This is a genomic window from Amycolatopsis xylanica (assembly GCF_900107045.1).
Lineage (GTDB): Bacteria > Actinomycetota > Actinomycetes > Mycobacteriales > Pseudonocardiaceae > Amycolatopsis > Amycolatopsis xylanica.
In genome coordinates, this window is sequence record NZ_FNON01000002.1 from 1014632 (window position 1) to 1129158 (window position 114527).

The 114527-nt window shown below is 68.1% G+C and carries 106 protein-coding genes and 3 tRNA genes (3 of these 109 only partly in view); 63 read left to right on the forward strand and 46 right to left on the reverse strand.

Annotated features, from left to right (window positions below):
- The 3 genes in view from BLV57_RS12640 to BLV57_RS12650 are tightly spaced (at most 20 nt apart) and all read right to left on the reverse strand, a layout consistent with a single transcriptional unit that may run on beyond the window.
- On the reverse strand, positions 1-104 hold the start of the coding sequence (locus BLV57_RS12640) for a WXG100 family type VII secretion target (protein WP_091288818.1). It extends 883 nt beyond the left edge of the window; 104 of the gene's 987 nt are visible here — the first part of the coding sequence; the start codon lies at positions 102-104; its stop codon lies beyond the left edge, outside the window.
- Positions 97-420: a hypothetical protein gene (locus BLV57_RS12645; RefSeq protein WP_091288819.1), complete on the reverse strand. Its 324-nt coding sequence runs from the start codon at positions 418-420 to the stop codon at positions 97-99. Before BLV57_RS12645 ends, BLV57_RS12640 begins: the two co-directional genes overlap by 8 nt.
- A 20-nt stretch (positions 421-440) precedes the next feature.
- Complete coding sequence (locus BLV57_RS12650) at positions 441-941, reverse strand: YbaB/EbfC family nucleoid-associated protein (protein ID WP_091288820.1); 501 nt, start codon at positions 939-941, stop codon at positions 441-443.
- A gap of 143 nt (positions 942-1084) precedes the next feature.
- Between BLV57_RS12650 and BLV57_RS12655 the strand changes: the two genes are divergently transcribed.
- Positions 1085-1504: a hypothetical protein gene (locus BLV57_RS12655; RefSeq protein ID WP_091288821.1), complete on the forward strand. Its 420-nt coding sequence runs from the start codon at positions 1085-1087 to the stop codon at positions 1502-1504.
- A gap of 9 nt (positions 1505-1513) precedes the next feature.
- Positions 1514-2251, forward strand: coding sequence for a TetR/AcrR family transcriptional regulator (locus BLV57_RS12660; protein WP_091288822.1), 738 nt, complete (start codon positions 1514-1516; stop codon positions 2249-2251).
- A 99-nt stretch (positions 2252-2350) separates the two neighbouring features.
- Here BLV57_RS12660 and BLV57_RS12665 read toward each other — a convergent pair whose 3' ends face one another.
- The 3 genes from BLV57_RS12665 to BLV57_RS12675 all read right to left on the reverse strand — a co-directional run bounded on the left by BLV57_RS12665 (position 2351) and on the right by BLV57_RS12675 (position 7318).
- Positions 2351-3088 (reverse strand): 3-oxoacyl-ACP reductase family protein, encoded by a 738-nt coding sequence (locus tag BLV57_RS12665; RefSeq protein ID WP_091288823.1) that lies wholly within the window; start codon positions 3086-3088, stop codon positions 2351-2353.
- A gap of 84 nt (positions 3089-3172) precedes the next feature.
- Complete coding sequence (gene leuS, locus BLV57_RS12670; protein WP_091288824.1) at positions 3173-6019, reverse strand: leucine--tRNA ligase; 2847 nt, start codon at positions 6017-6019, stop codon at positions 3173-3175.
- Between the two features lie 165 nt (positions 6020-6184).
- Positions 6185-7318, reverse strand: a complete 1134-nt coding sequence (locus tag BLV57_RS12675; RefSeq protein WP_091288825.1) for an esterase-like activity of phytase family protein — start codon at positions 7316-7318, stop codon at positions 6185-6187.
- A gap of 65 nt (positions 7319-7383) precedes the next feature.
- On the opposite strand from BLV57_RS12675, the gene BLV57_RS12680 reads away from it, so the two are divergent.
- Entirely contained in the window at positions 7384-7806 is a 423-nt protein-coding gene (locus tag BLV57_RS12680; RefSeq protein WP_091288826.1) for an SdpI family protein, read from the forward strand.
- On the opposite strand, the gene BLV57_RS12685 is transcribed toward BLV57_RS12680, so the two are convergent.
- Complete coding sequence (locus tag BLV57_RS12685; RefSeq protein WP_176968578.1) at positions 7803-8384, reverse strand: YqgE/AlgH family protein; 582 nt, start codon at positions 8382-8384, stop codon at positions 7803-7805. The two genes, BLV57_RS12680 and BLV57_RS12685, sit on opposite strands and share 4 nt — an antisense overlap.
- 464 nt (positions 8385-8848) lie before the next feature.
- Here BLV57_RS12685 and BLV57_RS12690 point away from each other — a divergent pair, with 464 nt between their 5' ends.
- The 11 genes from BLV57_RS12690 to BLV57_RS12740 all read left to right on the forward strand — a co-directional run bounded on the left by BLV57_RS12690 (position 8849) and on the right by BLV57_RS12740 (position 30437).
- Entirely contained in the window at positions 8849-10111 is a 1263-nt protein-coding gene (locus tag BLV57_RS12690) for an MFS transporter (RefSeq protein WP_091288827.1), read from the forward strand.
- 86 nt (positions 10112-10197) lie between these two features.
- Positions 10198-10842 carry a YbaB/EbfC family nucleoid-associated protein gene (locus BLV57_RS12695; protein ID WP_245757287.1) on the forward strand — a complete coding sequence of 215 codons (645 nt, stop codon included), beginning with the start codon at positions 10198-10200 and terminating at the stop codon, positions 10840-10842.
- Positions 10842-11180 carry a WXG100 family type VII secretion target gene (locus BLV57_RS12700; RefSeq protein WP_091288829.1) on the forward strand — a complete coding sequence of 113 codons (339 nt, stop codon included), beginning with the start codon at positions 10842-10844 and terminating at the stop codon, positions 11178-11180. The genes BLV57_RS12695 and BLV57_RS12700 overlap by 1 nt, the downstream gene beginning before the upstream one ends.
- A gap of 9 nt (positions 11181-11189) precedes the next feature.
- The gene (locus BLV57_RS12705) at positions 11190-19469 is read left to right on the forward strand and encodes a WXG100-like domain-containing protein (RefSeq protein ID WP_091288830.1); all 8280 of its coding nucleotides are present in this window, start codon (positions 11190-11192) and stop codon (positions 19467-19469) included.
- A complete protein-coding gene (locus tag BLV57_RS12710) occupies positions 19456-20721 on the forward strand; it encodes a hypothetical protein (protein WP_091288831.1) in 1266 nt (421 codons plus the stop codon). Before BLV57_RS12705 ends, BLV57_RS12710 begins: the two co-directional genes overlap by 14 nt.
- Complete coding sequence (locus BLV57_RS12715) at positions 20718-22208, forward strand: TNT domain-containing protein (protein ID WP_091288832.1); 1491 nt, start codon at positions 20718-20720, stop codon at positions 22206-22208. Before BLV57_RS12710 ends, BLV57_RS12715 begins: the two co-directional genes overlap by 4 nt.
- Positions 22209-24344, forward strand: a complete 2136-nt coding sequence (locus BLV57_RS12720; RefSeq protein ID WP_091288833.1) for an ADP-ribosylglycohydrolase family protein — start codon at positions 22209-22211, stop codon at positions 24342-24344.
- The gene (locus BLV57_RS12725; protein ID WP_091288834.1) at positions 24337-26088 is read left to right on the forward strand and encodes a hypothetical protein; all 1752 of its coding nucleotides are present in this window, start codon (positions 24337-24339) and stop codon (positions 26086-26088) included. The genes BLV57_RS12720 and BLV57_RS12725 overlap by 8 nt, the downstream gene beginning before the upstream one ends.
- A 3-nt stretch (positions 26089-26091) precedes the next feature.
- The gene (locus BLV57_RS12730; protein WP_091288835.1) at positions 26092-27444 is read left to right on the forward strand and encodes an ADP-ribosylglycohydrolase family protein; all 1353 of its coding nucleotides are present in this window, start codon (positions 26092-26094) and stop codon (positions 27442-27444) included.
- Positions 27441-28502: an ADP-ribosylglycohydrolase family protein gene (locus BLV57_RS12735; protein ID WP_091288836.1), complete on the forward strand. Its 1062-nt coding sequence runs from the start codon at positions 27441-27443 to the stop codon at positions 28500-28502. The genes BLV57_RS12730 and BLV57_RS12735 overlap by 4 nt, the downstream gene beginning before the upstream one ends.
- A gap of 36 nt (positions 28503-28538) precedes the next feature.
- Positions 28539-30437, forward strand: a complete 1899-nt coding sequence (locus tag BLV57_RS12740) for a TNT domain-containing protein (protein WP_091288837.1) — start codon at positions 28539-28541, stop codon at positions 30435-30437.
- 51 nt (positions 30438-30488) lie between these two features.
- On the opposite strand, the gene BLV57_RS12745 is transcribed toward BLV57_RS12740, so the two are convergent.
- Both BLV57_RS12745 and BLV57_RS12750 read right to left on the reverse strand, forming a co-directional pair.
- Entirely contained in the window at positions 30489-31289 is an 801-nt protein-coding gene (locus BLV57_RS12745; protein ID WP_091288838.1) for a methyltransferase, read from the reverse strand.
- Positions 31290-31439: 150 nt separating this feature from the next.
- Positions 31440-32867 carry a CCA tRNA nucleotidyltransferase gene (locus BLV57_RS12750; RefSeq protein WP_425425988.1) on the reverse strand — a complete coding sequence of 476 codons (1428 nt, stop codon included), beginning with the start codon at positions 32865-32867 and terminating at the stop codon, positions 31440-31442.
- A 119-nt stretch (positions 32868-32986) separates the two neighbouring features.
- Here BLV57_RS12750 and BLV57_RS12755 point away from each other — a divergent pair, with 119 nt between their 5' ends.
- The 9 genes from BLV57_RS12755 (at position 32987) to BLV57_RS12795 (ending at position 43718) form a co-directional block, all read left to right on the forward strand.
- Positions 32987-33511: an NUDIX hydrolase gene (locus BLV57_RS12755; protein ID WP_091288840.1), complete on the forward strand. Its 525-nt coding sequence runs from the start codon at positions 32987-32989 to the stop codon at positions 33509-33511.
- Entirely contained in the window at positions 33508-35652 is a 2145-nt protein-coding gene (locus tag BLV57_RS12760; RefSeq protein ID WP_091288841.1) for a DUF6049 family protein, read from the forward strand. Before BLV57_RS12755 ends, BLV57_RS12760 begins: the two co-directional genes overlap by 4 nt.
- Positions 35653-36100: 448 nt before the next feature.
- Positions 36101-37894 carry a murein biosynthesis integral membrane protein MurJ gene (gene murJ / locus BLV57_RS12765; RefSeq protein ID WP_218134775.1) on the forward strand — a complete coding sequence of 598 codons (1794 nt, stop codon included), beginning with the start codon at positions 36101-36103 and terminating at the stop codon, positions 37892-37894.
- Positions 37895-37969: 75 nt separating this feature from the next.
- On the forward strand, positions 37970-39577 hold the full coding sequence (locus BLV57_RS12770) for a protein kinase family protein (RefSeq protein ID WP_091289119.1): 1608 nt from the start codon (positions 37970-37972) through the stop codon (positions 39575-39577).
- A gap of 29 nt (positions 39578-39606) precedes the next feature.
- The gene (sigM, locus tag BLV57_RS12775; protein WP_091288842.1) at positions 39607-40209 is read left to right on the forward strand and encodes an RNA polymerase sigma factor SigM; all 603 of its coding nucleotides are present in this window, start codon (positions 39607-39609) and stop codon (positions 40207-40209) included.
- A complete protein-coding gene (locus BLV57_RS12780; protein WP_091288843.1) occupies positions 40206-40970 on the forward strand; it encodes an anti-sigma factor in 765 nt (254 codons plus the stop codon). Before sigM ends, BLV57_RS12780 begins: the two co-directional genes overlap by 4 nt.
- Before the next feature lie 78 nt (positions 40971-41048).
- A complete protein-coding gene (gene trxB / locus BLV57_RS12785) occupies positions 41049-42044 on the forward strand; it encodes a thioredoxin-disulfide reductase (RefSeq protein WP_091288844.1) in 996 nt (331 codons plus the stop codon).
- A 24-nt stretch (positions 42045-42068) separates the two neighbouring features.
- On the forward strand, positions 42069-42392 hold the full coding sequence (gene trxA, locus BLV57_RS12790) for a thioredoxin (RefSeq protein WP_091288845.1): 324 nt from the start codon (positions 42069-42071) through the stop codon (positions 42390-42392).
- Between the two features lie 195 nt (positions 42393-42587).
- Positions 42588-43718, forward strand: a complete 1131-nt coding sequence (locus BLV57_RS12795) for an N-acetylmuramoyl-L-alanine amidase (protein WP_091288846.1) — start codon at positions 42588-42590, stop codon at positions 43716-43718.
- Between the two features lie 255 nt (positions 43719-43973).
- Here the strand turns inward: BLV57_RS12795 and BLV57_RS12800 are convergent, their stop codons facing one another.
- Positions 43974-44615, reverse strand: coding sequence for a GNAT family N-acetyltransferase (locus BLV57_RS12800; RefSeq protein ID WP_091288847.1), 642 nt, complete (start codon positions 44613-44615; stop codon positions 43974-43976).
- Between the two features lie 191 nt (positions 44616-44806).
- Here BLV57_RS12800 and BLV57_RS12805 point away from each other — a divergent pair, with 191 nt between their 5' ends.
- Both BLV57_RS12805 and BLV57_RS12810 read left to right on the forward strand, forming a co-directional pair.
- On the forward strand, positions 44807-46126 hold the full coding sequence (locus tag BLV57_RS12805) for an aminotransferase-like domain-containing protein (protein ID WP_091288848.1): 1320 nt from the start codon (positions 44807-44809) through the stop codon (positions 46124-46126).
- 40 nt (positions 46127-46166) lie between these two features.
- Positions 46167-47117 carry a D-alanine--D-alanine ligase family protein gene (locus tag BLV57_RS12810; protein ID WP_091288849.1) on the forward strand — a complete coding sequence of 317 codons (951 nt, stop codon included), beginning with the start codon at positions 46167-46169 and terminating at the stop codon, positions 47115-47117.
- Between the two features lie 206 nt (positions 47118-47323).
- Here the strand turns inward: BLV57_RS12810 and BLV57_RS12815 are convergent, their stop codons facing one another.
- From BLV57_RS12815 to rpmH, 8 genes are all read right to left on the reverse strand, one after another.
- A complete protein-coding gene (locus BLV57_RS12815) occupies positions 47324-48325 on the reverse strand; it encodes a ParB/RepB/Spo0J family partition protein (RefSeq protein ID WP_091288850.1) in 1002 nt (333 codons plus the stop codon).
- Positions 48322-49251, reverse strand: a complete 930-nt coding sequence (locus tag BLV57_RS12820; RefSeq protein ID WP_091288851.1) for a ParA family protein — start codon at positions 49249-49251, stop codon at positions 48322-48324. The genes BLV57_RS12815 and BLV57_RS12820 overlap by 4 nt, the downstream gene beginning before the upstream one ends.
- Positions 49252-49334: 83 nt before the next feature.
- On the reverse strand, positions 49335-49997 hold the full coding sequence (rsmG, locus tag BLV57_RS12825; RefSeq protein WP_091288852.1) for a 16S rRNA (guanine(527)-N(7))-methyltransferase RsmG: 663 nt from the start codon (positions 49995-49997) through the stop codon (positions 49335-49337).
- A gap of 181 nt (positions 49998-50178) precedes the next feature.
- Positions 50179-50745, reverse strand: a complete 567-nt coding sequence (locus BLV57_RS12830) for a Jag family protein (RefSeq protein WP_176968580.1) — start codon at positions 50743-50745, stop codon at positions 50179-50181.
- 30 nt (positions 50746-50775) lie between these two features.
- On the reverse strand, positions 50776-51867 hold the full coding sequence (yidC, locus tag BLV57_RS12835) for a membrane protein insertase YidC (RefSeq protein WP_091288854.1): 1092 nt from the start codon (positions 51865-51867) through the stop codon (positions 50776-50778).
- 4 nt (positions 51868-51871) lie between these two features.
- Positions 51872-52192 (reverse strand): membrane protein insertion efficiency factor YidD, encoded by a 321-nt coding sequence (gene yidD / locus BLV57_RS12840; RefSeq protein ID WP_425425989.1) that lies wholly within the window; start codon positions 52190-52192, stop codon positions 51872-51874.
- Positions 52180-52569, reverse strand: coding sequence for a ribonuclease P protein component (gene rnpA / locus BLV57_RS12845; RefSeq protein WP_091288856.1), 390 nt, complete (start codon positions 52567-52569; stop codon positions 52180-52182). The genes yidD and rnpA overlap by 13 nt, the downstream gene beginning before the upstream one ends.
- 23 nt (positions 52570-52592) lie before the next feature.
- The gene (gene rpmH, locus BLV57_RS12850) at positions 52593-52736 is read right to left on the reverse strand and encodes a 50S ribosomal protein L34 (RefSeq protein ID WP_091288857.1); all 144 of its coding nucleotides are present in this window, start codon (positions 52734-52736) and stop codon (positions 52593-52595) included.
- Between the two features lie 621 nt (positions 52737-53357).
- Here rpmH and dnaA point away from each other — a divergent pair.
- The 13 genes from dnaA (at position 53358) to BLV57_RS12915 (ending at position 67115) form a co-directional block, all read left to right on the forward strand.
- A complete protein-coding gene (dnaA, locus tag BLV57_RS12855) occupies positions 53358-54968 on the forward strand; it encodes a chromosomal replication initiator protein DnaA (RefSeq protein WP_091288858.1) in 1611 nt (536 codons plus the stop codon).
- Between the two features lie 789 nt (positions 54969-55757).
- Entirely contained in the window at positions 55758-56891 is a 1134-nt protein-coding gene (dnaN, locus tag BLV57_RS12860; RefSeq protein ID WP_091288859.1) for a DNA polymerase III subunit beta, read from the forward strand.
- Positions 56892-56925: 34 nt separating this feature from the next.
- A complete protein-coding gene (gnd, locus tag BLV57_RS12865; RefSeq protein ID WP_091288860.1) occupies positions 56926-57816 on the forward strand; it encodes a phosphogluconate dehydrogenase (NAD(+)-dependent, decarboxylating) in 891 nt (296 codons plus the stop codon).
- A gap of 10 nt (positions 57817-57826) precedes the next feature.
- A complete protein-coding gene (recF, locus tag BLV57_RS12870; RefSeq protein WP_091288861.1) occupies positions 57827-58984 on the forward strand; it encodes a DNA replication/repair protein RecF in 1158 nt (385 codons plus the stop codon).
- Between the two features lie 263 nt (positions 58985-59247).
- Positions 59248-59727, forward strand: coding sequence for a DciA family protein (locus BLV57_RS12875; RefSeq protein WP_091288862.1), 480 nt, complete (start codon positions 59248-59250; stop codon positions 59725-59727).
- 181 nt (positions 59728-59908) lie between these two features.
- The gene (gene gyrB, locus BLV57_RS12880; protein ID WP_091288863.1) at positions 59909-61876 is read left to right on the forward strand and encodes a DNA topoisomerase (ATP-hydrolyzing) subunit B; all 1968 of its coding nucleotides are present in this window, start codon (positions 59909-59911) and stop codon (positions 61874-61876) included.
- Between the two features lie 43 nt (positions 61877-61919).
- A complete protein-coding gene (gene gyrA / locus BLV57_RS12885) occupies positions 61920-64442 on the forward strand; it encodes a DNA gyrase subunit A (RefSeq protein ID WP_091288864.1) in 2523 nt (840 codons plus the stop codon).
- A gap of 32 nt (positions 64443-64474) precedes the next feature.
- Positions 64475-65164 (forward strand): DUF3566 domain-containing protein, encoded by a 690-nt coding sequence (locus BLV57_RS12890; RefSeq protein WP_176968581.1) that lies wholly within the window; start codon positions 64475-64477, stop codon positions 65162-65164.
- Between the two features lie 50 nt (positions 65165-65214).
- Positions 65215-65288 (forward strand) — tRNA-Ile (locus BLV57_RS12895).
- A 71-nt stretch (positions 65289-65359) separates the two neighbouring features.
- Positions 65360-65866, forward strand: a complete 507-nt coding sequence (locus tag BLV57_RS12900) for a hypothetical protein (protein ID WP_091288865.1) — start codon at positions 65360-65362, stop codon at positions 65864-65866.
- A gap of 105 nt (positions 65867-65971) precedes the next feature.
- Positions 65972-66163 carry a DLW-39 family protein gene (locus BLV57_RS12905; protein ID WP_091288866.1) on the forward strand — a complete coding sequence of 64 codons (192 nt, stop codon included), beginning with the start codon at positions 65972-65974 and terminating at the stop codon, positions 66161-66163.
- Between the two features lie 35 nt (positions 66164-66198).
- Positions 66199-66271 (forward strand) — tRNA-Ala (locus tag BLV57_RS12910).
- 82 nt (positions 66272-66353) lie between these two features.
- The gene (locus tag BLV57_RS12915) at positions 66354-67115 is read left to right on the forward strand and encodes a glycosyltransferase family 2 protein (protein WP_091288867.1); all 762 of its coding nucleotides are present in this window, start codon (positions 66354-66356) and stop codon (positions 67113-67115) included.
- Here the strand turns inward: BLV57_RS12915 and BLV57_RS12920 are convergent.
- The gene (locus BLV57_RS12920; RefSeq protein ID WP_091288868.1) at positions 67112-67846 is read right to left on the reverse strand and encodes a hypothetical protein; all 735 of its coding nucleotides are present in this window, start codon (positions 67844-67846) and stop codon (positions 67112-67114) included. The genes BLV57_RS12915 and BLV57_RS12920 overlap by 4 nt on opposite strands.
- Before the next feature lie 78 nt (positions 67847-67924).
- Between BLV57_RS12920 and BLV57_RS12925 the strand changes: the two genes are divergently transcribed.
- Positions 67925-68272, forward strand: coding sequence for a VOC family protein (locus BLV57_RS12925; protein WP_245757288.1), 348 nt, complete (start codon positions 67925-67927; stop codon positions 68270-68272).
- A 3-nt stretch (positions 68273-68275) separates the two neighbouring features.
- Here BLV57_RS12925 and BLV57_RS12930 read toward each other — a convergent pair whose 3' ends face one another.
- Together BLV57_RS12930 and BLV57_RS12935 are read right to left on the reverse strand one after the other, a co-directional pair.
- On the reverse strand, positions 68276-68848 hold the full coding sequence (locus BLV57_RS12930) for a dihydrofolate reductase family protein (RefSeq protein WP_091288870.1): 573 nt from the start codon (positions 68846-68848) through the stop codon (positions 68276-68278).
- A gap of 78 nt (positions 68849-68926) precedes the next feature.
- The gene (locus tag BLV57_RS12935; RefSeq protein WP_245757289.1) at positions 68927-69898 is read right to left on the reverse strand and encodes a sigma-70 family RNA polymerase sigma factor; all 972 of its coding nucleotides are present in this window, start codon (positions 69896-69898) and stop codon (positions 68927-68929) included.
- A 145-nt stretch (positions 69899-70043) separates the two neighbouring features.
- Between BLV57_RS12935 and BLV57_RS12940 the strand changes: the two genes are divergently transcribed.
- The 7 genes from BLV57_RS12940 to BLV57_RS12970 all read left to right on the forward strand — a co-directional run bounded on the left by BLV57_RS12940 (position 70044) and on the right by BLV57_RS12970 (position 77535).
- Positions 70044-70634, forward strand: coding sequence for a hypothetical protein (locus BLV57_RS12940; protein WP_143047043.1), 591 nt, complete (start codon positions 70044-70046; stop codon positions 70632-70634).
- A gap of 129 nt (positions 70635-70763) precedes the next feature.
- The gene (epsC, locus tag BLV57_RS12945) at positions 70764-71321 is read left to right on the forward strand and encodes a serine O-acetyltransferase EpsC (protein WP_176968582.1); all 558 of its coding nucleotides are present in this window, start codon (positions 70764-70766) and stop codon (positions 71319-71321) included.
- Positions 71318-72268: a cysteine synthase A gene (gene cysK, locus BLV57_RS12950; protein ID WP_091288872.1), complete on the forward strand. Its 951-nt coding sequence runs from the start codon at positions 71318-71320 to the stop codon at positions 72266-72268. The genes epsC and cysK overlap by 4 nt, the downstream gene beginning before the upstream one ends.
- Complete coding sequence (locus tag BLV57_RS12955; protein WP_091288873.1) at positions 72265-73530, forward strand: ATP-grasp domain-containing protein; 1266 nt, start codon at positions 72265-72267, stop codon at positions 73528-73530. The genes cysK and BLV57_RS12955 overlap by 4 nt, the downstream gene beginning before the upstream one ends.
- Positions 73530-74753: an ATP-binding protein gene (locus BLV57_RS12960; protein WP_091288874.1), complete on the forward strand. Its 1224-nt coding sequence runs from the start codon at positions 73530-73532 to the stop codon at positions 74751-74753. Before BLV57_RS12955 ends, BLV57_RS12960 begins: the two co-directional genes overlap by 1 nt.
- Positions 74750-75967 (forward strand): MFS transporter, encoded by a 1218-nt coding sequence (locus tag BLV57_RS12965; RefSeq protein ID WP_091288875.1) that lies wholly within the window; start codon positions 74750-74752, stop codon positions 75965-75967. The genes BLV57_RS12960 and BLV57_RS12965 overlap by 4 nt, the downstream gene beginning before the upstream one ends.
- Positions 75968-75990: 23 nt before the next feature.
- The gene (locus tag BLV57_RS12970) at positions 75991-77535 is read left to right on the forward strand and encodes a purple acid phosphatase family protein (protein ID WP_091288876.1); all 1545 of its coding nucleotides are present in this window, start codon (positions 75991-75993) and stop codon (positions 77533-77535) included.
- Here BLV57_RS12970 and BLV57_RS12975 read toward each other — a convergent pair.
- From BLV57_RS12975 to BLV57_RS12995, 5 genes are all read right to left on the reverse strand, one after another.
- Complete coding sequence (locus BLV57_RS12975; RefSeq protein ID WP_091288877.1) at positions 77532-78446, reverse strand: SMP-30/gluconolactonase/LRE family protein; 915 nt, start codon at positions 78444-78446, stop codon at positions 77532-77534. The two genes, BLV57_RS12970 and BLV57_RS12975, sit on opposite strands and share 4 nt — an antisense overlap.
- Before the next feature lie 42 nt (positions 78447-78488).
- Positions 78489-79871, reverse strand: a complete 1383-nt coding sequence (locus tag BLV57_RS12980) for an alpha/beta fold hydrolase (protein ID WP_091288878.1) — start codon at positions 79869-79871, stop codon at positions 78489-78491.
- A gap of 64 nt (positions 79872-79935) precedes the next feature.
- Positions 79936-80562, reverse strand: coding sequence for a pyridoxine/pyridoxamine 5'-phosphate oxidase (locus BLV57_RS12985; RefSeq protein ID WP_091288879.1), 627 nt, complete (start codon positions 80560-80562; stop codon positions 79936-79938).
- 1 nt (position 80563) lies between these two features.
- Complete coding sequence (locus BLV57_RS12990) at positions 80564-81130, reverse strand: hypothetical protein (protein WP_091288880.1); 567 nt, start codon at positions 81128-81130, stop codon at positions 80564-80566.
- Positions 81131-81198: 68 nt separating this feature from the next.
- On the reverse strand, positions 81199-81615 hold the full coding sequence (locus BLV57_RS12995) for a DoxX family protein (protein WP_245757290.1): 417 nt from the start codon (positions 81613-81615) through the stop codon (positions 81199-81201).
- Between the two features lie 272 nt (positions 81616-81887).
- Between BLV57_RS12995 and BLV57_RS13000 the strand changes: the two genes are divergently transcribed.
- On the forward strand, positions 81888-82430 hold the full coding sequence (locus tag BLV57_RS13000; RefSeq protein ID WP_091288882.1) for a DUF2020 domain-containing protein: 543 nt from the start codon (positions 81888-81890) through the stop codon (positions 82428-82430).
- Between the two features lie 92 nt (positions 82431-82522).
- The gene (locus BLV57_RS13005; RefSeq protein WP_091288883.1) at positions 82523-82975 is read left to right on the forward strand and encodes a DUF6918 family protein; all 453 of its coding nucleotides are present in this window, start codon (positions 82523-82525) and stop codon (positions 82973-82975) included.
- A gap of 60 nt (positions 82976-83035) precedes the next feature.
- Here BLV57_RS13005 and BLV57_RS13010 read toward each other — a convergent pair whose 3' ends face one another.
- Positions 83036-83665, reverse strand: coding sequence for a hypothetical protein (locus BLV57_RS13010; protein ID WP_091289123.1), 630 nt, complete (start codon positions 83663-83665; stop codon positions 83036-83038).
- A gap of 100 nt (positions 83666-83765) precedes the next feature.
- Here BLV57_RS13010 and BLV57_RS13015 point away from each other — a divergent pair, with 100 nt between their 5' ends.
- Positions 83766-84296, forward strand: a complete 531-nt coding sequence (locus BLV57_RS13015; RefSeq protein ID WP_176968583.1) for a peptidylprolyl isomerase — start codon at positions 83766-83768, stop codon at positions 84294-84296.
- Between the two features lie 52 nt (positions 84297-84348).
- Positions 84349-85308 (forward strand): rhomboid family intramembrane serine protease, encoded by a 960-nt coding sequence (locus BLV57_RS13020; protein WP_091288884.1) that lies wholly within the window; start codon positions 84349-84351, stop codon positions 85306-85308.
- Here the strand turns inward: BLV57_RS13020 and BLV57_RS13025 are convergent.
- Together BLV57_RS13025 and crgA are read right to left on the reverse strand one after the other, a co-directional pair.
- Positions 85294-85662 carry a PH domain-containing protein gene (locus BLV57_RS13025; protein ID WP_091288885.1) on the reverse strand — a complete coding sequence of 123 codons (369 nt, stop codon included), beginning with the start codon at positions 85660-85662 and terminating at the stop codon, positions 85294-85296. The two genes, BLV57_RS13020 and BLV57_RS13025, sit on opposite strands and share 15 nt — an antisense overlap.
- Before the next feature lie 132 nt (positions 85663-85794).
- Complete coding sequence (gene crgA / locus BLV57_RS13030; RefSeq protein WP_091288886.1) at positions 85795-86061, reverse strand: cell division protein CrgA; 267 nt, start codon at positions 86059-86061, stop codon at positions 85795-85797.
- A gap of 190 nt (positions 86062-86251) precedes the next feature.
- Here crgA and BLV57_RS13035 point away from each other — a divergent pair, with 190 nt between their 5' ends.
- Genes BLV57_RS13035 through BLV57_RS13045 form a run of 3 tightly spaced genes read left to right on the forward strand, consistent with a single transcriptional unit; the run spans position 86252 to position 88286 of the window.
- The gene (locus tag BLV57_RS13035) at positions 86252-87145 is read left to right on the forward strand and encodes a class E sortase (RefSeq protein WP_091288887.1); all 894 of its coding nucleotides are present in this window, start codon (positions 86252-86254) and stop codon (positions 87143-87145) included.
- Positions 87145-87300, forward strand: coding sequence for a hypothetical protein (locus BLV57_RS43225; protein WP_091288888.1), 156 nt, complete (start codon positions 87145-87147; stop codon positions 87298-87300). Before BLV57_RS13035 ends, BLV57_RS43225 begins: the two co-directional genes overlap by 1 nt.
- Positions 87297-88286, forward strand: coding sequence for an LLM class flavin-dependent oxidoreductase (locus BLV57_RS13045; protein ID WP_091288889.1), 990 nt, complete (start codon positions 87297-87299; stop codon positions 88284-88286). The genes BLV57_RS43225 and BLV57_RS13045 overlap by 4 nt, the downstream gene beginning before the upstream one ends.
- On the opposite strand, the gene BLV57_RS13050 is transcribed toward BLV57_RS13045, so the two are convergent.
- From BLV57_RS13050 to BLV57_RS43235, 3 genes are all read right to left on the reverse strand, one after another.
- Positions 88255-88647, reverse strand: coding sequence for an SCO5389 family protein (locus BLV57_RS13050; protein ID WP_091288890.1), 393 nt, complete (start codon positions 88645-88647; stop codon positions 88255-88257). The two genes, BLV57_RS13045 and BLV57_RS13050, sit on opposite strands and share 32 nt — an antisense overlap.
- A 92-nt stretch (positions 88648-88739) precedes the next feature.
- Positions 88740-89465 carry an ABC transporter permease gene (locus BLV57_RS43230; protein ID WP_176968584.1) on the reverse strand — a complete coding sequence of 242 codons (726 nt, stop codon included), beginning with the start codon at positions 89463-89465 and terminating at the stop codon, positions 88740-88742.
- Between the two features lie 2 nt (positions 89466-89467).
- Positions 89468-90148: an ABC transporter ATP-binding protein gene (locus tag BLV57_RS43235; protein ID WP_176968585.1), complete on the reverse strand. Its 681-nt coding sequence runs from the start codon at positions 90146-90148 to the stop codon at positions 89468-89470.
- Between the two features lie 132 nt (positions 90149-90280).
- Here BLV57_RS43235 and BLV57_RS13060 point away from each other — a divergent pair, with 132 nt between their 5' ends.
- Both BLV57_RS13060 and BLV57_RS13065 read left to right on the forward strand, forming a co-directional pair.
- The gene (locus BLV57_RS13060; RefSeq protein ID WP_091288891.1) at positions 90281-92035 is read left to right on the forward strand and encodes a sensor histidine kinase; all 1755 of its coding nucleotides are present in this window, start codon (positions 90281-90283) and stop codon (positions 92033-92035) included.
- Complete coding sequence (locus BLV57_RS13065; protein WP_091288892.1) at positions 91981-92628, forward strand: response regulator; 648 nt, start codon at positions 91981-91983, stop codon at positions 92626-92628. Before BLV57_RS13060 ends, BLV57_RS13065 begins: the two co-directional genes overlap by 55 nt.
- On the opposite strand, the gene BLV57_RS13070 is transcribed toward BLV57_RS13065, so the two are convergent.
- On the reverse strand, positions 92617-93936 hold the full coding sequence (locus BLV57_RS13070; protein WP_091288893.1) for an FAD-dependent oxidoreductase: 1320 nt from the start codon (positions 93934-93936) through the stop codon (positions 92617-92619). The genes BLV57_RS13065 and BLV57_RS13070 overlap by 12 nt on opposite strands.
- Before the next feature lie 111 nt (positions 93937-94047).
- On the opposite strand from BLV57_RS13070, the gene BLV57_RS13075 reads away from it, so the two are divergent.
- From BLV57_RS13075 to BLV57_RS13090, 4 genes are read left to right on the forward strand one after another with little or no spacing between them, the layout of a single operon-like run.
- Positions 94048-94689 carry an aminodeoxychorismate/anthranilate synthase component II gene (locus BLV57_RS13075; RefSeq protein WP_091288894.1) on the forward strand — a complete coding sequence of 214 codons (642 nt, stop codon included), beginning with the start codon at positions 94048-94050 and terminating at the stop codon, positions 94687-94689.
- Positions 94686-95429, forward strand: a complete 744-nt coding sequence (locus BLV57_RS13080; protein WP_091288895.1) for an ABC transporter ATP-binding protein — start codon at positions 94686-94688, stop codon at positions 95427-95429. The genes BLV57_RS13075 and BLV57_RS13080 overlap by 4 nt, the downstream gene beginning before the upstream one ends.
- Positions 95423-96073 carry a hypothetical protein gene (locus tag BLV57_RS13085; protein WP_091288896.1) on the forward strand — a complete coding sequence of 217 codons (651 nt, stop codon included), beginning with the start codon at positions 95423-95425 and terminating at the stop codon, positions 96071-96073. The genes BLV57_RS13080 and BLV57_RS13085 overlap by 7 nt, the downstream gene beginning before the upstream one ends.
- Positions 96074-96115: 42 nt before the next feature.
- Positions 96116-96352: an effector-associated constant component EACC1 gene (locus BLV57_RS13090; protein ID WP_143047044.1), complete on the forward strand. Its 237-nt coding sequence runs from the start codon at positions 96116-96118 to the stop codon at positions 96350-96352.
- 53 nt (positions 96353-96405) lie between these two features.
- Here the strand turns inward: BLV57_RS13090 and pknB are convergent, their stop codons facing one another.
- The 7 genes from pknB to BLV57_RS13125 form a co-directional block, all read right to left on the reverse strand.
- Positions 96406-98379 carry a Stk1 family PASTA domain-containing Ser/Thr kinase gene (gene pknB, locus BLV57_RS13095; protein WP_091288898.1) on the reverse strand — a complete coding sequence of 658 codons (1974 nt, stop codon included), beginning with the start codon at positions 98377-98379 and terminating at the stop codon, positions 96406-96408.
- A complete protein-coding gene (locus tag BLV57_RS13100) occupies positions 98376-99569 on the reverse strand; it encodes a serine/threonine-protein kinase (protein WP_091288899.1) in 1194 nt (397 codons plus the stop codon). The genes pknB and BLV57_RS13100 overlap by 4 nt, the downstream gene beginning before the upstream one ends.
- A gap of 3 nt (positions 99570-99572) precedes the next feature.
- Complete coding sequence (locus tag BLV57_RS13105) at positions 99573-101042, reverse strand: peptidoglycan D,D-transpeptidase FtsI family protein (protein ID WP_091288900.1); 1470 nt, start codon at positions 101040-101042, stop codon at positions 99573-99575.
- Complete coding sequence (locus tag BLV57_RS13110; RefSeq protein WP_091288901.1) at positions 101039-102493, reverse strand: FtsW/RodA/SpoVE family cell cycle protein; 1455 nt, start codon at positions 102491-102493, stop codon at positions 101039-101041. Before BLV57_RS13110 ends, BLV57_RS13105 begins: the two co-directional genes overlap by 4 nt.
- Positions 102493-103878 (reverse strand): PP2C family protein-serine/threonine phosphatase, encoded by a 1386-nt coding sequence (locus BLV57_RS13115; RefSeq protein WP_091288902.1) that lies wholly within the window; start codon positions 103876-103878, stop codon positions 102493-102495. Before BLV57_RS13115 ends, BLV57_RS13110 begins: the two co-directional genes overlap by 1 nt.
- Positions 103875-104342 carry an FHA domain-containing protein FhaB/FipA gene (locus BLV57_RS13120; protein ID WP_091288903.1) on the reverse strand — a complete coding sequence of 156 codons (468 nt, stop codon included), beginning with the start codon at positions 104340-104342 and terminating at the stop codon, positions 103875-103877. Before BLV57_RS13120 ends, BLV57_RS13115 begins: the two co-directional genes overlap by 4 nt.
- Before the next feature lie 104 nt (positions 104343-104446).
- Positions 104447-105712 (reverse strand): FHA domain-containing protein, encoded by a 1266-nt coding sequence (locus tag BLV57_RS13125; RefSeq protein WP_091288904.1) that lies wholly within the window; start codon positions 105710-105712, stop codon positions 104447-104449.
- A 129-nt stretch (positions 105713-105841) separates the two neighbouring features.
- Here BLV57_RS13125 and BLV57_RS13130 point away from each other — a divergent pair.
- A tRNA-Leu gene (locus BLV57_RS13130) sits at positions 105842-105927 on the forward strand.
- A 60-nt stretch (positions 105928-105987) separates the two neighbouring features.
- Here the strand turns inward: BLV57_RS13130 and BLV57_RS13135 are convergent.
- The 4 genes from BLV57_RS13135 to BLV57_RS13150 are packed head-to-tail and all read right to left on the reverse strand — an operon-like array spanning position 105988 to position 109919.
- Positions 105988-107184 carry a cytochrome P450 gene (locus BLV57_RS13135; protein WP_091288905.1) on the reverse strand — a complete coding sequence of 399 codons (1197 nt, stop codon included), beginning with the start codon at positions 107182-107184 and terminating at the stop codon, positions 105988-105990.
- Positions 107185-107207: 23 nt separating this feature from the next.
- Positions 107208-107843 (reverse strand): hypothetical protein, encoded by a 636-nt coding sequence (locus BLV57_RS13140; protein ID WP_091288906.1) that lies wholly within the window; start codon positions 107841-107843, stop codon positions 107208-107210.
- Entirely contained in the window at positions 107749-108897 is a 1149-nt protein-coding gene (locus BLV57_RS13145) for a hypothetical protein (protein WP_143047045.1), read from the reverse strand. Before BLV57_RS13145 ends, BLV57_RS13140 begins: the two co-directional genes overlap by 95 nt.
- Before the next feature lie 50 nt (positions 108898-108947).
- Positions 108948-109919: a helix-turn-helix domain-containing protein gene (locus tag BLV57_RS13150; RefSeq protein WP_091288908.1), complete on the reverse strand. Its 972-nt coding sequence runs from the start codon at positions 109917-109919 to the stop codon at positions 108948-108950.
- A gap of 182 nt (positions 109920-110101) precedes the next feature.
- Here BLV57_RS13150 and BLV57_RS13155 point away from each other — a divergent pair, with 182 nt between their 5' ends.
- Complete coding sequence (locus BLV57_RS13155; RefSeq protein WP_143047046.1) at positions 110102-110386, forward strand: hypothetical protein; 285 nt, start codon at positions 110102-110104, stop codon at positions 110384-110386.
- Positions 110387-110432: 46 nt separating this feature from the next.
- On the opposite strand, the gene BLV57_RS13160 is transcribed toward BLV57_RS13155, so the two are convergent.
- Positions 110433-110807: an FKBP-type peptidyl-prolyl cis-trans isomerase gene (locus BLV57_RS13160; RefSeq protein ID WP_091289125.1), complete on the reverse strand. Its 375-nt coding sequence runs from the start codon at positions 110805-110807 to the stop codon at positions 110433-110435.
- A gap of 143 nt (positions 110808-110950) precedes the next feature.
- On the opposite strand from BLV57_RS13160, the gene BLV57_RS13165 reads away from it, so the two are divergent.
- The gene (locus BLV57_RS13165) at positions 110951-114160 is read left to right on the forward strand and encodes a penicillin acylase family protein (RefSeq protein WP_091288910.1); all 3210 of its coding nucleotides are present in this window, start codon (positions 110951-110953) and stop codon (positions 114158-114160) included.
- 19 nt (positions 114161-114179) lie between these two features.
- Positions 114180-114527: the 5' portion of a VOC family protein gene (locus tag BLV57_RS13170; protein ID WP_091288911.1), read on the forward strand. The gene runs 3 nt beyond the window's last position; only the first 348 of its 351 coding nucleotides appear in the window; the start codon lies at positions 114180-114182; its stop codon lies off the right edge, out of view.
- Position 114527: a 1-nt sliver of a dienelactone hydrolase family protein gene (locus BLV57_RS13175; protein ID WP_091288912.1), read on the reverse strand. The gene runs 707 nt beyond the window's last position; only 1 of the gene's 708 nt is visible here; its start codon lies off the right edge, out of view; its stop codon straddles the right edge of the window (only 1 of its three bases is visible, at position 114527). The genes BLV57_RS13170 and BLV57_RS13175 overlap by 4 nt on opposite strands.

The window sequence follows — 114527 nt, forward strand, 5'->3', positions numbered from 1 at the left end:
GCGAAATCCTGCAGGATTCCCGAGCCTTCGAGCGCGTTGCCGATCGGCTTCTTCTCAGCGTCGGTCTCGGCCTTCGCCTTGGTGATGAGGTCGTTCTCAGCCATGGGCCGTCCCTGCCTGCTTCAGCAGTTCGCTCGCGGTCTGTTCGTCCACTCGACGAGCCTTCGCCCAGGTATGTACGGCGTCGACATGGTGTTCGCCGGACTTCACCGCCGTTGCGAGCGTTTCGCGGGTACGGTCCGCGGTGCTGTTGCACCACAGGTAGAGCCCGCACGCCACGCCGACGGCGCCGAACGACATCGCGTCGACGCGGTTGTTGTCCGCATCGACGGCCTCCTTCAGCCGCCCGAGGATGTCTTCTACCTGTTTCGCGTGTGCGTCGATCTCGTCCGGATCGACGTCGAATCCACCGTCTGGCACGTTCTGGTCCCTCCCCGGGGTCAGCGCAGGAAGCCGCCGTCGAAGTAGTCGTCGTCATGGGCCACGGGCGCCGGGCGGGCCGGACGCGGCGGCGGCTTCGGGGTGCTGACCTCGGCTTCGGGGACGAAGCGGGACTCCTCGGCTGCGCGTTCGTCGAAGCCGCCTTCGACATAGCCTTCCTGCGGCGGCTCGGGAAACTCATCATGCAGGTAGGCGACGAGTTCCTGCCGCGTCTCCGGTCCTGCCGACGGGACCCCGGCGCTGACGGCTTCCGCGAGCTTGCTCTGGGCGAGCTGGACCGTGCGCATGATGTCCTGCGCGAGGGTCGGCTTTTCGCGGGCGCTCGTGCTGATTTCGAGGTTCGTCAGATTGCCCGCGTGGTTCACGGTGACCGTGAGGCCGTCCTTGGTGCGCTCGGTGACCGAGACACCGTCCATCTCGGACCGGAGCCGGTCGGCCTTCTCCTGCGCGGCCTTGAGTTTCGCGTCGTAGTCGGTGAAGAGCTGCTCAGGGCTCGCCACACGAACCTCCCCTGTTCGTGGTCAAACGATGACTGAGAGTGTGACAGACCTGTTGATCATTGTCCGGGGATTGGGGTTTTCCCCACCCGCGTTCTGCGGGAAACCGCATTACTTCGCAGGTCAATGGCTTCTAGCGTGGCTTTATGACCACAGCAGACTGGAAGCGGGCCGCCTACGGGCTTCTCGCGCTGCCCGCTTTCCTGGGTGGCGCGCGGGCTCAGCGATGGCTCGCGCGGAAACTGCTCGGCGCCGAGCCGGGCATGGGCAAGCCTCGGTACTTCGCCGCGCTGGTGCCGAGTCTGGTGACTTTCTTCTTGGCGGTGCTGATCTGGTACCTCGTCGGCCGGATCGCCACCTATGGCATCTTTTGGGACCAGTCGACCGGGGACGTCTCGTGGGGTGGGCCGTCGCTGCTCGGGGCCTGGGTGGTGCATTTCTTCGCCGCGCTGGGAATGGCGGTCGTCTGCTCGGCGGTGCTGCGGCCGTTGACCAGGCTGCAAAACCGGCTACTTAGCCCGGTCGTGCCCGGCGCGCCAAGGGAGATCATCATGGCGAACTCCTAGAATGCCCTGATGAGCAACCCGACCCGGCGGGGACGTGTGCGCGCGGCGACCGATCAGGACATTCGGCGTACCGCACGCGCGCTGCTCGTCGAGCACGGACCTGAGGCCGTCACGCTGCGCGCGATCGCCAGGGAGCTGGGGATCACCGCGCCCGCGCTCTACCGGTACTACGGCTCGCGCGACGATCTGGTCGAGCACCTGCGGCTGGACGTGTGCGCGGATCTGGCGACCGAGCTCGCCGAGGACATCTCGGCGGTGCCGGAGGACGGTGCCTCGCAGCTCTTCGCGATCTGCAAGGGATTCCGGCGGTGGGCGCTCACGCACACGAAGGAGTTCACGCTCGTCTTCGCGTCGCCGACCGGGAATGTCGGCTCGGCGCCCGGCAGCGCGCTGAGCCGGGTGGACGAGCCGTTCGGGCGGATCTTCCTGGCGACAGCGGGACGGGTGCTGGCGACGCAGAACCTGGCGACACCACCGAGTGAGGTGGTGCCGCCGGAGATCAGGGACGACCTGGCCGGGTTCCAGGCCGACCTGCTCGCGGTGCTGCGGGACTCCGGCTTGGCGTTCCCCGCCGAGAAGCTGGACCTGGGCACGACGTACCTGATGATCCAGTTCTGGGCGCGCCTCTACGGCCATGTGACGCTGGAGGTGTTCGGGAACTACCCGATCCCGGTCGCCAAGCCGGATGTCCTGTTCGAAGCGATGCTGGCCGATCTCGCCCGAGAGATCGGCCTCCCCATCCCATGAGGGAAGCGGGATAAAGCGGGCTTTATCCCGGACGCTTTTCCCGGGATAAAGCCCGCTTTATCCCGGCCTTGCGTATCGACCCAGGGCTTGCCCCCGGACCTAGGCCGCGTGGCCGCCGTCGACCGAGAGCGTGGCTCCCGTGACGTAGGCGCTTTCCGCGCTCGCCAGGAAGGCCACGGTCGCCGCGACCTCCGCGGGCTCGCCGTAGCGGCCGAGCGCGGTCATGCCGCTCTGGTCGGCGGCGTACGGGCCGTCGGCCGGGTTCATGTCGGTGTCGGTCGGGCCGGGGTGCACCAGGTTGACCGTGATGCGGCGCCCGCCGAGTTCCCTGGCGAGTGCCTTGGTCAGCCCGATCGTCGCGGCCTTGCTCGTCGCGTACAGGGCCATGCCCGGTCCCGGTACGCGATCCGAGACGCAGCTGCCGATCGTGATGACCCGGCCGCCGTCACGCAGCTCCCTGGCAGCCGCCTGGGTCGCCACGAACACGCCACGCACGTTCACGGCCAGCACCCGGTCGACGTCGTCGAGCGGGGTTTCGTCGAAGGCGCCGACGAAACCGACCCCGGCGTTGTTGACGAGGATGTCGAGCCCGCCGAACTCGGCGACGGTCGCGTCCACCGCTGCGGTGACCGCCGCGGAATCGGCGCTGTCGGCCTGGATCGCGAGCGCGCGGCGGCCGAGCTGCTTGACGCGGTCGACGATGCCGGCGGCCAGTTCGGCGTTGTGCTGGTAGGTGAAAGCCACGTCCGCGCCGTCCTCGGCGAGACGTAACGCGACGGCCGCCCCGATGCCGCGGCTGCCGCCGGTCACCAGCGCGACCTTGCCGTCGAGTGCCATGAGTGTTCTCCGTTCGATGAAGCGGTTTTCCTTACCGCTCCATCGAATCGTCCGAAGATCCTCTGCGCTGGCGGCTTTCGGCCGTCACAGCACGATGTTGACCAACCGGCCCGGCACGACGATGACCTTGCGCGGCGCGCCGCCGTTCAGCAGCGCGGCGACCTTCTCCTCGGCCAGCGCGGCCGCTTCGACGGCGTCCTTGCCCGCGTCGGCGGGCACGACGACGCGCGAGCGCACCTTGCCGTTGACCTGGATCGGGTACTCGACCGTGTCTTCGACCAGATACTTCTCGTCCACCACCGGGAACGGGCCCTGCACCAGGGAATCCGCGTGCCCCAGGCGCTGCCACAGCTCTTCGGCGATGTGCGGGGCCAGCGGCGCCAGCATCAGCACCAGCGGCTCCGCCAGTTCACGCGGGACAGCGTCCGCCGAACCGTAGGTCTTGGTCAGGTGGTTGTTCAGCTCGATCAGCTTGGCGCCCGCCGTGTTGAACCGCAGCTCCGCGTAGTCCTCGCGGACACCCGCGATGGTCTTGTGCAGCAGCTTGCGGTCCGCTTCGGACGCGTCCACATTGGACACTCGCAGCTCGCCGGTGTTCTCGTCGACGACCAGTCGCCACAGCCGCTGCAGGAACCGTTGCGAGCCAACAACATCCTTGGTCGCCCACGGCCGCGAGACGTCCAGTGGGCCCATCGACATCTCGTAGAACCGGAAGGTGTCGGCGCCGTACGACTCGCACATCTCGTCGGGGGTGACGACGTTGCGCTCGGTCTTGCCCATCTTCCCGTACTGCTGGAAGACCTCTTGGCCGTCGTAGAAGAACTTCCCGTCCTTCTCGACGACCTCCTCGGCTGGCACGAAAACGTCGCGCGCGTCCTTGTACGCGTAGGCCTGGACGTAGCCCTGGTTGAACAGCCTGCGGTACGGCTCCTTGGCCGACAGGTGCCCCAGGTCGAACAGCACCTTCTGCCAGAAGCGCGAGTACAGCAGGTGCAGCACCGCGTGCTCGACACCGCCGACGTACAGGTCGGTGCCACCGGGGTCGTCGACGCCGTGCTCGGCGGGCCGCGGGCCGGACCAGTACTCCTCGTTCTCCGGCGCCACGAACACCTCGGTGTTCGTCGGGTCGATGTAGCGCAGCTGGTACCAGCACGAACCAGCCCAGTTGGGCATCGTGTTGGTGTCGCGGCGATACGTCTTCAGCCCGTCGCCCAGGTCCAGCTCGACCTCGACCCACTCGGTCGCGCGCGCCAGCGGCGGCGACGGCTCGGAGTCGGCGTTGTCCGGCTCGAAGGTGATCGGCGTGTAGTCGTCGATCTCGGGCAGCACCACCGGCAGCATGCTGTCGGGCAGCGCGTGCACCTGGCCGTCCTCGTCGTAGACCACCGGGAACGGCTCGCCCCAGTAGCGCTGCCGGGAGAACAGCCAGTCACGCAGCTTGTACTGGATGGTGCCGCGGCCGCTGCCGTGCTCCTCCAGCCAGCCGATGATGGTCTTCTTGGCCTCGTCGATGGCCATGCCGTCCAGGAAGCCCGAGTTGATCGCCGGGCCATCGCCGGTGTACGCGTTTCCGTCGAAGTCCTTCGACGGCTGCACCGTGCGGATGATCTCCAGGCCGAACTTCTCGGCGAACTCCCAGTCACGCCCGTCCTGGCCGGGCACGGCCATGATCGCGCCGGTGCCGTAACCCATCAGGACATAGTCGGCGACGAAGACCGGGATCTCCTTGCCGTTGACCGGGTTGACCGCGTACGAGCCGGTGAAGACGCCGGTCTTCTCCTTGCTCTCCTGGCGGTCCAGCTCGGACTTGCGCGCGGCGGCCTTCCGGTACGCGGCGACGGCCTCGGCGGGCGTCGCGGCGTCACCGGTCCACCTCGCGTCGACGCCTTCGGGCCACGTCGCGGCCGTCAGCGTGTCGACCAGCGGGTTCTCCGGGGCCAGCACCACGTAGGTGGCGCCGAACAGCGTGTCGGGCCGGGTCGTGAAGACCTCGATCTCGGACTCGCCCGCCTTGAAGGTCACCCTGGCGCCGTGCGAGCGGCCGATCCAGTTCCGCTGCATGGCCTTGACCTTGTCGGGCCAGTCCAGCAGGTCCAGGTCGTCGACCAGCCGGTCGGCGTACGCGGTGATCCGCATCTTCCACTGGCGCAGGTTGCGCCGGAAGACGGGGAAGTTGCCGCGCTCGCTGCGCCCCTCGGAGGTGACCTCCTCGTTCGACAGCACGGTGCCCAGCCCCGGGCACCAGTTCACCGGCGCCTCGGAGATGTAGACCAGCCGGTGCCCGTCGATGATCTCGCGCTGCTCGGCGCGGGTCAGCTCACACCAGTTGCGGCCGTCCGGGGTACGGCGCTTGTCCTGCGCGTACTCGGTCTCCAGCTCGATGATCGGGCGGGCCTTGCCCAGCTTCTCGTCGTAGTAGGAGTTGAAGATCTGCAGGAAGATCCACTGCGTCCAGCGGTAGTACTCCGGGTCGGAGGTGCGGATGCGGCGGCGGTCGTCGTGGCCGAGGCCCAGCCGGCGCAGCTGGCGCAGGTAGTTCTGGACGTTCTCTTCGGTGGTCTCCGCCGGGTGCCGCCCGGTGCGGATCGCGTACTGCTCGGCGGGCAGGCCGAACGCGTCGAAGCCCATCGTGTGCAGCACGTTGCGCCCGATCATCCGGTGGTACCGGGCGTAGACGTCGGTGCTGATGAAGCCCAGCGGGTGCCCGACGTGCAGGCCCGCGCCGGACGGGTACGGGAACATGTCCTGCACGAACAGCTTGTCCGACGGGACCAGCACGTCCTCTTCGGCGAGCGGCCCGACCGGGTTCGGCGCGTGGTACGTGCCGTGGTCGGCCCAGTAGTCCTGCCAGCGCTGCTCGATGCGCCCCGCCAGCTCCGCGGTATAGCGGTGCTCGGGGGCTGCGCTCGTCTCGCCGGTGGCCTCAGTCATCGCCCTATTCCTCCGTGTCGAACTCCAGAAACAACTCGACCCCTCAGCCCAGAGGGCGTGAGGGGTCGCCGCGCTGATCCGTGTGGCGGACTCAGCGCGGCAGGCTAAGGAGCAGCCGAGCCGTATTCATGGGTTTCATGGTAACTGCCTGGTCCAAGCCCTTGGTCAGCGGAGGGCGAGAGCGAAGATCTGGGTCACCTGGGTCGCGGAGAAATTGTTGTCGCTGACCAGCACGAGGGTTCGCTCACCGGTACGCAGGCGCGGACCCCAGGTGATCCCCTCGACGTTGTCCACAGTAGACAGCCCGACGTCGGCGAGATCGGCGATCAACCGCTTCTTCACGGGTTTCACCGACTTGGCGTCGGCCAGCGAGGCCACGTTCAGCACGTTGGTGGCGCCCTTGGTGTCGAATTCGAAGATCCGGATCTTGTTGCCGACCCCGGTGACGAACGAGCGCTCGAGCGCCAGGAACTTCGTCGGGTCGAGCGGGTCGGCCGCCAGCAGCGACGAGATGCCGGTGGTCGCGAACGCGCCAGCCGGGTTCGGCGAGGCGAAGACCTTCTCCTCGGGGTACGCGTACTGGGCGAGCACCGGCCCGAACCGGCTCTGCACGGTGATGCGGTCGAGCGCGCCGTGCTCGGTGTTCGCGTCGGGACCGTCCTGCAGCAGCGGCCCCTCGTTCGACGAGACCACGAGCGAGCCGCAGGCCGCGAAGGTCAGGCCTTCGAGCACCAGATTCTGCCGGGGACCGGCGGTGGTCGTCATCTTCTCGCTGGGAAGGATCGGCAGGTCACGGACGTATTCGCCGTCGCGGCGCGCCTCGCGGACGGACGGGTCGATCAACGTGGTGGCGTTGCGCTCACCCTCCTGCGACCAGAAGTAATGCCCGGTCCACGGGTCCACCCGCAGCTCCTCCGGGTCGACCGTCTGCTCGTTCTGCGGCAGCTTCGGGTCGTTCTGGGCCAGCGGCGGGTACGTCTTGCCGTCCGGCCGCAGGAACGGGTGGGTGCCGGTGAAGGTGACCGGCGACACACCCTCGGCGCCGACCTGGAACTTCGCCGAGTAGAAGCGCGCCGGGTTGATGGCGGACCGGTCATCGGCGATGAACACGTACTCGCCGGTGCGCGCGTCGAAGTCGATGCTGGAGAGGCCACCCACGGTGGTGCCTTGGAATTGCAGCGCGTTCGGCACGATCTGTTCACCGAGCAGGCGAACCTTGCCGGCGGCTTCGGCGGGAACACTCGAAAGGCTGAGGGCCATTGACCCGATCAGCGCAGCGGTGAGTACACGACGTGACATGGTCTGTAGCACAGTCGGTCAGGGTATCCAGCAGGTTGCCAAGACGTCACGCTTATCCTCGAAGGGTGTTCGCACTCGCGCTGGTCCCGATACTGCTGGGTCTCCTCGTCGCCTGGGGAGGTTTCCTCGGCTGGCGGGAGAAGCTGCCCCGTGACCGCGGCGCCGGGTTGCGCACCGCGGCGACCATGGCGAGCGACGAGGCCTTCCGCCTCGGCAACAAGGTCGCCGGGCTCCCGACACTGGCAGGCGGCCTGGTCGCCGTGCTCGCCGGCATCGGCGGCCTGTTCTCGCCGACCACCGGTGGCACGGTGATCGCGGCGGTCATCGGCCTGCTCGGGCTGGCCGGGCTGGTCATCGGCGGCGCCGCGCTCGGCACCAAGGCCGCGGCGACCGTTCCCGCACCCGAGCCAGCCGCACCGGCGGGCTGCAGCGGCTGCGCCTGCGGCGCGGGCGGCTGCGGCGTGCTCCAGAAGACCGCCGAAGCCTAGTTCCGCTGCAGGTCACCGGGGTGCGTGGCCAACAGCGCTGTCGGGATGCCCTGACGGCGCAGCACCTGTCCCCAGAGATCCTTGTGCGGTGAAGCGAGGACGTCGCTGGGCAGCGCGGGCACGATGACCCAGTCGTCCCGGTCGATCTCGCCAGCGAGCTGACCGGAGTCCCACCCGGCGTACCCGGCGAAAACCCGGACCCCGCGTACCTTGGGCAGCAGTTCCTCGGGATCGGTGTCGAGATCCACCAGCGCGACCGGCCCGCGAACGGCGATCACGCCAGGCACGGTGGCGGCCGTCTCCCCGGTACGCAGCGCGGCCAGGCACAACGCGGTCTTCTTCTCGACCGGCCCGCCAACGAACACCGACTGCGGCTCGGCCACATGACGTCCCCAGTTGGGCAGCACGTCGTCGACCGGCACGTCACTCGGCCGGTTGAGCACCACGCCGAGGGTGCCCTCGTCCCGGTGATCGATGACGAACACGACCGTCCGCTTGAAGTTGGGGTCGAACATCGTGGGGGCGGCGACCAGGAGTGTTCCCGGTTCAACCTCGGCGTCCGCTGGCACGCCGCCCATGATCCCACCGTCTGCAACAGAAAGTCTTCGGCCCAGGGAACAACAGACCCATATGCCTCGTTGGACACAGTGGTCGGTGCACTCCGTGTCCCCCGGGCTCACTGAAGAACCGCCTTTGTGGAATACCAGTCCGGCTGGAGCCACACTGCGCATAGCCGCCGTGAGGCGATACGAGTGCGCCGGCCTCCACCTGTTCGCGGCCCTGCGGGCCGCTCCCAGAGTGGCGCCCTCGAGTGCTGACCCGGGGGGCCGAGCCCCCCGGACCCCCACGGTGCGGCACGTTCCTGACCCAGCGTGGTCACCTCTAAATACGAGTGCGGCACGTTCCTGACCCAGCGTGGTCGCCAGTTGGCGGTGAAGCGCCGTATGTGCTGATCCTCGAGGTGGGTGGGCGGCTTTAGGCTTTGGGCGTGACTACTAGCGCGCGGGCTGCTACTCCGGACCGGATCGGTCCGCGGGCGTTGATGCGCGATCCCGAGTTTCGGCGGTTGCTGTGGACTCGGTTCGCCGTGCAGTGGGCTGTGGGGATGTACCGGGCCGGGTTGGCCGGGGCCGTTCTCTTCAATCCGGAGCGGGAGACCGATCCGCTCGCCATCGCTGGTGGGTTCGCCGCGCTGTTGTTGCCTTATTCGCTGGTGGGGCCGTTCGCCGGGGCGTTGCTCGATCGGTGGGATCGGCGCCGGGTGCTGATGTTCGCGAACCTGCTGCACGCGGTGGCGATCGTGGTGTCGGCCGCTTCGGTGGGCCTGGGTGCCTCGTCGGTGGCTTTGTTCGCCTTGGCGCTCTGCGCCGAGGGGATCTCGCGGTTCATCGGGTCCGGGCTTTCCGCTTCGCTGCCGCACGTGGTGCCTGCCGGGGCGATCGTGAGCGCGAACGCCTTCGCCACCACGCTCGGCTCCGTGGTCGCGGTGCTCGGCGGTGGCTGCGCGATCGGGCTGCGTGCGCTTTTCGGGTCCGATGACGCGGGCTCGGCCAGCACCACGGCGTTCGCGGCGATCGGGGTGGTGCTGGCCGCCGCCATCGCCACGCGGTTCGCGCGCGGGGTGCTCGGGCCGTCCACCGTGGACGAACCGGCCAGCGCCGTGCTGGCGGTGGCCAGGGGACTGGCCGATGGGGCGCGGGCCGCCGTGCGAGCGCCGAGTGTGACCGCCGGGTTCATCGCGTTGTTCGCGCATCGGGCCTCGTTCGGGGCGTCGTTGCTGGTGACCGTGCTGCTCATGCGGAACTCGTTCACCGACCACGGGATCTTCCGCGCCGGGCTGCCCGGGCTCGGGCAGATGGCGGCACTGGCCGGTGCCGGGATCCTGATCGCCGGGCTGCTGACCGCGCGGTTCATCGCGAAGTTCGGCAGGCGCAAGGTCGTGGTCGGCGCGCTGATCCTCGCCGCGCTGGCGCAGGCGGGGCTGGGGTTGCCGATGGAGTTGCCGACCGTGTTGCTCGCTTCGTTCGTGATCACCGGGGCCGGGCAGATGCTGAAGCTGGGTGTCGACTCGTCGATCCAGTCGGATGTCGGCGACGAGTCGCGCGGGCGGGTGTTCGCCTTGTACGACACGCTCTTCAACATCACCCAGGTGGCCGCAGTGACCTTCGCCGCCTTGGTCGTGCCCGCGGATGGGCACTCGGCCGGGCTTTTGCTGGCCGCGACGGCGTTTTACCTGCTCGGAGCCATTGGCTACCTGATCGCCGTGCGACGCACTCCATTCGCAAGTGCAAGCGATCCCGTCTGATCGGCGGAACGGTGAGTGAGGTAATGCTGCTGCCATTAGGGTGAAGCCCACCTCATTCAGCAGAGCGACGACTTCGGGGAGTTCGCGTGACTACGCCTGGCGATGACCGTGCGCGGTTGGAAGCGCGGAACGCCGCCATGAAGGACACGGTCGACTCGCTGCTCGAACAGTTCACCAAGCAGACCGAGCAGCTCCGCGAGGCGCAGACCACCGCGTCGCAGCTGTCGGCGCAGGTGAGCTCGCCCGACGGCCTTGTCAAAGCCACCATCGACTCGAGTGGCTCGCTGGCGCAGCTCAGCTTCGCGCCGCAGACGTTCGAGCGCACCAATCCCGCGCAGCTGGCGAACACCGTGCTCACCCTGGTCCGCCAGGGCAGCCTGCAGGTGAAGCAGCAGGTCGCGGACCTGATGGCGCCGATCACCGGCGATCTGCCCGACCTCGCCGACATGATCGAGGGCGCCCCGTCGCTCGAGGGCCTGCTGCCGCCGATGCCGACGTTCCTCGAGCAGGACGTGCCACCGCCGGCGCCGCCGCGGCCCGAATCGATCGAAGACCCCGACGCCGGTTCGATCCTGCGCGGAGCCTCCGAGACGGCGCCGCCGCCACCTCCCGCACCGCCTCGCCCGGCGCCGATGCCGGCGCCCAAACCGGCTTCGCAGCGACGATCCAGGCCGCAGCCTGCCGAAGAAGACGAAGAGCCGCCATCGAGCTGGCTTCGAGGCGGTAACTGATGCCGAACGGTGGGGGTACCGGCGGCTCAGGGGGATTCACAGCCGAACCGGACGCGGTGATGGTCGCCGCCAAGGGCTTTCTCAACGCCGCCGACCAGCTCGAAGAGGCGACCAAGGCGTTGCAGAGCGCGCTCGCGGCGCAGGGCGAATGCTGGGGAGATGACGACTCCGGCAAGGAGTTCGCCAAGGACTACGTGCCGGGCGCGGAAGGCGGCGTGGAGGGCTTCGGCTCGCTCGTCGAGGGACTGCGCGGCATGCACCAGAACGTCGACACGGCCATGCAGAGCATCACCGGCGCTGAGGACATCGCCCAGACCGCCTTCAAAAAGGGGCGATAGCGCGTGGGTATGGAGATGCCCGACGAGGTCAAGTGGCTGCTGCCGATCGTCGTTGGCGAGAGCTGGCCAGAGGGCGACGAAGACAAGCTGCGTGAACTCGCGAAGGCGTGGCATTCGGCGTCCGAGGCGCTGAGCCCGGTCGCCCAGATGGGCTCGACCGCGGCCAAGGACATCCTCGCCAACTGGACTGGCGACAGCGCGCAGGCGTTCGGCGAGCAGTGGAAGAAGTTCGTCGACGGCGACGAGGCCTACTTCAAGTCGCTGGGCGACGCGGCGAAGGCGCTCGGCGACTCGTGTGACCAGACGGCGCTCGACGTCGAGTACACGAAGTACATGATCATCATTTCGCTGATCATCCTGGCCGCGCAGATCGTCGCCATGATCGCGGCGGCCGCGCCGAGTCTCGGCACCTCGACGGCGGGCATCCCGATCGCCCAGGCCGCCACCCGCGTCACCGTCCAGATGCTGTTCCGCCAGCTCATGGAGAAGGTGGCGCAGCAGGGCTTCAAGATGGTGGCCAAGGAACTGCTGCAGACGTTCCTCAAGCAGGGCCTCAAGAAGATCGCCAAAGAGGTCGCGGTCAACGTCGCCATGAACGTGGGGATGGACGCCGGGATCCAGGGCCTGCAGATGGCCAAGGGCGACCGCAAGGAATGGGACTGGAACAAGACCAAGGACGGCGCCATCAGCGGCGCGGTCGGCGGGGTCATCGGCGCGGGCACCGGCAGTGTCAGCAAGGCGATGCGCGGCGAGGAGGGCTTCGGCGTCGTCGGCCAGGCCGTGAAGGGCGCCGTGGAAGGCGCGGGCGAGACGATCGGCACCGCGGCGGTCACCGGCAAGCTCGGTGAGCTGAAGCTGAGCGACATCGCGATGGGCGCGTCCGGTGGCGCGGTCGGCGGTGGCGTCGACGGTGCGAAGGAACACTTCAAGTCGGTGAACTCGCCCGAGGCGCCGCATGTGAACTCGCCGAATGGGCCGGATTCCTCGCCCGATCCCGCTGGACGGACCTCCAACGGTGACTCGCACGGCGGGGATTCCTCCAGCCGGACCCCGGATTCCAGCAGCTCGTCGAACCGGACGTCGGATTCACGCAGTTCGGATTCGCACAGTTCGGATTCGTCGAGCCGGACCCCGGATTCGACCGGCGATTCGGCCGCCCGGAGTGGTGATTCGGCCAGCCGTGGCTCGGATTCGTCCAGTCACAGCTCGGAACCCGCGCGAGGCGGGGAGGCGCCATCGCAGCGATCGGCGGAACCCGCGCCGCAGCGCAGTGAAACGCCGCAGAGCGAGTCCGCGCCCCAGCACCGAAGTGCCGACCCCGCACCGGAACACCGGCAGGCCGACGCGCCCGACCGCGTGTCGCAGTCGTCGACGCAGGCACCGGAACGTCCGGCCGACGCCCCGGCTCCGGACGCCCAGCGCGCGGCCGCTCCGCCGCCGCAGCAGCACGCCCCGGATGGCGGACAGCAGCAGCCCGCGCCCGCCCAGAACGGCTCGCCAGCCTCGGGTCCCGCGCCCGCGCAAACAGGTGCGCCCGCCGCAGCCGGGCATAGCCCGTCGAGTGGTGGTCCCGCGCCTGTCTCGGGTGGTCCCGCGCCGGTTTCCGGCGGCGGCAGCACTGGCGGGCACAGCCCCGTTTCGAGCGGCGGCCAAGGCCCGGCACCGGTTTCGTCGGGCGGGCACGGCCCGTCGAGCAGCGGACCCGCGCCCGTTTCCCACACCAGCAGCCCCGGCTATGGCGCCGCGCCGCCACACAATCCGTCCAACGGTGGACCCGCACCCACCTCCGGCGGCTACGGCATGGCGCCGCCGCCCGGTGGTTTCGGTCCTGGCGGTGGCGGGAACCGGCAGCAGCACAACGAGTCCGTCCAAGCGGCGGGGCTCAACTCGAACACGCCGCAGCCGCAGCAGCCGAACGCCATCCAGCCGTTCGGTGGTGGCTTCCAGCAGCACCAAGCGCCACCGCCCCCACCGCCGCAGGCACCCGCACCGCCGATGGGCGGGGGCGGCGCGCCGCGTGGCCCGATGCCGCCGCGTCAGCCCGCGCCACCGCCGCCACCCCGGCAGATGCCGCCGCAGGACCCGCGCCGTGGCAACTACGCCCAGCCGGATCCGCGTCAGCAGCGCCCGATGCCACCGCAGCCGCCCCAGCGCGGTCCCGTGCCTCCACCGCCTCCGCAGCGCGGTCCCGTGCCGCCGCCTCCTCCCCGTGGCAACGGTGGCCAGCCGCCGCGCCCGCCGCAGGGTTTCCAGCCACCGCCTCCGCAGCAACCACGCCCGCCGATGCCTCCTGGGCAGGGCCGCGGGCCGATGCCACCGCAGCAGCGTCCCCCGATGCCGCCTCCGGTGTTCGAACGGCCAGGTCAACGGCCTGGTCCGGCGTTCCCGAGTTACCGGGGCGACCTCAACGAGCCGCCCGCACCGACGCGCCACGACGCCCCGCCGCAGCAGCACCAGACTCCGCCGCGTGTGGAAGAGCCCGCGCCGCAGCGTCGGGAAGAAGCCGCCGCTCCTCGTCGCGAGGAACAAGCGGCTCCGCCTCGCGTCGAGGAAAACGTCGCGCGCCACGAAGAACCGGTCGCGAAGCACGACGAGCCCACGCGCCAGGAACCGGAAGCTCGCCGCGAGGAACCGACACGCCAAGAGCCGGAGAATCGGCGCGACGAACCCGCACGCCAGGAACCCGAGGCCGCCCGGCACGAGGAACCCGCGAAGCAAGAGCCCGAAAACGCACGGCACGACGAGCCCGAGGCCGCGCACCACGAAGAACCGACGCAGCACGAACCGGAGACCACCAAGCACGACGAGGCTGAGACCTCACACCACGAGGAGCCAGGGCAGCAGGAACCCGATGGCACCACGCGCGAGGTGATCACGGAGGAGGAGCCCCCGTGGTCCGAGCGGACGCCGGAGGAAGCCGCGCGCCTGGTGGGGGACCGGATCCACCCCGACGAGGCCTACCTCGGCAACGACAAGTTCCACACCCAGAATCCGGACGACATCAAGTCGATCCGCGACACCCACATGGAACAGGACCTGCGCGGCCAGGAACTCCGCCACGAGGAGATCTACCGCCAGGCGATCGCCATCCGCGATCACGTCGAGGCGTTCGGGAGGATGTCCGACGACGGCGCGTACGCGGTACGGACCTACACGCACCACGAGGTCTTCGCGAACCTCAACGCCGCACTGCGCGAAGGCAGGCTGACCCCCGAACTCGTCGCGCAGGCACGCGCGATCATCAGCGGGCTCAACGAGCTGCCGCCGTATGAGGGCGAAACCGTCCGCACGATGAACTTCCACGGTGACAAGGCGGCCGCGAAGCTGGCCTCCGACCACTTCAGGGTGGGTCAGGTCACCGTCGAGCACAGTTTCTCGAGCTCTTCGAAGGTCGACGAGCACCACCAGAACAGCGCGTTCGAAGGTGAAGTCGAGCTGCGGGTGAAGTCGAAGACCGGCCGCGAGATCGACGGGATCGCCGCCAAGGCCAACGAGCGTGAGGTGCTCTACAAGCCGGGCACCCAGCTGCTGGTGACCAAGAAGGAGTTCATCAAGAACGCCGACGGCGAGGTCATCCAGACGATCATCCACGCCGAGGAGATCGGCCCCGATCACCCGAAGTGGGTCGCGCCGGAAGAGGCGCAGCAGCGGATCGCCGAGCGGCGCGAGCAGTCCGCGGCGGCGGAGAGCACGTCCGCTGTCTCGTCGAGGCTGACGACCGTGCGCACGGATGGCCAGGAAGGCGGCCAGTCCAGGAGTCACGAAACCGATCAGGACCGGGAGCGTGCCCGCCAGCAGGAGCTCATCCGGCAGTCGCTGCAGAAGCCGGAAGCAGGCTGGTCCGCGCTCAACGGCCGCTCCGACACGCCGGGCATCCACGCCGAGAGCGCGCAGAGCACGCATCAGCAGGTCCGCTTCCTGCACGAGCGGCTGCCCGAGGTCGAGGGCATCAACCGCAACCACTGGGGCGAAGGCGACGCGGCGAACGGCCGCAAGACCAACGGCGCCGAGTCGGTGCTGGCGCTGGAAAAGCGGCTCAGCGGCGACAACCCGCACGCGGTGGCGGACGCCAACGAGCACCCCGGCGACCCGCGTTGGCAGCGGGACATGGTCCGCGGTCAGCTCGGCGGCGACTGGGCCGCGCACGAGAGTCTCAGCAGCGCGCTCGGTGAGATGGCGGGCAAGCCGATCGACTCGCGCGCGATCATCGCGTTCGAGTCCGGCCAGCCGCCGCAGACGCACATGGTCACGGCGGTCACCACCGAGCACGGCGTCGCGGTCGTCGACCCGATGCGCAACCGGCTCGCCGAGCTGCCAGCCGACGCCTCGAACATCAGCGTGCTGCCGACGCACGACCCCTCGGCGGTCAAGCCGGACACCGCGCCGCGCTCGGCCGACCTCGATGGCTCCAACCGCATCAACGAGCGGCTCGGCACCAACGAGCACCGCTCTTCCGCAACCCCCGAAGTGCCCTCCAACCTGCACGATCGGCTCGGCACCCGTCTCGAATCCGACGCGCCCGCCCCGGCCGAGCAGGCGCACAACGTCAGCGATCGGCTCGACGGCAAAGCCACCGAACACCCCGGCGGCTACGGCGCCGAATCCTCGGCGGACGGGCTCGTCGACGGCGGCGCGACCGGTAACCACGACTGGTCGCCGCTGGCACAGGCGACCAACCCGCCGAGCGAGCCCGCCATCCACGCGGGCACGGCGAACCAGCAGCAGGCGGCGAACTACGTCGCGCAGCGGCACCCCGAACTGCGCGCGGTCAACCCGCATTTCTACGACCCGAACGCGTTCAACGACGGCTACCAGACCAACTGCACCCGCGGCGTGGTCGCCTACGCCAAGCGCCTGCTCGGCCTCGACGTGACCGCCGAGCCGATCCTGCCGCACGAGATGGCCACCAAGGGCACGCTGGAACACGTCCAGCAGCAGCTCGGCGGCGAATGGCAGTCGCACAGCGACTACGACAGCGTCATCCGCACCATGCGCGACGAGCCGATCGGCTCGCACGCGGTGGTCGGCGTGCTCTACCAGACCCCGGACGGCCAGACGTTCGGCCACGTCGCGATGGCGGTGCACACCGAGGAGGGCGTGGCGTTCATCGACCCGCAGTCCGGGACGCTGATGAACCTGCCGCATCCGCCGGTCAAGCTCGACCTGCTGCCGTTCGGTTCGCTGGAGCACTCGGACGGCGCGGCCTCGCCGAGCAAGACGCACGACCAGCCGGTGGCTTCCGCGGACGGCTCGCACGCCGCGGCGAAGGAAGACGCACTGCCGACGCAGGACAAGACCGCCGAGCAGCCGACGGCCGAGCCTGCGAAGGCGCACGAAGACACCGCGACGAAGACGCACGAGGAGGCGGGGCCTGCCGAAACCGCACGCCCGGTGGACCCGCGCGCCGAATTCGCGAAACCGCGCGAGGACACGCCCTCGGTCACTCGCGAAGACGCACGCCCGACCGACCCACACGCGGAAGCCACCAAGCCTCGCGAGGATTCCCCTGCCGTCACCCGCGAAGACGCGCGCCCGACAGACCCCCGCGTCGACTTCGCCAAGCCCCGCGAAGACGCTCCGGCGGTCACCCGTGAAGAAGCTCGGCCCGCCGAGACATCCCGCCCGGCGGATCCGCGCGCGGAGTTCGCTAAGCCGCGAGAGGACGCGCCAGCGGTCACCCGCGAAGACGCACGGCCGACAGACCCGCGCGTCGAATTCGCGAAGCCCCGCGAGGACGCCCCGGCGGTCACCCGCGAGGAGCCACGCCCGGCCGAGCACACGAAGCCGCGCGAAGAAGCACCGGCGGTCACACGGCAAGACCCTCGTGTCGACTTCGCCAAGCCCCGCGACGAGACCACGTCTCAGCACTCGACGCCCGAGCGTCCCGCCGACCCGCGGATCGAGTTCGCCAAGCCGCGCGAGGACGTCCGGCCCGAATCGGCGCCAAGGCACGACGAGGCCTCGCCGCAGCGTCCGGCCGATCCGAGGGTCGAGTTCGCCAAGCCCCGCGAGGAACCGGCCTACGACGTCCGCCCGTCGCGGATCGGTCCTGACGGCAGGCCGGTGCCGACCGTCTCGCACACGCCCGAGTCCCCGTACGGTGCGCACGAGCCCAGCCACCAGCGGGAATGGCCGCACGACCCGGAGTCCGACCGTCCGCTGAACCAGCGCGACATGGACTTCCTCGGCCTGACCGACGAGCAGATCGAGAACTGGCGCAACGGCGAGGCACCGCTCGGCATGACGCCCGAGCAGTTCCGGGACTTCCAGTCGAGCCTGGCCGACGTGCTCGCGCCGTTCGGGATCCGGCCGGAGGACGCGCTCGTCCAGATCGTCGGGTCCGCGGTGCGCGGCTGCTCGGGCTGGACCAAGCGGATGGACAACATCGAGCACACCCCGGAAAGCCGTCAGCGGCTGGCCGAGTGGCTCGGCGACGGCGAAGGCCCGGTGCGCAGGCCGTTCGACGCGATGCACAAGCTCGGCCTCGACAAGCCGAGCGACTACGACGTGTCCTTCCACTCCGACCGCATGGTCGAGATCGCCAGGCAGCACTGGCGGTCCGAGGGCAGCCCTGGCGAGTTCTCGCACAAGCACGGTTTCGTGGACAAGAAGATCTTCCACGACGCGTTCCGCGAGCTCGACGAGTGGACGAAGCACTGGGAAGAGCAGCTCGGCCGCAAGGTTGGCGTCCGCCTGTTCGGGCTCGAAGAAGAGCCGATGCAGCGGCGTTCGCCGAACAGCTCCAGCAACGACGACGCGTGGCGGCTCGACCTGTCGACCGGCGAGCACCACACGCCGCACCAGCCGGATCTGCGTGCCTGGCCGACCGACCCGGTCAGCGGTTACCGGATCCTGCCGCGGGACATGGAGTTCCTCGGGTACACCGAAGAGCAGGTCGAGAACTGGCGTTCCGGCGCGGCGCCGATGGGCATGACGCCGGCGCAGTTCCACGAGTTCAAGGCCAGCCTGCACGAGGCGATGCGCGCGGACGGCATCGCGATCGATGGCTCCGACGTGCGGCTCAAGGGTTCCGGCGTCAACTTCTTCTCCAACAAGCGCAAGGAATTGCCTTCGCTGGAGCAGCTCGACGCCGAGCACCCCGAGGCCGCCGCGCGGATGCGCGAGTGGCTCGGCGAGGACGCGAACCGCCCGCACGCGCGGCCGTTCGACTCGATGCACAAGCTCGGCCTCGATCCCGACCCGAGCGACTTCGACATCCAGATCCGCTCGGACGAGATGTCCCAGCGCGCCCGCGAGCGGTTCGAGACCGACCCGCCAGAAGGCGTCACGTCGCTGACGCACCCGAAGTACCGGTTCATCGACAAGGCGTTGATGAACGAGGTGTTCCCGCACCTGGCCGACTGGGTCGAGCGCTGGGAAGGCGAGCTGGGCCGCGAGGTCGCGCCCGCGTTGTTCGGGCTGGATGGCGAACCGCGTCAGGACAGCTTCGACGATCCCGAGCGTGCCAAGCGTGGCTGGCCGATCGCCGGTCTCGACGCGCCGCCGGAGCACGGCGGCTACGGGATGGCTCACGAGCCGCACGATCTGGCCGAGCACCCGCGGCTCGACCCCGAGTCGCCGGTCGTCACCGAGGCGCCCGAGTCTCCGCCGGTCCCGCCGAAGGAAGAGGTCGCCGACCCGGTCATCGACGACAGCGGCTGGCACTGGAAGGGCCTGACGCTCGACGTCGACACCAACGCGATCGTCGACGGGTTCATCCCGCAGTTCGCCGATGCCGCGCATCGCGAAGACGGGGTGCTCTCGCACATCAAGACCATCGAGGCCGCCATACCCGGCGCTCAGCTCGAAGGCCTGAAGTACGAGCTCAAGGGCGACGACCGCCTCAAGCAGAAGGTCGCGGAAGTGCTGGCACGGAACCCGGATCAGGACCCGGTTTCCGTGCTGCGCACGGTGCCCGACGGCATCCGCTACACCTATTGCTTCGACACCGCGAACTACGCGGCGGGCGCGCAGCAGGCCGACGCCATGCTCCGGGCCGCCGGCTACGAGCCGGTGGAGGTCAAGAACTCCTGGCTGAACCCTGATAAGCCTTATCAGGGCATCAACACCCGCTGGCGTGACCCGGTCTCCGGCCTGCAGTTCGAGGTCCAGTACCACACGCCGGAGAGCTGGTACGTGAAGAGCGAGACACACGACGCGTACGAACACGCCAACAACCAGCTCATCTCGGCGGAGCAGCGGCAGGCGTGGGACGACTTCCAGAAGGAGTGGTTCGACCTGATCGAGGTGCCGGAAGGCGTGGAGGAGATCCCGAATGCCAAGTACTGAGATCTCGTACTACGCACTCGCCGACACCGGCTACGCGCGGGGACCGGCCGGCCTCATCCGGCGCCGTCCCGCCGAGTCCGGTCACGTCGACGAGGTCTTCCACGCGAACGGCACCTGGCACCTGACCGATCTGGTCAGCAAGTACTACCTGACCGACCGCGTCGACGAAGACCTCGTGTTGATCACGCCGGACGAGGCCGACGCGGTGCTGGCCTGGTTCGGCGACCGCTCGGCGACGCCGCCGCTGGTCGGCGGCCGGGCGCTCCAGCGTGCTTGGCACGTCCGGCTCGACGGGGACGCGCCGTTCGAGAGCTTGCGCGAGCGGCTCGGCCTGCTGGCACACGGTTCGATCGAGGACAAGCAAGAGCGCGACCCGGCGCTCAAGGTCCTCCACAACGACTCCACCAGGCGCCTTGCGCTGAACGTCTACACGGGACTGCACGGCGGCTGGACCGTGGCGCTGGAATTCCTCGGCGAGGCACCGTCCACGGACACCGTGGCCGAGGTCAGCGCCGAGGTTCTCGCGGCGGCGGCCGACCTGGGCTTCACCGAGGCCAGTCGTCCGGCGGGCGTCAAACCGGCTCGCAAGCAGCTGTTCCGGTTGACCTTCACCGGCGCGCTCGACCGCGACCGGCTCAAGACGCTGCAGCGCAAGCTCCGCCTGAGCGAAGACGGCGACCTCACCGACGAGGAAGACACCGAGTTCGGCGAGACTTACCTGCCGCACGGCCCGGCCTACCGGCCGCAGCTCTGGCTGAGCCGCGCGGACACCGAGCGCTGGACGTTCGGTGTCTCGAACGAAGGCATCCGTCCGCCCGAGGAACACATCCGGCAGTGGCGTGACCAGGTCATCGCGGCAGCGACCGAAGCGGGCCTGACCTTGGTCGACGAGTGGCTTTCGCCCACTCCGGCGCAGCCGACGCCGTTGCCCCCGCCACCTGTTCGCACCGGCCCGCCCGTCGAGAGCGCCTACTACGCGAGCTTCACCGGCTCACTCACCCAAGAACAGCTCCAAGCCATTCGTGACCGCTTCGGGCTGAGCCGCCGAGGAAAACTCGACGACGACTGGGACCAGGACTTCGGTGTGGCCAAGCTGCAGGACGCGGTGAAGCTGCACCTGTACCGCAAGGAGCCGGACAAGTGGTCCTTCTCCTTGACCTACCAAGGCGAACCGCCGTCGCCTGAACTGCTCGATCAAGTGCGCGCCGAGATTTCGGCCGCGGCGGCGGAAGCTGGACTCAGAGAATCATGACCATCACGAATCAGGCACTTTCCCCGGCCGAGCAGCGAAAACTGCTGGTGCACATCGGAAAGCTCGTCCGCGGCGCCGCGCCCGAAGGCTGGGCGCGCATCGAGATCGGCTTCCGGAACATCAGTGAGCACGCCGAACTGGACGTCCGTGCCGACACCAAGACCTTCGACCTCCCCGAGAACCTCACGGAGCTGCTCGGCACGCTTCGCCGTGGCATGTACGAACCCGGCCGCGGCGCGTGGCTGGAAGCGAGCCTCACGCTGGAGTCGAACGGCACCTTCGCGTTCGACTTCGACCTCGACGACGAGCCTGCTTGGCGCACCCAGCCCGATCCGGGGATGTACACCGAGGAACTCACCACCTGCCCGCGCGAGCCGGAGCACATCCCCGGCTGGTGGCGGCTCAAGGCGCGGCTGCCGCTCGGCATCGTCTTCCGGCACGCGCGGATCGTCGACGCCTACGAAGAAGGCAAGCCACCGGTCGTCGATCGGCCCGCGCTGCCGCCGGAGGAGATCCCGCATCTGCTGGCCTACCTGGAGCGGGAGCCGTCCGTGCTCACCGGCCCGGAGCCGGGCCCGGACATCTTCGCGCCGGACGGCGAGCCCGTCCCGGAGAGCTATCAGACCGACGGCACCTGGATCTGGCACGCGTCCGTGCCGCATTACCTGCGCAAATACGGGACGCCACCCGACCCCGAGCTGGTCGCGCACATCCGCGAGCAGAAGTACCAGCCGCCGTATGTCGAGCAGCTCGTGCGCCGCACCGCCGAGGCCGACCTGCTCGGCAAGCCGCGGCCGAAGCCGAGCCGGGGCGAGCTGGCGAAGACCGACGGCGACGTCGCGAGCGAACTCGAAACCCTGCCCGACCCGCGGCTCGAGGACGAGGAAGTGCTCGCGGTGCTGGTACGCAGGCTCGGCGAGCACGGTGTCTGGCCGGAGGCGTACCGGCTCGGCGCCCGCGCCGACGACACCTGGTGCCTCAACTTCACCCAGCACGGCTGGGAGGTCGCGCGCTACGCGGGCGGCGCGCCCGTCTCACCGAGGTTCTTCGAGGGCGTCGAGGACGCGGCGCAGCACCTGCTCGGCGCGTTGCTGCTGCACCCGGCGCGGATGACGGCCGGGCACGAGACCCCGCTGGAGACCGCGAAGGAGCTCGGCGACTGGCCGGTCCAGGCGGCCGACGGCGAGCCGCCGCTGACGCTGCTGCGCAACAAACGCCTGCTCCAGCTCGTGGCGGGCACCACGGTCGTGCGGTTCGGGGAGGAATCAGGGAACCTGGTGCATCACCCTGGAGTACGGTTCGCGACGACCTCCCTTCCGCTGGAACGGGAGCGTGTGGAGCGCGTCTATCGGCTCCAGCGCCCGCTGTACGTGATCACCGGCATCACCATCCCGTGGGCGAACATGCCCGGTGGGTCGGTGGCCTACGTGCTGCCGAAGACGATCACCGAGCATTTGGCGGACGGCAGCATCGAGGGGACTGAGTAAGTGGAACCGGCTGAGGCGGTCGCGAAGGTCGAGGAATGGCTCACCGCCGTTCACGGCCCTGGCCTGGTCCGCGCCGAGCGCGACAAGGTGATCCGCATCCCCGAGGGCTGGGTGGTGCCGTACAACAACATCGCCTATCTCGATGAGGGTCGCACCGAAAAGCAGATCTTCCCGCCGCCGTCGCTGATCGTCCGCGAGCCGAGCGGTGAGCTGCGGATCTCGCATCCGCACCCCGGTGGGCTCAGCATCCCGGCGACCATTCCGGGGCAGCAGGCGGAACGCGAGCTGGTCGATCCCGAGTACGCCGCGGCGAACCTCGGCAGGCTCGGCGTTTCCGAGTCCGCGATCGCGGGCTGGGAGACCGTCGACGCGACCGGCCAAAAGACTGAGCGCTTCAACGAGAAGTACACCGTCGGCCCGAAGCGGCGCGGTCACCTTCCGGCCGAAAACCAGCTCGAGACACTGCTGCAGTTCCACAACGGCGGCTGGCTCGACCGTGAGCGCTTCCTGATCGGGCTGGTCGAATGCGAGGTCTTCATCGACCTCGACCAGAGCACCGGCAAGATCCCGTCGACCAACTGGAACCCCGAGACCAGCGAGTTCCAGGTCTACACCTCGACGAAACGGCTGCCGTCGAACGCGCACGGCTACTGGCGCATCGACCCGGCGACGCTGGCCGAGGACCCGAACAAGCCCAACCTGGTGATCAACGGCGGGCCTGGTTTCACGGGAAACAAGGTCAGTTTCACCGAGCTCACGGACATCCTCGCCCGCTTCCCTCGGCGCGCCGAGCGGGTCAACGCGACCGGCTACTGCGCGGAAGCCGACCCACTGCTCGCCCAGCTCGCGCAGGAAACCGCGCAGCAGATCGGTTTGCCGTCGCCCGTCGACCTGCCGCTGCGTGAAGCCGAGCAGGCGCGCGCACGCGGTTACGAGCTGACCGTTTCGGAAACGCGCAAGATCGTCGAAGCCGCTTCGTGGGTCAAACGCCTTGAGCAGCCTTACGAAGGCAAGATCGTCAACCTGCTCGCGGCCGGAGTCCGCTTCGACTTCGACGAAGAGGGCAGGGCGGTCCGCCGGGTCGAGAACTTCGGCAAATTCCACCCCGAGGCCGGACTTGGCTTCCGCTACGGCTGGCACCGGATCGTCGGCGCTTACGTCGGTTTCGCGATCGGAGAGTCGCTCGGACTGCAGACGCAGGGCCGGACTCCCGAGGAGATCAAAGAGCCGCTCGCCGCGAAACGGATCGGCCCGCTGACGCAGCAGCTGCTGTTCATGACCGAAGGCGCGATGCGCAGCCCGCATCGCGAGGACCCGAAGCAGCTGACCAAGCTGCCGCGCTCCGTCCGGAACGGGCTGCTGCGCTGGCTGCACACCCAGGGCATTCCGTTCCCCAAGGCCGACGGCTGGCTCGTCAAGATCAGCAGGCTGTTCGATCAGCGCGACCCGGACCCCGCCGAGTTCGCGGCCATCCGCGCGTTCGCGACCGGCACCGCGACGCTGCCGTTGACCGGCGCGGGCGCGCTGCTCGCGGCGTTGCCCGCTGCCTTGACCAGGGGCGACGACCTGACGGGAAACCCACGCAGCGCCGCCAAAGCGATCGCCGGGCTGACCCATCACGAGCAGGCCGATCTCGACGGGGCCGCCTACCTGGCGCATGTGTTCCAGGAAGTGCTGACCAAGGACGCGTTCAGCTTCCCGATCTGGCTCGTCGGCCGTGACGTGCTCGATCCCGCCTGGCACGACCTTCGCGCGATGACCGAGGAAACCCTGCCGCGCTACGGCCGGACCGGGCTTCCCGCGCTGGCGCACCCGAACTCGGTCGGCGACGGCCGGAGCACGGTTTCCGTGCTGGGCCGGACTTTCGCGGCGGTCGCCGGGTTCGAGAACGAGCCCGAGCGCGCGTTCCGCCGCTCGGTCATGCACGACGGCCGGACCGCGCTGACCGGTGCGCTCGCCGGCGCGCTGCTCGGCGCCCGGACGGGCGTGCCCGGCCTGCCACAGCACTGGGTCGAGCAGCTCGAACTGCGTGACGTCATCGAAAACCTCGCGTCGGACGCGTACTTCCACTTCGACCGTGGTTCGTCGCTGTTCCGCAAGCCCGACGAGTGGAAGCGCCGGTACCCCCGTGACTGAGCCGATTTACGACGAATTCCCGGTCGTCGACTCCGAATGGGACGAGGCGACCTTCGGGCCCGCGCCCGTGCGCGCGATCCTGCACTGGGAGCAGATCTCGCTGGACCGGCTGCCGAACGGGCCGCGCCGCGAGAACCCGGAGTACGTGACCGGCCCGATGTGGAAGGGTTTCCCGACCCCGCGCACGGCCGCGGAGCGGCTGCTCGCGTACCGGGCACGAGGCTGGGTCGGCGACGAGCAGTTCGCGCGGCTGCTGCCCGAGGTCGAGGTACTTGTCGTGCCGCAACAGGACGGCGGCGTCTGGCTGTCCAAGGGCGGCCACGTCATGGCGTTCACGTCATGGTCGAAACTGCCAGAGCAGATCACCAGCTGGCGTCGTGTCCAGGTGAAAGCCCTTCGCCGGGAGTTCCCCGAGCGCGGTGTGGTGCTGAACAACGGCAGCCCTTTGCTCAACGCCGTCGTCGAAGCGGCGGAGTTCGGCGAGGTCTCCGGCCCGGAGCGGCCTGCGGTCGACGAGGTCGCGCCGATCGTGGACCCGCGGTTCGTCGAGCACTGCACGAAGCTGCGCGAGGAGTTCGGCACCAATCCGATCGACTACGTCACGAAGCACGCCAAGGAAGCCTTGGCGTATGGCTTCGAGTTCACGCTGACCGAGCTGATGTCCTACGCGCGCGGGTACGCGATCTGCGCTCAGAACTGGGCCAACCGGCGCGAAGGCAAGCCGGTGACCTGGCCGGACGATCTGCGCGCCAACGGCTTGATCGAGCACTACGAAGCCGACGGCAGCATGTTCGCGGAGCCGTGGACGTTCGGCAAATACTGCCGTCACAACAACGGGATGAAATACGGCGTCCGCAGCGACAAGCTGATCGGCGCGTTCGTCGGCTTCGCGCTCGGCGAGGCGCTCGGGCTGGCCGCCGAAGCCGGCCGGTTCCCGGACGACGGCCCACTGCGCTGGGGCGGCCTGACCAGGCAACTCCTCGCGCAGACCGAATCCGTCATGCTCGGCTTCGACGCGAAATACCAGCGCGGCAACCCGGTCCCGGCATCGCTGCCGCCTGCCCGGACGGACAGCTGGCTCGCGATCGCGGCCGGTGAGACCCCGCCGGCGCCGCAGGAGTTCGCCAGCCTGCTGACCACCGCGCTGGCCGCGGCGACCGCGGGCGGCGACCGGACGACGACGAACTTCCCGATCGTGCCGGACGTGGCCCGCGAGCTGATCGGCTCCGCGGCAGGCCCCGATCTCGCCGACAGCGTGCTGCTGCTCGCCGAAATCCTGCACGAGCTGCTGGAGAAGCGGGACTTCTCGTATCCCTTCCACATCAAGCTGGAAGAGATCGCGGAGAAGGGCAACGCGGTCGCCCAGTCCATTGTGGACCTCCGGGCCGATCGCGCCGCCGACGACGAGACCCAGCTCGACGCGCTCGGCGACGGCCGTTCACCCTCGTCCGTGCTCGCCCGCGCGCTGCTCGCGGCCGCGAAACGCGACTACGACTCGCGGACCGCGCTGACGCTCGCGATGACCCAGTCGCCGATCGTCAGCGCGCTGGTCGGCGCTCTGCTCGGCGCGCACCTCGGTGTGCCGGAGCTGCCGTCGGCCTGGGTCGAGTCGCTGGAAGGCCTCGGCCTGGTGCACAACATGGCCGAGGACGCGTACTGGCATTTCGCGCACTGGGGCGCGTTCGGCGACGGCGACACCGAGCGGCAGCGCTGGGAGAAACGCTATCCACCGTTGGGAGAATGACCCGTGGCCGGAGATCACTGGATCAGTGAGAACGACCTGGCCACGCTGACCCGGCTGCTCGAAGGACAGCGTGTGGTCGACGGCAGGGCGGAGCCGCTGAACCCGCCGGTCTCGGTGCACCGGCTCGAGCTGTTCATCGGGATCGACGAGGACGGCAAACGCTTCCTCACCCGCAATCCGGCCAAGCCGGTCGACTCGAAGGTGCTCGCGCCGTCGGTCGGCTCGGCCTCGACGACCGTCCGCGCGCCCGTCGCCGTGACGCCGTCCGCCGAGATCGCCGCCCATCGCCTGCGTGGCAGCCTGCTCGCGGGCGCGGTCGGCGACGCACTGGGCGCACCCATCGAGTCCGACTCGATCGACCGCATCCGCGAGCGGACCGGCCCGCACGGGCTGACCGATTTCATCCGCGCGTACGAGGGCCTCGGCACGATCACTGACGACACTCAGATGACGCTCGCGACCGCCGACGCGATCATCCGCGCGCACGCGGGCTTGCGGCGCGGCGCTCAGGTCGACACGCACTACGAACTCCAGCTGGGCTATCAGCGCTGGCTGCACACCCAAGGCGTGCCTTGGTACCGGGCGCGCGGACCGTACGAACACAGCGAAAGTCCGGACGGCTGGCTGATGACCAATCGCGAGCTGTTCCACCGCCGCGCGCCGGGCTCGACCTGTTTCTTCGCGCTGAAAGGCTTCGCGCAGACCGGCGAAATGGCCACCTTCACACGCACGATCAACAACTCGAAGGGCTGCGGCGGCGTCATGCGTGCCGCGCCGATCGCGCTGTGGTCGGACGATCCGGCCGCCGTGTTCGCGCTCGCGGCGGCGAGCGGCGCGCTGACCCACAGCCACCCGAGCGGCTACCTGTCGGCAGGCGCGTTCGCGGTGATCATCCAGCAGCTGCTGCGCGAGGTGCCGCTGCTCGCCGCCGTCGACGTGGCGAAGGCGCAGCTCGCGACCTGGAACGGACACGAGGAGCAGACCGTGGCGTTGGATCAGGCGATCCGGCTGGCCCAGCAGGGACCGCCGACACCGGAGAAGGTCGCGACACTCGGCGGCGGCAACGTCGGCGAGACCGCGCTGGCCATCGGCGTCTACGCGACACTGGCGACAAGCACGCTGGACGAGGCGCTGCTCGTGGCCGTCAACCACAGCGGCGACAGCGACTCGACCGGGTCGGTGGCGGGCAACCTCGCCGGCGCGATCCACGGCGAGCAGGCGATCCGCGCTTCCTGGCTCGACCGGCTGGAGCTGCGTGACGTCATCGCGCAGGTCGCCGACGACCTGCGCGCGGAGTTCGGCCCGAACCCGCCGGGCGGGGAGTGGTTCCGGCGCTATCCGGCGGCCGCGTCATGAACCTGAGCTCTCGTTTCCGTGGCAGCCTGCTGGCCGGTGCGATCGGTGACGCGCTCGGCGCGGCCACCGAGTTCGACTCGATCGACCGCATCCGCGAAATCGCCGGGCCGGACGGCATCACCGATTTCATCGAGGCGTACGGCGGCATCGGCAAGATCACCGACGACACCCAGATGACCATGTTCACGCTGGAAGCGCTGCTGCGGGCGCGGATCAACGGCGGCGACGTGGTGCACGCGCTGCAAATGGCCTACCAGCGCTGGCTGCATACCCAAGGTGTCCCGTGGACTCGCGCGCGCGGGCCGAAAAACACCAGCGAGGAACCGGACGGCTGGCTGATCACGGTCGCCGAGCTGTTCAGCAGGCGCGCGCCGGGTCTGACCTGTTTCGGCGAGCTGGAGGCTTACGGCCGGACGGGTATCCAGCCGTCCATTGACCGGCCGGTCAACAACTCGAAGGGCTGCGGCGGCGTGATGCGCGCGGCGCCGATCGCGCTGTGGTCCGATGACCCGGCCGAGGTCTTCGAGCTGGGCGCGGACAGCGCGGCGCTCACGCACGGTCACCCCAGCGGGTATCTGTCGTCCGGCGCGTTCGCGGTGATCGTCCAGCAGCTCCTCGCGGGAGTTCCCCTGCGGTACGCGGTCGATGTGTCCATCAAGGAACTCGTGAAGCACCGCATGCACGAAGAGCAGTTGACCGCGCTCGAAGCGGCGTTGAAGCTGGACGGGCCGCCGACGCCCGAACGGGTCGAAAGCCTAGGCCAGGGCAACATTGGCGAGACAGCGTTATCGATGTCGGTGTACGTCGCGCTGAACACCGGCGACCCGAACACGGCACTGCTCGCGGCGGTCAACCACAGCGGTGACAGCGACTCGACCGGCTCGATCTGCGGCAACCTCGTGGGCGCGATGTACGGCGAAGAAGCGTTGCAAAGTAGCTGGCTGAATCGATTAGAGCTGCGAGAAGCCATCGAAAGACTGGCCGATGACGCACTGGCCGAGTTCGGAGTCGGCACGAAAAGTGACGACCGCCGAGTGAGCCGGTACCCGGCCGACTAGATTTGAAGCAGCTTTAGCTGCACTGGAGGGGACAAAGTGCGTTACCTGGTGGAGGCCGCCGAACGCCCGGACGGTTTATACGCGGTATGGGGTGACCGCGTATTCCGGACGCAACGGTCGACCGAGGACGGCACGCTGCTCTTGGTCACCCTGCCGGGTGAAGATGTGCCTGCCGGCTTCGACGTCGATTGGAACGGGACACAGGCCAAGGTCGTGCCGGAGGCCGAGGCCTCAGCGACCTTCAGCCTGCAGACCCACTGCCGCTACGACGACGAGCTTTACCAGGTCGCGCCCCAGGCAGGCGAGCACGAGCTGACACTGCGGTGGACCGGCCACGACGAGACCAGGGCGCACGAACTCGGGCTGACCGACTTCAGCACCACCACCGCGCCGGAGAACCTGACCGCGCTGTGGCAGACGCGCCACGACTTCATCGAGAGCGACGAAGGCCGGCCGAAGCCCGGCGGCGAGGACCAGGGAAGCCTGCTCAAGCAGATCGGGCGCACGCTGGTCCGCGAGCTGCCGACCGGCTGGTTGCGCGTCGCCGCGCAGTTCCGCCAGGTCGGCGACTACGCCGAGCTGGAGATCAGGGCCGTCGCCGAGGACGACGAAGGCCCGATGACCGTCGCCATCGCCGCGCCGCCACAGCTGTCGACGCTGTTCGTGCGGCTACGTGCGGCGATGTACGAGCCCGGCGCGGGCACCTGGTTCCAGGGCACCTTCACGCTCGACTCCCAGTCGCGCTTCGACTTCGACTTCGACCCGGACACCGAGCCGGACTGGCGGCAGCCGCCGAACGAGGGCGGCAGGCCCAACCAGCGCTTCTACGTCGGCGAGCTGGCGAACTTCCCGCGCGAGCGCGTGCCGTCGTGGCTTTCGGTGCACGCGGGCAGGCCGTTGAACGTGACCTTCCGCGTCGCGAAGCCCGTCGACGCGCACAACGAGGGCGAGCGCCCAGTCGTCAACCGCCCTCCGGTGCCACCGGAGGCGGTCCGAGGCGTGCTCGACTACCTGTTCCGCTCGCCGGTGGTAATGAGCAGGCCCGGCCCGCTGCCGGACGTGTTCAGCCCGAACACGCCGCCGGACGTCCCGAACGCCTTCCACACCGACGGCACCTGGATCTGGCCAGCCGCGGTGCCGCACTACCTGCGCAAGGGCGGCATCCCGCCGGAGCCGGAGCTGGTCGACCACATCCGCTCGCAGGGCTTCCGCCCCCCGTACGTCAGCGAGCGTCTGCGCGCGACCGCCGAGGCGCATCTGCTCGGCCAGCCGTACCCGCCGCAGACCCCGGAAGACCTGCCGTCACAGGACAAGCTCGCCCGCGGCGACGAACCGGACCGCGACGCCCGCGCCGCCGACATCCTCGACGCGCTGCACCAGCGCCTCGCCGAGCACGGCGTGTCCGACACGGCGTACCGGATCGGCGAACTGGTCGAGGGCGCCTGGTCGCTGCGCAAGACCGACCTGGGCTGGGAGGTCTCGCGGCCGCCGTCCGACGAGCCGACCTACTTCCCGCGCATCGAGGAAGCGGCCCGCTTCCTGCTGGGCACCCTCCTGCTGTACCCGGTCCGCGCGGTCGCGGGCGCCGAGGAGCACGACAACCCGGCCGACTGGCCGATCCTGCCGCTGCGCGGCGAGCCGCCGTTGAACTTCTTCAGCAACAAGCGGCTCGTGGTGCTGCCCGCGGGCACGACCATCCAGCGCTTCGGCAACGAGGCAGGCAACCTGGTGCACCCGGAGTCGGCCCGGTTCGTCGAGACGTCACTCGCCTACGACCGCGAGCGCGATCACCGCTCCTACCAGGTGCAACGTCCACTGCGCGTGCTCACCGGCATCACCGCGCCGTGGAACGGGATGCCCGGCGGCGCGGTCGCCTACGTCCTGCCGCACCCGGTCGGCCGTCACCTCGAGTCCGGCGCGCTCACGAGGATTTAGCAGGCTTTATCCCGGGCGCTTTTCCCGGGATAAAGCCTGCTAAATCCCGCTCTAAGCAGCTTTGATCAACACCGCAGGCGCCCACCAGTAGTCGGCCAGCGGCTCGATTTCGATGTTTGTGAACCCAGCGGCCTCGAGCTGTTCGACCCACTTCGCGGCGGGCTGCTCCCAGTTGGTCCGCGCGACCGACGGCGTGATCTGCCCGAGCAGCACCGGCAGCAGAAAACCCTGCGCGACCAGCGAGGCGTCGGCCCCGTACTCGGTGATCCCGCGTTCGTAGCGCTTGACCATCGACACCAGATGCTCCGGCGTGCCCTCGACGTACACGGGCACGTCGAACTCGGCGATGGTCAGCCGCGTCGCCCGCTCCCGGAACGCTTTGAGCACGGACGGCCGATCCTCCGGCACGACCGACTGCAACGAGAACGTCGCCTGCGCCGCGTCCCACCGCTGCTCATCGTCGCGCGCGAAGAACTCCTGCGCGGTCATCTGCCAGGCCTGCGCGCCGGGCACACCCTTCTTGGCGTCCTTGAGCAACGCCTCAGACGGCTCGACGAGATCGACCCTGAGCGGCGCGTGCTGCGCCCGGTCCAATGCCGGAACGACCGCGAGCCCGTCACCACAGCCGACATCCAGCAACGCGTCGGGCTTCGTCTCGTCGTACCCGGCGGCGAGCGCGTCGCTCAGCCGCTCGTACAGCTCGACGTTCCCGCCGCCGCGCACGAAAGCGGTGAAGGCGGCCGGCTGGTCGTAGACCTTCCGCTCACCCTCATCCCGCAGGTACTCGGTCAGTTCCTCGCCAAGCCTGAGCCCGGCCGATGCCGCGACGAGCGCGTCCACTTCGTGCCCCATGAGCCCCAACCGTACCCACAACCCCGCCCCCGATGTTCCGGCTCCGCCCACGCCAAACCCCGAAAGTGGCTTTGGTCAGATGTGATAGCCCGAAAGCCACTTTCGTCAGATAAGACCTGACGAAAGCCACTTTCGGGGTTTTACGAGGTCCTAGGCAGGTGGGGTGATGCCGTTGGCGGCGGCCCATTTCAGCAGCTCGGCGACCGCTTCGTCGTGGTCGAGGGGGCCGCGGTCGAGGCGGAGCTCCTTGAGGAACTTCCAGGCCTGGCCGACCTGGGGACCCGGCTGGAGGCCGAGCAGCTCCATGATCGCGTTGCCGTCGAGGTCGGGACGGACGCGAGCGAGGTCTTCTTGCTCGCGCAGGCGGGCGATGCGTTCTTCGAGCTGGTCGTAGGTCGCCTGCAACGCGGCCGCCTTGCGCCGGTTGCGGGTGGTGCAGTCGGCGCGGACGAGCTTGTGGAGGCGGGGGAGGAGGTCACCGGCGTCCGTGACGTAGCGCCGGACGGCCGAGTCGGTCCACTCGCCCTTGCCGTAGCCGTGGAACCGCAGGTGGAGGAAGACCAGCTGCGAGACGGACTCGATGATCTCCTTCGAGTACTTCAGCTCGCGCAAACGTTTGCGGGCCATCTTCGCGCCGACCACCTCGTGGTGGTGGAAGCTCACCCCACCACCCGGCTGAAACTCGCGCGTGCGCGGTTTGCCGACGTCGTGCAGCAGCGCGGCCAGCCGGAGGATCAAATCCGGCTCGGAGGTCGGCTCGTGCGTCTTCTCCAGCTCGATCGCCTGCCGCAGCACGGTCAGCGAGTGCTGGTAGACGTCCTTGTGCTGGTGGTGCTCGTCGATCGCGAGCCGCATGCCGGGCACCTCGGGCAGCACCCGCTCGGCCAGCCCGGTGTCGACCATCAGCTCCAGGCCCGGCCGCGGGTCGTCGGCCAGCAGTAGCTTCGACAGCTCTGCCTGCACACGCTCGGCGGTGATCCGGTCGATCTCGCCCGCCATCTCGGTCATCGCCTTGACCACGCGCGGCGCCGGGGTGAACCCGAGCTGCGCGGCGAACCGGGCCGCGCGCAGCATGCGCAGCGGGTCGTCGGCGAAGGACTCCTGCGGCGTCGCGGGCGTGTCGAGCAGGCGGTCGCGCAACGCGGACATGCCGTCGTAGGGGTCGACAAATTTCTTCGCCGCCAAGTCGATGGCCATCGCGTTGACCGAGAAGTCGCGCCTGAGCAGGTCTTCTTCGATGGTGTCGCCGAAGGTGACCTCGGGATTGCGGGTCACCCGGTCATAACTGTCCGCGCGGAAGGTGGTGATCTCGAGCAGCGAGCCCTGCTTGGTCACCCCGACGGTGCCGAAGGCGATCCCGACTTCCCAGATGTTGTCGGCCCAGCCGCGCACGATGTCGAGCACCTGCTGCGGCCGCGCGTCGGTGGTGAAGTCGAGATCGTGCGAACCACGCCCGAGCATGACGTCGCGGACACTGCCGCCGACCAGATACAGCTTGTGACCGGCCTTGCTGAAAAGGCCAGCCAGTTCATCCGCCAGTGGGGAGATACGCATCAGCTCGGTCACCGCATTCTGCATGGCGACTAGTTCGTTCACTGCAATCCCACCACGAAAGGGGTGCACTTACTACGCGCACCGATCAACACGGACACGGAGAGCCAGGGTAGCGACGCCGCCGTTTGCTCTAGCATCGCAGCATGTCTGGATCGGCCGGTCGCACCGGTGCCTCGAAGCCGGGCCGCCGGCGGAGGCGCCAGCGCGGCAGGAGGCTGACGACGGTCGACGAGACCTCGGCTGGTGGCCTGGTCATGGACGCCGACCGGGAGAACGCGGTGCTGATCGGCAGGCTCGACCGGCACGGCAAACTGCTCTGGTCGCTGCCCAAGGGACATATCGAAGACGGCGAGACGGTCGAGCAGACCGCCATGCGCGAGGTGAAGGAGGAGACCGGCATTTCCGCGCAGGTCATCGAGCCGCTCGGCGCGATCGACTACTGGTTCGTCGCCGACCGCCGCCGGGTGCACAAGACCGTCCACCACTTCCTGCTCGAAGCCGTCGGCGGCGAGCTGTCCGATGAGGACGTCGAAGTCACCGAGGTAGCCTGGTTCCCGGTCACCGACCTGGAGACCAAACTCGCCTACGCCGACGAACGCAAGCTGGTCCGCAAGGCCCGCGAGCTGTTCTCGCACGAATCCCCTGCCGCTGAGGGAGCTAACGAGTGAAGCGGCTCGCCGCCATCTGCTTGACCATTTGCTTCTTGCTCGTCCAAGGACTCTTCGGCGCGCACGCCGCGCAGCCGCAGCCGCGCCAGGAACCGAGCAGGCTCCGTTTCGACGTCGAGCAGATGAACCCCAGGGTGCTCACCTCGAACTCGACCACGCTGAACATCAGCGGCAAGGTCACCAACATCGGGGACCGGAAGCTCTCGAAGCTGCAGGTCCGGCTGCAGTTCGGCGAGCGGATCACCACCGAGCGGCAGTTCACCGAGTCGGTCGAGGGCACCACGCCGACCGACGCGAGTGTCTCGCAGTTCACCGAGGTCACCGACGTGCTCGAGCCTGGCGCGTCCGCCCCGCTGAACATCACGGTGCCGCTGACCACGTTCAAGCCGTCGAAGATCGGCGTGTTCCCGCTGCTGGTCAACATCAACGGGGTGCCGGAGTTCGGCGGCCAGGCCAGGCTCGCCGCGCTCAACATGCTGCTGCCCGTGCTCGGCATCCCCGGCAAGCAGGCGCCGGACAAGCAGGCGAAGGCCGCGCAGCTGTCCATCCTGTGGCCGCTCACCAGCAGCGTCCCGCACGTCGCGACCTGGCCGTTCCACAGCCAGCTCACGCTGGACAACGACCAGCTGGCCGACGACCTCGACCAGGGCGGCAGGCTGAACTCGCTGCTCAAGGCCGCGCAGACGATCCAAGACGACTCGAAGCTGTTCAACTCGCTGTGTTTCGCGGTCGACCCCGACCTCGTCTCGATCATCGACGCGATGTCGCATGGCTACCTGGTGCGCACCGGCGGCAGCCCGATCACCGGACGCGGCGCCGAGCTGGCGAAGCAGTGGCTCGGCACGTTGAAGCAGCTGGTCAACGGCCACTGCATGGTCCCGCTCCCGTTCGCCGACGCCGACCTGTCCGTGCTCTCGGCGGTCAAAAACGGTGAGCAGGCCGACGGCGAGCTCGTGACCAAGGCCGCCAACCAGACCGCGGTGCTGGAAACGATCCTCAACGCGGTACCCGTCGAGAACACCCTCTGGCCGGAAGGCCCGCTCGACTCGGCCACGATCGGCGCGCTGACCTCGGCGGGCATCAAGACGATCATCACCGAGTCCAACCGGGTCCAGTCGACCGAGCAGCTCGACACCCCGGTCACCCTCGCGGGCTCCGATCTGCACGTCCAGCCCGCCGATTCGCTGACCTCCGCCGCGCTGAGCGTCGGCGACAAGCCCAACAACGCGGCGGCCAAGCCCGCGGTCTCCACGCAGAACGGACTCGCCGCGATCGCCTTCCGCGCGGGTCTGGGCCAGGGCCAGACGAATCCCGGCCGACTGGTGGTCGCGCCGCCGCACCGCTGGAGCGCGCCGCTGCCCGAGCTGATCACCATGCTGCGCACGCTCACCGGCTACACCGAGAGCGGCATGATCTCGCCGGTCTCGCTCAAGGACTCGCTCACCTCGAAGCCGTCGGCCACCGCGGAGCCGAACAACACCTCGCAGGACCTGGCGACGGCGCCGTCCGCCGAGTTCACCGGCGCGCTGACCGACATCGACACCTCGATCACCAACTTCACCTCGGCCATGACGGTCGACCCGACCGCGCAGGTCAAGCCTGCCGAGCTGGTCACACCCGTCCGCGACGGCCTGATCCGCGCCACCTCCGGCGCCTGGCGGACCGCGGGCGGCGGGATACCCGCGGCGACCGGCAACGCGCGCGGTGAGCTGGCGAACCTCACCAGCCAGGTCGGTGTGGTCAACCCGACCCAGCGCTTCTCGCTGACCTCGGGCTCGTCGCCGCTGCCGGTGACGCTGTCCAACGACCTGCCGGTCGCGATGACCGTCCAGATCGGCCTCAACAACAGCACCGGCCTGCGCTCGCCCAACGAGATCGCGCCGCGGTCCATCCCGGCCAACGCCAAGCGGCAGCAGCTCGTCCCGATCGAGGCGCTGCGGGCGGGCCGGTTCAGCGTCGACGTCTCGCTGAGCACCCCGGCGGGCACCCGGCTCGGCAGCACGGCGAAATTCGAGCTCAGCTCCAACGAGTACGGCACGCTCACGCTGATCGTCACCATCGTCGCGGGCGCGGCTTTACTCCTGTTGTCTTCGCGTCGCATCTATCGGAGGATCAAAGAGAGCAAGGCCACTAGGGTTTGAGCCTTTTCGGGCCGCGCCGACTACCCTGGGTCGACGACGAAACCGGCTGAGGATTGGGCGCACGTTGAACAGAGGACCGGGTGTGCCACCCGAGCGTGCCGGACGCCCTCCTCGTCCAGGCTCTGACCAGCCAGAACGCCGCCAGCCGCCGCCTGCGCAGCCACCTGCCGGGCCGCCGCCGGACGGCCGCCGCCGTGTCACACCGTCACGAGACGAGGAGACGCGCAGGCTCAAGCCGCTGCCGCAGCCGAGCCGCCCGGCGCAGGGTCAGCCACCGCAGCTGCCGCCGATCCGCTCGGCCAAGCCGGTCCCGACCCGACAGAAACCACCCCAAAATCCGCCGCCGACCCGGCAGCAGGCCGCCGCCCCCCAGGGACCGCCGCCCGCGCCGCGCCGCGGCCAGCAGGCGCCGCGCTCCGGTCCGGTCCGGCCGTGGAACCGTGACAACCTGCCCGCGCCGGTCCCGCCGCCCTCCGCGGGTGGTGAGCCGGACGCGACCCAGTTCATCCCGCGCATCCCCGGCGTCCCGGTCGGCTCGCGCTGGCCCGTCGCCGACCCGGACGTGCTGCGGCCGTACGACGCGCTCGCCACCCAGGTCATGCAGCGGGTCGACCTCCCGCTCGTCCGTCCTGGGGAAAAGGAACCGGACAAGAAGGCGCCGTCGCTGGTCAAGACCAGCGGCAAGATCGCCATCGCGTCGCTGATCAGCCGGATCACCGGCTTCCTCTGGAAGCTGATGCTGGTCGCCGCGATCGGCGCCGGCGTCGCCAACGACTCGTTCAACGTCGCCAACACGATGCCGAACATCGTCTTCGAGCTGCTGATGGGTGGCGTGCTGGCGAGTGTGGTCGTCCCGCTGCTCGTCCGCGCGCAGGACGACGAGGACGGCGGTGAGGCCTATACCCAGCGGCTGATCACGGTCGCCGGTGTCCTGCTGCTGGTCGGCACGGTGATCGCGGTGATCGCCGCGCCAGCCTTCACCGCGCTGTACGTCGACACCTCCGGCAAGGCGAACCCGGCGCTGACCACCGCGTTCGCCTACCTGCTGCTGCCACAGATCTTCTTCTACGGCATGTTCGCGCTGCTCTCGGCCGTGCTGAACTCCAAGAACAACTTCGGGCCGGCCGCCTGGGCGCCGGTGATCAACAACCTGGTGGTCATCTTCACGATCGTCGTGGTGGCGATCCTGCCCGGCGACATCTCGCTGGACCCGGTCTCACTCGGCGACACGAAACTCCTCGTGCTCGGCGTCGGCGTGACCGCGGGCATCGTGGCGCAGGCCGTGATGCTCGTGCCGCCGCTGCTGCGCACCGGTTTCCGGTTCAAGTGGGCCTGGGGCATCGACAAGCAGATGAAGGAGTTCGGCGGGCTCGCGCTCTGGATCCTCGGCTACGTCGCGGTCAGCCAGGTCGGCTACACGATCAACACGCGTGTGCTGACCAGCGGCAGCGAGGGCGGCGTCACCGCGTACAGCAACGCGTGGCTGCTGTTCCAGCTCCCGTACGGCGTCATCGGCGTCTCGCTGCTGACCGCGATCATGCCCAGGCTCAGCCGGGCGGCGGCCGACGGCGACCACAAGAAGCTCGTCGCCGACCTGTCCTATGCCTCGCGGCTGTCGACCGTGATGCTGGTGCCGATCTCGGCGGTGCTGACGATCGTCGGCTCGTCCATCGGTGTCGCGCTGTTCAGCTTCGGCAAGAGCACGCCGGAGGCGGCGTCGCGGCTGGGCTCGGCGCTGGCGATCTGCGCGTTCGCGCTGCTGCCGTACGCGCTGGTCATGCTCCAGCTGCGGGTGTTCTACGCGATGAAGGACGCGCGGACGCCGACGCTGATCATGATCGTGATGACCGTGGTCAAGGTCCCGCTGCTGTACATGTGCCAGGGCCTGCTCGACGGCGACCACATCGTGCTCGGCGCGATGATGGTCAACGGGCTGACCTTCGTGGTCGGCGCGATCCTCGGTCAGGTGTGGCTCTGGGTGACGCTCGGTAACCTCCGGAGCAAGCGGGTACTCGGCGTGATCCTCTTCACCGTCGTCGCGAGCGGGGCGGGCGTCGGCGCCGCGTACGTCGTCGGGCTGCTCGTGCCAGACTCGCTGGGGCCGATTCTGCAGGCCTGGGTAAAGTTGATCTTGCAAGGCATCGTCGGCATCGTGGTGTCGTTCGGTGTGCTGGTCGCGCTCAAGGTCGAGGAACTGGCGCCGGCCACGTCGAGATTCACTCGTCTGATCAAGCGCAAATAACGATTGACGCACAGATAACCCGCGACCACGCGTCGTATTCCCGTACCCTCGGTCAGGGAGATATCGGGAGTGAGCGTGGATACGAGACGGAGCGAGCAGGCGGGCGCGCCCAATCCTGCGGGCGTTCGCGCGCAGGGTGGTTCGCTGGCGCCTGGCCGGGTGGTCGGTGACGGCCGGTACCGGCTGCTCGCGCAGTTCGGCATCGATGAGCGGGCAGGCGCGCACCTGTGGCGTGCCCGCGACGGCCAGCTGCGCCGGGATGTCGCGCTGACCTTGCTGGTGGGTGACCCGGCGGACGCCGAGGCGGCCCGCCTGGCCCGTCGCACCCTCGACCGCGCCGCGCACGGCGCGAAGTTCGGGCATGGCGGCGTCGCCCGCGTGCTCGACGTGCTCAGTCTCGGCAGTGGCATCACTTCCACCGAGGGACTGCTCGGCGTGGTGGTCGCCGAGTGGACCAAGGGCAGCGACCTGGTCGACCTCGTCGCCGAGCGCCCGGTGGCGCCCGCAGCGGCCGCCCGCATGGTCCAGCAGCTCGCCGAAGCGGTCGAGCGCGCGCACCAGAACGGCCTCGTGCTCGGCCTCGATCACCCCCAGCGGCTCCGGCTGACGCCCGACGGCGCGCTGAAGCTCGCCTTCCCAGGACCTTTGCCGGACGCGACGCTGCGTGATGACGTCAAGGCGCTCGGCGCGGTGCTCTACCTGCTGCTGACCGGCCGCTGGGCGCTGCCCGGCGGGCCGGCCGCCATCCCGGCAGCGCCGCAAGGCCCTGGCGGCAGGCTCGTGCCGCCGCGTTCGCTGGTGCCCTCGGTGCCGGTCGAGCTGTCGGCGCTGGCCGTGCGCACCATCGAGGACGGCGGCCACGGCGGCATCCGCACCAGCGCGGCCATCCTCAGCGTGCTCGGCCAGGTCGCCGAGGCCGAGGAACGCACCCAGCTGATGAAGGCGATCGGCGCCACCGAAGAGGGCCAGCCCGAGTCGGACGGCACCATCTGGACCACGAAGAAGCCGGTCAAGGACGCGGCGCGGCGCAAGAAGCTGGCGCTGGGCGTGACCGTGCTGGTCGTCGCCGTGGTCGGCATCCTGGCCTGGCTCGGCATGCTGGCGATCAGCCTGTTCCAGTCCGACCCCGACGCCACCGGTCCCAAGGTCAACGTCGCGGCGCCGTCCGCTTCGTCGACCCCGCCGCCGGACGGCGGGCAGCAGCAGCCCGCGCCTCCGCCCGCGCAGGGTGGCGGTGTCGGGCAGGCCGTGGAACCCGCCGCGGTGAACGTCTACAACCCCGAGGGCGCTGGCGACAACCCGGGCCGCGCCAAGAACGCGGCCGACGGCGACCCCGGCACCTTCTGGCGCACCGAGCAGTACAAGCAGCAGTTCCCGACGGTGAAACCGGGCGTCGGCCTGGTCTTCTCCTTCAAGGATCCGATCAAGCTCGCGCAGGTCAAGATCACTTCGGACAAGCCGGGCACCAAGGTCAAGATCCTCTCGGCCGACTCGAAGGACGCCGGCCTGGACGAGACCAAGGAGCTCGCCGCCGCCGATGTCGGCGAGGGCGAGTCGACCATCAGCCTGCCCGCGCCAGCCGACGGCAAGTTCTTCATCGTCTGGATCACCCAGCTGGCCGATATCGACAACGGAAAGCACATGACCCAGTTGGGTGAAGTGAGCTTCTTACCTGCTGCTTGACGTAGTCGATCACTTAGTAGGCTTCCCGGGTGACCGCAGCCATACCCACGGATGCGGATCTCATACAGGCGCACGCCGCCGGAGATCCGCATGCGTTCAGCGAACTGGTCCGGCGGCATCGCGACCGAATGTGGGCGGTAGCGCTCCGCACCGTACGTGATCCCGAAGAAGCCGCCGACGCGTTGCAGGACGCCTTCATCTCGGCGTTCAGAGCGGCGGGCAACTTCCGCGCCGAATCCCAGGTCACCACGTGGCTGCACCGCATCGTGGTGAACGCCTGCCTGGACCGCATCCGCCGCCGTCAGGCGCGGCCGACGGTCCCGATGCCCGAATCCGGCGAGTTCAACGAGCCCGCCGCGCCGGGTGACTCGATGTCCGAACGCGAGACGAAGCTGCTCATCAAGGAAGCGCTCGACACGCTTCCCGAGGACCAGCGTGCGCCGATCGTGCTCGTCGACGTCGAGGGCTACTCCGTCGCCGACACCGCGAAGCTGCTGGGCATCGCCGAAGGCACGGTCAAGAGCCGGTGTGCGCGAGGTCGCGCCAAGCTCGCCAAGGTTCTCGGTCATCTGCGGAACCCCGATGCAGATGCGAACGTCCCAACTCACGAAAGCAAACGGGAGGGACGATGACGGACGAAATTCGGGGGCTTGGCGGTGCCGTCGGCCCGCCGTGGTCTGTCGACGTGCTCGCCGATCTGCACGCGGGAGTGCTGGACGAGCGTCAGGCGGCCGAGCTGTGGCCGCTGGTGAACGCCGATCCGGAAGCGCGCGCGATCATCGAGGCGCTGGAGTCGACACAGGCCGACCTCGCCGGGCTGGCCGTCGAAGCGGTGCCGATGCCAGCCGAGTACGCGGCCCGGCTCGATGCCGCGCTCGCGGAGGAGGTCCAGGCCGCCTTCCCGCGGCAGCGACAAGCCGAATCCGCGCCAGTCGCCCCTGTCGTGAGCCTCGACGCCGCGCGTCAGCGTCGTCGCAAGAAGCAGATGGGCTGGGGTGCCGGGATCCTTACCGCGGCGGCCGCGGCCGCGGTCGCCGTCGCGGTCATCGTTCCTAGCACCTCGTCCAAGGACTCGAGCACGCCCGGCGTCGCCGCGCCGGTGCCGAGCGGACCGTCCGTCGCTTCCGATGGCGCTGGTTCGGAAGCACTGGTCGGCAAGGGAATCGGCTTGATGGATTACGGCCCGCTGCAGAGCAAGCAGAAGCTCGACGCGTGTCTCGATGCCGCGGGCATCGACTCCGGGATCCAGCCCGCCGGCGTGCAGCCGGTCAACGTGAACGGCAAGGCCGGGACCATGGCGATCCTGACCACGGGCAAGTTCGCGCAGTATCGGCTGGTGGCTTTCGACACCAGCTGCGCCAAGTTGTTCGACAAGACAATCGGGGAGAAGTAGCACCCATCACGCTCGGGAACAATCGCCACCTACGATCATGTTGAGCCTGGTACAGGTCACAACGAGTCGGAGGTATCGGTGGCTGCCGAGGAAATCAGGAACCTGATCATCGTCGGATCCGGTCCTGCGGGTTACACCGCCGCCGTGTACGCGGCGCGGGCGCAGCTCGAACCGCTGGTGTTCGAGGGCACCCAGTTCGGTGGCGCGCTGATGACTACGACGGAGGTCGAGAACTTTCCCGGCTTCCGCGAGGGCATTCAGGGCCCGGACCTCATGGAGGAGATGCGCAAGCAGGCCGAGCGCTTCGGCGCCGATCTTCGTGCGGAGGACGTCGAGTCGCTGGAGCTGACCGGGGACGTCAAGTACGTCACCGCGAACGGTGTCCGGTACGCGGCGCGCGCGGTCGTGCTCGCGATGGGCGCCGCCGCCCGCTACTTCTACGTGCCCGGCGAGCAGGAGCTGCTCGGCCGCGGCGTGTCCTCGTGTGCGACCTGTGACGGCTTCTTCTTCCGCGACCACGACATCGTGGTCGCCGGGGGTGGCGACTCGGCGATGGAGGAAGCGACCTTCCTGACGAAGTTCGCGAAGTCCGTCACGATCGTCCACCGGCGTGACGAGTTCCGCGCGTCGAAGATCATGCTCGAGCGCGCCCGCGCCAACGAGAAGATCAAGTGGAAGCTGAACTCGCAGGTCACCGAGGTGATCGGCGACGGCAAGGTGCAGGGACTGAAGCTGAAGGACACGGTCACCGGCGAAGAGTCGACGCTCGACGCCACCGGCTTCTTCGTGGCGATCGGCCATGACCCGCGCAGCCAGCTCGTGCGCGGCCAGGTCGACCTGGACGACGAGGGTTACGTGGTCACCAAGGCGCCCAGCACCTACACGAACCTCGATGGCGTTTTCGCGGCGGGCGACCTGGTGGACCGCACCTATCGCCAGGCCATCACCGCGGCGGGCTCGGGCTGCGCCGCGGCGATCGATGCGGAACGCTGGCTCGCCGAGCACGGCACGGAAGCCGCGCACGAAGCCCCTGAACTCGTCGGCGGCGGCTACGGCGCCGCGTCCGCCAACTGACCCACCCTCACCGAAGGAGACAAGATGTCCAACACCGTCAAGGTGACCGACTCGTCGTTCGTCGACGATGTCCTGACCAGTGAGAAGCCGGTCCTCGTCGACTTCTGGGCCACCTGGTGCGGCCCGTGCAAGATGGTCGCGCCCGTACTGGACGAGATCGCGGCCGAGCACGGCGAGAAGCTGACGATCGCCAAGCTCGACATCGACGCCAACCCGAACACGGCGCGTGACTACCAGGTGATGTCGATCCCGACGCTGATCCTCTTCCAGGGCGGCAAGCCGGTGAAGACGATCGTCGGAGCGAAGCCGAAGCCCGCTCTGCTGAAGGATCTGTCTGACGTGCTCTGAGCCTTTCGGCACCCGGAAACCCGGGAGTGACGTGCTAGTTTGCGCGTGGCTCCCGGGTTTTTCTTTTCAGTTAGCCATGGCCCTACGCACTTACACAGAGTTCACAAGGCACAATAGTGGACCTGGGTCGTCCCCAGTTGTGGTTTTCATTGCCTCGCATCGACGAATCGGTGCCCAAGGAAGAGCGAGGAGTGCATGCGGGTACTCCGCCGCGGTGACGCCGGACCCGACGTCGCCGAGATCAGGTCCGTCCTGGTCGGCCTGACCCTGCTTCCCCCGGCGAACTCGGATGTCTTCGACGTTCCGGTCGAGCAGGCGATCCGTGCCTTCCAGCAGCGTCGCGGCCTGATCACCGATGGGGTGGTGGGTCCGGCGACCTACCGCGCACTCCGGGGCGCCAGCTTCCACCTCGGCAGCAGGCCGCTCGCGTACCTGATCTCGTCCCCTGTGCACGGCGACGACGTGTTCGCGCTGCAGGAGCGCCTCACCGAGCTCGGCTTCGACGCCGGGCGGCCCGATGGCGCCTTCGGCCCGCAGACCGAGCGCGCGCTGAAGGACTTCCAGCGCAACTTCGGGCTCGTCGCGGACGGCATCTGCGGCCCGTCGACCGTCCGCAATCTGAACCAGCTCTCCCCGCGCGTGCGCGGCGGCCGCCCGGTGTTCCTGCGCGAGCAGGAGCAGGTCCGGCGCGCGGGCCCGCGGCTGCGTGGCAAGCGCATCGTCATCGACCCCGGCCACGGCGGTCAGGACCTCGGTGTCGCGGCCAGCGGCCTGCGTGAGGCCGACATCGCCTGGGATCTCGCCCGTCGCCTCGAAGGCCGGATGAAGGCCACCGGCATGGAAGCGCTGATCTCGCGCGGCCCGAACCACAGCCCGTCGGAGGCCGAGCGCGCCCAGTTCGCCAACGACGCGGGCGCGGACCTGTTCCTCTCGCTGCACAGCGACGGCAACCGGTCCCCGAAGGCGCAGGGCGTCGCCAGCTTCCACTTCGGCACCGGCAACGGCACCACGTCGACCGTCGGCGAGCTGCTCGCCGGCTTCATCCAGCGTGAGCTCGCGGCCCGCACGGGCCTGCTGGACTGCCGCACGCACTACAAGACCTGGGAGATCTTCACCCGCACCCGCTGCCCGGCGGTCCGGGTCGAGATCGGCTACCTCACCAACCCGGAGGACAGCCGCAAGCTCGCCGACCCGGCCTTCCGCGACCTCGTCGCCGAAGGCATCCTGGTCGCGGTCAAGCGCCTGTACCTGCTGGGCGAGGGCGACCAGCCGACCGGCACCTTCACCTTCGCCGACGTCTTGGCCCACGAGCTCGCCAAGAGCTGACCAAGCCCGTCCATTTCACCGATTTCCGCGAAGCTTTTTCGCGCTTTCGGCCAGTTACGTAACCCCCGCCCTCCCTGGGGTCCGTGCCCAGCTACATCGTATCCATCCACAGTGCGCGCGAGGCGCTCATCAGCAATCTGTGGATAACTCGGGTAGTGGTCCACAGCTATACACAACCTGCGGAATGAGGGCTGCCCTCGGACCACAAGATGTGCTACGGGTGGGTGTGGATCACTCGCCGTTTCCCGTGAAACATCAGGCGCGGCCGAGGCTCGGTTCCGCCGTGGTGATGGTGACCTGACCGAGCAGGCGCTCGAGCGCGGCCTCGACGTCTTCCTTCCAAGAGATCGCCGAACGCAGTTCGAGGCGGAGCCGCGGCCACTTGGGATGCGGGCGGACCGTCTTGAAGCCGACCGACTGCAGGAACGAGGCCGGGACCACGCAGCTGTGCTCGCCGAGCTCGTCCTCGGACGGCTGAGCGTCGCCGAAGGCTTCGATGGCCTTCACACCGCGGCGCGTGAGGTCCTTGGCGACGGCCTGGACGAGCATGCGGCCGAGCCCGCCACCGCGGAACTCGGGGAGCACCTGGAAGGCCGTGAGCAGCACTGCGTCCGTGCTGGGCGGGGACGTGGGGAACGCCAGCGCGCGGGGGACCGCGTTCGGGGGCGCGTAGAAGACGAAGCCGACCGGGAGGGTGTCGCTGTAGACGATGCGGCCGCAGGAGCCCCATTCGAGCAGCACGCTCGAAACCCAGGCTTCCTTCGCGAATTCGGTGTCGCCGTACTCCTCGGCCTGCGCCTTGAGGTGGGGTGCGACCTCCCAGTAGACGCACCTGCGGCAGCGTTTCGGCAACTGCTCCAGGTTGTCCAGCGTGACGCCCACGACGCGTCGCGACACGCGACCTCCCCGACAACAACTCTTTGATTCGGATGACCACGGCCAGCGCACCCGAAAAGACCAATCGTCAGGATAGGCCGATGTCGCGGTGACCGAAAGGTAGGGAACCCCACAGGGTGGGGTGGTTACACTCGTCCGGCGCTAACCTGCGGGTAGCGACCCACGCCGACCGAATACGGGGGAAGTGTCTCATGACTGAGAACCACCCAGTCAAGCCGCGAGCCGGCCACACCAACCTCGACCCCCACCTCGACCGGTACGCCGCGCGCACCGCCGGGATGACGGCGTCGGAGATCCGAGCCCTGTTCGCCGTCGCCAGCCGCCCCGAGGTGGTCTCGCTGGCGGGCGGCATGCCGAACCTCGCGGCCCTGCCGTTGAACTCGCTGTCCACGCAGGTCTCCGAGATCATCACCGAAGAGGGCCTGGTCGCGCTGCAGTACGGCTCCGCGCACGGCATTCCGACACTGCGTGACCAGATCTGCGAGATCATGGCGCTCGAGGGCATCTCGGCGCACCCGGACGACATCGTGGTGACCGTCGGCTCGCAGATGGGCCTCGACATGGTCACCCGCATCTTCTGCGACCCCGGCGACGTGGTCATCGCCGAGGGCCCCTCCTACGTCGGCGCGCTGGGCTCGTTCACCGCGTACCAGGCGAAGGTCATTCACGTCGCGATGGACGAGCACGGGCTCGTCCCCGAGACGCTGCGCGAGGCGCTCGCCCAGGCCAAGAAGAACAAGCTGCGGGTCAAGTTCCTCTACACGATCCCGAACTTCCACAACCCCGCCGGCGTCACGCTGGCCGTCGAGCGCCGCGCCGAGATCCTGGAGATCTGCCGCGAGTACGGCATCCTCGTTGTCGAGGACAACCCGTACGGGCTGCTCGGTTTCAACGGCCAGGTCTACCCGGCGCTGCGGTCCACCGACCCGGACAACGTGGTCTACCTCGGCTCGTTCTCGAAGACGTTCGCGTCGGGTCTGCGCGTCGGCTGGGTGCTGGCGCCGCACGCGGTGCGCGAAAAGCTGGTGCTGGCAGCCGAGTCCGCGACGCTGTGCCCGCCGACGCTCAACCAGATCATCGTGTCGCGCTACCTGTCGACGCATGACTGGAAGGGCCAGATCAAGAACTTCCAGGAGAACTACCGCGAGAGACGCGACGCGATCCTCAACGCGCTCGACAACTACATGCCGCCGGGCTGCAGCTGGACGAAGCCGGATGGCGGTTTCTACGTCTGGATGACCATGCCGGAAGGCGTGGACACCAAGGCGATGCTGCCGCGCGCGGTCACCGCCCGGGTGGCGTACGCGTCCGGCACCGGCTTCTACGCCGACGGCTTCGGCAGCAGGCAGCTTCGGCTCTCCTACTGCTACCCGACGCCGGAGCGGATCACCGAAGGCGTGCGGCGCCTGGCTTCCGTGCTCGAAGCCGAGATGGATCTGGTGCGTACCTTCGGTAGCGTGACGCCCAGGTCGATCAGCGGTCCCGAATCACCTTCCCCTGACACGGCCTAGTTCTGTCCATAGTGGACACTTAACTTCCGAGGAGATCCCGGTGGCCAATCGCACCGTTGCCGTGCTCGCTGGTGGCCTTTCCCACGAGCGCGACGTTTCGCTCCGCTCCGGGCGCAGGCTGTCCGCCGCGCTCCGCGCCGAGGGACTGACCGTCGAGGAGTGGGACACCGACGCCGAGCTGCTTTCCAGGCTGCGCAAGGAGAAGCCGGGCGCGGTGGTCGTCGCACTGCACGGCGGTGAAGGCGAGAACGGCTCCGTGCAGACGATCCTGGAGATGTTCGACGTGCCGTTCGTCGGCACGAGCTCCGACGGCTGCCGCCGCGCCTGGGACAAGCCGACCGCAAAGGCGTTGCTGCGCAAGGCCGGTTACTCGACCCCGGACTGGGTCGTGCTGCCGAGCAGCACCTTCCGCGAGCTCGGCGCGCAGGCCGTGCTCGACGCGATGGTCGAACGCCTCGGCCTCCCGCTGATCCTCAAGCCGGACCAGGGCGGCTCCGCACTGGGCACCCAGGTCGTCCGCGAGGCGTCCGAACTGCCCGCCGCAATGGTCGGCTGCTTCGCCTACGGGGACACGGTGCTCGCCGAGCGCTTCGTCGACGGCGTCGAGGTGGCCGTGACGGTGATCGAGCGCGGCGATGGCCCCGAGGCACTGCCCGCGGTCGAGATCGTGCCGGAGAACGGCATCTACGACTACACGGCCCGCTACACCGCAGGCCTGACCGACTTCTTCGCGCCCGCCCGGCTTTCCGAGGAGACGGCTAAGGCGGTCGAGGAGCTCGCGCTCGCCGCGCACAAGATCCTCGGCCTGCGCGACATCTCGCGGACGGACGCCGTAGTGGCCGCTGACGGCACCGTGCAGTTCCTTGAGGTGAACCTGTCGCCGGGGCTCACCGAGACCTCCACCGTGCCGATGGCGGTCGAGGCTTCCGGCAACGGGCTCGGTTCCGTCTTCGTCGATCTCGTCGGCCGCGCCATTGAGCGCGGCAACTGAGCCGCCGCACCTGAGCAAGACCCGCGAGTCGTACGACACGGTCGCGGAGGCCGGATTCACGGTCACCGCCCGGCTCTCGTGGGAAGAGAACCGGCCGCAAGCCGTCTTGCTCGCTCGAAAAACAGAGCGATCCTAGGGATCACCCAACGCGTTGTTCCGTCAACGGTGCGCAATTGTCACCGTGACGAAACGCCCCTGGGTGATCCCTAGTCCGTTTCCGGCGTCTGAATTGTCCCTTTTCCGTCCATGATCGAGACGATGCGCTCGAGGTCGTCGACCGACCCGAATTCGAGCACGATCCGGCCTTTGCGACGACCCAAGTCGACCTTCACGCGAGTGTCGAAGGTGTCCGAGAGGCGATCGGCCAAGTCCTGCAGCCCCGGCGCCAGCATCGGCTTGCGGGGAGCGGGCTTCGGCTTCGGCGGCTTCTCGCTCTTCTTGAGCGTGACCGCTTCTTCGGTCGCGCGGACCGACATGCCCTCCGCGACGATGCGCGCGGCGAGCTCTTCCTGACTGCCCGCGTCCTCCAACGACAGCAGCGCACGCGCGTGCCCGGCCGACAGGACGCCCGCGGCGACGCGGCGCTGAACGGGGAGGGGGAGCTTCAGGAGCCGGATCGTGTTGGTGATGACCGGGCGGCTGCGGCCGATCCGGCTGGCGAGCTCCTCGTGCGTCACGGCGAACTCGTCGAGCAGCTGCTGATACGCGGCCGCTTCTTCGAGCGGGTTCAGCTGCACGCGGTGGATGTTCTCCAGCAGCGCGTCGCGCAGCATCGACTCGTCGGCGGTCTGCCGGACGATCGCCGGGATGAACTCGAGCTCCGCCTGCTGCGACGCACGCATGCGCCGCTCGCCCATGACGAGCTCGTACTCCTCGCCGGGAAGCTCACGGACCACGATGGGCTGCATGAGCCCGAACTCGCGGATCGAATGCTCCAGCTCGGCGAGCGCCTCCTCGTCGAAGACCTGGCGCGGCTGCTTCGGGTTCGGCTTGATGGAGCTGAGCGGGATCTCGCGGTAGACCGCTCCCGCCACCTCGCCGCCGTTGGCCGACCCGGCGTTGGCGGCCGCGCGCGTCTTGTCGGCCTCACGGAGAACCGCCTCGGAGGCGACGCCGTTGCCGCCCGCCGCGGGCGGGGCACCGGGCGCCGGTCCCGTCGGGATCAGCGCCGCGAGCCCCCTGCCGAGACCTCCCCTGCGTTCGGTCACAACGTCCCCTCCTTCTTACCGTTCACCGTGCCGCGGTTGGCCAGCTCCTTGGCCGCGTCGATGTAGCTCATGGCGCCGCGGGAGCCGGGGTCGTAGGCGAGGACCGTCTGGCCGTAGCCGGGCGCCTCGGAGACCTTCACACTGCGCGGGATGACCGTCTTGAGGACCGTGTCACCGAAGTGATTCCGGACCTCCTGCGTCACCTGGTCGGCCAGCTTGGTCCGGCCGTCGTACATGGTGAGCAGAATCGTGGAGACCTCGAGATCGGGATTGAGGTGCTTCTGGACGAGCTCGATGTTGCTCAGCAGCTGCCCCAGACCCTCCAGCGCGTAGTACTCGCACTGGATCGGAATGAGCACCTCCTGCGCGGCGACCATCGCGTTGACGGTCAGCAGGCCAAGCGAGGGCGGGCAGTCGATGAAGACGTAGTCGACGCCGATCTCGTCGAGCACCTCGGACGAGAGCGCCTCCTTGAGCCGGGACTCACGGGAGACCATCGAGACGAGCTCGATCTCGGCGCCGGCGAGGTCGATCGTGGCGGGGACGCAGAAGAGGTTGGGGGACTGCTCGCTGACCGCGGCAGCCTCGGCGAGGGAGACCTCGCCGATGAGCACCTCATAGATGGAGGGGGTGCCGGAGCGGTGCTCGACGTCGAGCGCCGTGCTGGCGTTCCCCTGGGGGTCCAGGTCGATCACGAGTGTCTTGAGTCCGTGCACCGCGAGGGCGGCGGCCAGGTTGACCGTGCTGGTCGTCTTGCCGACGCCACCCTTCTGGTTGGCGACGGTCATGACGCGGCGGCGGTCAGGGCGGGGGAGCGTGTTCGCCTTGGGGTGGAGCACGCTCGCGGCGCGCACTGCTTCCTCGGCGATCGGCGTCCAGCCCAACTCGTGGCCGGTGCTCGCGGAGTCTGACGACGGCGGGTTCACCGGTCTAGACACCTCCTCTTGTTCTTGACGACTAGGGGGACGAACCGCGTGTGTTTCACGTGGAACATGACGCGGCTGGGGCCTTACTTCTTGCCTTTTCGTCGAGCAGGAGCGGGGAGCCGCGGGATCACGACCACCAAGCTGGGCACCTCCAGCACGCCAGTGCCGACCTCGAAGAGCTCGGGCGTACCGCCACCGGAACGCCGCACGGCGTCCCGATCCCGCTCGATCTCCTCCGCGGCGCTCGCGCCCTTCAGCGCCAGCAGGATGCCCTCGGGACGCGCTAGCGGCAGGCACCATCCGGCGAGCTTGGCGAGCGGAGCGACCGCACGAGCGGTGACCACGTCGGCGCCGCCGAGATCGGCACGCACCTGTCGCTCCTCCGCGCGGCCTCGCACGATGGTGATGGGAAGGTCCAACTTGTCAGCCACCTCGGCGAGCCATTCGACCCGGCGAGCCATCGGCTCCAGAAGAACGATATCGAGGTCCGGTCGCGCGATCGCGAGCGGCACTCCGGGAAGGCCGGCTCCGGACCCGACATCGACCACCCGAGCGCCCTTCGGCACGCGCTCGCCGATCACCGCCGAGTTGAGCACGTGGCGCTCCCACAGCCGGTCGACTTCCCTCGGGCCGATCAGCCCGCGCTCCACCCCATGCACCCGGAGCAGTTCCACGTAGGCCTCGGCTTGGTCGATGCGGTCACCGAAGACCGTGCGCGCCGCGACGGCGACGCTGTCCAAGCTCACTGAATGACTCCTCAACGCCCGCACGTTTCACGTGAAACGTGCTTCGTTCGATTGTCCCTGATGCTTGGTTTCACGTGAAACGCCACGCGTGTAATTCGCCGGGCATCTCACAGATCCGACCCTCGCGCACAAAAAAGCGGCCCGCCGGATCACTCCGGCGGGCCGCTCTCAGTACTCCGCGTCAGGCGGGGGAGACCACCACACGACGCTTCGGGTCTTCGCCCTCGCTCTCGCTGCGAACGCCGTCGACGGCCGCGACCGCGTCGTGGACGACCTTGCGCTCGAACGGGCTCATCGGCTGGAGCCGCACGCGCTCGCCGGTCTCGATGACCGTCTGCGCGGTGGAGCGGCCGAGCTCGCGAAGCTCCTCGCGGCGGTCGGCGCGCCAGCCCGCGATGTCCAGCATCAGGCGGCTGCGCGAGCCGGTCTCCTGCTGGACCGCGAGCCGGGTCAGCTCCTGCAACGCCTCGAGCACCGTGCCACGGGGGCCGACGAGCTTCTCGAGATCCTCGCCACCGTCGATGCTGACGATCGCGCGGCCGGCTTCGACGTCGAGGTCGATGTCGCCGTCGTAGTCCAGAAGGTCCAGCAGTCGCTCGAGGTAGTCCCCGGCGATGTCGCCTTCCTTGACCAAGGTGTCGTCGTCGACCGCCGCCGACTTCTGTCCCTTGGCCGCCGTCTCCTCGGTCGCCTCCGAAGGTGCGGCGTCGTTCTGCTCGGCGTCGATCGTGTCGACCGTCTCCGACATCATTCGTCTCCTCTCAAGGCCTCGGCAGCGTCAGCGACGCTTGCGGCCCGACTTCTTCGTTGAGTCCGTGTCGAGGCTGGGGATCGCCGTGCCGTTCTTGGTCTTCTCGGCGTCCGTGCCCGAATCCTTGCTGCCGTTCTTGGCCGCGGAACCGCTCTGCGCGAAACCGTGGGGGGAGCCCGCCTTGGCCACCTTGCTCGGCTGGCCGGCGTTGCGCTGCGTCTTCTTCTGCTGAACCGGCTTCTGGCCGACGGCCGGCTTCTGCCCCGGCTTGGGGCCGAGCGCGGTGCGCTTCTCGATGGCCTCGGCCTTCTTCGCCTCTTCTTCCTTGTCGATCTTCGTGTAGACGAGGCGCTGCTGCATCAGGGTCCAGCCGTTGTTCGCCAGCCAGTAGAAGAGGAGGCCGAGCGGGAACAGCGCACCGAACACGAGCACACCGAGCGGGAAGATGTACATCGTCAGCTTGTTCATCATCGCGGTCTGCGGGGTCGCCGAATCGGGGTTCTGGCGGGCGACCGAGTGCCGCGCGGTCAGGTGCGTCGCGATGCTGGCGACGATCATCAGCGGGATCGCGACGGGGGCGACGTGCCAGTGGAAGCCGCTCGAGGCCTGAGCTCCGCTGACCACGCTGACGCCGTTGTAGATGGCCTCGCCGAGGTTGACGCCGAACAGCTTCGCGTTGACGTACGACTCGACGCCCGCCCCGCTGAAGAAGTAGTTCTCGGTCTTCGGCATGCCGGGGTGCACCGGGTTGACCGTGAACATCCGGAGCACGTGGTTCAGGCCGATGAAGACCGGGATCTGCAGCAGCATCGGCAGGCAGGAGCCGAGCGGGTTGACGCCGTGCTCCTTCTGGAGCTTCTGCATCTCCATCGCCTGCCGCTGGCGATCGTTCGCGTACTTCTTCTGGACCTTCTTCATCTCCGGCGCGAAGTCCTGCATCTTCTTCATCGACCGGACCTGGTTCACGAACGGCTTGAACATGATGCCGCGGACGGTGAACGTCAGGAAGATGATCGCGAGGATCCAGGAGATCGCGTTGGCTTCGCCGAAGACAAGCCCGAAGACCTTGTGCCAACACCACAGGATGAAGGACACGGGGTAGTAGATGAAGTCGAGCACTGAACTACTCCTCGATTGGTGTTTCAGGTCTTGGGGCGCGCCGCCAGGAGAACTTCTCCGGCACGGGGTCGCGGCCCGGCGGTGTCCACGGGCCACAGCGCAGCAGCCGTCGCGCCGCGAGATAGGAGCCGCGGCCCGCGCCGTGCCGGGTGAGCGCTTCCACCGCGTACGCGCTGCAGCTCGGATAGAAGCGGCAGGCCGGTGGGAAGAAGGGAGAGATCACTTTCCGGTAGAACTTGATGGGCAGCAACAGGACCCACGCGACCGGGCCGGGCTTGGCCGGGTCCCGCGTGGTGGCAGCCTCAGTTTCGTTCACACCGGTGATCCGTCGTTGTTGTCGGCGCCGTGGTTCTGTCGCAGCAGGCCGAGCCGCCGCAGTGAAGCGTCGAGATCCGAGCCGAGTTCCGCGCTGGTGGCGTCCGCGGCCGGGGGTAAGGCCCGTATGACCAACGAGCAGCCGGCAGGCAGTGTTCCGAGCCGTGCCGAAACGAGATGACGGAGTCGCCTGGTCACCCGGTGGCGGACCACCGAATTACCAACGGCCTTGCTCACCACAAAACCCGCCCGGGCGCCATCGGGCTGCCCTGGCGGGTCTGTGGTCAGTGCGTGCACGACGAGGCGGCGCTTGCCAGCGCGGACTCCGCGCCGCATCACGATGCGGAAGTCCTCGCCACGCCGAAGGCGGGCGGCAGCAGGCAACACGGCGCGCCTCGACGACGGCCGGATCAGGCGGACAGGGCCTCGCGGCCCTTGCGGCGGCGGGCGGCCAGAATGGCGCGGCCCGCACGGGTCCGCATCCGCAGCCGGAACCCGTGGGTCTTCGCGCGGCGGCGGTTGTTCGGCTGGAAGGTGCGCTTACCCTTGCTCACGGCTCAAGTTCTCCTGGTCTCGACAGTGGGTCGCCTGTTGCTTTGACCGGCAACCGGCGTGTCGTACCTGTCGGCACGGCAGTCTGTGGTGTCTCCTACCAACGTGTGGCGTCGTAGCTCGAAGTGACGACTTCGTGGGCGCACGAAACGCACCCGCCGAAAGCGGGAGACCTTACGAGGGTACGCACCCGCTTCGGGGGAGCTGGAACCGCCCCCTCGACCACGCACCGCGACCAGGCATAAGAGCAGGCCACGCCGGGTGCGGGACACCGAATGGCAACACGCCGTGCACCGTGAAATGCTTGCGCCCAACGATGACTTGTGGCAGGACGCGGCGCTTGTTAGCGTGGCCCCTCTCACAGTCACCGGTCCAGGTGCGCAGAATATGTGGTCGCCGTAGCCGACGTGCTTCCGGCGCCGACGTCGAACCCGCGGGTGGAGCCGTGGCGGGTCGCCGTACATTAGTGCACAGCTGTGGACAACTATGTGGATACCTGCTGCGCCGGTGAGCATATCGGTCCAAGATGAGACTCCATTAGGTGGTCTCTCACCATCAGCCGAGTGATGACCAGTGCGTTCAGCGTCGCTTCAGGGGGCGACGAGGGGAGGGGAGCCGAGTAGGTGTCCGAACACCAGTACAACCTGGGGGTCATCTGGGAACAGGTGGTCCGCGAGCTCTCCGAGGGCACCCTTTCCCCGCAGCAACGTGCGTGGATGCGCGTGACCAGGCCGATCGGCCTGCTCGACGGCACCGCACTGCTGGCCGCTCCGAGCGACTTCGCCAAGGAGGCGATCGAGCGCGCGCTCCGCGGCGCCATCACCGAGGCGCTCTCCCGCAGGCTCGGCCGCCAGGTCTCGCTCGCGGTGAAGGTCGACAGCACCGAAACGGTCTCCAGCACCCCGCCGCCGTCGCCCGAACCCCGCTATTCGGCCTCACCCGGTCGGGGGGAATCCATCGGCAGGGAGAACGGCAGCCGCACGCTCCCCGAGGCGCCGCCCCAGCTCGATGAGGAAGTCGTCTATCCGCCAACGCGTCATCTCGTCGAGCAGACGAAGCTCGCCGACACCGAAGACGATGACGAAGAGGTCGACGAAGAAGGCGAAGCGCTCGGCACGGTCCGGGAGATCTGGCCGACCTTCTCCGGCCGCCCCGTCGCCGGCCAGCCGTACACCGCGCCCGCCCAGCCGCAGACGTCGAAGACCCGGCTGAACGAGAAGTACACCTTCGACACGTTCGTCATCGGCGCGTCGAACCGCTTCGCGCACGCCGCCTCGGTCGCGGTCGCCGAAGCGCCGTCCCGCGCCTACAACCCGCTCTTCATCTGGGGCGAATCGGGACTGGGCAAGACTCACCTGCTGCACGCGGTCGGTCACTACGCGCAGCGGCTGTTCCCCGGCATGCGCGTGCGGTACGTGTCGACGGAGGAATTCACCAACGACTTCATCAACTCGCTGCGAGACGACCGCAAGGTCGCGTTCCAGCGCCGCTACCGCGACATCGACATCCTGCTCGTCGACGACATCCAGTTCCTGGAAGGAAAAGAAGGTACGCAGGAAGAGTTCTTCCACACCTTCAACACCCTCCACAACGCGAACAAGCAGATCGTCGTCTCCTCCGACCGCCCGCCGAAACGTCTCGAGACGCTGGAAGACCGGCTGCGCACGCGGTTCGAGTGGGGCCTGATCACCGACATCCAGCCGCCGGAACTCGAGACGCGTATCGCGATCCTCCGTAAGAAGGCCGCGCAGGACCGGCTCGACGCACCCGGTGACGTACTGGAGTTCATCGCCGCGCGCGTCGAGGCGAACATCCGCGAGCTCGAAGGCGCGCTCATCCGCGTCACCGCGTTCGCCTCGCTCAACCAGCAGCCGGTGGACATCGGGCTCGCCGAGATCGTGTTGCGGGATCTGATCCCCGACTCGCATGCGCCCGAGATCACCGCGCCGACCATCATGGGCGCCACGGCCGAGTTCTTCGACGTGACGCTCGACGATCTGTGCGGGCCTGGCAAGACGAAGGCGCTCGCCACCGCGCGGCAGATCGCGATGTACCTCTGCCGCGAGCTGACGGACATGTCTCTGCCGAAGATCGGGCAGACCTTCGGCGGCCGCGACCACACCACGGTCATGCACGCGGACAAGAAGATCCGCAAGGAAATGGCCGAGCGGCGCCGGATCTACGATCAGGTGCAGGAGCTGACGTCGCGCATCAAGCAGCGCGCGAGGCAGTAGCCGCTTCTTAAGCCCTCAGAAACGCCCCGCCCGGGAATCCGGCGGGGCGTTTCTCATGTGCGAGGAAAACTTCCTTATATACAAGGACTGTGGATGGCCTGTGCGCTCGTCATCGGACTTTTTGTTTGTACACAAGGGAAAATCCCCATGGTGTGCGTAGTTGCCCCACAGGCCCGGAGATCTCCCAACAGCGGCAACGCGAAACGCTCCACAGACCGTCCACAGTGCATCCACAGGCAATCCACACCATGATCCACACGGATTCCCCAGGCAGTCCACATGCTGTACACACCTGTCGCGTGTCACCCGCACGAGCGATTCACGTCACGGAAAGCGCCTCGTGACATCCCCAGCGCCTGGGTACAAGTCCGTCCACGACTGGGGACAACCATGGGGATAACTGTGGATTCCTGTGGACGGTCACGTGGCACCTTCAAACCATCCACGGATCGCCCGATCTGTCCACGGGCCGCGCACACCGCCCGTCCACACCGCCGCGACTACCAGGAGCTGCACGGATGGCACCTGTCCACACAATCCACAACGCTTACTACTACTGCTGTTCATAAATCTCTTGAAGAAGAACAAAAGATAAAAACAAGCGGCGGACGAGATTGGGGACAGCTCGAGGTTCGTGGCGACATGTCGACAAAGACATGGCCGGGCCGAGGTGACGCAGCCCTCGGCGACGGCCTAACGTGGGTGGCCCACACCTGGTCCATCGCCGCTTCGGACCTCAGGTGCTCTTCTCGGGCCTGCACCGGGCTCGGCTGTCGAAAGGAAGCGCGCATGAAGATCCGCGTCGAGCGTGACGGGCTCGCCGACGCCGTCGCGTGGGTCGCTCGAAGCCTGCCGTCCCGGCCTCCCGTCCCAGTACTGGGCGGTGTGCTGCTCGACGCCGGTTCGGAAGGTGGCAGTGACGCGCTGACCGTTTCCGGCTTCGACTACGAGGTCTCGGCCACGGTCGGTGTCCCCGCGACGATCGCCGACGGCGGCCGCCTGCTGGTCTCCGGCCGTCTGCTGGCCGACATCACCAAGGCGCTGCCCGCGCAGCCGGTCGAGATCGCCGTCGACGGCGCCCGCGCTTCCATCACCTGTGGCAACGCCCGGTTCTCCCTGCCGACCATGCCGGTCGAGGACTACCCGCAGCTGCCGGCCCAGCCCGCCTTCGCCGGTGAGCTCGCAGGCGACGCGTTCGGCCAGGCCGTCTCGCAGGTCGCGGTCGCGGCGGGCAAGGACGACACCCTGCCGATGCTGACCGGCATGCGGCTGGAGATCTCCGGCGACAAGCTGACCCTCGTCGCGACCGACCGCTTCCGGCTCGCCATGCGCGAGTTCACCTGGAACCCGGCCGACGGCCTCTCCGACGCCGCGGTGCTCGTGCCCGCGCGCACGCTCGCCGAGGCCGCCAAGTCGCTCGGCTCCGGCGGCGCGACCATCTCGCTCGCGCTCGCCAGTGGCGAGGGCCTGCTCGGCCTGACCGGCTCCGGCCGCTCGACCACCACCCGGCTGCTCGACGCCGAGTTCCCGCCGTACCGGCAGCTGCTGCCCGCGCAGCACTCGTCGCGCGCGGTGATCGGCGTGTCCGCGCTGGCCGACGCCATCAAGCGCGTTTCGCTCGTCGCCGAGCGGGGCACCCAGGTCCGGCTGGAGTTCGACGACGGCACGCTGCGGCTCTCGGCCGGTGGCGACGACGAAGGCAGCGCCGAAGAGGAGCTGCAGGTCGATTACGAGGGCGAGCCGGTGACCATCGCGTTCAACCCCGGTTACCTCGTCGACGGCCTCGGCGCGTTGCACGCCGACCGCGCGGAGCTGACGTTCACCACGCCGAACCGTCCGGCGCTGATCAAGCCTGCCGACGAGAACGGCGACCTGATCCCGGGCTACCTCTACCTGCTGATGCCGGTCCGCCTGCCCGGCTGACCCGACAATTTTCGTTACCTACCAAGGGGAACTCATGGTGCAGCTAGGTCTGATCGGCCTCGGCAAGATGGGCTTCAACATGCGCGAGCGGCTGCGCGCCGCCGGCATCGAGGTGGTCGGCTACGACCGCAACCCCGAGGTCACCGACTCGACCTCGCTCGAGGACATGGTGTCCAAACTGGACGGTCCGAGGATCGTCTGGATCATGGTGCCCGCCGGTGACCCGACGCGGCAGACGGTCGTCGAACTGAGCAACATCCTCGCCGAGGGCGACATGGTCATCGACGGCGGCAACTCGAAGTACACCGACGACAAGGTCAATGCGGATCTGTTGGCCGCCAAGGGAATCGGGTACGTCGACGCCGGTGTCTCCGGTGGGGTGTGGGGCAAGGACAACGGGTACGGCCTGATGGTCGGCGGCGCGCCCGCCGACGTCGAGCGCGCGATGCCGATCTTCGACGCGTTGCGCCCGGACGGCCCGCGCGAGGAAGGCTTCTCGCACGCGGGCTCGGTCGGCGCCGGTCACTACGCCAAGATGATCCACAACGGCATCGAGTACGGCATGATGCAGGCCTTCGCCGAGGGCTTCGAGCTGCTCGAAGCCTCGAAGGTCGTCGAGAACGTGCCCGCGGTGATCACCGGCTGGCAGCGCGGCACCGTCGTCCGGTCCTGGCTGCTCGACCTGCTCGTCCGCGCGCTCGACGAGGACCCGGAGCTCGACGACCTCGAGGGCTACGTCGAGGATTCCGGCGAAGGCCGGTGGACGCTCGAAGAGGCCATCGACCACGCGGTGCCCGCGCCGGTCATCTCGGCCGCGCTGTTCGCCAGGTTCGCCTCGCGGCAGGAGGACTCGCCCGCGATGCGCGCGGTCGCCGCGCTGCGCAACCAGTTCGGCGGGCACGCGGTGAAGAAGGTCGGCGGCTAACCCGCCCGGCGTGTACCTCAGACATCTCCAGGTCACCGACTTCCGGTCGTGGCCGCATGCCGATCTGCCGCTCGAGCCCGGTCCGACCGTGCTCGTGGGGCAGAACGGCCGGGGCAAGACGAACCTGCTCGAAGCCATCGGGTACGTCGCCACGCTCGGCTCGCATCGCGTCGCCACCGACGCGCCGCTGATCCGGTACGGCTGTGAGCGTGCGCTGATCAGGGTCGCGGTCGTCAACGACGATCGCGAGCTGACGGTCGAGCTCGAGGTCACCGCGGGCCGGGCCAACCGCGCGCGGGTGAACCGGGGCGCGGTCGGCAAGCCGCGTGACGTGCTGGGCATCCTGCGCACGGTGCTGTTCTCGCCGGAGGATCTCGCGCTCGTGCGCGGCGACCCCGGCGAGCGGCGCCGGTTCCTCGATGACCTGCTCGTCCAACGCGCGCCGCGCTTCGCCGGCGTGCGGGCTGACTACGAGAAGGTGCTTAAGCAGCGCAATGCCCTTCTTAAGACAGCGGGCAAGCGGAAGGGCACGGGTCGCGAAGACCCGTACGCGCTTTCGACGCTCGAAGTCTGGGACAACCACCTCGCCGCGGCCGGCGCGCAGCTGCTCGCGGCGCGGCTGAACCTCGTCGCGGATCTAGGTCCGCACGCGGCCGCCGCGTACATGGGCGTCGCGCCGGACTCGAGACCGGCGAAGATCGCCTACAAGTCGAGTCTCGGCGAAGCGCTGCCTTCGGCGTACGGCGTGCCGGACGGCGAGCGCGCGGACCCCGAGACGCTGGCCGGGTTGCTGACCCAGGCGATGGCCGACTCGCGCAAGGCCGAGCTCGAACGTGGGATCAGCCTGGTCGGGCCGCATCGCGACGAGCTGGAGCTGATCCTGGGTCAGATGCCGGCGAAGGGCTACGCGAGCCATGGGGAGTCCTGGTCGTTCGCGCTCGCGTTGCGACTGGGAAGCTATGAGCTTCTGCGTGGCGAAGCGGGTGAACCGGTGTTGTTGCTCGATGATGTCTTCGCGGAACTGGATCGCCGTCGCCGTTCGCGGCTGGCGGAGGTCGCGGCCGGCGCCGAGCAGGTGCTCGTGACGGCCGCTGTGGAAGAGGACGTGCCCGCGGAACTGGCCGGTCGCCGGTTCAAAGTGGCTGATGGCGAGCTCACGAGTGGATGAGTTGGCCGGTTTCGCCACGCCGGGTGATCACGTCCCCGACGTTTACCCACCGATCTGGGGACAAACCTGTGGATAGTGTGGATAACACCGGGAATGAGTTATGGCCCGGCGTGACCAAAGGGCCAGATAGGACGCTTGACTTAACCCACACGGGCGAGAGGTCCGCCAAGTCGCCGGGTTCGCGTACGCAGGGTGACAAATCCGCTGCGCCGAACGGGGCGGAGCCGGAGCGGTCCCCCGGACGTGATCTTGTTCAGGCCGCTTTGGAAGCCGCCCGTGAGAAAGCCAAGGCCCGCGGGGTGTCCCCAGGCACCCGTAAACCCCGTGTGGGTGGCTCGGGCGGCCAGAGTCCGCGCCGTCGTCGCTGGTCAGGGCCGGGCGCCGACGCCCGCGACCCGCAGCCGCTCGGCAGGCTGGCCTCGCGGATCGCGATGGAGCACGGCTGGAACACCAGGTTGTCCACCGGGCAGGTCTTCGGGCAGTGGGGAAAACTCGTCGGCGAGGACGTCGCCGAGCATGCCCAGCCGGTCGCGCTGAAGGACGGCGAACTGACCGTTCGCGCGAGTTCCACCGCCTGGGCGACCCAGCTGCGGTTGCTGCAGGGGCAGCTTCTCGCGAAGATCGCCGCAGGTGTCGGCCACGGCGTCGTCAAGCGGATGCGGATACAGGGGCCGACCGCGCCGAGCTGGCGCAAAGGGTTGCGCCACGTGCCAGGACGTGGTCCGCGCGACACTTACGGCTGACAGACTTCAGTGCGCCGAGACGCCTCGACTTGACACTGAGCTACAACCGGAGTCGGTCAAGGGCAAGTTCGTGCGCCTGTGAGGAAAATAGAGGTGTCCTTGCCGCATGCCTGCGGACGCGGCCAAGTAGGATGTGGGTAGAGAACGTCCTACTCGGGCGAGACGAGGAGATTCAGCGCCGGTGACAGAGAACAAGAGCGAGTACAACGCGTCATCCATCACCGTGCTCGAAGGCCTCGAAGCGGTCCGTAAGCGCCCTGGCATGTACATCGGTTCCACCGGTGAACGCGGCCTGCACCACCTCGTCCAAGAGGTCGTGGACAACTCCGTCGACGAGGCGATGGCCGGGTATGCCACCAAGGTAGAGGTTACCCTCCTCGCCGACGGCGGGGTCAGGGTCGTCGACGACGGCCGCGGCATCCCGGTCGGCATGCACCCCACCGAGGGCAAGCCGACCATGGAGGTCGTACTCACCCAGCTGCACGCGGGCGGCAAGTTCGACAGCGACTCGTACGCGGTGTCCGGTGGCCTGCACGGCGTCGGCATCTCCGTGGTCAACGCGCTGTCCACCAAGCTGCTCGCCGAGGTGAAGACCGACGGCCGGAGCTGGCGTCAGCTCTACACCGACCAGGTGCCCGGCGAGCTGGAAGACCTCGCGCCCGCCACGGACACCGGCACCACGATCACCTTCTGGCCAGACGGCTCGATCTTCGAAACCACGACCTTCAACTTCGAGACCATCTCGCGCCGCCTGCAGGAGATGGCGTTCCTCAACAAGGGACTCACCATCTCGCTGCGCGACGAGCGGGTCGCCGACGAGGAGACCGAGGCCGACGCCGAGGGCAAGCAGGCGCGGGTCAAGGAGAAGGTCTACTGCTACCCGGGTGGGCTCGAGGACTTCGTCAAGCACATCAACGGCAGCAAGGACCCGATCCACAAGAACGTGATCGCGTTCGACGCCAAGGGCACCGGCCTCGAGGTCGAGGTCGCGATGCAGTGGAACGACGGGTTCACCCCGTCCGTGTACACCTTCGCCAACACGATCAACACGCATGAGGGCGGCACCCACGAAGAGGGCTTCCGCGCCGCGCTGACCCGCGTCGTCAACGCGTACGCGCGCGACAAGAAGCTGCTCAAGGAGAAGGACGCCAACCTGACCGGTGACGATGTGCGCGAGGGTCTCGCCGCGATCGTCTCGATCAAGCTGGCCGAGCCGCAGTTCGAGGGCCAGACCAAGACCAAGCTGGGCAACAGCGAGGCCAAGACGTTCGTGCAGCAGACCTCGAACGAATGGCTCGGGCACTGGTTCGAGGCCAACCCGGCCGAGGCCAAGACGATCATCAACAAGTCGATCTCGTCGGCGCAGGCGCGGATGGCCGCCCGCAAGGCGCGTGACCTGGTCCGCCGCAAGGGCGCGCTGGAGATCGGCGGCCTGCCCGGCAAGCTGAAGGACTGCCGCTCCACCAACCCGGAGGAGTGCGAGCTCTACATCGTCGAGGGTGACTCGGCGGGCGGCTCGGCCAAGGAGGGCCGGGACTCGATGTACCAGGCGATCCTGCCGATCCGAGGCAAGATCATCAACGTCGAGAAGGCCCGTATCGACCGGGTGCTCAAGAACACCGAGGTCCAGTCGCTGATCACCGCGCTGGGCACCGGCATCCACGACGAGTTCGACATCAGCAAGCTGCGCTATCACAAGATCGTGCTGATGGCCGACGCCGACGTCGACGGCCAGCACATCACCACGCTGCTGCTGACCCTGCTCTTCCGGTTCATGACCCCGCTGATCGAGCACGGCCACGTGTTCCTCTCGCGGCCGCCGCTGTACAAGATCAAGTGGCCGCGCACGGACCCGGAGTACGCCTACTCCGACCGTGAGCGCGACGCGGTCATCCAGGCCGGTGTCGAGGCGGGCAAGAAGCTGCCGAAGGACGACGCGATCCAGCGGTACAAGGGTCTCGGCGAGATGAACGCCGAGGAGCTGTGGGAGACCACCATGGACCCGGCCAACCGCCTGCTGGGCCAGGTGACCCTCGACGACGCGGCGCAGGCCGACGACCTGTTCTCCGTGCTGATGGGCGAGGACGTCGAGGCGCGCCGCTCGTTCATCACCCGAAACGCCAAGGACGTTCGCTTCCTGGACGTGTAGTCCACCCCGACTTCCCCAGCCCGTCCAGAACGAGAAGGACCACATGACGGAGACCTTGCCGCCGGAACACGACCGCATCGAGCCGGTCGACATCCAGCACGAGATGCAGCGTTCGTACATCGACTACGCGATGAGCGTGATCGTGTCCCGCGCGCTGCCGGACGTGCGCGATGGCCTCAAGCCGGTCCACCGCCGGGTGCTGTACTCGATGTTCGACTCCGGCTTCCGCCCGGAGCGCGGGTACAACAAGTGCTCGCGCGTGGTCGGCGACGTGATGGGCAACTACCACCCGCACGGTGACTCGGCGATCTACGACGCGCTCGTCCGGCTCGCGCAGCCGTGGTCGATGCGCTACCCGCTGATCGACGGCCAGGGCAACTTCGGCTCGCCGGGCAACGACCCCGCGGCCGCCATGCGGTACACCGAGTCGCGCCTCGCGCCGCTGGCCATGCAGATGCTGGCCGGCATCGACGAGGACACCGTCGACTTCTCCGACAACTACGACGGCCGTACGCAGGAGCCGGACGTCCTGCCTGCCCGGTTCCCGAACCTGCTGGTCAACGGTGGTTCCGGCATCGCGGTCGGCATGGCGACCAACATCCCGCCGCACAACCTGCGCGAGGTATCCGACGGTGTCGTCTGGGCGTTGGAGAACCCGGAGGCGACCGACGACGAGCTGCTCGCGGCGCTGCTGCAGCGGGTCAAGGGGCCGGACTTCCCGACCAAGGGCCTGATCCTGGGCACCTCGGGCATCGAGGACGCCTACCGCACGGGCCGTGGTTCGGTCCGGATGCGCGCGGTGGTCGAGGTGGACGAGGACGCCAAGGGTCGCACGGTGCTGGTGGTCACCGAGCTGCCGTACCAGGTCAACCCGGACAACCTGGTCGAGAACATCGCCGCGCTCGTGCGCGACGGCAAGCTCACCGGCATCGCCGACATCGCGGACGAGTCGAACAGCCGCCGCGGCATGCGCATCGTGATCACGCTCAAGCGGGACGCGGTCGCGAAGGTCGTGCTGAACAACCTCTACAAGCACACCCAGCTCCAGTACAACTTCGGCGTCAACATGCTGGCGCTGGTCGACGGGGTGCCGCGCACCCTGCGGCTCGACCAGATGATCCGCCACTACGTGAACCACCAGATCGAGGTCATCGTCAGGCGGACCAGGTACCGCCTGCGCAAGGCCGAGGAGCGGGCCCACATCCTGCGTGGCCTGGTCAAGGCGCTCGACATGCTCGACGAGGTCATCGCCCTGATCCGGCGGTCGCCGTCGGCGGACGAGGCGCGCCCCGGCCTGATGGCGCTGCTGGAGATCGACGAGATCCAGGCCACCGCGATCCTCGACATGCAGCTGCGCCGCCTGGCCGCGCTGGAACGTCAGAAGATCATCAACGAGCTGGCCGAGATCGAGCTCGAGATCGCGGACCTGAACGACATCCTGGCCCGCCCGGAGCGGCAGCGGCAGATCATCCGCGACGAGCTGATGGAGATCGTCGACAAGTACGGCGACGACCGGCGCACCCAGATCATCCCGTTCGACGGCGACGTGTCGATCGAGGACCTGATCGCGGTCGAGGACGTGGTCGTCACGATCACCCGCACCGGCTACGCGAAGCGCACCAAGACCGATCTTTATCGCTCGCAGAAGCGCGGCGGCAAGGGTGTGCAGGGCGCGACGCTGAAGCAGGACGACATCGTCCAGCACTTCTTCGTCTGCTCCACGCACGACTGGATCCTGTTCTTCACGAACAAGGGCCGGGTCTACCGCGCGAAGGCGTACGAACTGCCGGAGGCGAACCGCAACGCGCGCGGCCAGCACGTGGCGAACCTGCTCGCGTTCCAGCCGGACGAGCAGATCGCCCAGGTCATCGAGATCCCCAACTACGAGGTCGCGCCGTACCTGGTGCTCGCCACGAAGAAGGGGCTCGTCAAGAAGACCAAGCTGACCGACTTCGACTCCAACCGCGCTGGCGGCCTCATCGCCATCAACCTGCGCGAAGAGGACGAACTGGTCGGCGCCGTGCTCGCGTCCGCGGAAGAGGACCTGCTGCTCGTCTCGGCCGGCGGCCAGTCCATCCGCTTCCACGCGACCGACGAGGCGCTCCGGCCGATGGGCCGCGCGACGTCAGGTGTGCTCGGCATGCGCTTCAACGACGGCGACGAGCTGCTCGCCATCAGCGTGGTCAAGCCGGAGAAGTTCCTGCTGGTCGCGACCGATGGCGGGTACGGCAAGCGGACCCCGATCGAGGACTACCCGGTCCAGGGCCGCGGCGGCAAGGGCGTGCTCACCATCCAGCATGATCAGCGACGTGGCAGGCTGGTGGGAGCGCTCATCGTCGACGTCGGCGACGAGCTCTACGCCATCACCTCCAGTGGCGGTGTCATCAGGACTCCGGCGGACCAGGTGCGCAAGGCCGGTCGGCAGACCAAGGGTGTTCGCTTGATGAATCTCGGCGAGGGGACAACTCTTCTCGCGGTGGCACGCAACGCGGACGAGCCCTCAGACGTCGCCAACGGTAGTAATGATGAGGGAGAAGAAGACACCACGACAGCGCCGGAGAACTAGCGGCGCCGAGCACGGGTAAGGATTGACTCTTCGTGACACCATCCGAGAAGTCCGAAACGACCGGCGTTTCGGCGCCGCCCTGGCAGCGTGACGGCAACGGCTCGCCCGTCGAGGAGCACGAAGGTCAGGCTGTCGCCGACACCGACGAGACGCTTCGCATGAAGCAGGAGGACGTGCCGGCGGCAGCCCCGCAGGACTACCACCCCGGCACCGGGGACTTCCCCGCGGTCACGGGCACAGCGGCGCGCCGCCTCTTCGGCGACGCGTCCGAGGACGAAAAGACCCGCGAGACGGCCATCCCGTCCGCGTCCCGTTCCCGGCCGGCGCCGACGGCGCTGCGCCGCCCCGGCCGTGGTCCCCGCAGGGCCAGCCTGCAGATCAAGCGCTTCGACCCGTGGTCTGTGCTCAAGCTCTCACTCGTGCTCGGCCTCGCCATGTTCTTCGTCTGGCTGGTCGCCGTCGGCGTGCTCTACACGGTGCTCGACGGCATGGGCGTCTGGGACAAGCTCAACGGCACCTACTCGTCGCTGGTCGGTGGCGAAGGCGCCAACGCGCCGACGGATCCCCTGATCAGCGCCGGTCGCGTCTTCGGGATCGCGGCCATCCTCGGTGCGATCAACATCGTCCTGGTGTCGGCGTTGGCCACGGTCAGCGCGTTCATCTACAACGTCTCGGCGGACCTCGCAGGCGGTCTCGAAGTCACGTTGTCGGAGCGAGAGTAACCCGGTTGCAGGGCGCTCTGAGGCGTCCTGTAATCTTCTTTTCGTTCCACGGGCCCATAGCTCAGGTGGTTAGAGCGCTTCGCTGATAACGAAGAGGTCCCAGGTTCAAGTCCTGGTGGGCCCACCCAACAAGAAGGCCGGTTCGCGAAAATCGCGAACCGGCCTTCTTGTTTGTGCAGGTGGGGAGCTGTGCAGATGAACCAATTCGACTTCGGCCTCAAGGGCTATCGCCCGAGATGGCTCACCGACGTACCCGCGATCACCGCCGCTCACGGCGAGCGACTGGCTTCACTCGCCGGCCGGACGCTCACGAACAGCTGGCTGGTCTGGGAAACCTTGGCCGACCAATGGCTCAGCGGCTGCCCGGTCGTGCTCGACTTCGAAGGCGAGCAGGTCGAGATCAACCATTGGAAAGCCGACGAGCTGTCGATCACCTGGAACACGATCGACACCACGCAGCCGGTCATGTGGTGCCTGGACAAGGAACGCCCCAACAGTTGGCGCGATGACGTTTCCGAAGGGCTGGCCGCGTTGCGTGGTCAGACGGTCCGCACCGTCATGGTGCTGGAGCGAAACGAGTCCGAAGTCGCCATCGGGCTGGTCTTCACCGACGGCCAGCTGACCATCCGCAACGCGGGCGACGAGAACGGCCTGGACTTCGGAGTGCTCGACTCGCACTACCGACGCCACCGGCTGGCCTGACCTTGTTCCACGTGGAACACCGCACCGGCCGCGAGGTCACGCTTGGCCGTCTTGTAACATGACGAAGCAAGCCGAGCAAGTTGTCGAGGAAGAGGGGGCTTCACCGTGAAGAAGCTGCTGGCACTCGCCGCCATCGCAGGCGCCGTGTTGTTCGTGGTCAAGCGCAACAAGGCTGCGAAGGCCGAGGCCGACCTGTGGCGTGAGGCCACCGCCCCGACCGAGCGCCCGCTCGGCGCCGTCTCCACCAACGGCAGCGCGCCCGCCAAGGCGAGCTCCTCGGACGCGGCCAACAACTGAATCTTCCCCGTGGGCGGCGCGAGTCGCCCACGTCCGGGGCTGTAGCTCAATTGGTAGAGCACCGCCTTTGCAAGGCGGGGGTCAGGGGTTCGATTCCCCTCAGCTCCACAACACCGAGGGCCAGGTAGCGGGATCATTTCCCGGACCTGGCCCTCTGTACGTTCGTGCGACTGAAGAACTGGACACCGAGATGAAGATTTCGGTCATAACCGCCGTCTATGACGGGGGACATCACTTCCTCCCTGAGGCCTACGAATCCCTGAACGCACAAGAGATCCCGGACGGCTGGGAGTGGGAATGGTGTGTTCAGGAAGACGGCAAGACGGGAATCCCCGCATCCCTTTTGCCGAATGATCCGCGCATCAAGTACTCGGCAGGCCTTCCTGGACGAGCTGGGGTCGCGCGCACGATGGCACTCTCCAACGCGACCGGACCGCTGATCCGCACGCTCGACGCCGATGACGTGCTCCTCCCCGGAGCGCTTGCCCGCGACATCGAAGCCCTGCACCGGGTGGCTTGGTGCGTGTCAGCTGGTTTGGACTTGCACCCGGACGGGACGTCGACGCCTGGTCCGCACGACCCGCCGGACGGGCCGTTCACTCCTGGTCAGCTCTTTGCCGAGCAGAAGCGGGACAAACTGTCGGTGATGGCTACGACGTTCGCCGCCCACAAGGACTTGGTGCTGGCATTGGGTGGCTGGACGGCGTTGACCGGAGCCGAGGGTGTCGGCCTTCTCTTGGCGGCGGAGGCGGTCGCGCCGGGTGAATTCATCGCGCGGCCGAGCCTGCTTTACCGGAAGCACGATGCCCAGACGACCGCGTCGACGACATATTGGGACGCCGCCGAACACGAGCTGCGCATGACCGCCGTCCTCGACCGGGCCGAGTCGCTGCGTTCGGCCGGGTGGCGTTGGAGTTTTGAACGACCCAATGGCCCGGTGCGTGGAAGCTAGATTTCCGCGGGTTGCCAGGACGGGCCAGCGATTCCAGGGGCTTGGCCGGTCAGCTCGTATTTCATGGGGAACCACGTGGCCTGCCATGTGGCGGGACGAGATGCCAACGTCGCGCAGACCGCTCGGGACAGGTCTTCGGGGTCGCGGTCGAGCCACGGGACTTTGAGGAGCACCTGGTAGTCGTCCTCGAGCACGAGGGCGATTTCGAACTCTTGGCGGATCGATCTGCCGGACACGAAGTCCGGCCTCAAGCCGTAGGCGAGAAGATGTTCACGGTCCATGTCCGTCAGGACCAATCGCTTGGCTTTCGCCAGTGGGGTTTCCCAGGCGTGATCCGCCGCCATTCGTGCGACTTCGAGGTCGTAGTGGGTGGCGGGGAAGGACGCGCTCCGGTCCATGGGGAGATCTCGCGACCAGTCCCAGCGGACCACGTCACCGTCACGGCTGATGGTGACGTCTGTTCCCACACAGTCGTAGACGCCGCATGCCAGGCACCGAGCGACCGGGACGGTGCTCGGCCGCGAGGTGGCGACCAGACGATTGACCGGAGCGAAGATCTCGTGCGGCTGCATCCCGTGACCCGCACCGGCTGCGGTCATCTCGATCTCGTTGACGTAGATCTTCAGCTGGAATTCGTGGCTGCCCGCGAGACTTGAAACTACCTCCAGCCGAAGGGAGTCGACTCCGGCACCGTCTTCCCTTGCGGTGTAACCCATCCCCATGGTGGCCATTGTGTGCCACGGCCGCACGCTCCACCGCGATTTTCGCTGTGAGCGAGAGTGTCGTACCCGCGGTGCAGAATGCGGAGCATGTCCCGACACCATGCGATCGACTACATCGAAATCACCGTGACCGACCTCGACGCGGCCAAGCGCTTCTACGCCGAGGCGTTCGGCTGGGAGTTCAACGACTACGGGCCCGCGTACGCCGGTATTCGCGGCGCCGAGGGGGAGGTCGGTGGGCTGCGGCAGGACGACGAGACCAAGGCAGGTGGCCCGTTCGTGCTGCTCTACTCCGACGAACTCGACAAGTCCGTCGAAGCGGTGCGGAGTGCCGGCGGCCAGGTGGTGAATGGGCCTTACGAATTTCCCGGTGGCCGCCGGTTCCACTTCACCGATCCGAGTGGCAACGAGCTGGGCGTCTGGGCACGGGCGTAAACCTCACTTCGCGTACTGGGCGAGGTGGTTGTCCGAGCCTTCGAAAACCCGGGTGCCGATGAGGCGCAGGGAGTTGGCGGTGGTGAACGCCGGGGTGCCGTCGCCGAGTGCCGCCGCGCCGATGATCAGGTGCAGCTCGTCGACCAGGCCTGCCGACAACAGGTCGTTCCAGAGGGTGTGGCTGCCGAAGACCAGGATGTCGCCGCCGTCGCCGCGCTTGAGGTCGGCGATGCGGGCGTGCGCTTTCGCGCGGGCGATGACCTCGGTGGTGTCGGTCCACGCTCCGGTCGGGTCCAAGGTCAGGGAGTCCGAGACGACGAGCTTGTCGATGGCGTTGTCGAGGCGGGAGATCTCCTGCTGGACCGGGCCGAAAGCGGGGTTTTCCGCGACGGTCGGCCAGAAGCCCTGGAACATCTCGAAGGTGCGGCGGCCCAGCAGCAGTGTGTCGGCGGCGCGGAGGCGCTCGGCGTTGTAGGTGTCGAAGGCGCCGTCCATGGGCAGGGCCATGACGTTGCCGCCGGGACCCTCGAAGTAGCCGTCGAGCGAGACGATGTTGGTGACGATGAGCTTGCGCATGGCGTTCTCCACTCTCTGCGGTGTGCTTACGAAGAGGTAGAGACAGCGCTCAGCGCGGATTCATCGGTCCGCGCGAAATCAGTCCGAAAAAATTTCCGGGAGGTCGAAGCGGGTGAGCACCTCGGGGCTGAGGAAGCTGGAGATCTCCGTGATCAGGCCGTCGCGCAGGCTGAGCACGTTGATGCCGCCGAGCCCGAACACGCCGTCCGGGCGGCGCATGTAACCGGCGATCGCGAGCTGGCCGTTCGCACGGACCGGCACCAGGCGCCAGCTGTTGGCGAAGATGCGCTCGACCAGGAAGCGGGTGACGTTCTCGCGGCCGTCGAACCAGGCGGGCAGTGGCGGCATGGTGAAGCGGACGTCCTCGGCGAGGAGGTTGACGATCGCGTTGACGTCGGCTTTCTCCCAGGCGGCGACGAAGGCGTCGATCAGTTCGCGTTGGCCGTCGGGGCCGAGTGCTGACAGTTCGGCTTGCTGGCTGCGGGCGGGGACGCGCTCTTCGACGGCTTTGCGGGCGCGTTGGAGTGCGCTGTTCACCGCGGCCGGGGTGAGGTCCAGGATTTCCGCGGTCTCGGCGGCGGAGTACTCGAGCACCTGACGCAGGATCAACACCGCGCGCTGGGTGCTCGGCAGATGCTGCAGCGCGGCGACGAACGCCAGCTCGACGCTCTCGCGCCGGAGGTAGCTCGCCGATGGGTCGTCTTCCCAGGGCTCCAGCCACGGTCCGGGCAATGGTTCGCCCAGGTCATCGGTCTCATGGCGGGCCGGGCCGTGGTCTGGGGAAAGCACGCGTTTCGTGTTGAGCCGCAGGCAGGCGTTGGTGCAGATCCGGTACAGCCAGGTGCGCAGCGAACTCCGGCCTTCGAAACCCGACAGGCCGCGCCAGGCGTTGAGCAGTGACTCCTGCACCGCGTCCTCGGCGTCGTGGGGTGAGCCGAGCATGCGGTAGCAGTGCGCGGTCAGCTCGCCGCGGAACTGGGCGACCAGCTGATCGAACGCCAGCGAGTCGCCGCCGCGGGCGGCGGTCAGCAGGTCCGGTTCGATGCTCACGAGCGCCGATCCTAGCGAAACTATTTCGTTATCCAACCCGGGAACCTCCCCGGGGGTTGGGCGTCTTTAAGGGTGTTGAAGCGCTGAGAGAGAAAAAGCGCCGACTGGGGTTCTGGGGAAATCTAATTCATGCGGGGCTACCCGCATGCCTATCAACTGGGGAATTGAAATGATTCGCAAGTCTGTCGTCATTGCCGGTATGGCCGCTGGTTTCGCTCTGCTTTCGCCGGTCGCGGCGCTGGCCGGTGACCACGTCGTCGACCACAACCTCAAGGTCAGCGTTTCGGGCAGCACGGTGACTTTGCAGGGCAGCTGCGCCAAGCCCAACGAGCAAGCCCAAGGCCACTACGGCGTGCGGAACGGCCACGAGCCCATTGGTATCGAGGCTATGAAGGCAAACGGCACCAAGCAAACCCTTTCCTTCAAGGGCGTCAAGCCGGGTAAGTACATCGCGTGGATGTTCTGCGACAGCGACAGTGCACCTAACGGAGGCTCGATCTCAGGCAAGCTGGTCGATTTCACCGTCGGTGCGCCGAAGCCTGCCACCGAGACCAAGGCACCGCAGACCAAGGCGCCGCAGGTCGCCGAGAAGCCCAAGGGCGCCCCGCAGACCGGCGGTGGCGCGGAAGCCGCCGACGACGCCGGAATCGGCACGGCCGCCGCGGGGGCCGCGGCCGCGCTCGCCATCGGTGGTGGTGGTTTCTTCGCGCTGCGCAGGCGCGCTAGCCGTCGCTGACTCACCACACAGAAAAGCCGCCCGTGCACCACGGGCGGCTTTTTCTTTTCTATCGACGCGGCGATAGCCGTTCGAAAGCGGGGTGCGCGACCCTCGATTCCCTAAGCCGACGGGAAGGAGGGAAAGGCCATGGAACTGGTGCGCATCCTCGCGGAGGACCTGCGCACGGTCGTCGAACGGGATCCGTCCGTCCGGCACCGTGGCGAGGCCTTCCTGCATCCCGCGCTGCCCGCCGTGTGGACACACCGGGTCGCCCACCTGATGCACAACAAGGGGCTGCGGGTGACCGCGAGGTTCCTGATGGTGCTGGTCAGGGCGTTCACCGGGGTGGAGATCCATCCCGGCGCGGTGCTCGGACGGCGGGTATTCGTCGACCACGGGGCCGCCGTCGTCATCGGGGAGACCGCTCGGGTCGGCGATGACGTGACGATCTACCACCAGGTGACGCTGGGCGCGGTCGGCTGGTGGCGCGACAACAAGCGGGCCGATGGGGAGCGGCGGCATCCGGTGATCGGGGCGCGGGTGGTGCTCGGCACGAACGCGACCGTGCTCGGGCCGGTGACCGTCGGCGATGACGCCGTGATCGGGGCGCAGGCGCTGGTGATCGACGACGTTCCCGCCCGTGCGCTCGCTCTCGCGCCAGCCGCGGTCACGCAGGCGACTCAACTACGGAGGAAGGCGTCATGACCAGTTTGCTGTCACCCCAACGCATCGCCAACGGGATCGAAGAGCTGGTCGGCGGCACCCCGCTGCTCCGGCTGCCCTCGACCGGCGCGCAGGTGCTCGCCAAGCTGGAGTCGGCGAACCCGCTCTCCAGCATCAAGGACCGCGCCGCCCTCTTCATGCTGCGCGGTGCGGAGGCCGATGGCCGGCTGAAACCCGGCGGCACGGTCATCGAGGCGACGTCCGGGAACACCGGCATCGCGCTGGCCGCGTTGAGTGCCTCGCGGGGCTACCGCTGCGTGATCGTCCTGCCGGACAACGCGACCGCCGAACGCATCGGGTTGCTCAAAGCGCTGGGTGCCGAAGTCGTGTTGACGCCCAAGGAACTTCGCTACCAGGGCTGTATCGACAAGGCCGAGGAGCTGCACCTCGCGACGCCGGACTCGTGGTTCCCCCAGCAGCACGCGAATCCCGACAACGTCCGCGCGCACCGGGAGACGACCGGGCCGGAGATCTGGGCCGACACCGCGGGCGCCGTCGACATCCTGGTCGCCGGGATCGGGACCGGGGGGACGTTGTGCGGCTCCGCCGACTTCCTCAAGACCCAGAACCCGTTGCTGCAGGCGGTCGGTGTCGAGCCGGATGGTTCGCCGCTGCTTTCGCGTGGCTACGCGGGCACGCACTCGATCTTCGGGCTGAACGGCGGGTTCGTCGCCGATACCACGGATCCCGAGCTGATCGACGAAGTCCTCACCGTCACCGACGACGAGGCGCTGGACACCGCGCGCTGGCTCGCGCGCAGTGTCGGGGTGCTCGCCGGCGTCTCGTCCGGGGCCGCCGTGCATGGCGCGCTCCGCGTCGCGAGCCGGCCGGAGAACGAGGGAAAGACCATCGTCACCATCCTGCCCGACACCGGTGAGCGCTATCTGAGCGTCTGGGACGGGCCTACCGCGAAAGGAACGGACCGATGAACCTCCTCCTGGTCGGCGCCAACGACGAGTGGGTGCGCAAGGCGAAGGACCTCGGCTTGACCGTGCTGCTGCTGCAGCACCCCACCAAGTTGACCCCGCTGCAGGAAGAGCTCGCGGACGTCATCTACGTGCTCGACTACACCGAATGGGCCGAGGTCGAGCCGGTGGCCAGGCAGCTGCGGACCGAGCCTGGCTTCGAGGTCGCGCTGTCGCTGACCGAGCCGGGACTGGACAGCGCGGCCCGCATCAACGATCTCTTCCGGCTCGGCGGAACCGGATACGAGGTCACCAAACGCTTCCGCGACAAGCTGACCATGCGCCAGCACCTGGCCACGATCGATCCGAACGCCGTCGGCGCCCAGACGCTGGAACACCGCGAGCAGCTCGACGCGTTCGGTGCGCGCTACGGCTACCCGTTCATCGTGAAGCCGAACGACGCCACCGCCAGCATCGGCGTGCACCAGGTCAACTCGCCCACCGACGCCGACGCGGTCTGGGCGGCGGTGGAACGTCTGCGCGGCACCAGGACCGACCGCATCTCGACACTCATGCTGCTGCAGGACTTCCTCATGGAGGAGTTCGTCGAAGGTCCCGAGTTCAGCGTGGAGACGTTCAGCTTCTCCGGGCGGCACGTGGTCGTCGCGATCACCGAGAAGTTCACCGATGACGCGCACTTCGCCGAACTCGGCCACGCCGTCCCCGCGCGGCTCGACGAGAAGACGCAGGACGAGGTCAGTGCCGCCGTCGGCAATTTCCTTGACCTGATGGGATTGCGCGACGGCGTGTCGCACACCGAGATCCGGATCGGCGCACGCGGGCCGCAGGTGATCGAAAGCCACAACCGCGGCGCGGGGGACGCGATCACCGATCTCGTCCAGGGTGCGTACGGCATCGACCTGATCAGTTACGCGCTCGGCTGGCCGTTCGGCCTGGTCCCCGAGCTGCCGGGGCGTCCGGTGCCGAAAGCCGGTGCCAGCACCCGATTCATCGTCGGCGTACCGGGCAAGATCGAGTCGATCGACGGCGCGGCCGAGGCACGGGCCCAAAGAGGCGTGCTGGACGTGCGGATCAGCGCGAAGGTGGGCGACACCGTCCGCACGTTGCGCGACAACTGGGATCGGCTCGGGCTGGTCGCGGTCGTCGGCGCCGACACGACCGACGCGATCCGGCGCGGCGCCGAGCTCATCGGCGAGACCATCCGGATCAAGGTGGCCGGCGACGACGGCGAGACGCGGTTCGCACACGTGGCCGAGGTGGCGTGATGACGCTCCTCATCCTGCACCGGAACCCGATGGAGCCGTTCCCCTATGACCGCTGGCTGGCCGATTTCGACGGTGACGTCGTGATTCTCGCGGCCCGCGACAAGTTCGAGTCGTTCGCCGAGGAGATCCCGACGACGAACCTCGGCTACGCGCATTTCGAGACGATGGATTTCCGCGACGACGCGCTGGTGCTCAAGCGGGCGCTGGAACTCGCCGCGGAGTTCGGCACGAAGTACGTGATCGGGCATCACGAGGGCGACGTCGACAACGCGGCGCGCGTGCGTGAGGAGCGCGGCTTGCCCGGCCCGTGGACCGCGGACGTGTATCCCTTCCGCGACAAGGCGTTGATGAAGAAGCTGGTCCAGAAGGCCGGCGTCGAGGTCGCACCGCACACCGTGCCCCAGTCACCCGAGGACGTGCGCGCGTTCGCGCGAGAGCACGGATTTCCCTTGGTGTTCAAGGACCGCGCCGGATTCAACGCGATCGGCCTGCGCATTCTGCGCGAGCAGGCCGAACTCGACGCCTACCTCGAGGAACCACTCGGTGACGTGCTGCTGGAGGCGTTCGTCCCCGGCAAGATGTGCCATGTGGACGGTCTGGTCGTCGATGGCGAGACCGTGTTGTCCTGGCCTTCGCAGTACCAATACGACCTCGCGTCGTTCGGCTCGGATCCCGGCGCGCGCGTCGACGTGACGCTGGATCCGGACGATCCGCTGACCGACCGGCTGATCGCGCTCACGGACAAAACCCTGGCGGCGCTGCGCACACCCGGTCTGCAGAACCATGGCTTCCACGCGGAAATCTTCCACACCCCGGACGACCGCTTGGTGCTGTGCGAAATCGCGAGCAGGCCCGCCGGCGCGAAAGTCCGCGAGGTCTTCAAGACCTTGTTCGACGTCAACCTCGCCGAGTACGCCACGCGTTTGCAGGTCGGCCTGCCGATTCCCGCGATCGATCGCACGCCGAAACGCATGTCCGGGCAGGTGCTCATGATGAAACGCCCCGGCTTGATCCACGAAGTCCCGCGGACTCCCGAAGACGCATGGGTCGAGTACTTCTGGCTTTACGCCAAGCCTGGCCAGGTCGTTCCACCCGCAGGCGGTTCGAGCGATTTCCTGGTCGCCGCGGTCGCTTCGGCGCCCACGCGAGCGGACTGCGAGCGCAGACTGAGGGAACTCGGCGCACGATTCGTCGCACAGACCAAGATCGGGGACGCGGCATGATCACCGCCCAGGTCAGGTACATGCTCGGCATCACGGTCGACGCCATGGGCAGCGGCATGTACGTGCCGCTTTCCCTGCTGTACTTCCATCAGCTGACCGGCATGCCACTCGAACAGGTCGGCGTCATCATGAGCGCGGGCGCGTTGCTGGCGCTGGTCAGCAACCCGATCGCGGGCGTGCTCGTCGACCGGTACGGCGCGCGGACGGTCGTCGTCGGCGGCTATTTCGTGCGCGCGGCCGGGTTCTTCTGCTATCCGTTCGTCGACTCGCCGGTGCCGATGTTCCTGGCCGTGGCGCTGGTGGCGCTCGGCGACGGCTCCTTCCCACCCGCGATCCAATCCTTCGTCGCGGAAATCGCGCAGGGTGACAGCCGGGACAAACTCCTTGCCGCGCAGCGCAGTCTCCGCAACGCCGGCCTCGGCGCGGGCGGGCTCATCGCCGGTGCCGCGCTAGCGCTGGGCAGCGACGCCGCGTACCAGGTGATCGTGGTGGTCAGCGGGATCGCGTACCTCGCGGCGGCCGGGTTCATCGGCACCATCCCGAGCACGCACATCGCGACCCCGAAGGCGGAGCGGGTGCGCGGCGGCTACCGCGAGGTGTTCCGCAACCGGACGTTCCTCGCACTGACACTCGCGAACGTGCCGACGGCATTCGGGTACATGGTGCTCGCGGTGAGCCTGCCGGTGTACATCACGCAGCAACTCGGCGCCTCGAGTTCACTCGTCGGTGTGCTCTACGCGGTCAACACCGTGGGAATCGCGCTGCTGCAGATCCCGGTCACCCGAATGCTCACCCGCTATCGCCGGACCCGGATGGCCGCACTCGGCGCAGCGGTCTTCTCGGTTTCGTTCTTGGCATTCGTCCTGCTGGGGGTGTTTTCGACCGGGGCCGTCCTGATGACCGGGATATTCGCGGCGACGGCGTTGTTCACCGCGGGCGAGCTTTTGCACGGCGCGACCGCTTCCGCGCTGGTGGCGAGTGCGGCGCCGGAAGCCACTCGCGGCCGTCATTTGTCCGTCTATCAGCTGTCCTGGGCGATTCCGATCGCGTTGGCTCCGGCACTGCTGACCGCATTGCTCACCTGGTCGGCGGTAGGCATGTGGGTTCTGCTCGCCGCCGGGGTCGCCGGTTCGGCACTCGCGATGCTCAAACTGGAACCGCGTTTGCCGGAAGCCGCCGTTCGTTCACGACTTTCGTTGATTCCGAGTGAATAGATCTTCCCGCTAGCGTTTTCGAGATGCCTTCCGAAAACGGGCTCTCCCGTCGTAAAGCGTTAGGCCTGCTCGGCGCGGGCGCGGCAACTCCCTTGCTGGGAACGGACATCGCGGCGGCGGCGGCACCCGCCTTCGTGCTGACCCCCGGCGCGGCGGGCGCCCCGCCGGTCGCGGGGCTGCATCTGACCTTCGGGTCGGATCCGGCGCGGCAGATGATCGTCTCGTGGATCACCGACTCGCCGGTGCGCAATCCGCGGGTGCTGTTCGGCGGGCTGGACACCGGGTTCGGGGCGTGCGCGCAGGCGCGGACCCGCACCTATGTGGACGGCGCGTCGAACCGGACCGTCTACGTGCACCACGCGCGGCTCGAGCGGCTGCGGCCGGACACGTCCTACGTGTACGCCGCGCAGCACGACGGCGCCGGCCCCGACGCCGGGACGTTCCGGACGGCGCCGGGTGGGCGGGCGGCGTTCACGTTCACGAGTTTCGGTGACCAGTCGACGCCGCACGCCACGTGGAACGCGGAAGGCGCGCCGGCGCTGACCATCGCGGGCGCCCCGGCCGCGGCGGACATCGTGGCGGGCATCGAACGGGTCGCGCCGCTGTTCCACCTGCTCAACGGCGATCTCTGTTACGCCAACCTGGAACTCGACCGTATCCGCACCTGGAACGGCTTCTTCCAGAACAACGCCAGGTCCGCGCGGTTCCGGCCGTGGATGCCAGCGGCGGGCAACCACGAGGTCGAAAAGCTGAACGGGCCCATCGGATTCAACGCTTTCCAGACCTACTTCACGGTTCCGGACGGCGACACCGATTCCGAACTCAACGGGCTCTGGTACGCGTTCACCGCGGGTTCGGTGCGGGTCATCGTGCTGCAGAACGAAGACAACTGCTTCCAGGACGGCGCGGAGTATTACCTGCACGGTTTCTCCGGTGGCCGCCAGCAGGCCTTCCTGGAACGGGAACTGCGTGCCGCGCGGGCGTCGCGGGACATCGACTGGATCGTCGTCGCCATGCACCAGGTGATGATGAGCTCGGCCGACGCCAGCGGGGGAGACATGGGCCTCCGGCAGGCATACGGCCCGCTGTTCGACCAATACGGCGTCGACCTGGTCGTGTGCGGACACGAACACCACTACGAGCGAACGCTCGCGGTGCGTGGTGTGGTCTCCGGAAGCGAGACGCTGACGCCGAATCCGGCATCCACCGCGACCGACGTCGTGGATACTTCACAGGGGACGGTTCACATGGTTCTCGGTGGCGGCGGGGTTTCGCGGCCGACGAATCACCTGTTCTTCCCGCAGGGCAAGGCGAAGGTGATCACCGGCGTCGGCGAGCCTGGCCCGAACGGCAAGCGGCCGTCGAAGTACGCCTTCGAAAGCGCTGTCTGGTCGGCGAAACGCGATGCTGAACATCCCTATGGTTTCGCGGCTTTCACCGTCGATCCCGGGCGGCGGCCCGGAGACCTCACCCGGATGCACGTGACCTACTACAACGTGAACAAGCCCTACGGCGAACTTTCCGTCTTCGAGCAGTTCACATTGCAGCGGCCACGTGCGGACGGCTAGAACCTCGGAACGGCGATCACGTTGAACGTGGTGTCCGGCGTCTGCGGCGAGCTGAACCGCGCGTTCGGCAGGTAAAGCCTGCCGGCGAACGGAGCCACGGTCGTCGGCACGTCGAACCGAGGATCGGTCGCCTTCTTGAGCAGCTTGCCGGATGAGCCAGTGCGGTCGAGCGCGAATTTCGCGATCGTGTTGAGCCGGTTCTGCACGACGTAGAGCGTGGAGCCCTGGCGCAGCAGGCCGTCGCCGTTGGTCAGCGTCTCGCCGCCGAGGTCGGTCAGCGTGGTCGCGCCGGTCCTAGGGTCGACCTTGAGCAGCTTGCCGTCGGCGACGACGAGCAGCGACTTGCCGTCCGGGCTGGTGACGATGCCGTTGCCGAACACCGCGGTCGGCAGGCCGGTGCCGGTCAGCGGCACGGTCACCGACTGGTCGGGCAGCGAACCATGCCGCCCGAGCGGCAGTTTGTAGAGCACCGGCGCGCGCGTGTCGGTGAACCAGGCCGCGTCGTCGGTCAGGATGACGTCGTTGATGAACGTCGAAGCCGCCGTCGTGAGCTGGTAGGTCTTGATGACCGCCCCGGTGCGCGCGTCGACGATCCGCGCCTGGCCGCTGGCCGCGCCGGAGACGAACAGCCGTCCGCGGTCGTCGAGCTTCAACCCGAGCGAGGCCGAACCCGCGCCTGGGCCTTTGCTGAAGAACTCGCCTTTTCCGTCGAGCAGGTTGATGCGATAGAGCGAGCCGTCGGCGCGTGAGCCGAGATACGCGGTGTGCCCGCCGATCTCGATGCCTTCCGGCATGAAGCCGTTGGGCAGCGGAATGGTCGCGGGCAGCTCGTGCGCCTGAGCGACCGGCGTGGTGAACAAGGACAGTGCGAGTGCGGCAATTGCCGCGAAAGCCCCGAATCTCCTGGTCATCCTCGCAGTCTTGTGCCGATCAGCGCTCTTTGGCCAGCGACCTCAGTGAATCGACAGGAACTCGGCGACCGCGTCCCGTCCAGCGTGACCCTGTTCGCGGTTCTGAATGGAGTGCGAGGCGCCCTTGACGATCACCACCTTCCCCTGCGGCGCGACCTTGGCCTCCTCGAACGCCCATTCCATCGGCGTCGACAGGTCGTGGTCGCCGTTGAGCAGCAAGGTCGGCACGTCCGGCAGCTTCCCGGCAGGGTTCGAACTCGGCCGCTCGGCAGGCCAGTTCAGACAGGTCTGGATGAAGCCCTGACCGGTCGCGACAGCTGGGCTGAACGGCCAGGTGTCGCCAGTAGTAAGCCGCTTTTCCGCGATTTTCAGCAATGCTGGCCGAATAAAGTTCGGTGTAGCGGCATTTCCCCACGGGAAACGTTGGTCCGCGCACAAAGTCGCCGCATGCAGGCCCGAGCTGAAATCGGTGACCGCGTCGCCGCCGGAGGCGAGATTCCTCAGCAGCGAGTCGAGGTTCGCGGTGTCACCCGCGCGTGCCGAGTGCAGCGCGCTGATGAGATCGGTGCCCATCACCGACGGGTCGCGATAGCTCGGGTCGACGAACTCGTAGGTGACGATCATGTCGAACAACGCCACGCCCGCCGCGGTGTCGCGGTTCTTCACGAGCCAGGCGAGGTCCTCGGCCGGATCGAACCCGCAGGCCGGAGCCGCGGCGCAGGCGTCGCGCAGGACACGGGCGTGTGCCTTGAGACTGGTCAGGTAGAGCGAGTCTTTGGCCGTCGCGTGGTGGGGGAGCACCGAGTCGAGGATGACCTTCGAGACGTTTCCCGGATGCGCGATCGCGTACCTGGCAGCGGTGAGCGAGCCGTAGGAAACACCGTCGACCACGATCTTCCGCGCGCCGACGGCCTGGCGTAGCCGATCGAGATCGGCCGTCGTCGAATCGCTGCCATAGAACTGCGCGGTGTCACCGAGTATCCGCGCGCATTCGGCGACCGCCTCGCGGGTGGGTGGCTCGATGTCCGAGCTGCCGACCTGCGCCTGCAGCTGCGGGCAGTCGATCGCGTTCGTGCCGGTGCCGCGCTGGTCGATCATGACCAGCCGGTAGTCCTTGAACACCTCGGGCATCCGCCCGCTGATCTTGGTGGTGAACGGCGCACCCGGCTGACCGGGCCCGCCGGTGAGGAACAGCAGCACGCCCTTGGGCGCGTCGACGTTGTTCGCCGTCGCGACCTGGAGCTTGAGCGTGCCGGGCCGATGGCCGCGGTAGTCCAGCGGCACGGTCAGCGTGGAGCAGGTGAACTTCGCGTCGTGTGCGCAGGCGTGCGCGTCCTCCAGTCGCGGGCCCGCCGCGACGGCGGGCGTGACGAGACCGGCGGACAGAGCGATGGCTCCGGCGAGCACGAGCAGCTTCGATCGCATGCCTCGATTCTGCACCGGCGCACCGACAAAAATCCGCGATATCGGCGAGAGCAGGGGTGTGCGGCTAAGGCCAGAGCAGCTCGCGGACCCAGCCGCCGTTCTCGAGCCGGTACCGCAGCCGGACGTGACGGCGGTCGATCGCGCCCTGCCAGAACTCGGCGACGGTCGGCGCGAAGACGTATCGCTGCCAGGAAACCGGCCGCAGCTCCGGGTTTTCGCGCAGCGCCCGCTCGACCTCCGCGCCGGCGCGGACGAGTTCCGCGTGGCTCTCCAGCACTTCCGACTGGTGGCCGAGCAGCACTTCGGCCTTGGACAGCGGCGAGCGGTTGTCGAAGTCGTCGAAGCTGGCGTCCGCCGAGGCCCGCGTGACCCGGCCGCGCAAGCGGACCTGGCGGCCACGGCCCGGCCAGAAGAACGTGAGCGCTGCTCGCGAATCCTGGTCCAGCTGAGCGGCTTTCGGACTGTCCAGGCTGGTCGAGAACGCCCAGCCGTCGTCGTCGACCCCGCGCAGCACGACCACGCGCGCGTCGGGACCGTCTTCGTCCACTGTGGACAACGTGACCGCATGCGGCGCGAGCACATGCTCGCCCGCTTCGGCGACCCACTCCAGGAAAAGATCGTGCGGCTTCTCGGGTGCGGCCTCGGTGTCGAACCCCGGCAGCTCGTCGGGAAAGGACGGCCAGCGGAACAAGTCAGTACCCCTGCGGCTGCTGCGGCGGCTGGCCCTGCCAACCAGGCTGCTGCTGTTGCTGCTGCCACTGGACCTGCTGATAGGCCTCGGCCGGCTGCGGGAAACAGAACGTGAGCTTGGCGTTCACCGACCCCTGGATGGCCGCGCCCCAGAACTTCCCGCCGACGAACGCGTACATCGCGCCCGCGGTCGTGTCGACGGCGACCATCCGCGTCTCGCCGCCGAACTGGTTGCTCGACTTCGCCATCGCGACCTGGGCGGCGTCCGGGTACACACGCGGGCTGACCAGCCCGGCGATCACCACCGAAGCCGCCGTCCAGCCGACGGTGCCCATCACGTTCGCGCGCGCGTGCTGGGTGGCGCGGCCGGTGAAGTCGTAGAGCGCGGCGGCGTTGACCTCCGGCGTCGCGGCGGCGACCACGCAGTAGTTCATCGTCGACAGCATCACCGACTCGGTGAACAGCCCGACGACGGCGACGGCCGGTCCGATCTGGACGGTGTTGAGCCGCCCACCGGTGCGCTGGACGCGCTCGGCCACCACACCGAGGTACTGCTCCGGGGTGAGCACGCGTGGATCCTCCCTCGCCGACTCGGGTCAGGCGTCCATCGTCGCACGCGTGCTCACCCCGAAGCGGCTCAATGGGCCGTTTCCACCTTGGCCGGGTGGTGTCGCTTGAGCACGCCCTCGAGTGCCCACTTGCCGTTGCCGAGGAACGCGATCAGCAGGAACCCCCAGCAGAACAGCGCGGCCAGCTCACCGCCGTTCGCGATCGGCAGCAGATTCGTCGGCTGGTGCGCGGTGAAGTACGCGTACGCCATCGAGCCGGAGCAGATGATCGCGGCGCCCCTCGTGCCGATGCCGAGCAGCACCAGCGCACCACCGACGAACTGGATCAGCGACGCCCACCAGCCTGGCCAGGCGAAGGCCTCGGCCGCGGCTTTCGCGCCGAAGATGCCAAAGAGCTTCGCGGCGCCATGGATGAAGAAGAGGAACCCCAATACGATCCTGAAGAGGCCAATGACGTGGTCACGCCCTTGGTCGAAGAGTTTCACTGTTGCCTCCATGCAGGGTGAAGGAAACCAACAGGGTAAAAGTGGCGAACATCACAGAGCGACACTTTGTGTGATTGATCCGATACTCGCCGGTTGGTGAACCAACCCGCGCCTTGCTTCGTGTGTCTGTTAACGGCCACTACGTCGCATTGGTGGATTCGCGCAGGTGAGCGGCCTGCAAGCGCTCCTGCGGGCGGAAGCTCGGTGGCTGGTTGGAGTGTCGCGCGTCACGTCCTCGCCGCAGGGGGCCGACATGGTCTACTGGCCGCGCTATGCGACGCCTCTTCTTTCTCACCGCGCTCGCCGCGGCCGCCGCGATGGCCGCCGGCTGCTCGCCGGACACGTCCGCCGGACCCGCTTCGGCGGCGGCTCCGAGCGCCGCGCCGTCGTCTTCGGCTGCCCCGGAGATCCCGCCGGAGCCCAAGCCGTCAGCTGACGGTCCGTGTCCGTTCCTCGAAAAGTCCTTCGTCGCGCAGGCCAACGGCCAGCAGGTGTCGAAGATCCGGATATCAGCGGACAAACCGCATCCGACCTGCTTCTTTTACGCATTGAGCGGCAAACTGCAGCTGACCGTGCGGGTCTATTCCGGCGACAGCGCGGTCGCGCGGGCACTGGTCGACCAGGCCGCGCCGGTTGCGACGAGTAATCCGGCGAGCGAACCCGCGGGCTGGAATGGCGGTTATCTGTCTACTGACAGTGGCGCCGTGTACGCCGTTTGGCAGCGTGGGTCCGCCATTGTGGTGACCACGAATCAGAAGCAAAGTGTCAAGGCGCGTACGGTGGCCGTGCAGGCTATCGGCAGCCTGAAGCTGTAAGTAGTGGGCTCCACACGTAAGAGTGAAGTTGATCTTGTACTAACCTGTGCCTCCTCCCCCGTGTACTTCGATTTATCAAGAAGGAACGTTTCGTGGCTGACACCTTGAAGGAAATCCTGCTCGACTCCGCTCGTCGCCCGCAGGTCGTGACCGACTTCGAGACCCTGATCGACCAGGAAGTCTCGGACAAGGGCGGTGTCTCCGGCGCCGTCGTCAAGACCGGTTTCGCCGCGATCAAGAAGATCAAGCCGGGCATCATCCCGTCGGCCGTCGACAGCCTGCTCGACGACTTCTCGCAGTCGCTCGAGCCGTTCTACGCCGCGTTCAAGGCCCAGGGTGGTGGCGACTTCGGTGCCTACCTGGCCGGCCGCTCCGACGAGGCTTCGGACGCGCTGCTGACCGTCACGGACGCCCGCGCCGAGCGCAGCAGCCGCGACAGCATCAAGTCCGTCTACAAGAAGCTGCGTGGCGGCGCCAAGAAGAACGTGGAAGAGGCGCTCCCGCGCGTCGGCCAGCTGGTCGACAAGCACGCCGCCACCGCGTGAGCTGACTGAGCCAAACGAAAGGCCCGGGAGTTCGACTCCCGGGCCTTTTCGCGTCTCGAGCTACTTCTTGTCAGCGCCGGACTTGGTCTCCGTCTGCTGACCGTTGCGCTGTGCCGGCGGGTTCGCCGCCTTCGGCGCAGCGGGCTTGGCAGCCGGGGTGGCGGGCTTCGGCGCCTGCGGCGGAGCGGGGGCCACCGGCGGCTCCTGCTTCGACCTCAGCACGTAGGCCGTACCGGCGGCGACAGCGCCCAGGCCGAGGATCCACGGCCAGCGGCGGCGCTTGCGCCCACCCTTGGCGGCGGTCTTGGCCTCGATCAGCGCGGCCTTGAAGTCCTTCTTCGCGTTCTTGAAGTCCTTCTTGCCGCGACGCTTCGACTCACCGGCAGCCTTGGCCGCCTTGATCGCGGCCTTCTTGGCCTTGCGACCCGGCTTGCGCATCTCGGCGAGACGCGCGATCGCCTCCTTGCGGGCGGCGGCCGAGCTGCGCTTGAGCTCCTTGCGGGTCTTCTTCGTCTTGCTCGCGAGCTGCTTGCGCGCCTTGCGTCCACGCACGCTCGCCTCTTCGGCGGCTGCTTCGACGACCGGCGCGATGGCCTCGGCGCCTGCCTTACCAGCCTCGATGGCTTTCTCACGCAGGCCGAGCAGGCCGGTCTTCACCGACTCACTCACCGAATCCGCGGCCCGAGCCATGGCCTTCACCTCATCATCCGTTGGGTATTCGTTGTGTTGTACGTCTGTTGTCCTCAACCTATCGTGCCCCTTTCCCCCGGATTTCGCCGCAGATGGCACCATGAAGCGCGTGACTGACTCGTTGAAGGCCACCCTGCACACCAACAAGGGTGATATCCACCTGACCCTGTTCCCAAACCACGCGCCGAAGACCGTCGCGAACTTCGTCGAGCTGGCGGAGGGCACCAGGGAGTACACGACCGAGAACGCCACCGGCGGCAAGACGGGTCCGTTCTACGACGGCTCGATCTTCCACCGCGTGATCGACGGCTTCATGCTGCAGGGCGGTGACCCCACCGGCACCGGCCGCGGCGGCCCCGGCTACAAGTTCGCGGACGAGTTCCACCCGGAGCTGCAGTTCAGCAAGCCGTACCTGCTGGCCATGGCGAACGCCGGGCCCGGCACCAACGGCTCGCAGTTCTTCATCACCGTCGCGAAGACGCCGCACCTCAACTTCAAGCACACCATCTTCGGTGAGGTCGTCGACGAGGCGTCGCAGGCCGTCGTGGACGCCATCGGCCGCACCGCGACCGGTCCCGGCGACAGGCCGCTCGAGGACGTCGTGATCGAGAAGGTCAGCATCACCCGCTGACCTCCCGGCATCACGCGGTGATCACGGGATTACGGGTAGGTTGGTTCCTATCGTGAGCCAGCCCCCGTATCCCCAGATTCCGGAGTCTGCCGCGCTGCCTGGCTGCTGGTGGCATCCCAAGCGACAGACCGGTCTCAGTTGTGTCCGCTGCGGCCGACCGGCCTGCCCGGACTGCCTCCGCGAAGCCGCCGTCGGCTTCCAGTGCGTCGACTGCGTTTCCTCCGGGCAGCGCGTCGACAAAGAGCAGCGCAAGCAGTACGAAGCCGCGGGCTACGGCCAGCGCACGATCACCGGCGCCAGGATGCCGAGGCGCATCGTCGTCACGCCGGTGCTGATCGCGCTCAACGTGCTGGTCTTCCTGCTGACCGTCGTCCAGTCCGGCAGCCTGAGCAACAACAACGGCGGCTCCGAGATCGGGACCGCCGGCTGGCTCGACTCCGTCCTCGTCGCGCACGAGGGTGAGTACTGGCGGCTGTTCACCAGCGGTTTCCTGCACGACGGCCTGCTGCACATCTCGGTCAACATGTTCTCGCTGTGGATGCTCGGCCGCGATCTCGAACGCGCGATGGGCCCGCTCCGCTACACGGCCGCCTACCTGGTCTCGATGCTCGGCGGTTCCGTCGCCGTGGTGCTCTTCGCACCCGATCGGCCCGTCGTCGGCGCCTCCGGGGCCATCTACGGCCTGCTGGGCGCGATCCTCGTCGCGCTGCTCCGGCTGAAGCTCAATCCCACCCAGGCGCTGGTCGTGATCGGCGTGAACCTGGTGCTGAGCGTCTCGATCCCGGGCATCTCGCTCTTCGCCCACCTCGGTGGCCTGGTCGCCGGCGCGATCGTGATGGCCGCGATGGTCTACGCGCCTGAGAAGAGCAGGGCCGCTTGGCAAGCCGGGATGACCGCGCTGGTCACGGTCGCACTGCTCGGCATGTTCGTCATCGGCAATTCCAGGCTGAACGAACAGACCTGTGTGGTCGCGCCGCAGCGCGACCACTACGTGTGCTCAGCCAGCTCGTAGCGCCGAAAGCACGTCCAGCACGTCGCGGGGGTCCTCGCCGAGGTCCATCCTGCCGAACACCAGCAGCCGGTCCTCGGCTTCGATCTCCAGCGTCACGCCGTCCCGGCCGAGCCGCCTGGTGGTGCGCAACCGCACCCTGGTGATGCCCCAGGGCAGCAGGACCGAGCCCGTGAGGGTCTTGGCCCTGATGCCCCGGCTGTCGGCGCTCAGGCGCGGCCTGACGAGGGTGGAGTGCAGTGCGAACGCCCCGGCGACCAGCGTGACGAGCCCGAACAGGATCGCGCCACGTGGGTCACCGCCGACCGCGGTCGTGATGGTGCCGACCGAGGCCAAGGCGGTGATCAGCCATGCCACGGCGAGTACCGCGGGGGCCGGAGCCCAGCTGGCCGGTGAGTTATCCACAGGGGTTGTCCACAATGGGGATGGAGTCACACCGATGTAATTCGGCGTCAAGCCGCCATTCGGGGTAACTGTGACCGGTGAAGGTCAGCGCCACTTCATGGTCATGAACAGCCCACCGATGATGAGCGCGAACCCGATCGCGAAGTTCCAGTTGCCGAGATCGGTCAGGAAGGGGATCTTGGGCCCGGCGATGTAGTTCAGCACGAGCCAGACCAGCCCGATCACCATCAACCCGAACATCACGATCAGGTAGAGGGGGTGCGACGGCCCGGCTGCCTTGATCTTCACCGGCGTGCGCCGGTCGGCGGGCGGGGTGTACGCCGTCTTCTTGCGGACCTTGGACTTCGGCATGGGTCAATCCTCGCGTGGTGATCGTCTCGGCTGGTGGCGATGACCCGCGGACTTCGGGTGCGCAACCAGCGCCACGTGCACACGTTAACGTAAATGACCGCGTTAGAGCACCGGGGACGATCGGTTGATTTCCCGCACTGTGACAATCGAGTCACAGAGGGTTCATGGCGGTGCCTGAGAGGAGCTGTGCGTGCCTACGCGATACGACGGAGACCGGGACTACGAGGGCCCGGACTCGGCTGGAGCCGTCGCGACCGAGCGTCGCGGGCCCGGTGGCGGGGCGACCGCCGTCCGCACGATCGGCGAGATCCTCATAACCGCTGGTCTGGTGGTGTTGCTGTTCGTCGTCTACGAGCTCTACATCACCGACATCTTCTCGGCGAACAAGCAGGCGAACGCCAACACGGTGCTCGACGACGAGTGGAAGAACGACCGCACGCTGCACCCCGACCTCGTCGAGGGCCAGGCGTTCGCGCGGATGTACATCCCCGAGTTCGGCGCCGACTACCACTTCACGATCCAGGAGGGGACCACCGAGAAATCCCTCGTGGTCGGTCCAGGGCACTACGTCGGCACCCCACTGCCGGGTGAACCCGGCAACTTCGCGGTGGCCGGGCACCGGGTCGGCAAGGGCGCGCCGTTCAACGATCTGGACGAGCTGCACTCCTGCTCGGCGATCATCATCGAGACGCACACCGACTTCTACGTCTACAAGGTGCTGCCGTACGAAGACGAGCAGAAGGGCTGGGAGACCGGCAAGGGCCAGCAGCCGGACTGCCGGGGCGTGTCCACCCTGCGCGACCCGAACCAGCCCGACGGCGGCGCGTACGGCAAGACGGTCGGCCGCAAGGTCGTCGCGCCGAACCGCGGCGACGCCACCAACCCGGTGCCGTACCAGCCGAAGGACATCCTGCCTGCCGCAGGCCAGGTATCACTGCTCACGCTGACCACCTGCCACCCGCAGTTCTCCGCGCGGGAGCGGCTCATCATCCACTCGGTGCTGACCCGCCAGGTGGCGAAGACCGAAGTCGGCACCATCGCCGAACTGACCGAGAAGCTCAAGACCGCCGGGGAGACGCGCTGATGTACGCCTGGATCTGGCGGGTTCTGCCAGGAAACGTGGCCGTGAAGGCCGCGCTGGCCGCCGTGCTCATCGCCGGTGTGGTGGCGCTGCTGTTCTTCGTCGTCTTCCCGTGGGCCGAGCCGCTGCTGCCGTTCAACGACGTCTCGGTTCAGTGAGGCGCTTCGGCGTCTTCCTGATCAGCGGCCGGTTCCCCGGTCAGAAGGACTCCGAGGTGCTGCGCCGGACGGTGGCGGCGATCGAGGCGGCCGAGCGGGCGGGCTTCGACGACGTCTGGCTGGCCGAGCACCACTTCATGCCGTACGGCGTGTGCCCGTCCGCGGTGACGCTGGCGGCGCACGCGCTCGGCCGGACCAGGCGGATCGTCATCGGCACCGCGGTCAGCGTGCTGTCGGTGACCCATCCGGTGGCGCTGGCCGAGCAGTGGTCGACGCTGGACGCGGTGTCCGGCGGCCGGTTCCGGCTCGGCGTCGGCCGCGGCGGGCCGTGGCAGGACCTCGAGGTCTTCGGCACCGGGCTGGACCGCTACGAGCGCGGGTTCGAGGAGGCGCTCGATCTGCTGCTGCGCGCGATGCGGGGCGGCGAGGTCGAAGCGCGGGGTGAGCATTTCTCGTTCCGGCCGGTGCCGATGGTGCCGGAGCCAGACCGCCGGGAGCGGCCGCCGGTGCTCGTCGCCGGTTCGCCGAGGCTGGCCGCCGAACGGGGCCTGCCGATGCTGCTCGGGCTGGACCGCGACGACGAGGAGAAGGCCGCGCTGGTGGCCGAGCACGGTTCGCCGGACGGCCATGTGTCGACCGTGCTGTGCCAGGTCGGCGAAGACGCGGGCGACATCGTCCGCGCGAAGCTGCCCGGCTGGCTGGACATCGGCCTGGCGGCGCACGTGACCGTCGACGGCAGGGCGCGCGCCAAGCGTGATCCTTGGGAGTACACGGAAAAGCTGTGCCGGATCCATCCGGTCGGCAGCCCCGACTACTGCATCGCGCGGCTCGAAGAGGGAATCCGCCGTGCCGGTGTCTCCCACGTGATCATGATGGTGGAAGCCACCGGCACGACGGCCGGGACGGTGGAGAACATCGAGCGCATCGGCGCTCAAGTGCTTCCTTACTTAAGGGCTAGCAGTCCCGCAGTTCCGGGCTCTGGTTGAGCAGCTGACCACGGGCGGAGATGAAGGCCCGGTAGCGGTCGCTGTCCACCTCGGCCAGCCGGAACGCGCCGACGCGGTGGCAGTTCTGGAAGGCGAGCTTCACGCCGAAGTGCCGTTCGAGGCCGCCGCGGATGGCGTCCGAAGCCAGCGCGCGCAGCAGCTGACCGCGCTCGGCCTCGCTCGGCGGTGGGGTCTCGTGGTCCGCGAAGCCTTCGGAGGAACCCTTCAGGTCCGCGATCACCGTGGTGATCACCTCCCAGGCGTAGGGCAGTGATTCCTGCACACAGGCGACGAACTCCGCGTCGTCCACTTCGCCACGCTCGGCTTTTTCCAGCAGGGCGGGGGAAACATCCAGCGACATCGAACCTCCATGAGTTGGCACTTACCTGGCTACTCGGTGGCTGGCACACCCACAAGAGAAAACGATGATCATCACCACTTTGGCGGATTTCATTACTCCCAGCGGAAGACCTTCGCGGCGAGTGCCGCGGTCCCGATGGCCGCACCCGCCAGCACCACCAGCTGGAGTGGCTGCGCGCCGGCGCCGGTCCACGACTCTTCGAGCGCCTGGATACCCGGCGGCAGATACGCGCCGATGCGCTGGATGACCTCCGGCAGGAACTGCCTCGGCACGTAGACCCCGCCGAAGAACATGATCGGGATGAACGCGAGCATCGCGATCCCGCTCGCGGTCTTGGCCGTCTTCGCGAGCGCGGCCGAGAGCAGTCCCAGGCTGAACACCGAAACCGTGCCGAGCACCAGCGCGAGCAGGAAGCTGAGCGGATGACGCGGGCCGGGGATGCCGAAGACGGCCGCACCGGCCACGATCAGCAGGCCGATCCCGAGCAGCGCGGTCGTCACGTGCACCAAGAGCTGCGCGACGAGCAGGTTCGCCGGATGCACGGGAGTTGTCGCCATCCGGCGCAGTACCCCGGTTTCGCGGTAGGTCGCGACGGCGGCCGGGATCGCCTGCAGGCCCAGCATGGCGAGCGCGACCACGATCATCGACGGCGCCCAGCCGTCGATGAACCGGCGGCCGTTCTCCACCGCGCGCATGCCCGGTATCGCGCCGATCGCGAGCAGTAGCACGGCGGGGAACAACAGGCCGAACGCAGTGAAGAACGGCGCGCGCAGCGCCAGCTTCGCTTCGGTGGCGGTGAGTTTGGTGAGCGCGGACATGGTCAGTTCCTCCCGGTCAGTGCGACGAACGCGTCGTCCAAGTTGGCGGTGCCGGCGGCGGTCATCAGGCCTGCCGGGGTGTCGGTGGCGACGACGCGGCCGTTGTCGAAGACGGCCACGCGGTCGCAGAGGCGCTGCGCCTCGTCCATGAAGTGGCTGACCAGCAGGATCGTCACGCCGCGCTCGCGCACGGCCTCGATGACCTTCCAGATGTCGCGGCGGGCGTGCGGGTCCAGTCCGGTGGTGAGCTCGTCGAGCACCGCGATCTCGGGATCACCGACGAGTGCCAGCGCGATCGACACGCGCTGCTTCTGGCCGCCGGAGAGCTTGCCGAACTTCCGCTCGGCGAGCTCAGTGAGGCCGAGCTGGTCCAGCAAGGCCACGGGATCGGCGGGTTGTCGATAAAACGATGCGTACAGCTCAAGTGCTTCGCGGACCTTGAGCTTCTCTGGCAGCTTGGCTTCCTGCAGCTGGGCGCCGATTTTCTCCTTGGCGGGCGCGGAGATCGACCCGGCGTCGGGGTGGCGGAGGCCGAGCAGGCATTCGACGGTCGTCGTCTTGCCTGCACCGTTCGTGCCGAGGATCCCGAAGATTTCGCCTGGTTCCACGTGGAACGAGACGTCATCGACAGCGACGGTGCCCGGGTAGCTCTTGCGGAGGTTCTTGACTTCGACGATTGGCATGCCGAAAACGCTATTGACCAGGCGTTTCCCTCGGAATCCGCTTGTCTCCCCGACGGGGGTGGACCTAGGCCCACCCCGACTCTGAACCTGCGCCTACTGCGCTCGCCGGGTCCGCCGGGCAAGAATTCAGCGGTGACCCGCTACCTGATCGCACTCCGGCGCAGCTTCGTGCTGGCCGGGCTCGCGATCGTGGGCCTGCTTCCGCTACTGGGCACGCTGGTCGCGTTGGTCTTCATCTGCTCGGGCGTGCTCATCTGGTTCGCCCCACCGGTCGTCGAGTGGTGCCGCCGCTACGTGAACCGGATGCGCCACGTCGCGACCGAGCTGACCGGGGTCGAGCTGCCAGCGCCGTATCGGGCCGAGCCGCCGGAGCCGGAACGCGAGGCCGACGGCTGGTACCGCGACGGCAATTCGCTCTACCGGAAACCGAAATGGGTCTGGGTGAACCGGCGGATCGAGTGGGTTTTCGAGGACCCGGCCACGTTCCGCGACGGCATGTGGCTGGTGCTGAACCCGGTGGTCGGCCTGCTCCTGCCGCTGGTGACGGTCTTCGCTGGTCCGATCGCGGTGCGGTCATATGGGCGTTGGCTGCATGGTCGGCTCAGCCGTACTCCCACGTTCCAAGGGCTGCGCTGGCTTAATAAGCACGGAGAAGCCTTTGGACACCTGATGGGCTTCTTAGCCGTCTCGACGCTTCAGTTCCTGTTCGGGCTGTGCGTGCTCTGCACGATCATCACGCCGATCGGGGCCGGTACGACGGTGGCGTACCGCAAGTTCGTCAACATGCTCCGAGACGCCACGAGCAAGTGGAGCGGCGTCGAGATCGAGGTCCCGTATCTGCCGGAGCCACGGTTCCCCGTCGCCCGCCCGGATGGGCTGTACCAGCTGGGAAAGCAGCTCTACGAGTCGCCGTGGTGGCCCGCGCTGGTCAACCGCATGGTCTGGGTGCAGCGCGACAGGGCGACCTGGCGTGATCTCGCGGCGGGCGTGCTGATACCGCTGGTCTCGCTGGCGGCGCTGGTCCTGCCGTTCGGGTTCGTCGCCGCGGCCTGGTGGCCGCCGTTCGACCCGGACTTCCCGGTCTGGGCGCGGATCGTGTTGCCGTTCGTGCTCACCGGCATCGGTTTCGCCTGCTCGCCGCCGTGGCTGGCGCGTGCGGTCGCCCGCTTCGCACGGCTGCTGCTCGGGCCGACGGAGGCGTCCCGGCTCGCGTTGCGGGTCGAACGCCTGGAGCGCACCCGTACCGACGCCAGCGCCGCCCAGGCCGCCGAGCTGCGCCGGATCGAACGCGACCTGCACGACGGCGTCCAATCGCGGCTCGTCGCCATGGGGATGAAGCTCGGCGCGCTGGAGGCGCTGATCGACCGTGACCCGGAGAAGGCCAAAGAAATGGCCGCTGAGCTGCGGCGGAACTCCTCGGACACGCTGACCGAGCTGCGGGATCTGGTCCGCGGAGTGCACCCGCCGGTGCTGACCGAGCGCGGCCTCGGCGACGCCGTGCGCGCGCTGGCGCTGGACAGCCCGCTGCGGGTCGAAGTGAGCGTCGACCTGCCAGGACGCATCGAGCCGCCGGTGGAGGCTTGCGCCTATTTCGCGGTCAGTGAGCTGCTGGGCAACGCCGTCAAGCACGGCCAGGCCGAGCGCGCCACGGTCTCGCTCGGCTTCGAACGCGGCAGGCTGGTCGTCGTGGTGACGGACTCCGGCCGCGGCGGCGCGAATCCCGTGCGCGGCTCGGGACTACGCGGAATCGAGCGTCGGCTGGGTGCCTTCGACGGTAAGTTGACCGTCGACAGCCCGCCGGGCGGCCCCACCGCGGTGACCCTGGAGATTCCGTGTCAGCTCGAACCGTCATCGCCGAAGACCAGTACCTGCTCCGAGACGGACTGACCCATCTGCTGACCGCGCACGGCTTCGACGTCGTCGCGGCCGTCGCCACCGGCCCCGAACTGCACGCGGCGCTGCTGGAACACCGTCCGGACATCTCGATCGTCGACGTCCGCATGCCGCCCACCAACACCGACGAGGGCCTGCAGGTCGCGCTCGCCGTCCGCCGCGAGATCCCCGCGTTGCCGATCCTCGTGCTCTCCCAGCACGTCGAGCAGCTCTACGCGCGCGAGCTGCTCGCCGACGGCACCGGCGCGATCGGCTACCTGCTCAAGGACCGCGTCTTCAACGCCGACCAGTTCATCGACGCCGTCCGCCGGGTCGCGGACGGCGGCACGGTGATGGACCCCGAGGTCATTGCGAAACTGGTCGCGGGCAACAGCACCGACCCGCTGGCCTCACTGACCCCGCGTGAGCGCGAGGTGCTCGGGCTCATGGCCGAAGGCTGCTCCAACGCGGCGATCGCGTCGAGGCTGTTCTTCAGCGAAGGCGCGGTCGCCAAGCACACGGCGAACATCTTCGCGAAACTCGGCATCAGCGCCTCGGACGACACCAACCGCCGAGTCCTCGCGGTGCTGACCTATTTAGGCTCGTGAAACCCGCAGCATCTCGTCGCGCTCGACGACCTTGACGCGTTCGCGGCCCTGCGGCTCGCCGAGCGACTTCTCGTGCGCGTCGAGCTTGCCCCAGCCCTCCCAGGTGGTGAACGGGATGCCGCGGTCGGCGAGGAAGTCCAGCACCGCCGAAGGCTCCGGCCGCGCGGGCGCGGCGAGCGTGTCGACGTCCGCGAGCAGGCTGGTGATGGTCTCCAGCGCGTCGCCCTTCGTGTGGCCGATGAGGCCGATCGGGCCACGCTTGATCCAGCCGGTGACGTAGACGCCGGGCAGCTGGTTCTCGTCGAGGTCGAGCACCCGGCCCGCCTGGTTCGGCACGGTCCCGGAGGTGTGGTCGAACGGGATCTCCGGCAGGTGCGACGACAGATAGCCGACGGCGCGGTAGACGGCCTGGACGTCCCAGTCGTGGAACTCGCCGGTGCCGCGAACGTTGCCGTCGCCGGTGTACTCCGTGCGCTCGGTGCGCAGGCCGACGACCTTGCCGTCCTCGCCGAGCACCTCGGCCGGCGAGTGGAAGAAGTGCAGGTGCAGGCGCTTCGGCCGGTCGCCCTGATCGCGGATCGCCCAGTCCTGCAGCGTCTTCACGATCATGTCGACCTGCTTGGACGCACGCAGCGCCGCGATGCTGCCCTCGTCGAACTCCATGTCCTCGGCGTGCACGATCACCTCGACGTTGGGCGAGTGGTCGAGCTCGCGCAGCTCCAGCGGAGTGAACTTGGCCTGCGCCGGGCCGCGGCGGCCGAAGACGTGCACGTCGGTGACCGGGCTGGCCTTGAGTCCGTCGTAGACGTTCTGCGGGATGTCGGTGCTCAGCAGCTCGTCCGCGGTCTTCGCGAGGATGCGCGCGACGTCGAGCGCCACGTTGCCGACGCCGAGCACGGCGACGCTGGTCGCGGTCAGCGGCCAGGTGCGCGGCACGTCGGGGTGACCGTCGTACCAGGACACGAAGTCGGCCGCGCCGTGGCTGCCGTCGAGGTCGATGCCGGGCAGGTCGAGCGCGCGGTCGGACGAGGCGCCGGTCGAGAAGATGACCGCGTCGTAGAACTCACGCAGGTCGTCGAGCTTGAGGTCGGTGCCGTAGTCGACGTTGCCGAGCAGCCGGATGTTCGGCCGGTCGAGCACCTTGTGCAGCGCGGTGACGATGCCCTTGATGCGCGGGTGGTCGGGCGCGACCCCGTAGCGGATCAACCCGAACGGCGCGGGCATGCGCTCGAACAGGTCAATCGTCACGTCGGCGTCGGATTTGTCCAGGATGTCGGCTGCGTAGATGCCGGCGGGACCGGCGCCCACGATGGCTACACGAAGAGATCGGGTCACACACTCCAACGTAAGTTAGGCCGTCCTAACTTTCATGGTGATAAAGCGCACGGTCCACGATCCGGAACCCGGTAAGCTCGCCTTATGCGCGTTCTGGTGGTCGACAACTACGACAGCTTCGTCTACAACCTGGTCCAATATCTGGCCCAGCTCGGCGCTGACTGCACGGTCTGGCGCAACGATGTCGTCGACGTCGACAAGATCACCGAGTTCGACGGCGTGCTCGTCTCGCCGGGCCCCGGCACCCCGGAACGCGCTGGTCAGAGCATGGATGTCATCCGCAAGTGCGCCGAGGCGAAGGTCCCGATGCTCGGTGTCTGCCTCGGTCACCAGGCGCTCGGCGTGGTCTTCGGCGCCACCGTGGACCGCGCGCCCGAGCTGCTGCACGGCAAGACGAGCCAGGTGCGCCACGTCGGCCGCGGCGTCCTCGCCGGGCTGCCGGAAGAGTTCACCGCCACCCGCTATCACTCGCTGACCGTGCTGCCGGAGACCATCCCCGACGTGTTCGAGGTCACCGGCCGGACCGAATCCGGCGTGGTCATGGGCATGCGGCACCGCGAGCTGCCGCTCGAAGGCGTCCAGTTCCACCCCGAGTCGGTGCTCACCGAGGGCGGCCACCGGATGCTGGCGAACTGGATGGCCTCGGCGGGCCACCCGGTCCCCGCGTCCACTGTGGACACGCTGGAGGCCGCGACCAAGGCGCTGCAGAAGGCCGCTGTTGCGTGATTTCTCTGCTGGGGGTCAGCAAGAGTTACGTACGGGGTAGGCCCGTTCTCGACGGGGTCGACCTCGAGATCGGCCGCGGCCGCATCGTCGGCATCCGCGGTTCGAACGGCTCCGGCAAGTCGACGCTGCTCCGGATCATGGCCGGCGTCTCGCGGCCGAGCGCGGGCACGATCGAGGGCCGTCCCGTGGTCGGCTACCTGCCCGATCGGTTCCCCGCCGCGCAGCGGATGAGCGCGCGGGCGTATCTGCGGCACATGGGCCGGATTCACGGTATCGCCGATCTGTCCATTGTGGACGACCTGCTCGACCGGCTCGCGCTGGTCGGCGGCAAGGGCACGCAGCTGCGCAGGCTGTCCAAGGGCAACGCCCAGAAAGTCGGCCTGGTGCAAGCGATCCTGGCCCAGCCTGACCTGCTCATCCTGGACGAGCCATGGTCCGGCCTGGACGTCGAGGCGCACACCGTGCTCGGCGAGATCGTCGAAGAGACCAAGGCACGCGGCGCGAGCGTGGTCTTCACCGACCACCGCCCCGACGTCGTGCACGAGCACGCCGACGACGTCCACCTGATCGTCGACGGCAAGCTCACCACCGAGAGCAGGCGCCAAGCGTCGGTCCGCATCGTGCTGACGGGCCCGAACGGCGAGCGCGTCGAAAAGGTCGTCGACGCGGCCGGTTCCGACGCGATGTTGCTGGCCGCGCTGAACGACGGCTGGTCGGTCCAAGAGGTGATCCGGTGTTAGCGGTCGCGCGGTACAACTTGGCTCTGCTGGGCCATTCCCAGCGCTACCTTCCCGCTTCGATCCTGCTGCTCGGCGTGCTCGGCCTGCAGTACACCGAGCGCAAAGCCCCGGTGCTGCCCGAGTTCGCGGTGAGCGCGGGCGCGCTGCTGGTCGTCTCGTGCTGGCTGACCATCGCGCTCATCGACGTCGAAGACCCCGTCCAGCGCCTGATCACCTTGAGCCACGCCAGAAAGCTCGCGCCGGTGCTGGCCGGCGCGGTCCTGACCGTGCTCCTCTGCGCTGCGGCGCTCACCGTGATCTCCGAGAGCTGGGCGTTCGCCAGTCACCTCGGCGATGTTTCCGTCGCGCACCTGGGACTCGGCGCGCTCGCACACCTCGCCTGCGCGTGCGCGGGCATCGCGATCGGCCTGCCCTGTTCACGGCTGCTGATCGGCAGGATCGGCTGGACGCTCGTGGCGGCAATCATCACGCTCATCGTCGTCATGCTGACCCACTGGCTGCCGATCGTGAACCCGATGCTCCGCGCGCTCGCGGCCGACGTTCCACCAGGTCCTGGCCCGGTGCTGATCGGCTTCGCGGCGTCGGTGATCACCCTGGTGGCCAGTGCCGGTGTGGTCGGAGTCCTGGTCCACCGCCGGGCGTAAGCTGCAATCTGCAAATTGCATCCTGCGCGAGGAGGACCTGTGGTGTCTGGAACCGTGGTGATCAGCTTGACCGGCTCCGGTCACGAACTCCTCCATCTCGCCGGATGGCTGCGCGGCGAGGACGACCTCCGTCCCGGCGTCACGATGGACGAAGACTCGATCGAGGTAGTCGTGAACAGCGGCTCGGTCGCGACCCTGTGCACGTCGGTCTTCGACTGGCTCGGCCACCGAAGAGAGATCGACTCGGTCTCACTCAGCATGAGAGCCGAGAAGGCTTAACAACGACAAAGGCCCCGCGAGTGAGACTCGCGGGGCCTTTCGTTCATCGCCGATCAGGGAACGCCGGGGAACCCGGTTTTCGTCGGCGTGGTGGTTTGACCACCGTTGTTGGAGTACACCGTCACCGTGACGTCCTGCTTCTGCGTGAGCGTCGCGCCGGCGGACGGGTCGGTCGATGCGACGGTGCCGACATCGGTCGGGTTGAAGGTGCCCTTGGACTTCTGAATGATCTTGCCGCCCCAGCCGGAGCTCCGGAGCTTCGCCAATTCGGCGTTCATCTGGTCCTCGGTCATCCCGACCAGGTTCGGCATCTTGAACTGGGTCTGCGAGCCGTTGGACACCTCGAGCACGATCTGGGTGCCGACCGCCACGCTGCCGCCGTTCGGCTTCTGCGAGACGACCTGGTCCTTCGGCTTGTCGGAGTCGACGTCCTTGCGCTGGACGGTGAAGCCCGCGGCGGTGAGGCCGGCCTTGGCCTCGGCGAAGGTCTTGCCCGTGTAGTCGGTGACCGTCTTCTGTTCCTTGGTCTTGCCGATCTTGATGGTCACCTGGGTGCCCTGATCGACCGTCGAGCCGCCGGACGGGTTCTGTTCCTGGACCTTGCCCGCCTGCTTGTCGTCGTCGACGTCGACCTCTTCGACGGCCGGGTTCAGGGTCAAGCCCTGCGGAGCAAGCGCGGTTTCGGCCTCGGTGCGGGTCTTGCCGACGAGATCCGGGACCTGCACCTTGCCGGGGTTGACGCCGACGGTCAGCTTGATCTTCGTGGTGGTCGGCACCTTGGCGCCCGCCGACGGGTCGACCGCGAGGACCTTGTTGATCTGCTCGTTGGTGCAGTTGATCTTGCCGGTGTTCTGCACGCCGCAGGGGATCGGGATCTTCTCGTAGACGAAACCGGCACTGCGCAGCTGAGAGCCCGCTTCGGCTTCGGTCATCCCGACGACGTTGGGCACCTGTGCTTCGGTGGTCGTCTCCTTGAACGCACCCATCAGCCACATGATCAGCAGTGCCGCTCCGGCGACGAGGATGCCGGCCACGACCGCGATGATCGTCCGCCGGCGGCGCTTCGCGCGCGGGTCCTCCTCGTCCATGGCCGCGGCGAAGTCGTCGTAGCGCTGCGACTGGCGGCGGTCCGAGTCCATGACCTGGGTGCGCTCGTCCTCGGACATCACCATCGGCGCGGACGGGCGCTGACCCGACAAAGTGCGGACCAGGTCCGAACGCATTTCCGCCGACGACTGGTACCGGTTGGCCGGGCCCTTCGAGAGTGCCTTCAGCACGACCGCGTCGAGCTCCGGCGAAACCGCGGGGTTCACCGAGGACGGGGGCTTCGGGTCTTCACGAACGTGCTGGTAGGCGACCGCGACGGGGGAGTCGCCGGTGAACGGCGGCTCGCCGGTGACGAGTTCGTAGAGCACACAGCCGGCGGCGTAGACGTCCGAGCGGGCGTCGACCTGCTCGCCGCGTGCCTGCTCGGGGGAGAGGTACTGGGCGGTGCCGATCACGGCCGCGGTCTGGGTCATGGCGGACTGGCCGTCGTGCATCGCGCGGGCGATGCCGAAGTCCATCACCTTGACCGCGCCGTTCTTCGTGATCATCACGTTGGCCGGCTTCACGTCACGGTGGACGATGCTGTGGCGGTGCGAGAAGTCCAGCGCCGCGCAGACGTCGGCCATGACCTCCATGGCCCGCTTCTGCGACATCGGGCCCTCGGTCTTGACGATGTCACGCAGCGTCCGGCCTTCGACGTACTCCATGACGATGTACGGCAGCGGGCCGAACTCGGTGTTCGCCTCGCCGGTGTCGTAGACGGCGACGATCGCCGGGTGGTTGAGCGCGGCCGCGTTCTGGGCCTCGCGGCGGAAGCGTTCCTGGAACTGCGGGTCGCGCGCCAGGTCGGCGCGCAGGATCTTGATCGCCACTTCGCGGCCCAGCCGCACGTCATGACCGTGGTGTACCTCGGACATACCGCCGTAGCCGAGCGTGTCGCCCAGTTCGTACCGGTTGCTGAGCAGTCTTGGTGTGCTCATTTCTGCGTGCCGTTCCATTCCGTCCAAGGTGTGCTCATCATGCCCTGAGGGCCTTCAGCCGGCTGTGTGGGTTCATAGGCCGACCCGGTCGGCCGCACGTCCGGTTGTTCATTCGCCGGTGGTTTGCTTCCGCCGCCTGCCACCTGCACGATCACCAGCACCGCGGCCGTCACGATCAAGACGACGACCACCACCAGCGCTACCCACAGCCCGGTGTGATTCCGTCTCCGCTGTGGCAGAACGCCGGGTGGCGGAACCGGCATCAGCGCGGGATGCGACGGCGGCCCGATCGGGGCCATCGGGTTGTGCAACGGCACTGGTGCGTAACCCGAGTTCAGCATCTGCTGGGGAACCGGCAACGGGTGCCCGGCCTTGACCGCGGCGATGGCGGCCGCGAACTCGCCGCCGTTGTTGTACCGCTGCCTCGGGTCCTTCACGAGCGTGGCTTCGATGACGGCCCGCGCATGCGGCGGGACGTCCGGCGGCAGCGGCGGCGGGATGTCGCGGATGTGCATCATCGCGACGGTCACCGCGTTCTCCGACAGGAACGGCCGATGCCCGGTCAGGCATTCCCAGCCGCAGACCGCCAGCGAGTAGACGTCGCTCGCGGGCTCCGCGCCGTGGCCGAGCGCCTGCTCCGGCGCGATGTAGTGGGCGGTGCCCATGACCATGCCGGATCGGGTCACCGGCGCGGCGTCGGCGGCCTTGGCGATGCCGAAGTCGGTGATCTTCACCTGCCCGTTCTTGGTGACCAGGATGTTGCCAGGCTTGATGTCGCGGTGCACCAGGCCCTGCTCGTGCGCCGCCTGCAGCGCGTTGCCTGCCTGCTCCAGGATGTCCAGCGTCGCGTCCGCGGTGATGCGGCCCTGTTTCGCGAGAATCCCGGCGAGCGGATCGCCCTCGACGAGCTCCATCACCAGGTACGCGATCGACAGCTCGTCGGCGACGGTCTCGCCATAGTCGTGTACGGCCGCGATACCCGGATGGTTCAGCGAAGCCGTCATCCTGGCCTCCGTGCGGAACCGGTGCAGGAACTCGGCGTCCCCGGACAGCTCCGCCTTCAGCACCTTCACCGCGACGGTGCGGTCCAGCCGGGTGTCACTGGCCTGCCAGACCTCGCCCATCCCGCCGACGGCGATCCGGTGCGTCAGCTTGTAGCGCTCGGCGAGCAGTTGACCCGTGGACAGCATCCGCTATCCACCCCCGAGCTTCGCGTTGATCGCCGCGCGGCCGATCTCGGCGGCGACCGTGCCACCGGTCGCCTCCAGGCCGCGGTTGCCGCCGGACTCGACGATGACCGCGACCGCGATCTGCGGGTCGTTGGCGGGCGCGAACCCGGTGTACCAGGCGTGCGGCGGGGTGTTCTTCGGGTCGTTGCCGTGCTCGGCGGTGCCCGTCTTCGACGCGATCTGGATGTCGTCGCGCTTGCCGCCGCCCTTGGTGAAGCCTTCCGACGCGATCATCATGTCGCGAAGGATGTTCGCGTTCGAGCTGCTCAGCGCCGGGGTGCCGGTCAGCTCGGTCGGGTTGATGTCCTGCAGCGTCGACGTGTCCGGCGCCAGCAGCGCCTGCACGAGCTGCGGCTTCATGGCCATGCCGCCGTTGGCGATGGTGGCCGACAGCAGGCAGTCCTGCAGCGGGCTCAGCAGGACGTCACGCTGGCCGATGCCGCTCTGGTAGAGCGCGGCCTGCGACTCGAGCTTGCCGAGTGTCGAGGTGGCGACCTTGGTCGGGATCGCCAGGTCGGTCTGCCCGATGCCGAAGTTGACCGCGACCTTGTTCAGCTTCTCCTTGCCGAGCTTGCCGGCGAACTCCGCGAACGGGACGTTGCACGAGTGCGCGAGCGCGTCCTTGAACGTGGTGCCCGCGCACGCGGCGCCGCCGTAGTTCTCCAGCGTGGTCTGCGTCTGCGGGAGCTGCACGTTCGGCGCCGAGTTGATCGGGGTGTCGGGGCCGTTGCCGTCTTCGAGCGCGGCGGCGGCGGTGACCAGCTTGAACGTCGACCCAGGCGGGTAGATCTCCTGGATCGCGCGGTTCAGCATCGGCTTCTTCGGGTCGTTGGAGTAGGCGGTCCAGGCCTGCTCCTGCGCCTTGCCGTCGTGCGAAGCCAGCTTGTTCGGGTCGTACGACGGGGTCGAGACCATCGCGAGGATGCGGCCGGTCTTCGGCTCCATCGCGACGACCGAGCCGGTGTAGCCCTTCTTCATCATCAGCTCGTACGCGGCCTGCTGGACGGCAGGGTCGATGGTCAGCCGGACGTTGCCACCACGCGGGTCGCGGCCGGTGATCATGTCCGAGAGCCGCCGCACGAACAGCCGCGGGTCGGAGCCGTTGAGGATGTCGTCCTCGGCCCGCTCCATGCCGCCAGCGCCGTAGCGCACCGAGTAGTAGCCGGTGACCGGCGCGTACATCGGGCCGTCGACGTAGGTGCGGGTGAAGCGGAACTTGTCGTTCGACTCGGTGACGCCCGCGACGATCTTGCCGCCGACCTGCGCGACGATCTGGCCGCGCTGGCGGGCGTACTCGTCGAGCAGCACGCGCGCGTTGCGGGAGTCGGTGCGGTAGTCGTCGGCCTTCACGACCTGGATGTAGGTGGCGTTGCCCAGCAGCAGGACCACCATGACCAGCATGGCGACGCCTACCTTGCGCAGAGGTGTGTTCACTTGGGTCGCTCCACCATCACCGTGTGTGCCTCGGCCAGCGGAGCCTGGGGCTGCTGGGGCTTGGGCCGCGACGCCGGCCTGCGCGCGGCGTCGGAGATCCGCAGCAGCAGTGCCACGAGTACGTAGTTCGCCAGCAGCGAGGAGCCGCCTCGCGAGAGGAACGGCGCGGTGATGCCCGTCATCGGGATCAGCTTGGTGACCCCGCCAACCACCACGAAGATCTGCATCACGATGGCGAACGAGAGCCCGCCGCCGAGCAGCTTGCCGAAGGTGTCGCGGACGGCCAGCGCGCTGCGCATGCCGCGCATCGCGAGCAGCAGGTAGACCATCAGGATCGCGGCGAGGCCGATGAAGCCGAGCTCCTCGCCGATCGCCGCGGTGATGAAGTCGGTGCTCGCCTCGGGGACCATGTCCGGCCGTCCCGCACCGAGCCCGGTGCCGCCGACGCCACCGGTGCCGAGCCCGAAGAGGCCCTGCGCGATCTGGTAGCCGCCGCCGGGGTCGTCGTAGGTGGCGAGCGGGTCCATCCAGTTGGCGACGCGCTGCTGGACGTGCGTGAACAGGTTGTAGGCGATGACGCAGCCCGCCATGAACATGCTGACGCCCAGCACGACCCAGATCACGCGCTCGGTGGCGACGTAGAGCATCACCAGCACGACACCGAAGAACAGCAGCGAGGTGCCGAGGTCCTTTTCGAACACCAGCACACCGATGCAGACGCCTGCCGCGATCAGGATCGGGCCGAGGTCACGGGCGCGAGGCAGTTCGACACCGAGGAACTTCCGGCCCGCCACCAGGAACAAGTCGCGTTTGGACACCAGGAACGCGGCGAAGAACACCATCAGCAGGATCTTCGCGAATTCACCTGGCTGGATCGACATGAAGCCGAGCTTGATCCACACCTTCGCGCCGTTGACCTCGGAAAGGCTCTTCGGCAGCACGGCGGGCAGCGCCAGCGCGATGACCCCGATCAGCCCGGCGGTGTAGCCGTAGCGGGTCAGCGTGCGGTGGTCCTTGACGATGATCAGCACGGCGAGGAACAACGCCAGCGCGATGACCGTCCACAGGATCTGCTTGGGCGCGTCCGGCGAGAACGCCTTGCCGTTCTGGATCGCGCGCTCGGCCGAGGCCAGGTCGATCCGGTAGATCATCACCAGGCCCATGCCGTTGAGCAGCGCGACGCACGGCAGGATCAGCGGATCCGCGTACGGCGCCCAGCGGCGGACCGCGGCATGCGCGACACCGAAGACGGTCAGGTACGAGATCCCGTACCAGAACACGGCGGCCGTGAGCTGGTGGTCCTGATTGGCCTCGACCAGCACGAAGGCGATCGTGACGATGAACGCCGCGAAGGCGAGCAACACCAGTTCGGTGCCTCGCCTCGTCGGGAGTTCACGCTGAGGATTGGTGGTGAACGCCCCCGCTGCCGGGTCTGCCAGTTGCGGACCCATCAGTTACCGCCTCCTGGCGACACGGATGTCGATGAGGTCGCCTGGCAGTCCCTCCTCGGCTGTTCCGTGCCGGACGGGGCCGAAGGAGTGGTCGTCGGGGTGCCGCTCGGCTGCTGTGCGGAAGACGAGGGCGTCGGCGTCGGCGACGTGGACGGGCAAGGTGGTGGGGTGAGCACCTTGTTGGAGCGCAGGAAGTCGTCGATGTAGCGGCGGGCCTCGTCGAGGCTGTCCTTCTTGACGCCGTTCTTGATCGCGACCCGCGCGTCCTCCTGCAGGCTGGACAGCCGCAGCGGCTCACACGCCTGGATCTGGCACGAACCCTGCTCCTGGGTCTGCAGGTCGATGCCGAGGATGCTGCCGGGCACGCCGCGGAAGATGACGACCTCGTCGTTGGCGCCTTCACCGACGTAGTACTGGCTGAGCACGAAGTACCGGGTGGTGATCGCGGCGGCCGCGAGCACGATGAGCACCACGATGCCGCCTACCAGCCAGCGAAATCGCTTCCGGCGTTTGGCCTTCGGGTCCTCTTGCGGCTGCGGGAGCTCCGGGCGGGGCTGGGGCGGCGGCTGCGTGAGCGCGCGGGCCCTGGCCGCCGGCGAGTCCGCCTGCGGGCGTTCGTCGCTGCCGTCACCGGCCGCGCCACCCACGATCGGGTGATCATCGCCGAAGTCGACGTCGACCACGTCGGCGATGATCACCGTGACGTTGTCGGTGCCGCCGCCGCGCAGCGCGAGCTCGATCATCCGGTCCGCGCAGTCCTGCGGGTCGCGGATGAGCATCGCGTCGGCCAGCGTCTCGTCGCTGACCATGCCGGACAGGCCGTCGGAACAGATCAGGTAGCGGTCGCCCGCCCGCGCCTCGCGCACGGTGAGCGTCGGCTCGACCTCGTGCCCGGTGAGCGCCTTGAGCAGCAGCGAGCGCTGCGGGTGGACCGCGGCCTCCTCCGGCGTGATCCGGCCCTGCTCCAGCAGCTCGTTGACGAAACTGTCGTCACGGGTGATCTGCGAGAACTGGCCGTTGCGCAGCAGATAGGCGCGCGAGTCACCGACGTGGACCATGCCGAGCCGGGAGCCGGAGAACAGCACCGCGGTGAGCGTGGTCCCCATGCCTTCCAGGTCGGGGTCCTGCGAGACGAGCTCGGCGATGGCCCCGTTGCCGTTGCCGACGGCTTCACGGAGCTGGGCGAGCAGGTCATCGCCCGGCTCGTCGTCGTCGAGCGGCGCGAGTGAGGCGATGACGACCTTGCTGGCGACTTCACCGGCGGCGTGACCGCCCATGCCGTCGGCGAGTGCGAGCAGGCGCGGACCCGCGTACACCGAGTCCTGGTTGCTGGAACGAACCAGGCCACGGTCGCTGCGGGCCGCGTAGCGGAGTACGAGAGTCATGGGCGAAGCTCGATCACCGTCTTGCCGATTCGGATGGGGACGCCGAGTGGGACTCGGAGGGGTGCAGTGACCTTAGCCCGGTCGAGGTAGGTGCCGTTCGTCGAGCCCAGATCTTCCACATACCAGTCCTCACCACGCAGGGAGATCCTGGCGTGGCGGGTGGACGCGTAGTCGTCGTCGAGCACCAGCGTCGAGTCGTCGGCCCTGCCGATCAGGATCGGCCTGCCGTCGAGCGCGATCCGGGTCCCTGACAAGGCGCCATGCGTCACGATGAGCTGCTGCGGCGACTTCCCGCCACGTGGTCTCTTCTCCGCCTTCTTCTTCCGCCCGAACGATGGGATCGCGACGCGTAGCCCGGAGGCCGCGTACAGGTCCGAGCGGACGACTCGGAGCGCGGCGAACACGAACAGCCAGAGCAGCACGAGAAACCCTGCCCTGGTCAGTTGAACGACAAGCTCTGGCACGTGTTGTGTCCGCTCCCGACTCTTCCACGCCAACCTGCGACACGATATGCGTCGCAGGTCCCCCCGCAACGCAATTGTGCGGGAACGGCTCGAACCTCCTGAAATCAGCCCTGTGTGCGGAAGACCAGCGACGAGTGACCGACCCTGATGACGTCGCCGTCGGCGAGCTGCCAGGTCTGCACCGGAGTGCCGTTCACCGTGGTGCCGTTGGTCGAGCCGATGTCGGCGAGCGTCGCCGACTGGCCGTCCCAGGTGATCTCGAGGTGACGACGCGAGACACCCGTGTCCGGGAGCCGGAAGTCGGCGTCCTGACCACGGCCGACCACGTTGCCGCCCTGCTTCAGGGAGTATGTCCGGTTCGACCCGTCATCGAGCTGCAGGCTCGCCGCGAGCGCGCGGTTTCCGGCAGGCGGTGAAGGCGGGGCGTAGCTCTGCTGGGCGTAGCCGCCCTGCGGCTGGCCGTACGGGTCAGGCTGGCCGTAGCCACCCTGGTCGTAACCGCCCTGTGCGGGCTGCTGGCCGTACTGGTCGTAGCCAGGCTGCGCGGGTTGGCCGTAGCCACCCTGGTCGTAACCGCCCTGTGCCGGGGGCTGACCGTACTGGTCGTAACCGGGCTGCGCGGGCTGGCCGTAGCCACCCTGGTCGTAGCCACCCTGTGCCGGGGGCTGACCGTAACCCTGGTCATAGCCGGGCTGCTGCTGGCCGTAGCCGCCCTGGTCGTAGCCGCCCTGTGCGGGCTGCTGTCCGTACTGGTCATAACCGGGCTGCTGACCGTAACCCTGGTCATAACCCGGCTGGCCACCCTGCTGCTGGCCATAGCCCTGGTCGTAGCCGGGCTGCTGACCGCCCTGCTGCTGTCCATAGCCGTACTGGCCCTGCTGGCCGTACGGGTCTCCCTGGTCATATTGGCCGTAGCCACCGGGCTGGCTCATTGCTGGGTCTCCTGCGTTGCTGGGTGGTGCTGACCGTCCAGAACGGCCGGCGTCTTGCGGTTTGACGTCGGGATCGACGGACGAGCGGGTCTTGAACTGTCCAGTATGCAGCGCCTCGTTGCGCTCGAGCGAGACTACGACGTCACCATAGGTGTCCCAACCGTGCTCTGCGAGATGTTCCGAGACCGCCTGTGCGAGAACTTTCGTGACCCGCTGTTCGTCTCCGGCCATCCGATCATGGTCGGCCTGCCCCAGCGCCACGATGTAGTGGTTGGGGGCGAGCAGACGACCGCCGGCCAGCTCACGAACGTTGTCCTCACTTTCCCGCTCAAGCGCCACCGCCACTTCCTGCGTGACGACGTTGCCACCGAACATCCGCGCGAAGGTGTTACCGACCAGGTGCTCGAGTCGCCGATCGAACTTCTCAACCCGGCCCACCTGGACAAGCCTCCTTCATGTCTTCGCTTCCCTTCGATCCTATCCGGGCCGGGGCCCACCTACACGGCCCCCGGTGAAACCCGCTCCAACCGACTGCTAAGCTTGCTTCGCTCCACCGGAAAGTCACTCGGGCGAGTGGCGGAATGGCAGACGCGCACGGTTCAGGTCCGTGTGTCCGAAAGGACGTGGGGGTTCAACTCCCCCCTCGCCCACCAGCAAGGCCCCTTGGTGTTAGACGCCAAGGGGCCTTTCTTGTTGCTCGGGTATGACTCGGCTCACTTGAAGGACAGCGGCAGACTCGCCGGTCCACGCAAAGTCACGGTCGGTGACCAGGTCGGCAGGGCCGACTGGTGGAACGAATGCGCTCGTTCGGTTAGGGCGAGTAGCAGCGTCTTCGCTTCCAAACGGGCGAGTGGCGCGCCGAGACAGAAGTGAATGCCCTGGCCGAACGCCAGATGCCTGCCCGGCGGCCGCTTCACGTCGAAACGGTCCGGGTCCTCGTGCGAACGCGGGTCCCGGTTGGCCGCCCCGATCAGGATGATCGCCTCGGCGCCCTGGCCGACCGGCACGTCCCCGATGGACGTCGGCGCCAGCGCGGTCCGCATGGTCAACTGGACGGGCGAGTCGTACCGGAGCACCTCTTCGACGGTTTGCGCTGCTAGCGAACGCTCGGCCGTCAGCGCGTGCAGTTGCTCCGGATGGTCCAACAAGGCCAGCACCCCGTTGCCGATCAGGTTGGTCGTCGTCTCATGGCCGGCGATGAGCAACAGCATCACCGTGATCACCAGCTCGCCCTCGCTGAGGCTGTCGCCGGAGTCGGAGACAGCGACCAGATCGGACAGCAGATCCTCGGTCGGCCTGCGCCGTCGCTCCCCGGCCAGCTCCCGGAAGTACGCGACGAACTCACGCCTGGCCCGCACCGCCTCCCGCAGCACGTCCTCCGGCACGAGGAACGCCGGGTCCAGCGCCCGCGCCATGGCGTTCGACCAGGCGGCGAACCGGTCCCGGTCGGCGAGCGGGACCCCGAGCAGCTCACTGATCACGATCACCGGCAGCGGCTTGGCGATCTCGGTCATGAGATCGGCCTCACCTTTTTCCTTCGCGGCCTCGACCAGCTCATGCGCGAGCGTCTCGATACGCGGAGCCAGCCGCTCGATGGTCCGCGGGGTGAACGCCTTGGACACCAGCCGCCGCAACCGCGTGTGATCCGGCGGATTGAGCCCGAGGAACGACCGGATCACCTTGCCATCGGCGTCCACCGGCTCGTTCTCGTCAGGATCGGGCAGCACCTCCCGCTCCGGATGACCGAACGCGGGATCGCGCAGCACCGACGTCGCCTCGTCGTGCCCGCTGACGACGATGAAGTTGTCGTTCAGGACGAGGACTTCGCCGCGTGCGCGGACCTGCCGGTACATCGGGTACGGATCGGCCCTGGTTTCCGGGGCGAAGAGCGAGGCGAAGAGGTCGGCCATACCCCCAGACTGCCTGAGCTTCGCTAGTCGCGAGGGAAGAAAGCGGACTTCGCCAGCGCGCCGCGCCACTTGGCAGGACTGATGATCTCGTTCTGACCGGTGACGATGTGATGCGCTGGGACGTCCTTGCTGACGGTCGCGCCCGCGCAGACGTAGGCGCCGGTGCCGACGTTGATGCCGCCGATGAGGGTCGCGCCCCACCCGACGAAGACGTCGTCCTCGAGACAAGGCGAGGTCTCTTCGGCCTCGGGGGCGTCCCACGGCAGCGTCGGGTCGAGCTGGCGGTGGATCAGATCGCCGAAGACCCGGCAGTTCGCGCCGACGACGCTGCGCTCGCAGACCAGCGAGCAGCCGATGATCGACCCGTCACCGATCTTGGCCTTCGCGCCGACCGACGCACGGTGTGTGAGCAGGACGTTCTTGCCCAGCGTGACGCCGCCTTCGAGATGGCAGAAGGTGTCCAGGATCGAGTCGTCGCCGATCTGCGACTCCTCCACCACGACGCAGAACGGGCCGATGTCGCAGCGGGCGCCGATCGTCGTCTTCCGGTTGAGCCGGTCCCACTCACCGACCTGCAGGCGCCGGTAGGGGACGCCGATTTCTGCGGTTGGCGCGACCGTCGCGCTGCTGTCGATCTGTACGGCCTCGTAAACGGCCATGGGTCTTCCTCTCGCGAGTCTCCCCGACCGCACTGAGATCGAGGGAGTCTAAGGCGGCGGTGAGTGAGGTGGCGCACAAGTCCCCCAGTCGGGATCGCCAGACGGCGAGGTCCTCGTGCCAGGTATGCAGATATTTGGAGAGCGCGCGTGCGTGGATCGACGCACGCCTGGCTTCCGCCGCTTCGAGCGCGATGGCCGCTTCGAGCGCGGTGATCGTGGGGTCGCCGCAGGCGATGCCGTCGGCGGCCTCGGCGATGAGCCTTCGGCGTCCGTCGAGAAAACGGTCCCAGAATTCTGGAGTCCCGGCCGTCTCCTGAGGAAGCAAGCTGTGGGCTAGTTCCATAAGTCCTTCGGCGAACACGTCGCCGAACTCCTCGCCGACGGCCCGCGACGGCCGCGCGAACGGGTCGTAGGGGAGTTGCCGCACCGAGCCGGTCCGGCCGACGCGACGCCGCTGGACGCTCGGAAACAGGAACAGCCAGTCCTCGTTGTAGATGTCGGGGAAGAAGGCGTCGGCGCGGTCGCTGTCGACCAAGAGCGCCGAGCCGCTGACGAAAGTGTCCTGCTTGGCGCCTGCCATCCGGTTCGCGTGGCAGACCACCGAGTTGTCGGGGAAGTCGCGGACCTCGAGACCGATCATGTCGAGTGATCCGAGCCCGGCGGCGGCCCGCCGCAGCTGAGCGGGCACGAGGCCGGTGATGTCGTCATCGAGGAACATCAGCCGTCGCCAGCCTGCCAGTTTCGCCAGCACGAGGCCGAGATTGCGTTTCATGCTGAGGTCGCCGAGCCTGGCCGCCTTCGCCTCGTCGATCCGCGAGGTCGCGAAGTCGAACAGCGGATGCCCGTACCCGGCGGGCAAGTCGATGGCCAGCCAGCGCAGGTTCGGGATTCGGGCGGCGAGATCGCCGAAGCCTGCCGCGGTCGCGGACCGGCTGCACAGCACGACGACGAGCGAACCGAGCTTGGCCGCGACCTCGGCGGTTTCTCGCAGCGCGGCCGCCTGCCTGGTCGCGGAAACGACGATCGCGTCCGGCGCCGCGTGTCCGAATGGCACCGGGCTCAGCAACTCTCGGTGGGAGCACCTCGCTGGAACGAGTGCCGTGGTCATTCCCCGGCAGTCCATTCGTAGAGTCGGGAATCGGGATTGTGCAGGTCCGGGGTCGCGGGCACGGCGCCGATCACCGGCACCCGCATCAGCAGGCCGAAGTTCTCGATCGACCCGAAGCGGCTCTTCGCGTAGTCCGTGTTGCGGTCGCCGACGGCCGCGTCGGTGAAGCAGCGGACCGCGCCGAACACGCCCCTGGTCATCACGCCGCCGCAGATGGTGAGCGTGCGGGCGACGTTGTTCGGATTGGGCAAGCGGATGAACAGGCCGACGTCCTCGACCACCTCGGACCGATGCTCGTCGGCGAACACCGCGTCGACGCGTTCGCCGCCGGGGATCTGGAACCATTCGCCGTTGGGGATCTGGTCGTTCGCCGGGACCTGGGAGACGGGGAAGTCGGCCTGGCGCACGACGTCCCTGGTCGTGTCGTTCAACGCGGCTCCGCCGAGCAGCACGAGATGGGCTTGCAGGTCATCCGGCTCGGCGGCCAGCTTGTGCTGCACGTCCGAGTGCGGATTGAGCGCCCGGATGTGGCTGAACAGCTCGACCATCGCGTCGAGGTCCGCGTAGGCGGACAGCCGCATGAAGTTGGCGTTGGCCGGATCCGCGTACTCGGTCTTCTCGTCGTCCGGGAGTTCACCGCAGATGATGCGGACCGGGCCGCCGTCGGGGAATCGCCACAGGTCGGGGAGCCGGTCGAGGTCTTCCGGGTGGCGGCCGGTCGCGGTGGCGTGCAGCTGCAGCAGTTCACGGCGGAGGCTCTCGAACTCGGTGTGTTCCTCACCCGCGAAGAAGCGCGCGTAGTCCGTGACCCGCCGCTCGCTGGGCGTCTTCTTGCCGTTCTCCCATGAGGAGACAATGGAGACGCCGACCCCGAGCGCGTCCGCGATCGCCTTCTGCTTCAGCCCGGCGGCTGTGCGAAGTTCGAGCAGACGGGCGGGCAGGTCCACGCTGGCTTCCTCACTGTTCACCGAAGTTCACCCAGGCGGTGAAGTGATGGCATCCAACCACTCGGATTCCCTGTTGGCAAACGAAAACCTGAAAATGGGCGTTGACCTGGAGATCTGTGGCATCGTACCCTCATTGCACCGGACTACACCACGAGGAGAAAACTTTACCAAACTGGTGAACTTTGAAGGCAGAGGGGCGCGCCATGAACCTGTCAGCTTCGCAAGCCGAAATGTCGACACAGTCGCTCGGGTCAGGGTTGCTGACCGGCCTGGTGGTCGCGCTGGTGGTCATCGCGCTCGTGCTGGCGCGGATCATGCGGCATGTCCTCGACCTGGTGAAGCCGATCGTCGCGCCGCTGCTCTCCACGGTGGGCGTGCTGATGCTGGCCACCGTGGTGCTGGCCATCACCGTCTTCTCCTCGGGTGAGGCCGCACCGCCACCGCCGGTCCAGAATCCGCCCGCGCCGGTCATCGCCGCGGTCAAATAGAAACGGCGGGCACCCAGGGGTGCCCGCCGTTCGGCTTTTGTCGGAGCTAGTTCACGCCCACCAGGTCCACGACGAAGACCAGCGTCTCGCCGGGCTTGATGACGCCGCCCGCGCCACGGTCGCCGTAGGCCAGGTGCGGCGGGATGACCAGCTTGCGCCTGCCGCCGACCTTCATGCCGTCGACGCCCTGGTCCCAGCCGGGGATGACCTGGCCGCTGCCGAGGCCGAAGTTCAGCGGTTCGCCACGGCTCCACGAGGAGTCGAACTCCTCGCCGGTGGAGAAGGAGACGCCGACGTAGTGCACCGAGACGGCGTTGCCCGCCTTGGCTTCCTGACCGTCGCCGACCGTGATGTCGGTGGTTTCGAGCGCCGCGGGCGGGTTGCCTTCGGGGCGGTCCACGATGGGCTTTTCCAAACTCATGCCGAACACCGTACCGAGCGTTCATCGATCCTGCTCACGACCACGGGCTACTCCATAGGTGCATAGCGAAGATGAAAAGTCTTCACAATTGGCGGCCGGTTAACTAACGTGCGCTGCGTCACGTCTGCGAAGGAGCAACTGGCATGCCTGGTCGCATGAAAATCCTCGTCGCGCTCAGTGCGCTGACGGCCGCCTCAGTCATCACGACCACTCCCCAAGCCACCGCCGCGCCACTGATCGCACCCAATGACTACTGCCTGGGGCAGTGCAACGACATCGTGCCGCCCGGCGAGAACGGCAACGCCACGCTCGCCGACATCCTCGCCCACAAGGCGTTCGGCACCCGCCCGGCGCACGCGTCGGACCAGCTGCCGAAGTACGCCGGGCTCGCCGATGGCTACAAGACCCTCACCACGTCGACGATCAGCAAGTTCTTCAACGACTCGTCGTTCGGTGTGCCCGCGGACCAGGTGGAGAGCACGACCAAACCACGCGCGGACGTGACGATCACCCGCGACAAGGCGACCGGGGTGCCGCACATCGTCGGCACCACCCGCGCGGGCACGACCTTCGGCGCCGGCTTCGCGGCGGCGCAGGACCGGCTGTGGCTGATGGACGTGATGCGCCACGTCGGACGCGGCCAGGTGACGCCGTTCGCCGGCGGCGCCCCGTCCAACCGGTCGCTGGAGCAGTCCTTCTTCTCGTCGGCCCCGTACACCGAGGCCGAGCTGCTCGATCAGATCAACAAGGTCGCGGCGAGCGGTCCGCGTGGCGCGCAGGCGCTCGCCGACGCGAAGTCCTACATCGAGGGCGTCAACAAGTACATCACCGACTCGCACGCTGGCCGGTACTTCCCTGGTGAGTACGTGCTGACCGGGCACGTCGACTCCATCACCAACGTCGGCACGATCGACCCGTTCACGCTGACCGACCTGGTCGTGCTCGCGTCCGTGGTCGGCGCGCAGTTCGGCGCCGGTGGCGGCGGCGAGGTCCAGCAGGCCGTCGCGAAGATGGCGCTGCAAGAGAAGTACGGCCTCGAGCAGGGCGAGAAGGTGTGGCAAAGCCTGCGCTCCGAGGACGACCCCGAGACCGTCAAGACCGTGCACGACGGCCAGACGTTCCCGTACGGCAAGACGCCCGCGAACCCGCAGGGCCTCGCCATGCCGGACAAGGGCACGGTCACCGGGCAGCAGCTGGTGTTCGACCCGACCGAGTCCGCCGTGGCGCCCGCGACCGAACGCGTCGCCGCGCCCAAGGAGCTCGAACCGGCTCGCGGCATGTACGACAACGGCGTGCTGCCCGCGAACCTGCTGACCGAGAAGCACGGCATGTCGAACGCGCTGGTCGTGTCCGGCTCGAAGACCGCCAGCGGGCACCCGGTGGCCGTGTTCGGCCCGCAGACCGGGTACTTCGCGCCGCAGCTGCTCATGCTGCAGGAGCTGCAGGGACCTGGCATCAGCGCACGCGGCGCCTCGTTCGCGGGCATCAGCTTCTACGTGCTGCTCGGCCGCGGCCAGGACTACTCGTGGAGCGCGACCAGCGCGGGGCAGGACATCACCGACACCTACGCGCTCGAGCTCTGCGACCCGAGCGGCAAGCCCGCGACGAAGGAGTCCAACTACTACCGGTTCAAGGGCCAGTGCCTGCCGATGGACACCATCGAGCGCAAGAACGCGTGGAAGCCGTCCGTCGCCGACTCGACGGCCGCCGGTTCGTACACGCTGCGCAGCTACCGGACCAAGTACGGCCCGGTGACCAGCAGGGCGCTGGTCGGCGGCAAGCCGGTCGCGTACACCTCGCTGCGCTCGACGTTCTTCCACGAGGTCGACTCGATCGTCGGCTTCCAGGAGTTCAACGATCCCGACTTCGTCCACGGCGCCAAGGACTTCCAGCGTGCCGCGCAGGACGTCAACTACACGTTCAACTGGTTCTACGCCGACTCGAAGGACGTCGCGTACTACAACTCCGGCAGCAACCCGGTCCGTCAGTCCACTGTGGACCCGAGCATGCCGGTCAAGGCGGACGCCGGTTTCGACTGGCAGGGCTGGGATCCCAACGGCAACAAGGCGACCTACACGCCGCCATCGCAGCACCCGCAGTCGATCAACCAGGACTACTACGTCAGCTGGAACAACGCGCAGGCCAACGGTTACGCGGCAGGCGGCGCCGACAAGTCGTCCGTGCACCGCGCCGACCTGCTCGACGTGCGGGTCAAGCAGCTGATCTCCAGCGGCACCAAGGTGACCAGGGTCAACCTGACCCAGGCCATGGAGGAGGCCGCGCTGACCGACCTGCGTGCGGAGAAGGTGCTGCCGCAGCTCCTGCGGGTCATCGACAAGGCGCCGGTCACCGGCCCGGCCGCGGACGCCGTCGCGAAGCTGAAGGCGTGGCTCGCCGCCGGCGCCAAGCGTGCGGAGACCACGCCGGGCAGCAAGACGTACGCGTACGCCGACGCGATCCGGATCATCGACGCGTGGTGGCCGCTGCTGGTCGCCGCCGAGTTCAAGCCGGGCATGGGCGACGCCGCGTACAAGGCGATGACCGACGTGCTCCAGATCAACCAGAGCCCGTCCGGCTGGCAGAACGAGGAGCCTGGCCAGCACCACGGCCAGCCGCACCAGGGTTCGGCGTACCAGTCCGGCTGGTGGGGTTACGTGCACAAGGACATCCGCTCGATCCTCGGCGACCCGGTCGCCGGACCGCTCGGCGCGAAGTACTGCGGCGGCGGGGATGTCACGGCCTGCCGTCAGGTGCTGCTCGACTCACTGGCCGCGGCCGCCGCGCAGCCCGCGACCACGGTCTACCCGGCCGACGGCATCTGCTCGGCAGGCGACCAGTGGTGCCTCGACTCACTGGCGCACACCGCGTTGGGTGGCATCACGCACGACAAGATCAGCACCCAGAACCGTCCGACCTTCCAGCAGGTCGTCGAGTTCCCGTCCGCTCGTGGCGTCGCCGTGTCCAACACGGCGGCCAACAAGGTGGCGAGCGCGACCAGCTATGAGAAGGGCTGGTTCAACCTGCCGCCCGCCAACGCCGTCGACGAGAACCAGTCGACGCGCTGGGCCAGCGACTGGAGCGACCAGCAGTCACTGACGGTCGACCTGGGTTCGGCGCAGCCGGTCTCCCGCGTCATCATGCGCTGGGAGGCCGCCTACGGCAGGGCTTACAAGATCCAGCTCTCCGACGACGGCCAGAACTGGCGGGACGCCGCGTCCATAGTGGACGGTGATGGTGGCGTCGACAATGTCAGCTTCGCGACTTCGACCGCCAGGTATGTCCGGATGGCCGGAGTCCAGCGGGGCACCAACCACGGTTACTCGCTCTACGACTTCGAGGTGTATTCGCACTAGCCGTGGCACGATCCCGGGCATGATTACCGGTGCCCACGTGATCCTGTACAGCAACGACGCCGACGCCGACCGCGCGTTCATCCGTGACGTGCTCGGCTACCCGCACATCGACGCGGGTGGGGGCTGGCTGATCTTCAAGCTCCCGCCCGCCGAGGTGGCGGTCCATCCCGCCGAGGGCGAAGGACGGCACGAGCTCTACCTGATGTGCGACGACGTGCACGGCACGGTCGCCGAGCTGACGGACAAGGGCGTCGAGTTCGCCCAGCCGGTCACCGATCAGGGCTGGGGTCTGCTGTGCACCATCCGCCTGCCGGGTGGCGGCGACCTCGGCCTCTACGAACCCCGCCACCCCAAGGCGTACGAGCTC

Excerpts from the sequence above, each read along its gene's own strand:
- BLV57_RS43225 (WP_091288888.1), top strand. The coding sequence starts at position 87,145 with ATGTACGCCTGGATCTGGCGGGTTCTGCCAGGAAACGTGGCCGTGAAG.
- BLV57_RS12970 (WP_091288876.1), top strand. The coding sequence starts at position 75,991 with ATGCCTTCCGAAAACGGGCTCTCCCGTCGTAAAGCGTTAGGCCTGCTC.
- BLV57_RS12675 (WP_091288825.1), bottom strand. The coding sequence starts at position 7,318 with ATGTCACGTCGTGTACTCACCGCTGCGCTGATCGGGTCAATGGCCCTC.
- BLV57_RS12705 (WP_091288830.1), top strand. The coding sequence starts at position 11,190 with ATGGAGATGCCCGACGAGGTCAAGTGGCTGCTGCCGATCGTCGTTGGC.
- BLV57_RS12980 (WP_091288878.1), bottom strand. The coding sequence starts at position 79,871 with ATGCGATCGAAGCTGCTCGTGCTCGCCGGAGCCATCGCTCTGTCCGCC.
- BLV57_RS12780 (WP_091288843.1), top strand. The coding sequence starts at position 40,206 with ATGACGGACGAAATTCGGGGGCTTGGCGGTGCCGTCGGCCCGCCGTGG.
- BLV57_RS12750 (WP_425425988.1), bottom strand. The coding sequence starts at position 32,867 with ATGCAGAATGCGGTGACCGAGCTGATGCGTATCTCCCCACTGGCGGAT.
- epsC (WP_176968582.1), top strand. The coding sequence starts at position 70,764 with ATGGAACTGGTGCGCATCCTCGCGGAGGACCTGCGCACGGTCGTCGAA.
- BLV57_RS12955 (WP_091288873.1), top strand. The coding sequence starts at position 72,265 with ATGAACCTCCTCCTGGTCGGCGCCAACGACGAGTGGGTGCGCAAGGCG.
- pknB (WP_091288898.1), bottom strand. The coding sequence starts at position 98,379 with ATGAGCACACCAAGACTGCTCAGCAACCGGTACGAACTGGGCGACACG.
- BLV57_RS43230 (WP_176968584.1), bottom strand. The coding sequence starts at position 89,465 with ATGTCCGCGCTCACCAAACTCACCGCCACCGAAGCGAAGCTGGCGCTG.
- BLV57_RS13075 (WP_091288894.1), top strand. The coding sequence starts at position 94,048 with ATGCGCGTTCTGGTGGTCGACAACTACGACAGCTTCGTCTACAACCTG.
- BLV57_RS12715 (WP_091288832.1), top strand. The coding sequence starts at position 20,718 with ATGACCATCACGAATCAGGCACTTTCCCCGGCCGAGCAGCGAAAACTG.
- BLV57_RS12795 (WP_091288846.1), top strand. The coding sequence starts at position 42,588 with ATGCGGGTACTCCGCCGCGGTGACGCCGGACCCGACGTCGCCGAGATC.
- BLV57_RS13135 (WP_091288905.1), bottom strand. The coding sequence starts at position 107,184 with ATGGCCGACCTCTTCGCCTCGCTCTTCGCCCCGGAAACCAGGGCCGAT.
- cysK (WP_091288872.1), top strand. The coding sequence starts at position 71,318 with ATGACCAGTTTGCTGTCACCCCAACGCATCGCCAACGGGATCGAAGAG.
- gnd (WP_091288860.1), top strand. The coding sequence starts at position 56,926 with ATGGTGCAGCTAGGTCTGATCGGCCTCGGCAAGATGGGCTTCAACATG.
- BLV57_RS12685 (WP_176968578.1), bottom strand. The coding sequence starts at position 8,384 with ATGGGCGGCGTGCCAGCGGACGCCGAGGTTGAACCGGGAACACTCCTG.
- BLV57_RS12920 (WP_091288868.1), bottom strand. The coding sequence starts at position 67,846 with ATGGCCACCATGGGGATGGGTTACACCGCAAGGGAAGACGGTGCCGGA.
- BLV57_RS12805 (WP_091288848.1), top strand. The coding sequence starts at position 44,807 with ATGACTGAGAACCACCCAGTCAAGCCGCGAGCCGGCCACACCAACCTC.
- BLV57_RS13100 (WP_091288899.1), bottom strand. The coding sequence starts at position 99,569 with ATGCTGTCCACGGGTCAACTGCTCGCCGAGCGCTACAAGCTGACGCAC.
- BLV57_RS12975 (WP_091288877.1), bottom strand. The coding sequence starts at position 78,446 with ATGACCAGGAGATTCGGGGCTTTCGCGGCAATTGCCGCACTCGCACTG.
- BLV57_RS12755 (WP_091288840.1), top strand. The coding sequence starts at position 32,987 with ATGTCTGGATCGGCCGGTCGCACCGGTGCCTCGAAGCCGGGCCGCCGG.
- BLV57_RS12930 (WP_091288870.1), bottom strand. The coding sequence starts at position 68,848 with ATGCGCAAGCTCATCGTCACCAACATCGTCTCGCTCGACGGCTACTTC.
- BLV57_RS13000 (WP_091288882.1), top strand. The coding sequence starts at position 81,888 with ATGCGACGCCTCTTCTTTCTCACCGCGCTCGCCGCGGCCGCCGCGATG.
- BLV57_RS12900 (WP_091288865.1), top strand. The coding sequence starts at position 65,360 with ATGAACCAATTCGACTTCGGCCTCAAGGGCTATCGCCCGAGATGGCTC.
- BLV57_RS13155 (WP_143047046.1), top strand. The coding sequence starts at position 110,102 with ATGAACCTGTCAGCTTCGCAAGCCGAAATGTCGACACAGTCGCTCGGG.
- BLV57_RS13015 (WP_176968583.1), top strand. The coding sequence starts at position 83,766 with ATGAAGCGCGTGACTGACTCGTTGAAGGCCACCCTGCACACCAACAAG.
- BLV57_RS12925 (WP_245757288.1), top strand. The coding sequence starts at position 67,925 with ATGTCCCGACACCATGCGATCGACTACATCGAAATCACCGTGACCGAC.
- BLV57_RS12965 (WP_091288875.1), top strand. The coding sequence starts at position 74,750 with ATGATCACCGCCCAGGTCAGGTACATGCTCGGCATCACGGTCGACGCC.
- BLV57_RS12655 (WP_091288821.1), top strand. The coding sequence starts at position 1,085 with ATGACCACAGCAGACTGGAAGCGGGCCGCCTACGGGCTTCTCGCGCTG.
- leuS (WP_091288824.1), bottom strand. The coding sequence starts at position 6,019 with ATGACTGAGGCCACCGGCGAGACGAGCGCAGCCCCCGAGCACCGCTAT.
- BLV57_RS12735 (WP_091288836.1), top strand. The coding sequence starts at position 27,441 with ATGAACCTGAGCTCTCGTTTCCGTGGCAGCCTGCTGGCCGGTGCGATC.
- BLV57_RS12830 (WP_176968580.1), bottom strand. The coding sequence starts at position 50,745 with ATGTCGGAGACGGTCGACACGATCGACGCCGAGCAGAACGACGCCGCA.
- BLV57_RS13160 (WP_091289125.1), bottom strand. The coding sequence starts at position 110,807 with ATGAGTTTGGAAAAGCCCATCGTGGACCGCCCCGAAGGCAACCCGCCC.
- BLV57_RS12665 (WP_091288823.1), bottom strand. The coding sequence starts at position 3,088 with ATGGCACTCGACGGCAAGGTCGCGCTGGTGACCGGCGGCAGCCGCGGC.
- BLV57_RS13140 (WP_091288906.1), bottom strand. The coding sequence starts at position 107,843 with ATGGCCGTTTACGAGGCCGTACAGATCGACAGCAGCGCGACGGTCGCG.
- BLV57_RS12660 (WP_091288822.1), top strand. The coding sequence starts at position 1,514 with ATGAGCAACCCGACCCGGCGGGGACGTGTGCGCGCGGCGACCGATCAG.
- BLV57_RS12960 (WP_091288874.1), top strand. The coding sequence starts at position 73,530 with ATGACGCTCCTCATCCTGCACCGGAACCCGATGGAGCCGTTCCCCTAT.
- BLV57_RS12690 (WP_091288827.1), top strand. The coding sequence starts at position 8,849 with ATGCGCGATCCCGAGTTTCGGCGGTTGCTGTGGACTCGGTTCGCCGTG.
- BLV57_RS13050 (WP_091288890.1), bottom strand. The coding sequence starts at position 88,647 with ATGTCGCTGGATGTTTCCCCCGCCCTGCTGGAAAAAGCCGAGCGTGGC.
- BLV57_RS12700 (WP_091288829.1), top strand. The coding sequence starts at position 10,842 with ATGCCGAACGGTGGGGGTACCGGCGGCTCAGGGGGATTCACAGCCGAA.
- BLV57_RS13010 (WP_091289123.1), bottom strand. The coding sequence starts at position 83,665 with ATGGCTCGGGCCGCGGATTCGGTGAGTGAGTCGGTGAAGACCGGCCTG.
- crgA (WP_091288886.1), bottom strand. The coding sequence starts at position 86,061 with ATGCCGAAGTCCAAGGTCCGCAAGAAGACGGCGTACACCCCGCCCGCC.
- BLV57_RS12940 (WP_143047043.1), top strand. The coding sequence starts at position 70,044 with ATGCCTATCAACTGGGGAATTGAAATGATTCGCAAGTCTGTCGTCATT.
- BLV57_RS12710 (WP_091288831.1), top strand. The coding sequence starts at position 19,456 with ATGCCAAGTACTGAGATCTCGTACTACGCACTCGCCGACACCGGCTAC.
- BLV57_RS13110 (WP_091288901.1), bottom strand. The coding sequence starts at position 102,493 with ATGGGTCCGCAACTGGCAGACCCGGCAGCGGGGGCGTTCACCACCAAT.
- gyrA (WP_091288864.1), top strand. The coding sequence starts at position 61,920 with ATGACGGAGACCTTGCCGCCGGAACACGACCGCATCGAGCCGGTCGAC.
- BLV57_RS13115 (WP_091288902.1), bottom strand. The coding sequence starts at position 103,878 with ATGACTCTCGTACTCCGCTACGCGGCCCGCAGCGACCGTGGCCTGGTT.
- BLV57_RS12745 (WP_091288838.1), bottom strand. The coding sequence starts at position 31,289 with ATGGGGCACGAAGTGGACGCGCTCGTCGCGGCATCGGCCGGGCTCAGG.
- BLV57_RS12915 (WP_091288867.1), top strand. The coding sequence starts at position 66,354 with ATGAAGATTTCGGTCATAACCGCCGTCTATGACGGGGGACATCACTTC.
- trxA (WP_091288845.1), top strand. The coding sequence starts at position 42,069 with ATGTCCAACACCGTCAAGGTGACCGACTCGTCGTTCGTCGACGATGTC.
- BLV57_RS43235 (WP_176968585.1), bottom strand. The coding sequence starts at position 90,148 with ATGCCAATCGTCGAAGTCAAGAACCTCCGCAAGAGCTACCCGGGCACC.
- dnaN (WP_091288859.1), top strand. The coding sequence starts at position 55,758 with ATGAAGATCCGCGTCGAGCGTGACGGGCTCGCCGACGCCGTCGCGTGG.
- BLV57_RS13165 (WP_091288910.1), top strand. The coding sequence starts at position 110,951 with ATGCCTGGTCGCATGAAAATCCTCGTCGCGCTCAGTGCGCTGACGGCC.